Annotated in this window: 103 protein-coding genes and 2 pseudogenes (1 of these 105 cut by a window edge); 55 read left to right on the top strand and 50 right to left on the bottom strand. The window is 60.7% G+C overall.

Translation table 11 applies throughout. The features are described from left to right. A protein-coding gene (aroA, locus tag D109_RS0102760; RefSeq protein WP_017475571.1) for a 3-phosphoshikimate 1-carboxyvinyltransferase crosses the window boundary here: on the top strand, positions 1-163 show its 3' portion. The gene continues 1,094 nt to the left of window position 1, outside the view; the window shows 163 of its 1,257 coding nt (coding positions 1,095-1,257); the start codon falls outside the window, past its left edge; the stop codon is at positions 161-163. Positions 164-195: 32 nt separating this feature from the next. Continuing rightward, positions 196-585, top strand: a complete 390-nt coding sequence (locus tag D109_RS0102755; protein WP_017475570.1) for a hypothetical protein — start codon at positions 196-198, stop codon at positions 583-585. A gap of 528 nt (positions 586-1,113) precedes the next feature. On the opposite strand, the gene D109_RS0102745 is transcribed toward D109_RS0102755, so the two are convergent. Then, positions 1,114-2,025, bottom strand: a complete 912-nt coding sequence (locus D109_RS0102745; protein ID WP_017475567.1) for a hypothetical protein — start codon at positions 2,023-2,025, stop codon at positions 1,114-1,116. A 185-nt stretch (positions 2,026-2,210) separates the two neighbouring features. Here D109_RS0102745 and D109_RS0102740 point away from each other — a divergent pair, with 185 nt between their 5' ends. Next, a complete protein-coding gene (locus tag D109_RS0102740; RefSeq protein WP_017475566.1) occupies positions 2,211-2,699 on the top strand; it encodes a type VI secretion system tube protein Hcp in 489 nt (162 codons plus the stop codon). A gap of 60 nt (positions 2,700-2,759) precedes the next feature. On the opposite strand, the gene D109_RS0102735 is transcribed toward D109_RS0102740, so the two are convergent. Further along, positions 2,760-3,365, bottom strand: a complete 606-nt coding sequence (locus D109_RS0102735) for an NAD(P)H-dependent oxidoreductase (RefSeq protein WP_017475565.1) — start codon at positions 3,363-3,365, stop codon at positions 2,760-2,762. Positions 3,366-3,457: 92 nt separating this feature from the next. Here D109_RS0102735 and D109_RS0102730 point away from each other — a divergent pair, with 92 nt between their 5' ends. Next, a complete protein-coding gene (locus tag D109_RS0102730; RefSeq protein ID WP_017475564.1) occupies positions 3,458-4,060 on the top strand; it encodes a TetR/AcrR family transcriptional regulator in 603 nt (200 codons plus the stop codon). On the opposite strand, the gene D109_RS0102725 is transcribed toward D109_RS0102730, so the two are convergent. Further along, positions 4,057-4,731: a GNAT family N-acetyltransferase gene (locus tag D109_RS0102725; protein WP_017475563.1), complete on the bottom strand. Its 675-nt coding sequence runs from the start codon at positions 4,729-4,731 to the stop codon at positions 4,057-4,059. The genes D109_RS0102730 and D109_RS0102725 overlap by 4 nt on opposite strands. A 248-nt stretch (positions 4,732-4,979) precedes the next feature. Then, positions 4,980-5,870 (bottom strand): LysR family transcriptional regulator, encoded by an 891-nt coding sequence (locus tag D109_RS0102720; protein WP_017475562.1) that lies wholly within the window; start codon positions 5,868-5,870, stop codon positions 4,980-4,982. 111 nt (positions 5,871-5,981) lie between these two features. On the opposite strand from D109_RS0102720, the gene D109_RS0102715 reads away from it, so the two are divergent. From D109_RS0102715 to D109_RS0102685, 7 genes are all read left to right on the top strand, one after another. Beyond that, positions 5,982-7,208 (top strand): MFS transporter, encoded by a 1,227-nt coding sequence (locus D109_RS0102715; RefSeq protein ID WP_017475561.1) that lies wholly within the window; start codon positions 5,982-5,984, stop codon positions 7,206-7,208. 46 nt (positions 7,209-7,254) lie between these two features. Continuing rightward, entirely contained in the window at positions 7,255-7,965 is a 711-nt protein-coding gene (locus tag D109_RS0102710; RefSeq protein WP_017475560.1) for a FadR/GntR family transcriptional regulator, read from the top strand. Between the two features lie 106 nt (positions 7,966-8,071). After that, entirely contained in the window at positions 8,072-9,265 is a 1,194-nt protein-coding gene (gene lhgO / locus D109_RS0102705) for an L-2-hydroxyglutarate oxidase (RefSeq protein ID WP_017475559.1), read from the top strand. 57 nt (positions 9,266-9,322) lie between these two features. Beyond that, the gene (locus tag D109_RS0102700) at positions 9,323-10,648 is read left to right on the top strand and encodes an MFS transporter (RefSeq protein ID WP_017475558.1); all 1,326 of its coding nucleotides are present in this window, start codon (positions 9,323-9,325) and stop codon (positions 10,646-10,648) included. An 81-nt stretch (positions 10,649-10,729) separates the two neighbouring features. After that, complete coding sequence (locus D109_RS0102695; RefSeq protein ID WP_017475557.1) at positions 10,730-11,584, top strand: CAP domain-containing protein; 855 nt, start codon at positions 10,730-10,732, stop codon at positions 11,582-11,584. 140 nt (positions 11,585-11,724) lie between these two features. After that, complete coding sequence (locus D109_RS0102690; protein ID WP_017475556.1) at positions 11,725-12,144, top strand: organic hydroperoxide resistance protein; 420 nt, start codon at positions 11,725-11,727, stop codon at positions 12,142-12,144. Between the two features lie 140 nt (positions 12,145-12,284). Beyond that, a complete protein-coding gene (locus D109_RS0102685; RefSeq protein WP_017475555.1) occupies positions 12,285-13,961 on the top strand; it encodes an ATP-binding protein in 1,677 nt (558 codons plus the stop codon). 3 nt (positions 13,962-13,964) lie between these two features. Here the strand turns inward: D109_RS0102685 and D109_RS0102680 are convergent, their stop codons facing one another. Next, positions 13,965-15,092 carry a diguanylate cyclase gene (locus D109_RS0102680; protein WP_017475554.1) on the bottom strand — a complete coding sequence of 376 codons (1,128 nt, stop codon included), beginning with the start codon at positions 15,090-15,092 and terminating at the stop codon, positions 13,965-13,967. A gap of 150 nt (positions 15,093-15,242) precedes the next feature. Here D109_RS0102680 and D109_RS0102675 point away from each other — a divergent pair, with 150 nt between their 5' ends. Continuing rightward, positions 15,243-15,770 carry a GNAT family N-acetyltransferase gene (locus tag D109_RS0102675; protein ID WP_017475553.1) on the top strand — a complete coding sequence of 176 codons (528 nt, stop codon included), beginning with the start codon at positions 15,243-15,245 and terminating at the stop codon, positions 15,768-15,770. On the opposite strand, the gene D109_RS0102670 is transcribed toward D109_RS0102675, so the two are convergent. Then, positions 15,767-16,153, bottom strand: a complete 387-nt coding sequence (locus tag D109_RS0102670) for a MerR family transcriptional regulator (protein WP_017475552.1) — start codon at positions 16,151-16,153, stop codon at positions 15,767-15,769. The two genes, D109_RS0102675 and D109_RS0102670, sit on opposite strands and share 4 nt — an antisense overlap. Before the next feature lie 90 nt (positions 16,154-16,243). On the opposite strand from D109_RS0102670, the gene D109_RS0102665 reads away from it, so the two are divergent. The 3 genes from D109_RS0102665 to D109_RS0102655 all read left to right on the top strand — a co-directional run bounded on the left by D109_RS0102665 (position 16,244) and on the right by D109_RS0102655 (position 18,859). Then, entirely contained in the window at positions 16,244-17,161 is a 918-nt protein-coding gene (locus D109_RS0102665) for an alpha/beta fold hydrolase (protein ID WP_017475551.1), read from the top strand. Positions 17,162-17,297: 136 nt separating this feature from the next. Next, a complete protein-coding gene (locus tag D109_RS0102660; protein WP_017475550.1) occupies positions 17,298-18,350 on the top strand; it encodes an alpha/beta fold hydrolase in 1,053 nt (350 codons plus the stop codon). Beyond that, positions 18,350-18,859 (top strand): cytochrome P460 family protein, encoded by a 510-nt coding sequence (locus tag D109_RS0102655; RefSeq protein WP_017475549.1) that lies wholly within the window; start codon positions 18,350-18,352, stop codon positions 18,857-18,859. Before D109_RS0102660 ends, D109_RS0102655 begins: the two co-directional genes overlap by 1 nt. A 72-nt stretch (positions 18,860-18,931) precedes the next feature. On the opposite strand, the gene D109_RS0102650 is transcribed toward D109_RS0102655, so the two are convergent. From D109_RS0102650 to D109_RS0102640, 3 genes are all read right to left on the bottom strand, one after another. Beyond that, positions 18,932-20,341, bottom strand: coding sequence for an OprD family outer membrane porin (locus D109_RS0102650; RefSeq protein WP_026077742.1), 1,410 nt, complete (start codon positions 20,339-20,341; stop codon positions 18,932-18,934). A gap of 204 nt (positions 20,342-20,545) precedes the next feature. Then, a complete protein-coding gene (locus tag D109_RS0102645; protein WP_017475547.1) occupies positions 20,546-21,955 on the bottom strand; it encodes an amino acid permease in 1,410 nt (469 codons plus the stop codon). A gap of 77 nt (positions 21,956-22,032) precedes the next feature. Further along, the gene (locus tag D109_RS0102640) at positions 22,033-23,067 is read right to left on the bottom strand and encodes a histone deacetylase family protein (RefSeq protein ID WP_026077741.1); all 1,035 of its coding nucleotides are present in this window, start codon (positions 23,065-23,067) and stop codon (positions 22,033-22,035) included. A 118-nt stretch (positions 23,068-23,185) separates the two neighbouring features. Between D109_RS0102640 and D109_RS0102635 the strand changes: the two genes are divergently transcribed. Next, the gene (locus D109_RS0102635) at positions 23,186-23,686 is read left to right on the top strand and encodes an Lrp/AsnC family transcriptional regulator (protein WP_017475545.1); all 501 of its coding nucleotides are present in this window, start codon (positions 23,186-23,188) and stop codon (positions 23,684-23,686) included. A gap of 242 nt (positions 23,687-23,928) precedes the next feature. Here D109_RS0102635 and D109_RS0102630 read toward each other — a convergent pair whose 3' ends face one another. Then, complete coding sequence (locus D109_RS0102630; protein ID WP_017475544.1) at positions 23,929-24,966, bottom strand: alpha/beta fold hydrolase; 1,038 nt, start codon at positions 24,964-24,966, stop codon at positions 23,929-23,931. A 153-nt stretch (positions 24,967-25,119) separates the two neighbouring features. Between D109_RS0102630 and D109_RS0102625 the strand changes: the two genes are divergently transcribed. From D109_RS0102625 to D109_RS0102615, 3 genes are all read left to right on the top strand, one after another. Continuing rightward, positions 25,120-26,751, top strand: coding sequence for a sensor domain-containing diguanylate cyclase (locus tag D109_RS0102625; protein ID WP_017475543.1), 1,632 nt, complete (start codon positions 25,120-25,122; stop codon positions 26,749-26,751). A gap of 125 nt (positions 26,752-26,876) precedes the next feature. Next, positions 26,877-27,458: a hypothetical protein gene (locus D109_RS0102620; RefSeq protein ID WP_017475542.1), complete on the top strand. Its 582-nt coding sequence runs from the start codon at positions 26,877-26,879 to the stop codon at positions 27,456-27,458. 16 nt (positions 27,459-27,474) lie between these two features. Continuing rightward, on the top strand, positions 27,475-28,095 hold the full coding sequence (locus D109_RS0102615; RefSeq protein WP_017475541.1) for a LysE family translocator: 621 nt from the start codon (positions 27,475-27,477) through the stop codon (positions 28,093-28,095). Positions 28,096-28,097: 2 nt separating this feature from the next. Here the strand turns inward: D109_RS0102615 and D109_RS0102610 are convergent, their stop codons facing one another. Next, positions 28,098-28,802 carry a CerR family C-terminal domain-containing protein gene (locus D109_RS0102610; protein WP_017475540.1) on the bottom strand — a complete coding sequence of 235 codons (705 nt, stop codon included), beginning with the start codon at positions 28,800-28,802 and terminating at the stop codon, positions 28,098-28,100. Between the two features lie 99 nt (positions 28,803-28,901). Between D109_RS0102610 and D109_RS0102605 the strand changes: the two genes are divergently transcribed. From D109_RS0102605 to D109_RS0102595, 3 genes are read left to right on the top strand one after another with little or no spacing between them, the layout of a single operon-like run. Further along, positions 28,902-30,014 (top strand): HlyD family secretion protein, encoded by a 1,113-nt coding sequence (locus D109_RS0102605; RefSeq protein ID WP_017475539.1) that lies wholly within the window; start codon positions 28,902-28,904, stop codon positions 30,012-30,014. Next, on the top strand, positions 30,007-31,587 hold the full coding sequence (locus tag D109_RS0102600; protein ID WP_017475538.1) for a DHA2 family efflux MFS transporter permease subunit: 1,581 nt from the start codon (positions 30,007-30,009) through the stop codon (positions 31,585-31,587). The genes D109_RS0102605 and D109_RS0102600 overlap by 8 nt, the downstream gene beginning before the upstream one ends. Then, complete coding sequence (locus D109_RS0102595; protein WP_017475537.1) at positions 31,584-33,002, top strand: efflux transporter outer membrane subunit; 1,419 nt, start codon at positions 31,584-31,586, stop codon at positions 33,000-33,002. The genes D109_RS0102600 and D109_RS0102595 overlap by 4 nt, the downstream gene beginning before the upstream one ends. A 129-nt stretch (positions 33,003-33,131) precedes the next feature. Here D109_RS0102595 and D109_RS0102590 read toward each other — a convergent pair whose 3' ends face one another. The 4 genes from D109_RS0102590 to D109_RS0102575 all read right to left on the bottom strand — a co-directional run bounded on the left by D109_RS0102590 (position 33,132) and on the right by D109_RS0102575 (position 37,497). Then, positions 33,132-35,327, bottom strand: a complete 2,196-nt coding sequence (locus D109_RS0102590; RefSeq protein WP_017475536.1) for an OsmC domain/YcaO domain-containing protein — start codon at positions 35,325-35,327, stop codon at positions 33,132-33,134. A 203-nt stretch (positions 35,328-35,530) separates the two neighbouring features. Continuing rightward, positions 35,531-36,157 carry a hypothetical protein gene (locus tag D109_RS0102585; RefSeq protein ID WP_017475535.1) on the bottom strand — a complete coding sequence of 209 codons (627 nt, stop codon included), beginning with the start codon at positions 36,155-36,157 and terminating at the stop codon, positions 35,531-35,533. A 41-nt stretch (positions 36,158-36,198) separates the two neighbouring features. Beyond that, positions 36,199-36,531 (bottom strand): DUF2388 domain-containing protein, encoded by a 333-nt coding sequence (locus D109_RS0102580; RefSeq protein ID WP_026077740.1) that lies wholly within the window; start codon positions 36,529-36,531, stop codon positions 36,199-36,201. 81 nt (positions 36,532-36,612) lie between these two features. After that, positions 36,613-37,497 carry a LysR family transcriptional regulator gene (locus D109_RS0102575; protein WP_017475533.1) on the bottom strand — a complete coding sequence of 295 codons (885 nt, stop codon included), beginning with the start codon at positions 37,495-37,497 and terminating at the stop codon, positions 36,613-36,615. A 112-nt stretch (positions 37,498-37,609) separates the two neighbouring features. Here D109_RS0102575 and argC point away from each other — a divergent pair, with 112 nt between their 5' ends. Further along, entirely contained in the window at positions 37,610-38,542 is a 933-nt protein-coding gene (gene argC / locus D109_RS0102570) for an N-acetyl-gamma-glutamyl-phosphate reductase (RefSeq protein ID WP_017475532.1), read from the top strand. Positions 38,543-38,581: 39 nt separating this feature from the next. Here argC and D109_RS0102565 read toward each other — a convergent pair whose 3' ends face one another. Further along, positions 38,582-38,953: a hypothetical protein gene (locus D109_RS0102565; protein ID WP_017475531.1), complete on the bottom strand. Its 372-nt coding sequence runs from the start codon at positions 38,951-38,953 to the stop codon at positions 38,582-38,584. Positions 38,954-39,112: 159 nt separating this feature from the next. Here D109_RS0102565 and D109_RS01000000131675 point away from each other — a divergent pair. Together D109_RS01000000131675 and D109_RS0102555 are read left to right on the top strand one after the other, a co-directional pair. Then, positions 39,113-39,343: pseudogene (locus tag D109_RS01000000131675) on the top strand (AAA family ATPase); the annotation flags it as partial. Between the two features lie 12 nt (positions 39,344-39,355). Continuing rightward, on the top strand, positions 39,356-40,414 hold the full coding sequence (locus tag D109_RS0102555) for an FAD-binding oxidoreductase (protein ID WP_026077739.1): 1,059 nt from the start codon (positions 39,356-39,358) through the stop codon (positions 40,412-40,414). Between the two features lie 42 nt (positions 40,415-40,456). Here D109_RS0102555 and D109_RS0102550 read toward each other — a convergent pair whose 3' ends face one another. Continuing rightward, positions 40,457-41,020 (bottom strand): recombinase family protein, encoded by a 564-nt coding sequence (locus D109_RS0102550; protein WP_017475528.1) that lies wholly within the window; start codon positions 41,018-41,020, stop codon positions 40,457-40,459. 315 nt (positions 41,021-41,335) lie between these two features. Between D109_RS0102550 and D109_RS0102545 the strand changes: the two genes are divergently transcribed. Together D109_RS0102545 and D109_RS0102540 are read left to right on the top strand one after the other, a co-directional pair. Continuing rightward, positions 41,336-42,403, top strand: a complete 1,068-nt coding sequence (locus tag D109_RS0102545; protein WP_017475527.1) for a fatty acid desaturase — start codon at positions 41,336-41,338, stop codon at positions 42,401-42,403. Between the two features lie 71 nt (positions 42,404-42,474). After that, entirely contained in the window at positions 42,475-43,620 is a 1,146-nt protein-coding gene (locus D109_RS0102540; protein WP_017475526.1) for an EstA family serine hydrolase, read from the top strand. A gap of 310 nt (positions 43,621-43,930) precedes the next feature. Here the strand turns inward: D109_RS0102540 and D109_RS1000000135165 are convergent, their stop codons facing one another. Beyond that, positions 43,931-44,365 carry a hypothetical protein gene (locus tag D109_RS1000000135165; RefSeq protein WP_177325495.1) on the bottom strand — a complete coding sequence of 145 codons (435 nt, stop codon included), beginning with the start codon at positions 44,363-44,365 and terminating at the stop codon, positions 43,931-43,933. A gap of 52 nt (positions 44,366-44,417) precedes the next feature. Continuing rightward, complete coding sequence (locus D109_RS0102530; RefSeq protein ID WP_026077738.1) at positions 44,418-44,984, bottom strand: hypothetical protein; 567 nt, start codon at positions 44,982-44,984, stop codon at positions 44,418-44,420. Between the two features lie 238 nt (positions 44,985-45,222). Between D109_RS0102530 and D109_RS0102525 the strand changes: the two genes are divergently transcribed. Both D109_RS0102525 and D109_RS0102520 read left to right on the top strand, forming a co-directional pair. Beyond that, on the top strand, positions 45,223-45,843 hold the full coding sequence (locus tag D109_RS0102525) for a LysE family translocator (protein WP_017475523.1): 621 nt from the start codon (positions 45,223-45,225) through the stop codon (positions 45,841-45,843). A 70-nt stretch (positions 45,844-45,913) separates the two neighbouring features. Beyond that, positions 45,914-47,077 carry a GGDEF domain-containing protein gene (locus tag D109_RS0102520; RefSeq protein WP_017475522.1) on the top strand — a complete coding sequence of 388 codons (1,164 nt, stop codon included), beginning with the start codon at positions 45,914-45,916 and terminating at the stop codon, positions 47,075-47,077. Between the two features lie 13 nt (positions 47,078-47,090). On the opposite strand, the gene D109_RS0102515 is transcribed toward D109_RS0102520, so the two are convergent. Further along, positions 47,091-47,570 (bottom strand): VOC family protein, encoded by a 480-nt coding sequence (locus tag D109_RS0102515; protein ID WP_017475521.1) that lies wholly within the window; start codon positions 47,568-47,570, stop codon positions 47,091-47,093. A 426-nt stretch (positions 47,571-47,996) separates the two neighbouring features. Between D109_RS0102515 and dapA the strand changes: the two genes are divergently transcribed. Then, on the top strand, positions 47,997-48,860 hold the full coding sequence (gene dapA, locus D109_RS0102510; protein WP_017475520.1) for a 4-hydroxy-tetrahydrodipicolinate synthase: 864 nt from the start codon (positions 47,997-47,999) through the stop codon (positions 48,858-48,860). A 148-nt stretch (positions 48,861-49,008) separates the two neighbouring features. On the opposite strand, the gene D109_RS0102505 is transcribed toward dapA, so the two are convergent. Together D109_RS0102505 and atzF are read right to left on the bottom strand one after the other, a co-directional pair. Beyond that, positions 49,009-49,695, bottom strand: coding sequence for a GntR family transcriptional regulator (locus D109_RS0102505; protein WP_017475519.1), 687 nt, complete (start codon positions 49,693-49,695; stop codon positions 49,009-49,011). A 2-nt stretch (positions 49,696-49,697) separates the two neighbouring features. Continuing rightward, a complete protein-coding gene (gene atzF, locus D109_RS0102500; protein ID WP_017475518.1) occupies positions 49,698-51,497 on the bottom strand; it encodes an allophanate hydrolase in 1,800 nt (599 codons plus the stop codon). Between the two features lie 264 nt (positions 51,498-51,761). Here atzF and D109_RS0102495 point away from each other — a divergent pair, with 264 nt between their 5' ends. The 4 genes from D109_RS0102495 to D109_RS0102480 all read left to right on the top strand — a co-directional run bounded on the left by D109_RS0102495 (position 51,762) and on the right by D109_RS0102480 (position 58,066). Then, positions 51,762-53,138, top strand: coding sequence for a cystathionine beta-synthase (locus D109_RS0102495; protein WP_017475517.1), 1,377 nt, complete (start codon positions 51,762-51,764; stop codon positions 53,136-53,138). After that, a complete protein-coding gene (locus D109_RS0102490) occupies positions 53,135-54,301 on the top strand; it encodes a cystathionine gamma-synthase (protein WP_017475516.1) in 1,167 nt (388 codons plus the stop codon). The genes D109_RS0102495 and D109_RS0102490 overlap by 4 nt, the downstream gene beginning before the upstream one ends. Positions 54,302-54,634: 333 nt before the next feature. Further along, on the top strand, positions 54,635-55,675 hold the full coding sequence (locus D109_RS0102485) for a YCF48-related protein (protein WP_017475515.1): 1,041 nt from the start codon (positions 54,635-54,637) through the stop codon (positions 55,673-55,675). Between the two features lie 15 nt (positions 55,676-55,690). Next, positions 55,691-58,066 (top strand): RND family transporter, encoded by a 2,376-nt coding sequence (locus D109_RS0102480; RefSeq protein ID WP_017475514.1) that lies wholly within the window; start codon positions 55,691-55,693, stop codon positions 58,064-58,066. Positions 58,067-58,125: 59 nt separating this feature from the next. Here the strand turns inward: D109_RS0102480 and D109_RS0102475 are convergent, their stop codons facing one another. After that, on the bottom strand, positions 58,126-62,787 hold the full coding sequence (locus D109_RS0102475; protein ID WP_017475513.1) for a dermonecrotic toxin domain-containing protein: 4,662 nt from the start codon (positions 62,785-62,787) through the stop codon (positions 58,126-58,128). Positions 62,788-62,937: 150 nt separating this feature from the next. Here D109_RS0102475 and D109_RS0102470 point away from each other — a divergent pair, with 150 nt between their 5' ends. The 3 genes from D109_RS0102470 (at position 62,938) to D109_RS0102460 (ending at position 64,723) form a co-directional block, all read left to right on the top strand. Beyond that, positions 62,938-63,225, top strand: coding sequence for a DUF5629 family protein (locus D109_RS0102470; protein ID WP_017475512.1), 288 nt, complete (start codon positions 62,938-62,940; stop codon positions 63,223-63,225). Further along, entirely contained in the window at positions 63,212-64,387 is a 1,176-nt protein-coding gene (locus tag D109_RS0102465; RefSeq protein ID WP_017475511.1) for a lactonase family protein, read from the top strand. The genes D109_RS0102470 and D109_RS0102465 overlap by 14 nt, the downstream gene beginning before the upstream one ends. Before the next feature lie 156 nt (positions 64,388-64,543). Beyond that, positions 64,544-64,723, top strand: a complete 180-nt coding sequence (locus D109_RS0102460; RefSeq protein ID WP_017475510.1) for a hypothetical protein — start codon at positions 64,544-64,546, stop codon at positions 64,721-64,723. Positions 64,724-64,854: 131 nt separating this feature from the next. Here the strand turns inward: D109_RS0102460 and D109_RS0102455 are convergent, their stop codons facing one another. The 4 genes from D109_RS0102455 to yegQ all read right to left on the bottom strand — a co-directional run bounded on the left by D109_RS0102455 (position 64,855) and on the right by yegQ (position 71,721). After that, the gene (locus D109_RS0102455; RefSeq protein WP_017475509.1) at positions 64,855-65,448 is read right to left on the bottom strand and encodes a glutathione S-transferase; all 594 of its coding nucleotides are present in this window, start codon (positions 65,446-65,448) and stop codon (positions 64,855-64,857) included. Further along, a complete protein-coding gene (locus D109_RS0102450) occupies positions 65,445-69,083 on the bottom strand; it encodes an AAA family ATPase (RefSeq protein ID WP_017475508.1) in 3,639 nt (1,212 codons plus the stop codon). Before D109_RS0102450 ends, D109_RS0102455 begins: the two co-directional genes overlap by 4 nt. After that, positions 69,080-70,321, bottom strand: coding sequence for an exonuclease SbcCD subunit D C-terminal domain-containing protein (locus D109_RS0102445; RefSeq protein ID WP_017475507.1), 1,242 nt, complete (start codon positions 70,319-70,321; stop codon positions 69,080-69,082). Before D109_RS0102445 ends, D109_RS0102450 begins: the two co-directional genes overlap by 4 nt. A gap of 80 nt (positions 70,322-70,401) precedes the next feature. After that, the gene (gene yegQ / locus D109_RS0102440) at positions 70,402-71,721 is read right to left on the bottom strand and encodes a tRNA 5-hydroxyuridine modification protein YegQ (protein WP_017475506.1); all 1,320 of its coding nucleotides are present in this window, start codon (positions 71,719-71,721) and stop codon (positions 70,402-70,404) included. A 149-nt stretch (positions 71,722-71,870) separates the two neighbouring features. Between yegQ and D109_RS0102435 the strand changes: the two genes are divergently transcribed. After that, positions 71,871-72,932 (top strand): AI-2E family transporter, encoded by a 1,062-nt coding sequence (locus D109_RS0102435; RefSeq protein WP_017475505.1) that lies wholly within the window; start codon positions 71,871-71,873, stop codon positions 72,930-72,932. Here D109_RS0102435 and D109_RS0102430 read toward each other — a convergent pair. The 3 genes from D109_RS0102430 to D109_RS0102420 all read right to left on the bottom strand — a co-directional run bounded on the left by D109_RS0102430 (position 72,929) and on the right by D109_RS0102420 (position 73,989). Continuing rightward, positions 72,929-73,108 carry a hypothetical protein gene (locus D109_RS0102430; protein ID WP_017475504.1) on the bottom strand — a complete coding sequence of 60 codons (180 nt, stop codon included), beginning with the start codon at positions 73,106-73,108 and terminating at the stop codon, positions 72,929-72,931. The genes D109_RS0102435 and D109_RS0102430 overlap by 4 nt on opposite strands. Before the next feature lie 100 nt (positions 73,109-73,208). Further along, entirely contained in the window at positions 73,209-73,403 is a 195-nt protein-coding gene (locus D109_RS0102425) for a hypothetical protein (protein ID WP_003211226.1), read from the bottom strand. Between the two features lie 232 nt (positions 73,404-73,635). Beyond that, positions 73,636-73,989 carry a hypothetical protein gene (locus D109_RS0102420; RefSeq protein WP_017475503.1) on the bottom strand — a complete coding sequence of 118 codons (354 nt, stop codon included), beginning with the start codon at positions 73,987-73,989 and terminating at the stop codon, positions 73,636-73,638. A gap of 241 nt (positions 73,990-74,230) precedes the next feature. On the opposite strand from D109_RS0102420, the gene D109_RS0102415 reads away from it, so the two are divergent. After that, positions 74,231-75,049, top strand: a complete 819-nt coding sequence (locus D109_RS0102415; protein ID WP_017475502.1) for a shikimate 5-dehydrogenase — start codon at positions 74,231-74,233, stop codon at positions 75,047-75,049. 167 nt (positions 75,050-75,216) lie between these two features. Here the strand turns inward: D109_RS0102415 and D109_RS0102410 are convergent, their stop codons facing one another. After that, positions 75,217-75,864, bottom strand: a complete 648-nt coding sequence (locus D109_RS0102410) for a YceH family protein (protein WP_017475501.1) — start codon at positions 75,862-75,864, stop codon at positions 75,217-75,219. Positions 75,865-75,990: 126 nt separating this feature from the next. On the opposite strand from D109_RS0102410, the gene D109_RS0102400 reads away from it, so the two are divergent. Continuing rightward, complete coding sequence (locus tag D109_RS0102400) at positions 75,991-76,500, top strand: DUF1993 family protein (protein ID WP_017475500.1); 510 nt, start codon at positions 75,991-75,993, stop codon at positions 76,498-76,500. A 71-nt stretch (positions 76,501-76,571) separates the two neighbouring features. Here the strand turns inward: D109_RS0102400 and sstT are convergent, their stop codons facing one another. Then, positions 76,572-77,792, bottom strand: a complete 1,221-nt coding sequence (sstT, locus tag D109_RS0102395) for a serine/threonine transporter SstT (protein ID WP_017475499.1) — start codon at positions 77,790-77,792, stop codon at positions 76,572-76,574. A 214-nt stretch (positions 77,793-78,006) separates the two neighbouring features. Between sstT and D109_RS0102390 the strand changes: the two genes are divergently transcribed. After that, on the top strand, positions 78,007-79,161 hold the full coding sequence (locus tag D109_RS0102390) for an MFS transporter (protein ID WP_017475498.1): 1,155 nt from the start codon (positions 78,007-78,009) through the stop codon (positions 79,159-79,161). A gap of 4 nt (positions 79,162-79,165) precedes the next feature. Here the strand turns inward: D109_RS0102390 and nhaR are convergent, their stop codons facing one another. Then, positions 79,166-80,068: a transcriptional activator NhaR gene (nhaR, locus tag D109_RS0102385; RefSeq protein WP_017475497.1), complete on the bottom strand. Its 903-nt coding sequence runs from the start codon at positions 80,066-80,068 to the stop codon at positions 79,166-79,168. Between the two features lie 134 nt (positions 80,069-80,202). Between nhaR and D109_RS0102380 the strand changes: the two genes are divergently transcribed. The 4 genes from D109_RS0102380 (at position 80,203) to mnmH (ending at position 83,512) form a co-directional block, all read left to right on the top strand. Next, positions 80,203-80,466, top strand: coding sequence for a hypothetical protein (locus tag D109_RS0102380; RefSeq protein WP_026077737.1), 264 nt, complete (start codon positions 80,203-80,205; stop codon positions 80,464-80,466). 28 nt (positions 80,467-80,494) lie between these two features. Then, on the top strand, positions 80,495-81,241 hold the full coding sequence (locus tag D109_RS0102375) for a TerC family protein (RefSeq protein ID WP_017475495.1): 747 nt from the start codon (positions 80,495-80,497) through the stop codon (positions 81,239-81,241). A gap of 133 nt (positions 81,242-81,374) precedes the next feature. Beyond that, a complete protein-coding gene (selD, locus tag D109_RS0102370; protein WP_017475494.1) occupies positions 81,375-82,409 on the top strand; it encodes a selenide, water dikinase SelD in 1,035 nt (344 codons plus the stop codon). After that, on the top strand, positions 82,409-83,512 hold the full coding sequence (mnmH, locus tag D109_RS0102365) for a tRNA 2-selenouridine(34) synthase MnmH (protein WP_017475493.1): 1,104 nt from the start codon (positions 82,409-82,411) through the stop codon (positions 83,510-83,512). The genes selD and mnmH overlap by 1 nt, the downstream gene beginning before the upstream one ends. 129 nt (positions 83,513-83,641) lie before the next feature. On the opposite strand, the gene D109_RS0102360 is transcribed toward mnmH, so the two are convergent. Both D109_RS0102360 and D109_RS0102355 read right to left on the bottom strand, forming a co-directional pair. Beyond that, positions 83,642-84,697, bottom strand: a complete 1,056-nt coding sequence (locus D109_RS0102360) for a permease (RefSeq protein ID WP_026077736.1) — start codon at positions 84,695-84,697, stop codon at positions 83,642-83,644. Between the two features lie 50 nt (positions 84,698-84,747). Continuing rightward, positions 84,748-85,449, bottom strand: a complete 702-nt coding sequence (locus D109_RS0102355) for a hypothetical protein (protein WP_017475491.1) — start codon at positions 85,447-85,449, stop codon at positions 84,748-84,750. Positions 85,450-85,666: 217 nt separating this feature from the next. Here D109_RS0102355 and D109_RS0102350 point away from each other — a divergent pair, with 217 nt between their 5' ends. The 3 genes from D109_RS0102350 to hemB all read left to right on the top strand — a co-directional run bounded on the left by D109_RS0102350 (position 85,667) and on the right by hemB (position 88,314). After that, entirely contained in the window at positions 85,667-86,365 is a 699-nt protein-coding gene (locus tag D109_RS0102350; protein ID WP_017475490.1) for a glutathione S-transferase N-terminal domain-containing protein, read from the top strand. An 8-nt stretch (positions 86,366-86,373) separates the two neighbouring features. Beyond that, positions 86,374-87,216: a PhzF family phenazine biosynthesis protein gene (locus D109_RS0102345; RefSeq protein ID WP_017475489.1), complete on the top strand. Its 843-nt coding sequence runs from the start codon at positions 86,374-86,376 to the stop codon at positions 87,214-87,216. 123 nt (positions 87,217-87,339) lie between these two features. Next, on the top strand, positions 87,340-88,314 hold the full coding sequence (gene hemB, locus D109_RS0102340) for a porphobilinogen synthase (RefSeq protein WP_017475488.1): 975 nt from the start codon (positions 87,340-87,342) through the stop codon (positions 88,312-88,314). Positions 88,315-88,380: 66 nt separating this feature from the next. Here hemB and D109_RS0102335 read toward each other — a convergent pair whose 3' ends face one another. Next, positions 88,381-89,874 carry a hypothetical protein gene (locus D109_RS0102335; RefSeq protein WP_017475487.1) on the bottom strand — a complete coding sequence of 498 codons (1,494 nt, stop codon included), beginning with the start codon at positions 89,872-89,874 and terminating at the stop codon, positions 88,381-88,383. Positions 89,875-90,208: 334 nt separating this feature from the next. Here D109_RS0102335 and D109_RS0102330 point away from each other — a divergent pair, with 334 nt between their 5' ends. Beyond that, the gene (locus D109_RS0102330) at positions 90,209-91,294 is read left to right on the top strand and encodes a DUF1615 domain-containing protein (protein WP_017475486.1); all 1,086 of its coding nucleotides are present in this window, start codon (positions 90,209-90,211) and stop codon (positions 91,292-91,294) included. A gap of 93 nt (positions 91,295-91,387) precedes the next feature. Next, positions 91,388-91,807 carry a PaaI family thioesterase gene (locus tag D109_RS0102325; RefSeq protein WP_026077735.1) on the top strand — a complete coding sequence of 140 codons (420 nt, stop codon included), beginning with the start codon at positions 91,388-91,390 and terminating at the stop codon, positions 91,805-91,807. Positions 91,808-91,867: 60 nt separating this feature from the next. On the opposite strand, the gene D109_RS0102320 is transcribed toward D109_RS0102325, so the two are convergent. The 3 genes from D109_RS0102320 to D109_RS0102310 are packed head-to-tail and all read right to left on the bottom strand — an operon-like array spanning position 91,868 to position 94,450. After that, positions 91,868-93,049 carry an acetyl-CoA C-acetyltransferase gene (locus D109_RS0102320; RefSeq protein ID WP_017475484.1) on the bottom strand — a complete coding sequence of 394 codons (1,182 nt, stop codon included), beginning with the start codon at positions 93,047-93,049 and terminating at the stop codon, positions 91,868-91,870. A gap of 11 nt (positions 93,050-93,060) precedes the next feature. After that, positions 93,061-93,720 (bottom strand): CoA transferase subunit B, encoded by a 660-nt coding sequence (locus D109_RS0102315; RefSeq protein WP_017475483.1) that lies wholly within the window; start codon positions 93,718-93,720, stop codon positions 93,061-93,063. Positions 93,721-93,751: 31 nt separating this feature from the next. Beyond that, positions 93,752-94,450, bottom strand: a complete 699-nt coding sequence (locus D109_RS0102310) for a CoA transferase subunit A (protein WP_017475482.1) — start codon at positions 94,448-94,450, stop codon at positions 93,752-93,754. 133 nt (positions 94,451-94,583) lie between these two features. Between D109_RS0102310 and D109_RS0102305 the strand changes: the two genes are divergently transcribed. Continuing rightward, a complete protein-coding gene (locus tag D109_RS0102305) occupies positions 94,584-95,492 on the top strand; it encodes a LysR family transcriptional regulator (RefSeq protein ID WP_026077734.1) in 909 nt (302 codons plus the stop codon). Between the two features lie 63 nt (positions 95,493-95,555). Here the strand turns inward: D109_RS0102305 and D109_RS0102300 are convergent, their stop codons facing one another. The 6 genes from D109_RS0102300 to D109_RS0102275 all read right to left on the bottom strand — a co-directional run bounded on the left by D109_RS0102300 (position 95,556) and on the right by D109_RS0102275 (position 103,468). Further along, on the bottom strand, positions 95,556-95,885 hold the full coding sequence (locus D109_RS0102300; RefSeq protein WP_017475480.1) for a hypothetical protein: 330 nt from the start codon (positions 95,883-95,885) through the stop codon (positions 95,556-95,558). A 629-nt stretch (positions 95,886-96,514) separates the two neighbouring features. Further along, on the bottom strand, positions 96,515-97,363 hold the full coding sequence (locus D109_RS0102295; RefSeq protein WP_017475479.1) for an NAD-dependent protein deacetylase: 849 nt from the start codon (positions 97,361-97,363) through the stop codon (positions 96,515-96,517). Positions 97,364-97,377: 14 nt separating this feature from the next. Continuing rightward, complete coding sequence (locus D109_RS0102290; protein ID WP_017475478.1) at positions 97,378-97,818, bottom strand: CBS domain-containing protein; 441 nt, start codon at positions 97,816-97,818, stop codon at positions 97,378-97,380. Between the two features lie 135 nt (positions 97,819-97,953). Then, positions 97,954-99,903 carry a DNA topoisomerase III gene (locus tag D109_RS0102285; protein ID WP_017475477.1) on the bottom strand — a complete coding sequence of 650 codons (1,950 nt, stop codon included), beginning with the start codon at positions 99,901-99,903 and terminating at the stop codon, positions 97,954-97,956. 234 nt (positions 99,904-100,137) lie between these two features. Further along, complete coding sequence (locus D109_RS0102280; protein ID WP_017475476.1) at positions 100,138-101,760, bottom strand: MFS transporter; 1,623 nt, start codon at positions 101,758-101,760, stop codon at positions 100,138-100,140. A 64-nt stretch (positions 101,761-101,824) separates the two neighbouring features. Further along, a complete protein-coding gene (locus D109_RS0102275) occupies positions 101,825-103,468 on the bottom strand; it encodes a GMC family oxidoreductase (protein ID WP_017475475.1) in 1,644 nt (547 codons plus the stop codon). A gap of 130 nt (positions 103,469-103,598) precedes the next feature. Here D109_RS0102275 and D109_RS0102270 point away from each other — a divergent pair, with 130 nt between their 5' ends. Then, positions 103,599-104,489, top strand: a complete 891-nt coding sequence (locus D109_RS0102270; RefSeq protein WP_010172253.1) for a LysR family transcriptional regulator — start codon at positions 103,599-103,601, stop codon at positions 104,487-104,489. Here D109_RS0102270 and D109_RS0102265 read toward each other — a convergent pair. The 5 genes from D109_RS0102265 to D109_RS0102245 form a co-directional block, all read right to left on the bottom strand. Beyond that, positions 104,486-106,342, bottom strand: coding sequence for a DUF3857 domain-containing transglutaminase family protein (locus tag D109_RS0102265; RefSeq protein WP_017475474.1), 1,857 nt, complete (start codon positions 106,340-106,342; stop codon positions 104,486-104,488). The two genes, D109_RS0102270 and D109_RS0102265, sit on opposite strands and share 4 nt — an antisense overlap. Positions 106,343-106,492: 150 nt before the next feature. After that, on the bottom strand, positions 106,493-107,590 hold the full coding sequence (locus D109_RS0102260) for a DNA alkylation repair protein (protein WP_017475473.1): 1,098 nt from the start codon (positions 107,588-107,590) through the stop codon (positions 106,493-106,495). A 50-nt stretch (positions 107,591-107,640) separates the two neighbouring features. Further along, positions 107,641-108,987, bottom strand: a complete 1,347-nt coding sequence (locus D109_RS0102255; protein ID WP_017475472.1) for a glutamine synthetase family protein — start codon at positions 108,985-108,987, stop codon at positions 107,641-107,643. A gap of 11 nt (positions 108,988-108,998) precedes the next feature. Beyond that, positions 108,999-109,556 (bottom strand): helix-turn-helix domain-containing protein, encoded by a 558-nt coding sequence (locus D109_RS0102250; RefSeq protein WP_017475471.1) that lies wholly within the window; start codon positions 109,554-109,556, stop codon positions 108,999-109,001. Between the two features lie 225 nt (positions 109,557-109,781). Next, positions 109,782-110,114 carry a LemA family protein gene (locus tag D109_RS0102245; protein ID WP_017475470.1) on the bottom strand — a complete coding sequence of 111 codons (333 nt, stop codon included), beginning with the start codon at positions 110,112-110,114 and terminating at the stop codon, positions 109,782-109,784. 160 nt (positions 110,115-110,274) lie between these two features. Here D109_RS0102245 and D109_RS0102240 point away from each other — a divergent pair, with 160 nt between their 5' ends. The 3 genes and pseudogenes from D109_RS0102240 to D109_RS1000000132480 form a co-directional block, all read left to right on the top strand. Then, positions 110,275-110,583 (top strand): RcnB family protein, encoded by a 309-nt coding sequence (locus tag D109_RS0102240; protein ID WP_017475469.1) that lies wholly within the window; start codon positions 110,275-110,277, stop codon positions 110,581-110,583. Positions 110,584-110,737: 154 nt separating this feature from the next. Next, positions 110,738-111,922: an MFS transporter gene (locus D109_RS0102235; protein ID WP_026077733.1), complete on the top strand. Its 1,185-nt coding sequence runs from the start codon at positions 110,738-110,740 to the stop codon at positions 111,920-111,922. Positions 111,923-112,060: 138 nt separating this feature from the next. After that, a pseudogene (locus D109_RS1000000132480) lies at positions 112,061-112,171 on the top strand (DUF1652 domain-containing protein); the annotation flags it as partial.

Below are 112,171 nucleotides of genomic sequence, written 5' to 3'. Positions count from 1 at the left end.
CGCGCTGATCGACACCCACGCCGACCACCGCATCGCCATGTGCTTTGCCTTGGCGGGCCTGATGGTTTCAGGCATCAGGATTCAAGACCCGGACTGCGTCGGCAAGACCTATCCTGAGTACTGGAAAGAGCTGGAAAGCCTTGGGGTCCATCTGACCTGGTAAGCCGTCGGCGCCGATAACGGGAGGCAGTATTGATGACGATTCGCCAACCCTGCCCACCCGGCGTCTGCGACTGCAATCGCGAGCAACTGCTCGACCTTCCCGGCGCCGATGCGCGCATCCTGCACCTGACGCGCCAGGAAGAAAAACGCCTGCTCGAACGCCTCGAAAACCTGCAAAGCCTGCCCGACCTGGAACGCATGCAACAGCTGATGCACCAGCAACTGGGCATTCGCGTGCATGTCGCGCCGGGTCATACCGAAGTGAAGACGATGCGCGGGATTCAGATCGTTATCGATGACTTGCCCGGGTTGTGTCGCAAGACCCGGCAGTCGATCCCGGCGGCGATTCGCAAGGGCATGGAGAAGCGGCCGGAGATTGCGTATCGGTTGCTGGATGCTCATGACTTGTTTCGCGAGGGTTGAGGGCGGCCTTCCATTTGCGGCGATTTTCACGCTTGAGTCTGCGGGCCTGCTGGTATTCGAGTCGAGCCTGGGCCATCTCCTGAGTACGCGGGGGCCGAAAGCCGGCTTTGTAGCGCTTGCGTTCGTGACGAAGTAGAACGAGTTCTGCGCGCATTTGGCGGTGGCGGTGGGTATTGAGCAGGTAGAGGCTCAGCAGCGGGAACAGCAGCCCCGTTATGTAGATAAAAGGATGGGGCTGATAGCTGTAGGTGAACAGCACAATGAAAAAGCTCATCACACAACTGCCTGCCGGTATCCAGATGCCCCAGGCGCGACCTCGGAGGATAAGAAAGTTGCCCGCTGACAAGATAATGGAAGCGATGCCCACATCCAGTCCCGTGTAACTACGATAAGGAGGCACACCTCGCATGTAGGTACTGTCCATCGACGCCCCCGCGGCCGCGAGAGCAAAAAGCGCAAACATAAAAGCACAGATGAAAACCGGAAAATAGTGAGCCATAAAAGCTCTAGGGGAATTTCTCAGTTCCATTATTCAAACTCTTCATATAGGCCGATGGCCAGTGTCCGGATATTCCCGGAGACGCCGCTGCCTATGACACTCATGGTTGCACCCACCGCGTCCTGAATCTGCGTGATCGTGGCGTGATTAATCTGGGTTGGTGAATAGCTCTTTGGCAGCGCCGCTGTGCGTTGTCGAAACTTGCGTAAAGCGATGCTCATATGAGGGTCCCTAAGCCTCAATAGCTCGTTGGTCAGCGCTTTTCTTTGCTGACGAGTAAGGCCTCTGGAAAGCTCGGACCAACTTCTGCCCGTCGAGACTTTTCTGGCCTGTAACAACCTCAGCGTGGTCAAGCCGGAAGTCCCCGCGCCCAGCAAGGAAACGCCGTCCAGCACTGGCATTACGTAGTGATACCAGTCCCGTTCGCTCATCTCGTCATTAGCGGCGGGGTCGCTGATTTCGTTGTAGGTCCTGATCGCTGCCACGCCACATTGAAATGAACTTGCTGTTGCTGCCGCCGCACCTATGCCAGCCACCACAGTACTAACGCCTGCCGTGAACGGAATCGCCACAGTCCCACTGGTGGCGACAAACCACCCTAATATCGCGCCGCTACACGACGCACCCATCCCGACGGCCTCAAGTACCACCTGCGACTCCCTCGGCTCCTGCTGCAGCTCCCGTATAAAATCCAGCCGCGCCATGTACCTCGGCGCTTCACGCAAAACCAGCCGTTTGGGCAACACACTGCAAATCGGCTGAAACTCACGCAACGTCACCGGCCACAGTTGATCATCGAGGTACACCACTCCTGCCCCCGCAATCGCCGGATCGGCATCGATCGCGGCAAACAACCGGCCGAGGTCGATACTGCCTTCGATTCGTTCGCGGGTGGTGCGATGGGCCGCGGGAAAACCGTCTTTCAATACGCTGGAAGTCATTCCTTTACTCCTGGATTGCACAAGAACGCAGAGAGTAAGAGTGATCCGCTTAAAAAATTGTCGGAAAACTCCTCTTTTCCAGACAGGCACTTCCCGATCACATCTCAGCGTCTTGTGGGCAATCATTCCAATTGGAAAAGTACGCCCCGCGCCATTACCGGCGACAGTTACGACAAGGAGCAACAATGGCGACTGATATGTTTTTGAAGCTGGGCGATATCAAGGGTGAGTCCAACGACCAGGCACACCGTGATGAAATCGAGATCAGTAGTTGGGGCTGGGGGATGAAACAGTCAGGATCAATGCATTCCGGTACGGGTGGCGGTGCTGGCAAGGTCAATATAAGAAACCTGTCGATTACCAAGACTCTGGACAAGTCCACGCCCAACTTGATGATGGCGTGTTCCACCGGCAAACATTATCCCGAAGCCCGGCTGGTGGTTCGTAAAGCGGGCGGTGCCAGCGCCGTGGAGTACCTGGTCATTACGCTCAAGGAAGTCATGGTGACGTCCTACGAAACCGGGGCAGTGACAACCAGCGATGTGCTGAGCGAGGAAGTCAGCCTGAACTTCGCCAAAGTCGAGGTCAGTTACCAGCCGCAGAAATCCGATGGCGGCAAGGATGGAGGGGCGCTCAAGTACGGTTGGAATATCCGAGAGAACGTCAAAATCTGACAATTGAAACGGGCGCAAACTCACTTGAGTCGAGGGTGCGCCCCTCGAGCAACGGATGGCTCAGGCGGTTTCGCAAGGTTCCAGGGTGACGAACAGTTGTCGCCCCAACTTCGCCACCGTCTCAAGATGCTGTTCTGCGGCGCCACTCTCAGAGTCCAGCAGCAGCTCGGACGTCAGCACCTTCGCCCCGCAGTAATCAAAGATCCCATGGTCGATTTGCGTACGCATCGCGTTGGCATAGCCATGGCGTTCAAACACGCCTTCATCCGCCCCGCCGACGCCCAGCAAGTGCACCTGAAGATGACCAAGTTTTTTCACCACATTGGTTTCAAGGCTGTAGTCGATCGCCCAGCCGTTGACGAACACCCGGTCGATCCAGCCCTTGAGCAAGGCCGGCATCGACCACCAGAAGATCGGGAACACCAGCACCAAGGCGTCGGCGCGGTCGAGTCGCGTCTGTTCGGCCTGTACGTCGGCCGGCGGCGTGGCGCGGGTGCGGTGTACTTTATGGTCGGCGGCGTTGTAGCGCGGGTCGAAACCTTCGGCGGCAAGGTCGGCGATTTCATAGGTGTGGCCGGCGGCGATTATGCCGGCAGCGGCCTGTTTGGCGAGGCTGTGGGTCAGGGAGTGTGAGTCATGATGAGCAACAACGATCAGCGCGTGCATAGCGGTGACTCCTTCGGGGGGTGGCGATGAGAAGGCAAATTGAGTAGGCTTGAGCTAAGTTACCGTTGGTAAGTTACTTTTGGTATATAAGCATGTCAAGCGATCAATCCCCTGCCCCTCGCCGCCGCCTGTCCCGGGATGACCGGTTACGCCAGTTGCTCGACGTCGCCTGGCAACTGGTGCGTGAAGAAGGCACCGACGCCCTGACACTGGGGCATCTGGCTGAGTTGGCCGGCGTTACCAAGCCGGTGGTGTATGACCATTTTGGCGATCGCGCGGGGCTGTTGGCGGCGCTGTATGAAGATTTCGATGCCCGACAGAACCAGGTGTTTGCCGCCGCAATCGAGGCCAGCGAACCCACCCTGGACGACCGCGCCTGGGTGATCGCCTCGTGCTATGTCGACTGTGTGTTGCTGCAGGGACGTGAAATTCCGGGCGTGATTTCCGCCTTGGCTGGCAGCCCGGAGCTGGAGAGCATCAAGCGTGAGTACGACGCGATTTTCCTCGGAAAGTGTCGCGATGCCCTCGCCCCCTTTGCCGTGGACGGTGTGATAAGCCAGGCCGGTTTGAGGGGGATGCTGGGCGCAGCGCAAGCCTTGTCCCATGCCGCAGCGAGCGGGGAAATCAGCGCGCTGGAGGCACAGGAGGAGCTGTTTGCGAGCATCAAGTCGATGGTGAGTCGAGGCGTCCGTTAGCCCAGCCTTGCGTGCACAAACATCCGGGCCTTGTGGGTCATCTGGTCGAAGTGTCGATCACGCTGTTTCTCCGCATCGATCATCGCCCGCTTGCCGTGTTTTTGCAGGAGATAAGTGTGGATCTGCCGCACCTCAAGCGAGCTGTAGATCGAGGCCACATCCAGCAACCCCATCAGCCCGTCGGTGCTGTAGTCGCGGGTGTTCATCAGCACCTGGGTACCGCGCACGCCGCGCAGTTGAAAGCCCATGGACTCGAACGCCGGCACCTTCTCCACCGCGCAGGTCAGTTCGGCATGGGGGTAGCGGCCCAGCATGTCCTGCATCATCGCCCGCGCCACGCCTTGGCGCCGATGGCTGGCGTGCACCGCCATGTACGCCACGCCGCACGCCTCGGGATCGTCCTTCACCGGCAGGTACAGCAGGAAGCCGATCACCTGCTCCTGCGCGTCCAGGGCAACGATCAATTCCACCGCAATGCCTTTGGAGCCGCCCAACGCGTCCAGGTACAGGTGCACTTCGTAGCCAATGGCGTACTGGTAGACGTTGTACAGCAGGTTGCTCGGCGGGATGGCGACCATGCTGATGTCCGTCAGGTAGTCGACCACCATCTGCAGGATCTGCGCGTTGATCGGCTCGGGGCATGGGGTTTCATAATGGGTAAGGCTGAACATTCGAATTCCTGGTGTTTCATTTTAAGGCCCGGCGGATTGTACCTGCTGAAGGGCCGCCGTGGACCCGGAAACACCCATAGTGGCGAGGGAGCTTGCTCCCGCTGGGCTGCGCAGCAGCCCCATTAAGCGCACCGCGTTCTTTCAGCTGGAAACAGGATGCAGGGTTTGGGGCTGCTTCGCAGCCCAGCGGGAGCAAGCTCCCTCGCCACAGGGGGGCGGTGCTTTCGAAATGGGTGTCCGGGCTCGGCTCATTGCGCACACACTTCCCGCAGGCAACCGCGCAGCCAGCGATGGGCCAGGTCGGCGTCCAGGCGCGGGTGCCAGAGCATCGACACAGTGAAGTCCGGGAAGGCAAACGGCAGCGCAAAGCGGTGCAGGTCGCTGTGCAGGTTGGCCGTATGGCGCTCCGGCACGCTGGCGATCAGGTCGGTGCTGCGGGCCAGTGCCAGAGCGGTGGAGAAGCCGGCGACGATGGTTACCACGTGCCGGGTCAGCCCCAGCGCTTCAAGGGCTTGATGGATCTGGCCCTGATCACGGCCGCGCCGGGACACGTAGATGTGCTGGCCTTCGGCGAAGCGTTGCGGTGTGACGACGCCTTCGCTCAGCGGGTGCCCTTTGCGCACCACGCCGATAAACCGGTCGCGAAACAACGCCTGGGTCAGTACCTCGGGGCTGGCACTGCTGTCGACCACGCCGGTTTCCAGGTCGACGCTGCCATCGCGCAGCGGCGTGCTGCCTTTGTCCGGCTTGTGCACGAAGCGCAACCTCACGCCCGGCGCCTCCCGGGCGATCCGCGCCAACAGCGCCGGGCCGAAGTTTTCAACAAAACCGTCGCTGGTGCGCAAGGTGAAGGTGCGTACCAGTTGGCTCAGGTCCAACGTCGCCGCCGGTCGCAACACCGCTTCAGCGTCCTGCACCAACTGGCTGACCTGTTCGCGCAACGCCAGGGCGCGTGGCGTGGGGACAAGGCCGCGCCCGGCGCGCACCAATAACGGATCGCCCGTGGTTGCCCGCAGTCTTGCCAAGGCCCGGCTCATCGCCGACGGGCTCAGGCGCAAGCGTTGAGCGGCACGGGCGACGCTGCCTTCGGCGAGCAATACATCCAGGGTGACCAGCAAATTCAGATCGGGTGTCGACACGGCAAACCTCACAGGGCGTTTGGCGCACGTATAAAGTGCAAATGCTGCGCCTTCCGCCATGTTAGGTGACGGCGTAGATTTCCGACAGCGGTCAAATCCAGGAGCCTCTTGATGAAATCACCTGCACCCCGTGGCGCCCTCGCTGCCCTGTCATTGTCCTTGTTGCTGGCGTCGCTGGGCACCAGCATCGCCAACGTCGGCCTGCCAAGCCTGGTGCAGGCGTTTGATGCCTCATTTCAGGCGGCGCAGTGGGTGGTGCTTGCGTACTTGCTGGCAATCACTGCGGTGATCGTCAGCGTCGGGCGACTGGGGGACCTGATGGGTCGCAGCCGTTTGCTACTGGCGGGGTTACTGCTCTTCACCGTGGCCTCGGCCTTGTGCGGCCTGGCCCCGTCCCTCGGGCTGTTGATTGCTGCCCGCGCCGTGCAAGGCCTGGGCGCGGCGATCATGATGGCGATGACAATGGCGCTGGTGGGCGAGACCGTCCCCAAGGAGCGTACCGGCCGTGCCATGGGTTTGCTGGGCACGATGTCGGCCATGGGCACCGCGCTGGGGCCAAGCCTTGGCGGGATGCTGATCGCCGGGTTTGGCTGGCGCGCGCTGTTCTTCATCACCGTGCCACTGGGATTGCTGACCTTTGCCCTCGCCCGGCGCTATCTACGTGTCGAGCGCCGCGAACAACAGCCTGCGCATTCCGGGTTCAGTTTCCTGTCGACGCTACGGGATTCAACCCTAAGTGCCGGCCTGGCCATGAGCGCCCTGGTGTCGGCGGTGATGATGGCGACACTCGTCGTCGGGCCCTTCTACCTGACCCACGGTGCGGGTCTCGACCCCGCCTGGATGGGCCTGACCATGGCAGTCGGGCCCTGCGTTTCGGCATTGATGGGCGTACCTGCCGGTCGTTTGACCGACCGTTTCGGCAGCGGCCCGATGACCATCGCCGGGCTGCTTGCGATGCTGGCCGGCAGCCTGTTGCTCTCACTGACGCCGCTGAACATCGGCATTGCCGGGTACATCGGCCCGCTGATTATCCTCACCCTCGGCTACGCCCAGTTTCAGGCCGCCAACAACACCGCAGTGATGAGCAACGTACTGCCAGACCGTCGAGGCGTGGTCGCCGGCCTGCTCAATCTGGCGCGCAATCTGGGACTGATCGCCGGCGCTTCGGCCTTGGGCGCGGTGTTTGCGCGGGTTTCAGGTGACCTCGCCACGGCTACACCCGGCGATGTGGGAAGTGGGATGCAAGCGACGTTCGGCGTGGCATTGGCACTGATTGGTGTAGGCCTTTTCCTGGCCCTATGCAGCCGGTTCCGCGTTACACCTGTCTTGACAAGGTAAAATCGTAACGACTATTGTCTGACAACCTGATTACCAAGGTTTTCCCATGCTTGAGCTCCAGCGCCCTGATTCGCTCGTGATGCGCGTTGTCAGCGCCATTCGTGCAGAAATCGACTCCGGCCAACTGGCGCCCGAAGCGCGCCTGCCCACCGAACAGCAACTGGCTGAACAGCTCAATGTCAGCCGCTCGGTGGTGCGCGAAGCGATTGCCCAGCTCAAGGCCGACGGCGTACTGACTGCGCGGCGTGGCCTGGGCTCATTTATCTCCCAGACTCCCGCCGGCACCGTGTTCCGCTTTCCGGAAAAAAACGGCCGCCGCCCGGACCTCGCGCAGATGTTCGAAGTACGCCTGTGGATCGAAACCCAGGCCGCCTCGATTGCCGCCCGGCGCCGCGATGCCGCTGACCTGCACCGCATGAAAACCGCCCTGCAGGAAATGCACGACAAACGCGCGGACTTCGAAGCCGCCGCCCTGGCCGATGTGGAATTCCATCGCGCCATCGCCGAGGCCAGCAAGAACGACTATTTCGTGGCCTTCCATGACTTCCTCCGAAGCCAGCTCGCCAGTGCGCGCAAGACCGCCTGGGAAAATTCTGCCAGCCGTTTTGTCAGTGGTTCGGCCGACGCCACCCAGGAACACACCGCGCTGTACCAGGCCATCGTCGACGGTGACGCCCAAGGCGCCGCTGCCTGTGCCGAGGCGCACTTGCGCGCGGCAGCACGGCGTTTGCACCTGGAATTGCCCGACATCAACTGATCGATTCAAATCCGTTTAAAGCGTGCCGGTGGCGCGCCGTTTTTTTAACAAAATCATTAGTCTGACAACCTGATAAGCAGACTGAAATGCGTAGGTACCTACAACAATGATTTATGACTTTTGCATCATCGGCGGCGGCATCGTTGGCTTGGCCACCGCGATGGAGTTGCTCAAGCGCCAGCCCAACGCTTCCTTGGTGATCCTGGAAAAGGAAACCCTCCTGGCCAAGCACCAGACCGGCCACAACAGCGGCGTGATCCATGCCGGTATCTATTACGCGCCGGGCAGCCTCAAGGCCGAGTTGTGCAAACGCGGCGCCGAAGCCACCAAGCAGTTCTGCACTGAGCACGGGATCAAGTTCGAGGTGTGCGGCAAGTTGCTCGTGGCCTCTACCCCGCTGGAAGTGCAGCGAATGGAAGCCCTTTACGCCCGCTCGCAGCTCAACGGCATGAAAGTCGAACGCCTGGACGCCGACCAGTTGCGCCAGCGCGAACCGAACATCGTCGGACTGGGCGGGTTGTTTCTCGACGCCACCGGCATCGTCGATTACCGCGAGGTCTGCGAAACCATGGCCCGGGTGATTCGCCGTGCCGGCGGGGAAATTTGCCTGGAACGCACCGTGACCTCCATCGTCGAGGACACCGACAAAGTCACCGTCAGCACCCGGGGTGAAAGCTGGCAGGCCAAGCACCTGGTGGTGTGCGCAGGTTTGCAATCGGACCGTCTGGCGGTGATGGCCGGGGTCAAGATCGACCACCAGATCATCCCGTTTCGCGGCGAATACTTCCGCCTGCCGGAATCGAAGAACAACATCGTCAACCACCTGATCTACCCGATTCCTGATCCGGAGCTGCCCTTCCTCGGCGTGCACCTGACCCGCATGATCGACGGCAGCGTCACCGTCGGCCCGAATGCCGTACTCGGCCTGGGCCGCGAAAACTATCGCAAGTTCTCGGTGAACTGGCGTGATGTGGCGCAGTACGCAAGCTTCCCGGGCTTCTGGAAAACCCTCTGGCAGAACCTCGGTTCCGGCAGCGTCGAGATGAAGAACTCGCTGTTCAAGTCCGGCTACCTGGAGCAGTGCCGCAAGTACTGCCCTTCGCTCAACATCGAAGACCTGCTGCCCTATGAAGCCGGCATCCGCGCCCAGGCCGTGATGCGCGACGGCACCCTGGTGCACGACTTCCTGTTCGCCCAGACCCCGCGAATGCTCCACGTGTGCAACGCGCCCTCACCCGCTGCCACCTCTGCAATCCCCATCGGCGCGATGATCGCCGACCGCATGTTCAAGCCCGACTGACACCCGCGACACGCCTCACTTTGACAATAAATATAATGACTCATAAGGACGTACAGAATGACGGCAACAGCCCGCACCCCGGACTTTGAAACCCCCGAGCAAACCCAGAAACGCCTGCGCAAAGTCGCGGCCGCGACGATCTTCGGCTCGATGCTGGAGTGGTATGACTTTTACCTGTACGCCACCATGGCGGCGATTGTGTTCTCGAAGATTTTCTTCGATAACAGCGACCCGAAAGCCGCCACGCTGATGGCGTTTTCCACCTTTGCCATCGGCTTTATCGCCCGCCCGTTCGGCGGCATTCTGTTCGGCTACCTGGGGGACAAGTTCGGGCGTAAACAAGTGCTGGTGCTGACCTTCTGCATGATGGGCGTGTGCACCACGCTGATCGGCCTGATCCCCAGCTACGCCTCCATCGGCATCTGGGCGCCGATCGTGCTGGTGTTTATCCGCATCATCCAGGGCCTGGGCGCCGGTGCCGAATTGTCCGGCGCGGCGGTCACCTCCTACGAGCACGCCTCGGAAGGCAAGCGCGGCAGCCAGGGTGCATGGCCGGCGCTGGGTTTGAACCTGGGCTTGCTGCTGTCGTCGCTGACCGTGTACCTGCTGACCATCAACGGCAACGAGTTCCTGCTGGCCGGCGGCTGGCGGATTCCGTTCATTTGCAGCATCGCGCTGGTAGGTGTGGGCCTGTGGGTGCGCAACAGCATCCCGGAAACCCCGGAGTTCAAGGAGTTGAGCAAGGAAACCGCAAAGGGCAAGGCCTCGCCGCTCAAGGCGCTGTTCAAGAATGACCTGAAGGGTTTGGCCGTGGTGTTCTTCGTGGCGATTGGCTACAACGCCCTGAGCTACATCTTCAAGACCTTTTCCCTGGCGTACCTGACCCAGTTCAAGGGCGTCGATGTGCACGTGACGTCGCTGTCGGTGACCATCGCCAGCCTGATCGCCATCGTCGCCGTGCCGTGCTTCGGCTGGTTGTGCGACAAGTGGAGCAGCAAGGCTGTGCTGATGCTCGGCGGCCTGCTGTCGCTGCTGTTTGCCTACCCGTTCCTGGCGCTGCTCAACACGGGTGAGAGTCTGATGATCTACATTGCCATCGGCGTGGGCACCGGCATCCTCGCCCCGATGATGTTCGCGCCCCAGGGTTCGTTCCTGAGCCGGCAGTTCCCGACCCAGACCCGCTCTTCAGGCTTTGGCACCGGGCGCGAAATCGGCACCGCGATCGCAGGTGGCCTCGCGCCATTAGGCGCCTTGTCGATGGTCGCGGCGTCGGCCACCCACTCCACTGATGGCGTTGTGATAATCCTCGCCATCTCATCGCTGCTGGTGGTGGTGTTCGCCCTGTGCGATCAGGGCCGTAAACACTCGGCATTCAAGAACTGAGGCAAAAAGTTCGGACCAACGGGTGCATGGATGCCCCTTCATCGCGCATCATGGGCACTTTCAAGCTCAAGGGAAACGTCCATGCGCGTTCTGTCATTGATGATGGGTCTTACGACGCTGGCCGCCAGTCTGGTGTTTAGCGCCCAGGCGCAGGCGGGTGAAGAAAGCCTGTTGGTCGACTCGATCAATCAATACCGCAGCCAGGTTCAGCGCTGCGGCACTCAGGGTTCCCAGGAATTGCCGCCGCTGGCCAGCGACACGCGTCTGGTGCTGCCGGTCAACAGCGTCGGCGATCTGCAGCAGGCGTTGGCGCGGGCGGCGTACCCGATGGTCAACGTCCAGGCCATCAGCCTGTCGGGGCCAAAGAACGCTGAAGCGGCGATGAAGGCCGTGCGCGAAAGTTTTTGCCGGGTGGTGCTCGACCCGCAATTCATTGATATCGGCGTGAGCAACAGCGGCCAGGACTGGCGCATCGTGCTGGCCCGTCCGCTGTTGACCAGTGGCCTGGGCGAGACCCAGACCGAAGGCAGGAAGGTCCTCGACCTCATCAACGCCGCCCGCCAGCTACCCCACCAGTGTGGCGGCCAGGCCTTTGCCGCCACCACACCCCTGAGCTGGAACGAACAACTCGCCACCGCCGCCGCCGGCCACGCCCGCAACATGGCCAACGGCAACTTCTTCGATCACCTCGACCATGACGGCCGCACCCCGGGTGACCGGGCTGAACTGGCGGGCTACATCGGCCAGCAGATCGGCGAGAACATCGCCGCCGGCATGGACACTCCACGCAAGGTGGTCGACGGCTGGCTCGCCAGCCCCGGGCATTGCGCCAACCTGATGAACCCGCAATTCCGCGAAATGGGCGCCGCCTACGCCATGGACCCGAAAAGTGATGCCGGCATCTACTGGACGGGGTTGTTTGGCGTGCAGCAATAGCGGTTTGTATCCCAACGTATCTTCGCGCCGAGGCGACACACTGCGAGGCGCGGTGCCACTGGCGATGACACATTGCGGATACGCCAGCACGGTTTCCTGTGCACACCGGCCCACCCCGGGCCACTCACCAGGAAACCGTCATGTCCCAGAACAGCACCGTGCTCTACACCGGCAAAACCCACACCACTGGCGGCCGTGAAGGCGCCTCCCACAGCGATGACCTGCAACTGGATATCAAGCTGTCGCCGCCCGGTTCCAAGGCACCTGGCACCAACCCTGAGCAACTGTTTGGTGCCGGTTGGTCCGCTTGCTTTATCGGCGCGATGGGCAAAGCTGCACAAACCCTGCAAATCCGCCTGCCGGCCGATACCGCTGTGAGCGCCGAAGTGGACCTGGTGAACAGCCCGGAACGCGGCTATTACCTGCAAGCGCGCCTGCGTGTCAGCCTGCCGGGTATTAAACATTCGGCCGCCCAGGCACTGGTGGACCTGGCCCACCAGACGTGCCCGTACTCCAAGGCCACTCGCGGCAATATCGAGGTTGCGATCAGCGTGGCCTGAAGGCGGTTTGGCGGGTCATTGTCCAACGCAGGCATTAAAATGCCATCTAGTGGATAATCCCGCTGAACCGGCTGGGTCCAGGGGTGTCTGTTGCTTGGCATCCCTACTCAGCAAACCGTGGCAAAGAAGGCGTTCACCGAATGACAAACTGGCTGCAAGGCGGCGGCGAAATGGCCGAAAGGGTCCGGCATCACGATTGGGCCAATACCCCACTGGGGCCGCTGGACCAATGGCCAGACGTACTGAAGACCACCGTCGCGCTGTGCCTTGCCTCCAGTTTCCCTCAAGCGATCATCTGGGGGCCTTCGCTGATCACGCTGTACAACGACGGCTTTATCCCGATTATTGGCGACAAACCCGATGCCCTTGGGCGGCCTTTCAGCGAGATCTGGCAGGAAGCCTGGCCCCAAATCAGCCCCTTCGCCGACGCAGCCTTCGCGGGTGAAGCCACCTTTATCGAAAACTTCCCGTTGATCGTCGAACGCGGCGGCGCGCCGGAGCAGGCGTACTTCACCTTCTGCTACAGCCCGATCCGCGATGTGCAAGGCAAAGTCGTCGGCATGCTCGACACCGTCACCGAAACCACCGCCACCGTTGTCCTGTCCCGCCGACTGACCGAGTTGAATGCGAGCCTGGAGCAGCGCGTCAACGAAAGAACCGCCCTGCTGATCCAGACCGAAGCCGCATTGCGCCAATCGCAAAAGCTCGAAGCCATCGGCCAGTTGACCGGGGGCGTGGCCCATGACTTCAACAACCTGCTGACCATCATTCGTTCATCCGTGGACTTCCTGCGCCTGCCGAGCCTGTCCGAAGAACGTCGCCAACGCTACATGAGCGCCGTCACCGACACCGTGGAGCGGGCCGGTAAATTGACCAGTCAGTTGCTCGCGTTCGCCCGCCGCCAGCCGCTCAACCCGGAAGTGTTCGATGCGGCCCAGCGGGTCAAGAACATCGGCGAGATGCTCGAGACGGTCACTGGCGCGCGGATTCAGGTGCGCGTCGAACTGCCGGCGCAGCCGTGCTACATCCGCGCCGACTCCAGTCAGTTTGAAACCGCACTGATCAACGTCGCCCTCAACGCCCGGGACGCCATGAACGGCCAGGGCACCCTGACCCTGCGCCTGGATGCCGATCAAGCACTGCCGAGCATCCGCGGTGACGCCGGCTCACAGCAGGCGTTTATTGCGATCTCCCTCACCGACACCGGCAGCGGGATTCCCGGTGAGACGTTCGAGCGCATCTTCGAACCGTTTTTCACTACCAAGGAAGTTGGCAAGGGTACCGGCCTCGGGCTGTCCCAGGTGTTCGGCTTCGCCAAGCAGTCAGGCGGCAACGTCGATGTGGCCAGCCAGGTCGGCCAAGGCACGGTATTTACCCTGTACCTGCCGCAAGTGTTGCCCGAAGAGGGCTTTGAACGCTGCACACCCGAAACGTGTGGCCTGATCGCGGACTGCGCCCAGCGCCATATTCTGGTGGTGGAAGACAACCTGGAAGTGGGCCGCTTTGCCAATCAGATCCTCCAGGACCTGGGCTACCAGACCACCTGGGCCACCAATGCCGAACAGGCCCTGGAGCTGGCCGGTATAGAGGTAAAGGGATTCGATGCGGTGTTTTCCGATGTGGTGATGCCCGGCATCACCGGCGTGGCGCTGGCCAGGGAACTGCGGCGGCGCAGGCCTGGCTTGCCGGTGGTGCTGACCTCGGGCTACAGCGAGGAGCTGGCAGAAAGCGGCTACGAAGGCCTGGCCTTCCTGCCCAAGCCCTACTCCGCAGACCAGGTCTCACAGGTGCTGGCCAAGGCGTTGCTCAAGGGCTAAGCCCTATTCCGCCACCGCCACCTGGTTACGCCCGAGGGCCTTGGCGCGGTACAGCGCCTTGTCTGCGGTGTTCATCAAGCCGTGCAGGTCCTGGTCCACCGCCCTGGCCCAGGCCACACCGAGGCTCGCGGTCAACCCATGGACCGGCTCGCTGGTCAGCCCCGCGATGGCCTTGATCAACTGCTCGGCAATGTGCCGGCCGGTCTCCAGCGACGTATCCGGCAGCAGCACCGCAAACTCCTCGCCACCCAACCGCCCATAGACATCGGCCTGGCGAAACGACGCGCTGATCACCCCGCCAATCTGCCGCAGCACTTGGTCCCCGGCCTGGTGGCCGTAGGTGTCATTGATGTTTTTGAAGTGGTCCATGTCCATCATCAGCGCACACAACGGCTGCTGGTTATGCCGACATTGTTCGTAGAGCAACTGCGCGTGCTCGAAGAACGCCCGGCGGTTCATCAGCCCGGTGAGCTCGTCGGTTTGTGCGGCGCGGGTGGAAATATTGTGGGCACGTTCCATTTGCCGGGTCAGGCGAAAGGCTTTCTCCAAAGCATCCGACAGCTTGCGCGTGGCGCCACCGACAAACGAGGAAAACACCAGCACCGCCAACGCCATGCCGACTTGCATCGAGGACGGTTGAAACAGCAGCCACAGGGTGCATGGCAGCAGAACCAGGCCCATAGAGACCAGGGTCATGTAGCGATAGGCCGAATAACAGGAGACGGCGCTGACCGACATGCCCACGGTGAACAACATCACCAGGGCCTGGGAGAGTCGGTCGTCGGTGGGCATCAGCGCAAGCGCACCGAGCCCCCAGACCCCGGCGGACAACATCAGCGTCACCCAGTAACGCCGTTCCCAGCGTGCGGGGGTGCGATCACTGATGGAGCAGCGAAACCAGGCCATGAACATCGACACTCGCAGCAGCGACGTGCCCGCCAGCACCACCAGCCACACCAGCATTACCGAGTGATCAAAACGTTCCCAGCACAGCCAGCAGAGCATCGCGGCGGCCATATAACTGCCGAACACCGCAGAAAATGATTGGCGAAACAGCTGGTGCAATCGATCTGTTCGTACCTGCTCCTCGATGAAGCAATCCTGGTCCTGCCCACGCCCAAGGCCATTCATTTGGTCCGCCTGATCTTACTGCCGCGACAAAGTGCCATTGTGGCATCCTGCCAGTAGCCCTAACAACTGAATCAAGCGTGCTAGAGCGCCGAAAGCAGGATAAATATAGGTGAACACCTTCTCTCTCGCTCCTAGGATCAGAGCCAATCCATGCCTGACTACACGATAACCACCCAACGATTGATGCTAAGGCCCCCAACGGTCGACGATGCGGCCAGTGTATTCGCCATTTATGGCGATCCCGAGACGAACCGCTACAACCCGGCAGGCCCCTTGACCGACCTGGATCAAGTAAAAGCCGTGCTGGATCGCTGGCTGGAGCACTGGGCAGAACATGGCTTTGGCCAATGGGCGATCGTGACCCAAGAGACGCCACAACGCGTGATCGGCTTTGGGGGCATCACGCTGTACCACTACAACGAGGTTGAGCGGATCAACCTGGGTTACCGCTTCGCCGTCAGCGCCTGGGGCCAGGGTTATGCAACAGAGCTTGCCAGGGCGGCGTTGCAGTTTGGCTTTGTCGAACTGGACCAGCCGCAGGTGTACGGCGTGGTGCGTCCGGCCCATACAGCCTCGATCAAGGTGCTGGAGAAAATCGGTATGCGGCCCATCGATGAGCTGGACGATGTGCCCGGGCAGGCGCCGAGCCTGGTGTTCGTGGCCACGCGCGGGGATTAATCCAGCGGCGGAATGACCCCGTCAGCCAGGGTTTTAAGCAACCGTGCGCGCCGCAGCTCAAGGTCGGCAATCTGCCGCTCGATCGAGGCCAGTCGTTCCCGCTGGGCAGCGGACGTCTGCGAACACGCGGCAGCCCCTTCGATCATGCGCATGCAGTCAGGGAAACTGCGGATCTCGGCCAGGCTGAAGCCCGTCGCGATCATCCGCTGGATCTGCCGGACCTGCGCCACGGCGGCGGCGGGAAACGTGCGATAGCCATTACTGGCACGGCTGGACGTGAGCAAGCCATGCTCGTCGTAATGGCGGATCGAACGCACACTCGCGCCGCTCTGCCGGGCAAGTTCGCCGATGCTCAAGGCGCTGGAGGGTTGGGTATTGTTCATCGAAAAAACATAACACGATTTTCCCTCTTGACCCTCACACCAGTGTGAGGGCTGACCCTAGGGCACCTACCCTGAACCGGAGCACCGTTCATGCCCTTTCGTCCCCTCACCCGTCGCCTGTGCGCACTGTTGCTGGCAGGCGTTCTGCTTGCCGTATCCGCGGCCGCCCTTGCCCAGACCAAAACCTATACCGTTACCGCGCCGGACGGCGTCACCCTGGCGGTCCAGGAATCAGGAAACCCCGACGGCCCCACCCTGCTCTTCATTCACGGCTTGCTGGGCAGTCACTTGAACTGGGAAGCGCAGGTAAACAGCCCGCAACTGCAGCGTTTTCGCATGATCACCTACGACCTGCGCGGCCATGGCCTTTCGAGCAAACCCACCGAAGACGCGGCCTACACCGAAGGCCGTCGCTGGGCGGATGACCTCAATGCGGTGATAACCGCCTCCCATGCCGACAAGCCCTTGCTGGTGGGCTGGTCGCTGGGCGGCGCAGTGATTTCCAACTACCTGGCCCGGTACGGCGATAGCCAGATTGCGGGCGCGGTGTATGTCGATGGCGTCATTGAGCTCAAGGCGGACCAAATCGTGGCGCACCCCGAGGTGTACCGCGACTTGAACGCGCCAAACCTGAAGACTCATCTGGACACCGTGCGCGAGTTCCTGGCCCTGTGTTTTCACACCCAACCCGACAGCCGTACCTTCGAACGCCTGCTGGCCAACGCAGCCATGGCTTCCTGGGACATGCAGCGCGCCGTGCAATCCATGACGGTCGACGCCGCCAAGGGCCTGGGCGGCGCGAAAGTGCCGGTGTTGCTGCTGTATGGCGCCCGCGATGCCCTGGTCCAGGCGGGGCCGGCCATCGCCTGGGCGAAACAGCTCAATCCGCAGGTGCACAGCAGGTTGTATGCAAACGCCGGCCATGCACCGTTCGCCGAAGAGCCCGAGCGCTTCAATCACGACCTGGCAGGTTTCTTCGACGCGCTCCAGGCCAACGCCAATCATTGACCTGCCTTGTATCGCAGTGTGTCCAAGCCACCCTGCGATACAAAAGCTTTAACCCAAGGGTTTTCCCGAAACAGGCGGGATACACAACTGCGTTCAACTGTGAGCCAGGCACATCACCCGCCGCTGGAGAATCACCATGCACACACCGCTGAACACCCCGCCCGGTTTCAAGCCCCGCCGCCTGATGGGCGCGTCGTTGCTGGCCCTTACGCTGTTGCAGTTCGGTGGCGTCGGCGTAGCCAGTGCACAGGACACACAAGCACCTGCGGTTGCCAGCGCAAGTACCCACACCGCGCTTGGCCCGTTGAAACATGTGAAGGCCGGCTTGCTGGACGTGGCATACGCTGAAGTCGGCCCGGCCGAAGGCCCGGTGGTGATCCTGCTGCACGGCTGGCCCTACGACATTGACAGCTACTCCGAGGTAGCGCCGCTGCTGGCGGCCCAGGGCTATCGGGTGCTGGTGCCCTACGCCCGCGGCTACGGCGACACGCACTTCCTGTCGGCAAAGACCCTGCGCAACGGCCAGCCGGCCGCACTCGCGGTCGATCTGATCGACTTCATGGATGCACTGAAAATCAAACACGCCGTGCTCGGCGGCTACGACTGGGGCGCACGCACCGCCGACATCGTCTCGACACTGTGGCCGGAGCGGGTCAAAGCGCTGGTGTCGGTCAGCGGCTACCTGATCGGCAACCAGGCTGCCGGCAAGAACCCGTTGCCGCCCAAGGCCGAGCTGCAATGGTGGTACCAGTTCTACTTCGCCACCGATCGCGGCGCCGCCGGCTACGCAAAAAACACCCACGACTTCGCCAAGCTGATCTGGCAGATCGCCTCGCCGAAATGGGCGTTTGACGACGCCACCTTCGACCGCAGCGCCAAAGGCCTGGACAACCCCGATCATGTCGCCGTGTCGATCTTCAACTACCGCTGGCGCCTGGGGCTGGTGCAGGGTGAAAAGAAATACGCAGCGCTGGAGCAGAAACTCGCCACCGCCCCGTCCATCGGCGTACCCACCATCACCCTGGAAGGCGACGCCAACGGCGCGCCACACCCGGCAGCGGAAGACTACGCCAAGCGCTTTACCGGCAAGTACGAATACCGGTTGATCAGCGGCGGCATCGGCCACAACCTGCCGCAGGAAGCACCGCAAGCGTTTGCCAAGGCTGTAATTGATGCGGATCACCTGTGATGAAGCGCCTGCATCTTGCTGCGCTCGTCGCTGCAACCGCCGCTGTGGTGGCCGCGGCTACCGGGTTCGCCTTTGGCGGCTCTACCACCAGCGAGCCGTCACCGATCTACGGCGTGACCATTCCCGACGGCTACCGCCAATGGGAGCTGATCGCACCGGCACAGGAAGCCGACCCGCTGAATGAGCTGCGTGTGGTACTGGGCAACAAGGTCGCGCTCAAGGCTTACCGCGACGGCACGCTGCCCTTCCCCGACGGCACCGTGCTGGCGAAGCTGGCCTGGAAACACGTGCAGTCGCCCGAGTTCAAGACTGCATCGATTCCCGGTGCAGCCACCACCGTGCAGTTCATGGTCAAGGATTCGAAGAAATACGCGGCGACAGGAGGCTGGGGTTTTGGGCGGTTCATCAATGGCAAACCGGTGGACCAGGCGCAGCATGAGACGTGCTTTGCCTGCCATCAGGCGTTGGTGAAGAACCACGATTATGTGTTCACCCGGCTGGCGCCTTGAGACGAACCTCTGGGCCAAATGAAGAAGGCCGCCCGTAGGCGGCCTTCATTTAAAGCAGTTACCGGCAACTGATCAAAACAGCGCGTAGGTGTAGTTGAAGATCAGGCGGGTCTGGTCCTGGTCGGCAGTGCCGGTGTTATGGCCGTGGTAGCTGCCGGTACGGAAGGTGGTACCGAAGCCTTTCAGCGGGCCTGCTTGCACGACGTAATCCAGACGGAAATCGGTTTCGCGTTCCGACTGATCGCTGCCACCGGCAATCTTGGCCTTGATGTCGCTGCCGTTGAGGTAGGCAATGGAAGCTTTCAGGCCAGGCACCAGGGTTCTGAAGTCATACAGGTACTGGCCGAAATTGACTTGCTCGCCCGCGCGGGAGAACTGGCCAACCACGGCGTCCGTAAAGAGGTAGAAGTCGGAGCCGGCCGCGCCTTGTGCATTAGGGTCGGCGATGCTGCCCTGGTTGACCCAGACGAAGCCGCCGTCATCGCTCACGCCAATGTGGCCGAGCATCAACTGACTGCCACCCAACTGGTAGGTGAATGCAGCACTGTAGGTTTTGTTGTCGACTTCACCGGCGTGCTTGGCATAGCCGCCGTTGTTGTTGAACGCATAGCCGGCCGAACCGTTTTTACCGTCGCTGGTGCTGTCGAAATAGCGCAGGTCGGTCTTGAACGATTGGTCATTGCCCAACGGCAGCACGTGCACCAGGCCGAAATAATTCTGTTTGTAGAAGTCTTCCAGGTTGGCGTAGTAGTACTGCAACGTCAGGTTTTTAGCGATGACGTTGTCAGAAGAACCAAACGGCTGGTAGTCAACGCCGCCAAAACGGAAGCTATCGCTGTCGCGAGTGGCACCGGCAACGCTCAAGCCTGTGGAGTTACTCGATGCACGACCTTCAGCCTTGTTCAGCTCGCCACCGGTGAAGGTGACGTTAGGGATGTCCTTGGAAGTCAGGATACCGCCGTCGAACGTTTGCGGTGCTGCGCGGCTATCGTTGGAGACCAGGATCGGCAGGATCGGGGCCAAGCCACCGCCCACGTGCAATTCAGTCTGGGAAATACGAAATTTAACGTTGCCGGCGGCACGACCGAAGCTGTCAGCAGGCTCGGTGCCATTGTTCTTCACCGGGAAGAAGCTGTTGCCGTTACCCGACAGGCCGTTGCCCGCTGCGTGGCCATCGCCACCGTCCAGGCGCAAGGCGCCGAACGCCATCACGTCAAAACCTACGCCGACGGTGCCTTGGGTGTAGCCGGATTTGTAGTCGAAACGCAGTACTTGAGCCGCTTCACGCAGGTCGTTCGCGGTGCCGGAGTGAACGTCGGCGTTGTAATACATCGTGCGCGAACTGATCGACGAATGACTGTCTTCGAGGAAGCCGCTATGGCCGTCACCCGTGCCGAGTGAGCCAAGACCAAAACCATCTGCGCTGGCTTGTTGTGCAAGGACAGCCGCCGTGATGGCCAACGCTAATGTAGAGAGTTTCATTTACTGCGCCCCTGTGAACATTATTTTTTTACTGTCCTTCGAGCGAATACCGTTGCGGCCCTGCAAACGCTGCGGATTGTGGCATGGGGCCTATGGCGCAGATTGTGAAATTTTTGTCATGTTGGAATGAAAAAACCGTCATGAAAAGGCCGTAAAAGCCGGCCTTTTCCGAGGGTTGATTGCCGTTGAGTTGTATGACGACCGCTAACGTGCGGTGTGCTGATCAGGCCGGAGTCGGTGGCGAAAATGCGAGAATTGGTAGGCAACCGCCAACCACACAAACCAGGCAGGCATCACGCAAAGTGCCAGGCGAGTGTCTGGGCGCAGTGCCAACAGGCAAAGTACAAAAGCCATGAACCCAAGTGAAACCCACGCCATCGGCAAGCCTCCAGGCATCTTGTAGAGGGATTTTGCGTGCAGCTCCGGTCGTTTTTTACGATAGGCAATGTAGGACGCCAGGATCGTCGACCAGGTAAAGATCACCAGAATCGCCGAGACGGTGGAGACGATGGTAAACGCCGTCATCACTTCCGGGACTATAAACAGCAGCAACAAGCCAAGCAGCATCAGGAAGGTGGTAAACGCCAGGCTGATAAACGGCACGCTGCTTTTTGATAGCCGTCGGAATATCCCCGGTGCGTCCCCCAGATCCGCCAGACCAAACAACATGCGACTGGCCGAAAATACCCCACTGTTGGCCGACGAAGCCGCTGACGTCAGCACCACGAAGTTCACAATCCCCGCAGCGGCGGGAAACCCGGCCACCAGAAACAACTCAACAAACGGGCTCTTGCTCGGCGACACCTGCTCCCAGGACGTCACCGCAATGATGCACGCCAGGGCCAGTACGTAGAACAGGATGATGCGCAGCGGAATCGAGTTGATCGCCTTGGGCAGCGTCTTCTCCGGCGAGCGGGTTTCCGCCGCCGCCGTGCCAATCAACTCAGTGCCGGCAAACGAAAAGATCGCCATCTGGAATCCGGCAAAAAACCCGAACAAGCCATTGGGAAACGCCGCCTGTTTATCCAGCAAATGGTTCAGGGAAGCCGTGACACCGGTGGGTGACACAAACGAGCTGGCGATCAATACCACGCTCACGCTGATCAAGGTCACCACGGCGATGATCTTGATGATCGCAAACCAGAATTCCACCTCACCGAATAACCTCACCGTCAGCACATTCAAGGCAAACAGGGTCAGCAACATCGCTATCGCCGGGATCCAGGCCGGCACGTCCGGGAACCAATACTGGAAAAAGCCCCCGACCACCACCGCATCCCCCACCACCGCTACGCTCCAGCTCAGCCAGTACGACCAGCCCAGAAAAAACGCCGCACGCGGCCCCAGGTACGCACCGGCAAAGTCGGCGAAGCTTTTGAAGTTGAGGTTGGATAACAGCAGCTCGCCCATGGCGCGCATCACGAAATACACAAACAGCCCGATGATCATGTAGATCAGGATGATCGAGGTGCCGGACAGCGCAATGATCTTGCCCGAGCCCATGAACAGGCCGGTGCCAATCGCACCGCCCATGGCCATCAGCTGGATATGCCGGTTGTTGAGGGTGCGTTGCAAAGCGGGCTTTTCAATCAGCCCGGGCGCGGTTGTTTTCATCACAAAACCTCTTGTTATGTTTTTGAGTTTTGGCAGAAAAAAGTCAGGCGGTTTTTATTGTTGGATTGGGGTCGGGATCAGGCGTGTTTGTTCTCGAAACCATGCAGCACGTTGACGGCATTGATGCCGATTTCATCGACCATGTAGCCGCCTTCCATCACAAACAGGGTGGGCACGCCGACGCTGGCGATGATCTCGCCGATGCCCAGGAAGTCGCGGCTTTCGAGGAGGAAATGGCTGATGGGATCGTCCTTGAACGTGTCGACGCCGAGTGAGATCACCAACACTTCAGGTGAGAACTTTCGCAGTTGAATGCAGGCGTCGAGCAGCGCATCTCTATAGGTGCTCCAACCGGTGTTTTTTGCCAGCGGATAGTTGAGGTTGAACCCCTCGCCCGCCCCTGCGCCGCGCTCGGTACTGAAGCCCGAATAGTAGGGATACGACACCGACGGTTCGCCGTGCAGCGAGACGAACATCACGTCGCTACGGTCGTAGAAAATGTTCTGCGTGCCGTTGCCGTGGTGGAAATCCACGTCCAGCACCGCAACACGCTTGGCGCCTTGAGTGATCGCCTGCTGCGCTGCGATGGCCGCGTTATTCAGGTAGCAATAACCGCCCATGTATTCCCGCGCCGCATGGTGGCCCGGTGGACGGCACAGGGCGAAGGCACTGTTGTGGCCTTCATCGATCAACGCCAGACCGGTGAGCGCGATATCGGCGCTGGTCTTCACCGCTTCCCAGGTGGTGCTGGTGATGGGCGAACCGGCATCCATCGCGAAGAAGCCGAGCTTGCCGTCGATGAATTCCGGTACCTGTTCGTTGGCCAGATCACGCACCGGCCACACCAGCGGCAACGCATCATGGGCACGGCCGATGGCGGTCCATTCAGCCCAGGCGGTTTCCAGGAAAGCCACGTAGCGTTCGCTGTGGGCATTGACGTAACAGGCCCGGTCGAAGGTGCGCGGGACGATGATATCCCCCAGGCCCACGTGCTTGACCCGGTCACGCACCGTGTCGGCGCGGCTGGGTTGTTCGAAGGACGGCTTGAGCACGCCATCCTTGAGTTCGGTGCCATGGTGCAATCGATGAGAATCACTAAAAACAGTCAACATGAAAGGCATCCACCCGTGAAAGACAGGTGATTATTTTGTTCTGGCTGTGGTGGGCTTTCTTTGCTTTTATGTGCGCCGATGCTAGCGTAATCGGGCATTTTTACCCCGATGAGCCGCCATGAAGAAAAATAAAACCAAACAGGTCGCACTTGACGACACCGATCTCGCCATCCTCGCATTGCTGCAGGAAGACGCGAGTATCTCCAACGCCGAACTCAGCGAGCGCCTGTCCCTTAGCCTCACGCCGTGCTGGCGACGGCGTAAGCGGCTGGAAGAAGAAGGCGTGATCAAGGATTACCAGGCCAACCTCGATCGCAAGATGCTGGGCCTGGAAATCATGGCGTTTGTGCACGTGCGGTTTGCGGTGCATTCCGACCATACGCCGGAAGATTTCGAGGCGGTGATCAAGGAACTGCCGCAGGTGCAGGCGTGCCACAAGATCACCGGGGATGCGGATTATCTTTTGCAGGTGTTGGCGGAGGATCTGGATGCGTACAGCGATTTTGTGGAGAGCGTGTTGCGGCGGCAGTTGGGGATTGCGTCGATTCAGTCGAGTTTGGCGTTAAGGGAGGTGAAGGCGACGAGTCGGGTGGCGATTCCGGGGCGGGTGGGAAAGTGATCCAGTGGGAAATCAGTTTTTGTTTTCTATCCCACGATTCGGCTAGCTAGACGGTGGCGAGGGGGCTTGTCCCCCGTTGGGCTGCGTAGCAGTCCTGTTTTTGGGGGCGCTTCGCACCCCAGCGGGAGCAAGCTCCCTCGCCACGGGTTGGTGGTTTTCTGATAGATCAGTGGCGTTTGGCGGATTGCCGGGGGGCAAGCCCCCTCGCCACAGGTTGTGTGTTGTCCGAAGATATCTGACAGCTAACGCAGGGAATGCTGCAGGAACTCACTGATCAAGCTGAGTACCTGCTGCTGAATCTGCGGCTTGGGACGAGCACCCTTGGCATCCAGGCAGATAAAGCCTTCACCGGGGTCGCTCTGTTCAATCCGCTCCACCGCGCCCGGCTTGCAGAGGGGCAGGAAGCTGAAGTGCGTGGCATCGCTGATTTCCACGTAGCGCGAAGTCATCTGTGGCAGGCGTTTGGCCAAGTCGGCCGACTCCAGCGCTGCGGGCAATTCCGGGGACGGCGTACCCGCCGCAATCACCAGTGTTGGGCGGTTCAGCGCCGCGAGGCTTTCATCGCTGAAGCCACGGGCGAAGCCAAGATCCAGGGAAACGATGGCGGCCACACGCTTATCGCTCAAGTCCTCGGCCAGGCGCTGTTTGGCCTGCTCCGTGCGACCCACCTCGATCAGGTCGTACGCCTTGCAAGGGGCGATCTCGGAATGCACCTTGCAGTCCTCGGTAAAGCGCTGCGGGTCAAACCGTGCGCCGCCAACTTCCATCGCGGTCCAGCCGCCGAGTGAGTGCCCCACTACGGCGATCCTGTGGTCGGCCACCGCGCCAAAGCGTTTTGGCTGTGCGATCACGGCATCAATCACCCGACGGATATCGAGGGGCCGTTTCCACAGTTCGGAAGCGGCGGGCTGGGTGCGGTCCTTGCTGGTGGTGCCGGGGTGGTTGGGCGAGGCGACGATGTAACCCTGCCCGGCCAACGCACTGGCGAGCCAGGACTGGTTGATCCAGTTGCCGAAAATACCGTGGGAGATCACCACCAACGGGTGTTCGCCAGCAGCCGGCGCGGCGTCCTTCAAGGCGGGTGCGCCGACAAACACCGGATTGTCAGCAATCAGTTGCGGCGTGCCGGCAGCATGGGTCGGGTACCACACCGCCACCTGCAACGGCCTGCCGTGTTCCGCGTCGGGAATCACTATTTCCTGGAAGCCTATCCGCACGTCACGGGCCTGAGCCAGCCCGGACGCAACCATCAACAACACAGCAACACACAGCGTTTTCATCCTTGAGTTCCCTAAGTGGCTAAGCGCCATATTCTGGCATGGCCGTGATGGGAAAGCAGGCGTGAAATCAAGTCACCTATAAACCATCAGGCTATGGCAACTATCCGAATGGTATGACTACCATGTCATCACACTCCTTTCAGATAGCCCCCAATGATCAAAGCCAGCCTGCGCACTCACCTGACCCTCTGGTTTGCCGGGTTGTCGCTGCTCACCTTGGTGAGCGTAGGGTTCTACGTTGGGCACATCGCCACTGAGCAACTGAAACTCGCCAGTGGTAATGCATTGTTAAGCACCGCCCGCTCTACCGCCGCGCTATTGGCGGTGCAACTGCGTGAACGCCAGCTTGAGGTGTCACTGCTCAGCCGCGCGCCGCTGTTCAGTCGGGGCAACCTGGACGATCCGGATATCCTGACCTCCATGGAGCAACGCACCCAGTCCCGCGCCGAGTACGCATGGATGGGTGTGGCCGATACCGACGGGCGTGTGCGCCAGGCGGTGAACGGGCTACTGGTCAATCAATCCGTAACCGCACGCCCCTGGTTCCAGGCCGGTTTGCAGGGTAACTACACCGGCGATCCCCACGAGGCGGTCCTGCTTGCCAAGCTGCTGCCGGGGTCCAACGGTGAGCCTTGGCGCTTCATCGATTTTGCCGCACCGATTCGCAACGCCAGGGGCCAGGTGATCGGCGTACTGGGGGCCCACGCCCATTGGTCGTGGGTGACGCAAATTGTCGAAGCGGCCAAAGGCAGTGCGCCGGATATCGAGGCGCTGATCATCGACAACGACGGCAAGGTGCTCTACCCGGAACAACTGGCCGGCCAGCACCTGCCCCAGGACCGTCTGACCAATGCCACCGGCTGGTCGGTCGATAATGGCTACGTGACCAGCGCCGTGGCGGTGCCCAGCCCGTCGAATTCCAGCCTGACGTGGTACATCGTGATGCGCCAGCCGCTGGAGATCGCCCTGCATCCAGCGCGTGTGCTGCTCTACAAACTGCTGCTGTTGGGCGTGATCGCCGCCGTGGCTTTCGGCTTCGTGGCGTATTACCTGGCGTCGTACCTGAGCCGGCCCATCGAGGAGCTGGCGCGCTCGGCCAAGCAGGTCCAGGACCAACAGCCCGGCGCCTACTTCCCCCAGGACCATTTCGTGCGGGAGATCGCCCAGCTCGGACGCTCCATCAAGGGCATGACCCAATCGCTGCTTGGCAAGGAGCGCGAACTGCAGGACACCAACGCGTCCCTGGAAGCCACCGTCGCCCAACGCACTGCCGCCCTCACCCAGGCCAATGCCGAGCTGTTGAACCTGGCCAGCCATGACGCCCTGACCGGCGTCTACAACCGTCGGCGTTTCGATGAAAAACTGGCGGATTACAGCCTGCTGTTTAAGCGCAGCGGGCGCGCGTTTGCGTTGCTGCTGATTGACGTCGATCATTTCAAGCGAGTCAACGATACCCACGGGCATGCCGTTGGGGATGATGTGCTGCGCCAGATCTCGCAGCTGATTCAACAAGCCACCCGCGCCACCGACTTCGTCGCCCGTTACGGCGGTGAAGAGTTTGCGGTGCTGTTGCCGGAAATCGAAGTGCCGGACAGCCCGGACGTAGTGGCCGAGAAGATTCGCGAGGCCATCGCCGGGGCGTATTTCGAAACGGCTGGGCAGGTCACGGTGAGCATTGGCGTGGGACTCGCTGAAGCGTCGGACAGCGACACGACAGTGCTGATCAAGCGTGCGGATCAGCAGCTGTATCGGGCCAAGTCGTCGGGGCGTAATCGCGTGGCATGACGGCTTAGTGCGTCATGAGCCTTTCCACAAAGCCACAACGCGTTTGATTAACTATCGACAGCCGCGCGCCCATGACCGTAACCTGCCCCACAATCGATGAGCACAACGTATCCAGGGAGGACAGTATGGGCATTTGGGATCGTCTGTTTGGCGGGCGCTTTACCATGCCACCGCCCGAGGAAACCAACGCCAGCCATGCCGCAATCATGCGGGAGATGCGCCCTCCCGAATTTCCGCAGCAGAAGCAGGCGCTCAAAACACTGACCCAAACGCTGCTGGCCCGCGCGCCGGAAGAGGAAAGCGCCAGGCTGGTCAGACGGGTGCTGCGCCAGTACTCCGTCCGGCAGAACGCAGCCACTGCACTGTCGTTGGGTTTGCTTGAAGACACCCGCGGACAGAAACTCGACTACCTGACGCTGCTGGCCGTCGACTGGCGTGGGTATGACAGCTTTGAATACCTCGCGCCCTACCTGGCAAGCGCCAGCGGCGTGCAAGAACCTTACGTCTACGTGCATGACGGCAGGTCATCAATGGCTGAGGTGCTGGGTCGTTTCGACCAATGGCTGGCTCAGTTCGGCAAGCGTTACGTCCACCTGGACTCGGGAGATGACGATTTCCAGGGCTTTATCATCGATGCTGAACAGGTCGAGGCAACCATCGAGCTGGCGCGTGTCGCCGGTATCAACGCCAGTCTTGAGAATTTCTGATTTCAGGTAACTATCCATGTCCATCACCGATAACCTGCTGGCCTTTACCTTCGCCGCCACACTGCTGACGCTGACCCCAGGGCTGGACACGGCCCTGGTGCTGCGCACCGCAACGGTCGAAGGCAAGCAACAAGCGTTGCGCGCCACCCTGGGTATCAACGCGGGCTGCTTGCTGTGGGGCGCGGCGGTGGCCTTTGGGCTGGGTGCACTGATTGCCGTCTCCGAGGTGGCCTTCAACGTCTTGAAGTACTGCGGCGCGGCTTACCTGGCGTGGCTGGGCCTGAACATGCTGTTGCGCCCGCGCAGCTCGCTGGCACCCGTCGAGGCCGATGGAAAACCCGGTGCCAACTGGTTCTTGAAAGGCATGATGGGCAACGTACTCAACCCCAAGATCGGGATTTTCTACGTGTCTTTCCTGCCGCAGTTCATTCCCCAGGGGCATTCCATGGTGGTGTGGACATTCGGGCTGGTGAGCATCCATGTGGTGATCAGCCTTATCTGGTCACTGATACTGATTGGCGCCACGCAGCCACTGGCCGGTGTGCTGCGGCGTGAAAAGGTGATCAAGTGGATGGACCGCACCACCGGCATGATCTTTGTGCTGTTCGCGGCCCGGCTGGCGTTCAGCAAGCGCTGAGGTCAGTGCCGGCCCCGGTGCCGCACCAGGCCTTCCAGGGTAAACCGCGCCTGCATCAGCACCACCTCCCGCACCAACTCCATTTCCTTCTGGTTCACTTCGGTCCAGTTCAAGGCGGAGAGCAGCTTGGGTTTCTGCACCCGAAACGCCAGCCCCTGGGTGAACAGCGCCATGGAGTGGATCACCGTACGCTCGTCGTCAACGGCAAGGCCGGCCAGGCGCGCGATCAGCAGGCGGATCACGTTGGCGATGCGCGCCTTGAAGCGCTCCTCGAAAGCCATGGTCGCACTTTCGGGGCACAGTCCAGCCTGATGACGATCAAGAAACGCCCGCCATGCAGTGGTCTGGGGACTGTCCTGGATCGTTGAGACCACTGCGCCCAGGATGCCCAATGAGGCTTCGATCAACCCTTGATCATTAGCGCCGTCTTCCGCCAATGCGCTTTCCGCCGCTTCAACAGTGGGCGCCATTTTCCGCCATAACAGCGTGATCAAATGCTCAACGCATTCCAGGTACACGCCTTCCTTGCCATCGAAATAGTACTGGATCGCTGGCGCATTGACCCCGGCGGCATTCGCGATGTCCCGGGTGGATGCGCCGTCGTAGCCGCGCTCGCCAAACACCACCACGGCAGCCTCGACAATACGTGCACGGGTTTCTTCACCCCGCTGATAACCCCCTTCGGCGGCCGGTTTGTGTCGTGCCATGGGTCACTCCATTTTTTTAACGTAACCAAAATATACCAGTTGACAAATTTTCGCGAAAAAACGAATTTATTCCAACTGATATAAAACCGGAGTGACTTGATGTCCGCTGCACTTCCCTCTTCTCAGGTCATTCCTGATACCACTGTCAACGGCCAACGCGGCAAAGCCCGACGGATTCTGCTGACACTTGCCGGCGTGGCGCTGTTGGCCGGGCTGGCGTGGGGCGCCTGGTGGTGGCTCACCGGGCGCTTTATCGAGACCACCGACGACGCCTACCTGCAAGCCGACAGCATCAGCGTCGCCCCCAAAATCAACGGCTACGTCGCCGAGGTGTTGGTGGCGGATAACCAGAACGTGAAGCGCGGCGACGTGCTGGTGCGTCTGGACGCCCGTAAATACCAGGCGGTGAGTGACGAAGCCTCAGCGACGATTGCCGCCCGCGAGGCCGACTTTGCCAAGGCCCAGGCCGACCTGGTGCAACAGGACTCGACCATTGCCGAGGCGCGCGCCCAACTCCAAGGCGCCCAAGCCGACGCCCAGCACGCCCAAACCGAAGTCGCGCGTTATGCACCCTTGGCGCGTTCCGGTGCCGAGCCGGAAGAGCGCCTGGCGCAGCTCAACAACCAACTCGCCCAAGCCCGCAGCACCGTGGCCGCCAAGCAGGCCGCGTTGCGCTCCAGCCAAACCCGCTACGGCACCCTCGAAGCCCAGCTCAAGCAAGCCCAGGCGCAACTCGGCGTGGCCAAGGCCAGTGAAGCGCAAAGCCAGCTGGATGTGGACGACGCGGTGATCCGCAGCCCCCTCGACGGTCGCGTGGCTGACCGTGGTGTGCGTGTCGGCCAATACGTGCAGCCGGGCACGCGCCTGTTGACGGTGGTGCCGGTCAGCGCGATCTACCTGACCGCCAACTACAAGGAAACCCAGATCGGCGAGATGCGCGCCGGGCAGACCGTCACCGTGCATGTAGACGCACTGCCCGGCCATGCCATCCAGGGCCATATCGACAGCCTCTCCCCCGGCACCGGCGCGCAGTTCGCCTTGCTGCCGCCGTCGAACGCCACCGGCAACTTCACCAAGATCGTGCAGCGGGTGCCCGTGCGGATTTCCCTGGATGTACCGGATGACGACGTTCGCCAGGCGCTGGTGCCCGGCTTGTCCGCCACCGTAGAGGTCGACACTCGCACCCACACGGCAGACGCCAACCATGGCTGAAGCCATCTTGACCGAGGTGCCCGCGGACAAACCGCGCAACGCCTCGCTGACGGACTGGATCGCGGTCGCCGCCGGCTCGCTGGGGGCGTTGCTGGCGACCCTGGACATCTCGATCACCAACTCGGCACTCCCGCAAATCCAGGGCCAGATCGGCGCAACCGGCACGGAAGGCACGTGGATCGCTACCGGTTACCTGATGTCGGAAATCGTCATGATCCCCCTCGCCGCCTGGCTGACCCGGGTATTCGGCCTGCGTCGGTTCCTGATCGGCACCGCGTTGATGTTCACGTTTTTCTCGATGTTCTGCGGGCTGTCGTCGAGCCTTGGCGCGATGATTGCCGGGCGCATCGGCCAGGGCTTTGCCGGCGGCGCAATGATCCCGACTGCGCAGACCATCGTGCGCACCCGCCTGCCCGCTCACCAGCTGGCAATCGGCACCACAATGTTTGGGATGACGGTGATCCTCGGCCCGCTGTTGGGTCCGGTGATTGGCGGATGGCTCACGGAAAACATCAACTGGCGCTGGTGCTTCTTCATCAACCTGCCCGTCAGCATCACCTTGATCACTCTGCTGATCACCGGCCTGCCCAGTGAACGCATGAACCTTCAACAGTTCATCAAGGCCGACTGGCTGGGCATCATTGGCCTGGCCATGGGCCTGAGTTCGCTCACCGTGGTGCTGGAAGAAGGCCAGCGTGAACACTGGTTCGACTCGCAGTTGATCATCGGGTTGAGCATCACGATGGTGATCGGTTTCTTCCTGATCGCCGTCGGGCAAGTCCGCTCGAGCACGCCGATCCTGCGCCTGCAACTGGTGCTCAACCGCAGCTTTGGCAGCGTGCTGCTGATTGCCACGGCGGTCGGCGCCGGGTTGTATGGCACGGCGTATCTGGTGCCGCAATTCCTTGGGATTTTGTCCGGCTACAACGCACAACAGTCAGGTTCAATCATGCTGCTGTCGGGGATTCCGGCGTTTTTGCTGATGCCGATCCTGCCGAGAATGCTTGGCCGCCTGGACCTTAGGATGATGGTCGGCGTGGGTCTGTTGATGTACTGGGCCAGCTGTTTTCTCGACACCCAGCTCACCGCCCAGAGCGTCGGCCATGATTTTTACTGGTCGCAGATACTGCGGGGCTTTGGTCAGATCCTGGTGATGATGCCCCTCAGCCAACTGTCCATGCGCTCGGTGGAAACCCGCGATGCGGGCGACGCTGCCGGGCTCTACAACATGTCGCGCAACCTCGGCGGCACCTTGGGGCTGGCGCTGCTCGGCGTATTGATGGACCGACGCAGCCACTTTCATGACGACATGCTGCGCGAAGGCATTCAGGCCAACACCCAGTTGACCCAGCACCAGATGGCGAGCAACACCGCCAGCTACCTGGCGCAAACCGGCGACCCGTCCACCGCCTCGCTGCAAGCCCTCAGCCATCTGGCCAACGACATCGCCCAACAGGCGGCGGTGATGGCCTATAACGACGCGTTCTACGTGCTGGGACTCGCCATGCTGGCGTGCCTTCCCCTGATCTTCATCCTGAAAAAGCGCGCGGCGCAGGCAGGCCAACGAACATGATTTATCGCTCACTTCCCCTGCTCTTCACCGTCGGCCTGCTGGCGGCCTGTACCGTGGGGCCGGACTACCACGGCGCGCCGGATGCCGCGCCAAAAACCCTGGCGGCCGGGCGCTTGCCTCACGCAGGCAGCGAGTCGAGTACGCCGGGTGTCGCCCAATGGTGGCAGACCCTCGGCGATCCGCAACTCAATCAACTGGTGGCCCAGGCGTTGCAAAACAGCCCGGACATGGCGACTGCCCAGGCCCGGCTCAAGCAATCGCGGGCCAGCCTGAGTGGCGCCAATGCCAACGCCCTGCCCAAGGTCACCGGCGATGCGGCGATGCTCAAGCTGCGTTCCCCCGACACCTCGGCGCTGGGTGGCAGCAGTGGCGGCGGTCGCGGGCCATTGAGCCTTTACCTCGCCGGCTTTGATGCCAGCTGGGAAGCCGACCTGTTTGGCGGCACCCGGCGTGCCATCGAGGCGGCACAGGCGGAAAACGACGCTTCGCAGGCGCAACTGGCCGATGCCCAGGTGCAGTTGGCGGCCGAGGTGGTGCAGACCTATGCCGACCTGCGCGACCAACAGGCACGCCTCGCCTTGGTGGACGCCAGTGTCGACATCGAGCAGCAGGCGCTGGACTTGACCCAGCAACGGCGCAGCCGTGGTGTGGCCTCACAGTTGCAGCTGGAACAGGTACTGACCCAGGCAGAAAACACCCGGGCCCAGCGACTGCCGCTGCAAGCATCGATTGTCGAGGCCGTGGATCAACTGAACCTACTCTGCGGCCTGGAACCGGGCGAGCTGGACGCACAGCTCAGCACGCCCCGCGCCCTGCCCGCCATCCCGAGCCAGGTGCCGTTTGCCGACCCGGCGGCGATCCTGAAAGCACGGCCTGACATCCGCGTCGCCGAGCGCCAGCTGGCCTCCAGCAACGCGCAAATCGGCGAGAAAACCGCCGACTGGTTTCCCAAGCTCAGCCTGATGGGTGACTTGTCGTTCTCGGCGGCCGATCCCGGGCACCTGGCGCGCAAGGACAGCGGCACCTGGCTGCTGTTGCCGCGTTTGACCTGGAACGCACTGGATTTCGGCCGGGTGGCGGCCAGTGTCAAAGGCGCCGAAGCCGGGCGTGATGAGGCCCTCGCTCATTACAAAAGCGTGGTGTTGAGTGCGTTGCGTGATGCGGATGTGGCGTTGGCCCGGTATGGCAACCAGCGGCAGAACGTGGTGCTGCTGCGTAATGTGGAGTCTTCGGCGGTACGGGCAGCGGACCTGACGCGCCAGCGTTATAAAGCAGGCACGGCGAGCACGCTGGACTGGCTGGATGCGGAACGTACGCGGTACCAGGCGCAGGAAAGCCGGATTTCCGGGGATGCGGCGTTGCTCAAGGACTTTGCGTCGTTGCACAAGGCGCTAGGGTTGGGATGGACTCTGTAACGCGTCAGGACAACGCTAAACCCTGTGGGAGCTGGCTTGCCTGCGATGGCATCAACTGGGTGTACCAGATACACCGAGTTGCCTGCATCGCAGGCAAGCCAGCTCCCACAAGGGTTCTTCACTAGCAGGTCAGCGCGCCGTATTGGCCCGCGCCGCGTGCAGCTTCTTGTAGCTGTCGATCAACCGCAGGTGCCGATCCAGCCCTTCCAGCTTCATGCTCGTCGGCGTCAAACCATAGAACCGCACGCTACCATTCACCGACCCTATCGCCGCATCCATCCGCTCGTTGCCAAACATGCGGCGGAAGTTCACTTCGTAGTCCGCCAGTTCCAGGTCTTCGTCCAGCTCCATCTCCAGCACCGCATTCACGGCCTGGTAGAACAAGCCACGCTCGACCGTGTTGTCGTTGTACTGCTGGAACATTTCCACCAGCTCTTTCGCTTCCTCGAACTGCTGCAAGGCCAGGTAAATCAGCAGCTTCAATTCCAGAATGGTCAGCTGCCCCCACGCCGTGTTGTCATCAAATTCGATGCCGATCAAGGTGGTGATGTCGGTGTAGTCGTCCAGCTCGCTTTCCACCAGACGCTCAACCAGCCCCTTCAATTCAGCCTCATCGAGACGATGCAGGTTCAAGATGTCTTCGCGGAAAAACAGCGCCTTGTTGGTGTTGTCCCAGATCAGATCGTCGATCGGATAGATCTCCGAATAATCCGGCACCAGGATGCGGCAGGCGGTCGCGCCGATGTGCTCGTACACCGCCATGTACACTTCCTTGCCCATGCCTTCGAGGATGCCGAACAAGGTTGCAGCCTCTTCGGCATTGGAGTTTTCACCCTGGCCGGAGAAGTCCCATTCGACGAACGCGTAGTCGGACTTGGAGCTGAAGAAGCGCCACGACACCACGCCGCTGGAGTCGATGAAGTGCTCGACAAAGTTGTTCGGCTCAGTCACTGCGTGACCTTCAAACGTCGGCTGCGGCAAGTCGTTCAGGCCTTCGAAGCTGCGGCCTTGCAGCAGTTCCGTCAGGCTGCGTTCCAGCGCCACTTCCAGGCTAGGGTGGGCGCCGAACGAGGCGAATACACCGCCGGTGCGCGGGTTCATCAACGTCACGCACATCACCGGGAATTCGCCGCCCAGGGACGCATCCTTCACCAGTACCGGAAAGCCTTGGGCTTCCAGGCCCTGAATACCGGCCAGGATGCCCGGGAATTTCGCCAGCACTTCCTGCGGCACATCCGGCAGCGCGAATTCGCCTTCGATGATTTCGCGTTTTACCGCACGCTCGAAGATTTCCGACAGGCACTGCACCTGCGCTTCAGCCAGGGTGTTACCGGCACTCATGCCGTTGCTGAGGTACAGGTTCTCGATCAGGTTGGACGGGAAATACACCACCTCGCCGTCGGACTGGCGCACGAACGGCAGCGAAACAATGCCGCGCTCCTCGTTGCCGGAGTTGGTGTCGTACAGGTGCGAGCCACGCAGCTCGCCATCGCGGTTGTAGATATGCAGGCAATGGGCGTCGAGAATCTCCGGCGGCAGTTCGTCCTTGCGGCCGGGCTTGAACCAGCGCTCATCCGGGTAATGCACGAAGGGCGCATTGGCGATGTCTTCACCCCAGAACTGGTCGTTGTAGAAGAAGTTGCAGTTCAGCCGCTCGATAAACTCGCCCAATGCCGACGCCAGCGCGCCTTCCTTGGTCGCGCCCTTGCCGTTGGTAAAGCACATTGGCGAGTGCGCATCGCGGATATGCAGCGACCACACGTTGGGCACGATATTGCGCCACGAAGCGATTTCAATCTTCATGCCCAGGCCCGCCAGAATGGCCGACATGTTGGCGATGGTTGTTTCCAGCGGCAGGTCCTTGCCCGCGATGTAGGTGCCCGCATCCGACGCCGCGCTCGGCATCAGCAATGCCTGGGCATCGGCATCCAGGTTTTCCACTTCCTCGATCACAAACTCCGGCCCGGCCTGCACCACTTTTTTCACGGTGCAGCGGTCGATGGAACGCAGGATGCCCTGGCGGTCTTTGTCGGAGATATCCGCCGGCAACTCGACCTGGATCTTGAAGATCTGGTTGTAGCGGTTTTCCGGGTCGACAATGTTGTTCTGGGACAGGCGAATGTTGTCAGTGGGGATGTTGCGGGTTTCGCAGTACAACTTCACAAAGTAAGCCGCACACAACGCCGACGAAGCCAGGAAGTAATCGAACGGACCCGGGGCCGAGCCATCGCCCTTGTAGCGAATAGGCTGGTCGGCCACCACGGTGAAGTCGTCGAACTTGGCTTCAAGTCGAAGGTTGTCGAGAAAATTGACCTTGATTTCCATGCGGGATTACCAGAATAGCGAGCAAAATATGGCCGCCATTATCCGGGTTTCGAGGCGTAAGTCTTGTGCTTTCGGGCTTGTCGGATCGCTGGTGGTTGATGTTAACCGCGCTGAGTAGATTGGCGGCCCAGGGCTGCCCATCTCAAGGAGATTCAGACCTGTGTAAGTTCCTGAGTCAGTGGGTCATCCTCAAGGACAACGCATTACTTTTTAACCGGCGCATCCCAGCACTCCGGGTTACGTGCGCACACGTTGTAGTGTCGGTCCATCAAGGCCATACGATTGATATGCGCATCGGCAGCGGCGCGTAGCGATTGCTCACTGGTCTTTATGTACTGCGACAGTCTATCGGCCATGCGGGCGTTCCACTGACGCCGCGTCGGCTCATCCAGCGTCGTGGGCGCCGTGGCCATGACTTGCAGCGTGCTGTCGTCGACTCGGCTCAATTCGTCACGATACGTCTGCTCGTACTGCACACGGGCAGCGTCATGCTGGTGATTGAGGTCGTACTGCATCGCTTCAAGGTTTTGTTTGTAGAGTGCCCAGTAACCGTCAGGCAGCACGCCGCCGTCTGCTTTGCGTAGTTTGGCGATGCGCGCATCGTTATCAGAGGCCGCGAGAACCGGCTTTTGCGATGAGATCACCACCGGGTCCTTGACGATGATCTGGTCGATCAGCGCAGTACGGGCGCTGGTCTGCGCCAGCGGCTGGCCCAGGGGTTCAAGATCAAAGGGCGCCGCCGGTGCGACAGCAACCTGAGGGTTTGCACAGCCTGAAAGCAACAGCGCTAAGACGAGATGGGTAAAAACGAGGACGTTACGAAATGGCATAAGCTCTCCATGAGCAGGTCAGGTTCAGGGTTGAAACGTGTTTACTCAATCACCGCCACCGCCTCGGCAAACTGCGCATCGCTGACATCAGGGTTACCGCCAGCACCGCGAAAATCCCGCAACGCCTGCTCAAAATACGCACCCCGGATCTGGCCTTCGGACCCTACAAACGCCAATGCGTCATTCTTGGCTGAAAGAAAGCTGCCGGGACGGGTGGTCAGTTCCGAAGTCAGCAAGGTGAAGGTGGAGAACTTCAGGCATGACCACCCAAGCGGATCGTCGCCAAAGGAGACACCGTCTTTAGCCTCGGCAACGCTGCAACCGAGCAACAGGCCTAATCCCGCCAACCCGATCACTCCTTGAAAAATCCTCACGCGCGCTTCCTTCCTTGAAATGGCTAGTTACATCGGGGCGCAAGGCTACCCGTCCCGCACGGTACACACAACTTGAAGGCGCTACCCCGCACTCAACCCCCACAACACATCCAGCACATGTTGCGTTGGCCGCTCGATGTCCCCGGCGCGGTGGGCAATCCCCAGTTGGCGCCACAGCAAGGGCTGGATTGGACGCATCACGATCCGGCTGTCAGGCAAAGGCGTGCTCGCTTCATGGGGCAACAACGTAGCGCCATAACCGGCAGCCACCAGGCTTTTGATTGCGTCGTTATAGTTGAGTTGAATACGCGGCGTGGGCTGATGCCCGTCACTGGCGAACCACTCCGAAGTCAGGCGTGAAAGCCGGGTGGTGGTGTCATTCAGAATCAAGGGCTGGGCGGCCAGCCAAGCAGGTGTCACCACTTCCGGGCATTCTCGGCGCGCCGGCAAAAACGCCATGACCGGATCCCGCCGCCAGGGCTGGATGCGCAACCCCTTCACTGGCGCCTGCGGCAGCGCCACCAGGCCAATTTCGAGTGCGCCTTCGGCAAGTTTCTTCAACGTGTCCTGCGAGGTGAGCACTGCAACCTGCACATCGATGGCAGGATGGTGTTGGCTCAACGTCTCGAGGGCTTGCGGCAGCAACTGTGCGATGGCCCCGGTGGAGGCGCCAAGACGCACACGTCCAGCCAGGCCCTGCACCTGCCGCTCCACGTCTTCAAGCGCCTGCTCCGCATCCGCCAACAACCGGCGTGCACGCTCCACCAAGGTTTCGCCAATCGCCGAAGGCTGAACCCGCCCACGGGTACGCGACAACAGCTTGCCGCCCACTCGCGACTCAAGATCAGCAATGTGCAGGCTGACCGTCGGTGGCGCGAGGTTCAGCATGCGGGCCGCCTCGGCGAACGAACCAAGGTCGGCAATCGCCACGAGTGTGCGCAGGCGGTCCAGGCTGATTTCGCGCATGGGTCAATCCTTATTCAGAAAACCTGATCTTCATCGTTTGGAAATTCAACTTTTCCTATCCTAGCGGCTCGCCGAAGATTGGAACACCTGATTTCCTCTGCGAGTGCATCCCATGGCAAATCCTCTTGTATTTATCGACGGCGACCAAGGCACCACCGGATTGCAGATCCATCAGCGCCTGCGCGACCGCACCGACCTGCAACTGATCACCCTGAGCCCGGAACACCGCAAGGACCCGCAGCAGCGCGCCGAGATGATCAATGCTTGCGACATCGCAATTCTCTGCTTGCCCGACGACGCCGCACGCGACGCCGTCGCCAGCATCCAGAATCCGGCCGTGCGGGTGATCGACGCGAGTTCGGCCCACCGTACTCACCCTGACTGGACCTACGGTTTTGCCGAGATGAACCCGCAACAGGCCCAGCGCATTGCCACGGCGCAGCGGGTCAGCAATCCCGGTTGCTACCCCACCGGAGCGATCGGACTGTTGCGCCCCTTGCTTGAAGCCGGGCTGCTGCCCAAGGACTACCCGACGACCATTCATGCCGTGTCGGGTTATTCCGGCAAGGGCCGCACCGGGGTGCAGGAACATGAGGGCGCGGATGCCTCACAAGCGCCCGCCTTCCTGGTGTATGGGCTTGGGCTGGCACACAAGCATGTGCCGGAGATTCAGTTGCAAAGCGGGCTGACGGAAAGGCCGACCTTTGTGCCGGCCTACGGGGCTTTTCGCCAGGGGATCGTATTGACCATCCCCCTGCACCTTCGGTTATTGGCGCCGGGTGTGGATGGCTCGCGGTTGCATGACTGTTTGACTCAGCACTACCGCGATACGAATCACGTCCAGGTGCTGTCGATGCAGGCCGCCAAGGAGCTGACCTACCTTGACCCTCAAGCGCTGAACGGCACGGACGATGTGCGCCTGATCGTGTGTGAAAACCACGAGACGGGCCAGGTCCTGCTGGCGGCGGTGTTCGACAACCTCGGCAAGGGCGCTGCGGGTGCCGCCGTGCAAAACCTGGATTTGATGATCAGGGCAAAACAATAGCCGGCGCCGATTGTTCCAGGGTCCAGCTGGCGTAATCCGTCACGACTGTGCAACAAGCTCGACGTAGCTGGACTCCCCGCCGCCCTCCGCGCCTGACAGCCAACCCCACACGAAGGCCAGAGTGGTATGCCCGGCGTCATCAACGCCTACGGTACCCCGAGACCAGCCGGCAAGAATCTCGCCCTCGCTGGTCAGGCACTGATACAGCAACTCGATGGTATCGGGGCCTGTGGCGCGCCCGACCTGATTGCCCATGCGAATCCGGCCGCCCTGGTAAGTGCCCCAGATGGCATTTCCATCGACGTGATATTCAAACACGGTGCCCGTACCGGACAGCCCGTGAGTATTGCCCGCTACGACAAAGCGGCGATTGTTCAGGCGTTCGCTGATTCGGGAAAAGGCGATTGGCATGTGAAGGCGCTTCCTTGGTCGACAGGGTCCGTTCTCTGGGTGGTCAACCTACCGCATATGGCTTTAACCGGTCATGCAAAACCTGCACAATTGCGGGCTTTTCCGCGACAGGACGTCCCTCATGCAACGCATCGTGATTCTCGGCAATGCCGGCAGCGGAAAATCCGCCCGCGCCCGGACATTCCCGCAGGCTGTATCGAGAAACTCGACCGGGAGTTCCTGACGTTCCTGAAGTACGTGTGGACGTTTGATCGCAGCTACCGGCCCAGTATCGAGGCGGTGCGCCTGGCAGCAGGTCCGTTGGTGCCCGTGGTGCACTTGCGCGGTGGCCAACAGATCGCCGAGTTTCTCGACGGTTTGCCCGCAGTATCTGAAGGCTGCCTTGAATAGATGGAGCAGGATATGAAAGAGCAAGGAGAAAAGCGCGTCGTGGTCATTGGCGCAGGCATCGTCGGCGCTTCCCTGGCGTATCACCTTGCCGTCAAAGGTGTGAGCGTGACCTTGGTCGAGGCTGCAGAAGTCGCCTCCGGCGTGACGGCCACTTCATTTGCCTGGATCACCACTTCACACCGAGGGCCGGACCCGATCGCCGCCTTGCGTGGTGAGGCCGTCAACGACTATCACCGTCTTGAAAATCAACTGCCGGGCCTGAACATTCGTTGGACAGGCGCCCTGTCTTACGGCGCGAACTCAAGGGCGTTGCAGCAACCTTCGGCGCACCGGTTGTCGCGCTCGCAGATTCTCGACCTTGAGCCCAACCTGAGAAACCCTCCCGAACATGCCCTGTATGTCGCCGAAGAAGGCGCCCTGGATGCGGTGCACGTCACCCATACGTTGGTCGCTGGCGCCCAGGCACTGGGCGCGAAGGTACACACGCAAACTCGGGTTCTCGGCTTCAAAACCGCGAATGGCCGGGTGACGGGCGTCGAAACCGACAAGGGCATCATCGATGCCGACGTTGTGGTAATGGCCGCCGGGACGGGCATCTCGACGCTGGCAGACATGCTTGGGACGCCCCTTCCCATACACGCATCGCCCTCCATTTTCATCCGCTACACCGCGCAATCCAACCTGGTGCAGACACTTATCTCCAGCCCGGAAATGGAAGTCAGGCAAGCGGCCGACGGTACGTTGCTGGCGGCAGAGGATTACCTGGGCGATGCTGTGGAAAACCAGCCGATGGCGATCGCGCTACGCACGGCCAACGCCATTCGGCACGAGTTCCATGGAGTTGGTTCGATTAAGCCGCAGTTGGCGTGTATCGGACTCAGGCCCATCCCCGCAGACAGCATCCCCATCATTGGTTATCTACCCAACGTCAAGAACGTGTATGTATGTGTGATGCACCCTGGGGTTGCGTTGGCCGCGATAGTGGGCCGTCTTGCCAGTGAAGAAATCACTGATGGCAAGACCTGCGCCGCTTTCGGGCCATGTCGTCCTGACAGGTTTTTTCAACTGTAGGGTCTTGTTGGCACCCGTTCCCGCGCGCTACCTGAAGATGCCCTATCTAGATCTCAAGTACCGATAAAGCGTCTGCCGACTGATCTCAAAATCACGTGCCAATTTAGATTTACTTTCTCCAGCACCGGCCCGGTCAATTAGATTTACAACCTGATTGTCAGACAGTTTCTTCTTGCGGCCCTTGTACATCCCCCGGACCTTTGCAGTTGCAATGCCTGCCGCTTGTTTTTCCCTCATCGCCGCGCGCTCGAATTCTGCAATCAGCTCCATCACCGCAATGATGGACTCCACAACTTCAAGGCAGTCATGCCGGAAAATCAGGTTTTCGTTCAAGCACTCCAGCGTGACCTGCTTTTCAATCAGCCGGCGAATGAGGGTGCACAGCTGCTCCGTACTGGAGGTGAGCGAGGCCATGCTGTCCACTACCACGGTATCTCCACACTGGAGGTAGCGAAGTAGCCTTTCCTGGCCCGCGGGATTCGCGGCATTGTCTGCCGGCTCATCGCAAAACACGGCATCAAATACATCATCGCTCGTTATTGTCTCTACAGCGCCCTCGGACGCTTGTAGAGAACGCCGGAGATATTTGATGCGATGCAATCTCATGGTGCCTCCTTGGCAATACTTGTACAGAGTCTTTTTATACTTGTACAAACTGTAACTAAATTATCAAATCCTTACACCGATACTTGTAACACTGAACCCACCCAAAATACACAGTTGCAAAGAGTTGAACTTGCCTTATCCTTTTGAAGCTTGGAATTCTAACAAGCTTTTCGCAAAAAAGTCGATTCCATATTTATTGGATGATGCATGTCACTCAAGCAGCGAATATGAATAATACTGTTTTATAGTTCAAACAATTGACTTGACCGGCTTGACGCGGCTGGTAATTTCCCCATGCAATCAGAGGATGAATGGATGAAGGTCTTGGAAAACGCCATCGAAATTGATCACCCAACTACCGATCAGGAAAAGATTGATAAGGTAACTCGGAGTATTACGGATCATGGAAACTACCTGCGAAAGCGTTATCCGATCCTGCAGCACCAGGATGCGCTGGGCGCGGGTGTCATGGCGTTCTCCCTGATAGGGATGGTCATTACGGGAGGGCTCTATATAAAGGGTTTTATCCCCGGATGGACGTGTATTTTGATCAATGCGCTGCTGACTTCGTTTATTCATGAAATCGAACACGACCTGGTTCATCGCCTCTATTTCAGAAAGCAGCCGCTGGCCCATAATGCCATGATGCTCTTCTGCTGGCTGGCACGGCCGGGAATGCCCAGCCCGTGGCTAAGGCGCAATCTGCACTTTCATCACCATAAGGCGTCCGGAACTGATTCGGATGTCGAGGCCTGGATCACCACGAGCGGCAGCCCTTGGGGAATACTGCGATTATTGAAACTGGTGGACGGATTTGTATTTGGTTTTCTAAATGCGGTTTTCGCCCCGGGATGGCGGCAAAAGGTAAAATTGTTAGGCAAGATTATTCGGCTCAATACACCATTCGGGCTTCTGTATTGGGGGTGCTGGTATGTGTTCCTCGGCTACCACCTGTATGTCTGGTCAGGGTCAATGATTGGGATGGAGGTTCATAGCTCTGCCACGACGCTGGAATTAATGGATATCGTTAATAGCGCAGTAGTTATTCTTATAGCGCCCAATATGATACGGCAGTTCTGCCTATTTTTTATAAGTTCAAACATGCACTATTACGGCGATGTTGCCCCGCGTAACGCATTACAACAAACCCAGGTGATGAACCCTTGGTGGCTGTGGCCGTTCCAGTTGTTCTGTTTCAACTTTGGCAGCACCCACAGCATCCATCACTTCGTGGTGAGAGACCCGTTTTATCTGCGCCAGATGACGGCACCTTATGCTCATAAAGTCATGGCCCAGGCCGGTGTCAGGTTCAATGACTTCGGCACCTACAAGCGAGCGAACCGCTTCTCCGTGGAGCACTCCCAAACTCGGTCTCGTGGGTGAATTCCCCGACAACCATTATCGGTGTTCGGCAAGTATCAAGGGCCACACTTTAAATACGAGGACGTTGAGGTATGAAAGCGCAAGGGATGTGTGCGAAGCAGTTTGAAGCGGTCAAGCAGGCCTTCGAGGACATGTTTGATGATCCGCAGGAACGTGGGGCCGGCCTATGCGTGCAGGTAGGCGCAGAGACCGTTGTCGACCTCTGGGCGGGCATGGCGGATCTGGCAGGCACGAAGCCCTGGACCCGCGATACGCTGGCCAATACCTTTTGCGTTATAAAACCCTACGTCGCGGTGGCCGTCCTGATGTTGGTCGAGGACGGCAAGTTGGAGCTGGATGCGCCCGTGGCCCTTTACTGGCCTGAATTCGCCCAGGGCGGGAAAGCACGGGTCACCTTGCGCCAGGTGATGAACCACACCGCAGGCCTGCCGGCGCTGCGAGCACCCGACCATAACCCCATGATGTATGACTGGGAACATATGCTGCGGGTGCTGGAGGCCGAGCCGCTTTGGTGGGAAGCGGGAACAGACCTGGGGTACGGCACCACCACGTTTGGCTGGATTCTCGGTGAATTGATTCGTCGGGTGGACGGACGCGATCCCTGTGTGTTTATCCACGAAGAGATTCTGGATCCCCATGAGTTGGACGTGCACCTTGGCGTGGACGAAGAACACTTTCATCGTATCGCGCGTTTCGACAGTGCCACCGGACGGGTCGGTGATCCTTACTCGCAGGCATTGCAAACCGTGGTGAAAAACGAGCCGTCGCATATCGCGACACTCGCCTTCACCAACCCCGGAATGGTGCCCAGACGAACCAGTGACTCGCGCTGGTGGGCCTACCGGCAACCCGCCGTATGTGGACACGGTTCAGCTCACGGCTTGGCCGGTTTCTACAGTGCATTGATGGCGGGAAACTTTATCGGTCCCGAACTGCTTCGTGAGTTCACTCGAGAGCACAGTCATGGTATGGATCGGGTATGGATGCGCCCCATGCGTTATGGATTAGGCTGCATGCTGGAGCAGCAACGAGACCCGACGGCTTCCCATGCGATGGGCCCAAACACCTTTGGCCATATCGGGCTTGGCGGCCCGATTAGTTTCGCCGATCCCGAAAGGCAAGTGAGCTTTGGCTTTGTCACCACCACTTCGGGCAGCCATTCGATGATTGATCCCCGTCCCGGCCGGCTTTCATCGCTTGTCTATGCGGCGCTTTGATAGGAAAGGGGCGGATCTATTCACCTGAGGCTTTCAACGAACTGATCGACGCCGACTACGCGGCGCGACTACGGAGCGCGGTCTTTCCGGCAAATGAGCGCGGGTGCCTAGAACTTTATGTGGCTCTACACGACCAAGACCCTCGGGCAGTGCATCTTTTTTTGCGGCGTACTACTCCCACCATGGAACTTATCAAAAGAATGATGTCAATTTGATAGCTCTTCACAAGAGCGAGATATTTTGGATCAGTCAGCGTCAGGCCATTTCCTGACAAAACAGGGAGAGAGTGATGAGAGTCATCATTGCAATGTTATTGATGTTGAGTGGCTACGCATATGCCGATTGCAACAACATCAGTGACAACGATCAACGCGCCTACTGCAAAGCCAAAGTCGACGGCCAAAGCTGCGCCAATATCAGCGACAACGACCTCCGGGCAAGTTGCAAGGCGGAAATGGATGGTCAAAGTTGCAGCAACATCAGTGACAACGATCAACGTGCCTACTGCAAAGCCAAAGTCGATGGCCAAAGCTGCGCCAATATCAGCGACAACAACCTTCGGGCAAGTTGCAAGGCGGAAATCGAAGGTCAAAGTTGCAACAATATCAGTGACAACGATCAACGCGCCTACTGCAAGGCCAAAGTCGATGGCCAAAGCTGTGCCAATATCAGCGACAGTAACTTGCGTGCCGAGTGTGATGCCATGAAGCGTTGATCCACAAATTCCGCGGTGCCAGTAGCTCATCTCCGACGCTGGCACCACGATCGGATCTACCTAAACACCCAGGCAACATGATTTATTTATAAATAAATTCATACGCCTCGATATAAGAACCTATCTTGTTTGAATGAGCAGTCACCCATACTGCATTCATGCCTGTCTTTCTTTGATCGTTGAATTCCGACTGAGTGGTACAAAGCGCAACCCAGCGCTCAGTCTTTAAATCCTTAATCCGCAGACCCGCCTCACAACGACTGAACTTTCCAACGTAGGGCCCCGGAGTATCCAGCTCGTAAGGTGACGCATACTGAACAATGTCGCCGGGCAACAGGTACGTAACGACGTCATAACTGTGTAAGGACAAAATCAGACCCAGGCAAAAACCACCAAAAAAAGATTCTCCAACACGGTTCGGGTTTCTTATAGCCGGACGATAGTAGATTGCCCTTGCGGCAAAAAAGAGTCCAACCAGACAGCCAATGACTATATAGGTCGTCCACTCGGGAATCGATGGCATTAAAACCGTTCGCATTCCAATACGAGCGGCCCAGAGCATATAAGCAATCCATGCTCCAAATACCAGACACACCACCAACAACAAGGTTCTTTTCTTTGATTTGTTTTCAAATGAAGGATATTCCATTCCCTGCCTACTCTATTTTTAATTCCCGGTAAAAGCGCTTCGTGCTTCACGCTACTTCCTTTACCCAATTGGCATGCCGGGCATATTAACGAATGAGCGTCACGGGTAACGATCTATTTATCCGCGACTCACAGACATGGGCAGAGCGCCATCGGTTCTACCCATTAGCGCAAATTGTTCAACCGCCTCACATCCCTTATCCTCGTGGCCTTACCTGCCAACGCCCGCCGGAGCCCTCATGGACCTCGCCACCCTCACCCTCTTCCTCCCGGCCTGCTTCGCCCTGAACATGGCGCCCGGCCCGAACAACCTGCTGTCCGTAAGCAACTCCACCCGCTACGGCTATCGTACTTCGTGCCTGGCGGGCGTCGGGCGTTTGCTGGCCTTCGCCGGAATGATCGCCCTCGCGTCCGCCGGGCTGGCGGTGGTGTTGCAAACCTCGGAGTTGTTGTTCTACGGGATCAAGATCCTGGGGGCGGCGTATCTGTTTTATCTGGCGTATCAACTGTGGCGGGCCAATCCGCAGGCGGAGGCTGAGTCGACAGCGCCCAAGGCAGGTTTGTGGGCATTGGCAAGACAGGAGTTCCTGGTGGCCGCCGGCAATCCCAAGGCAATCCTGATTTTTACCGCCTTCCTGCCGCAATTCGTCGACCCGGCACAGCCGATCACGCCGCAATTCGCCCTGCTGGGTGTGATGTTCCTGGCCCTGGAATGGATCGCCATCAGCGCCTACGCCTATATGGGTTTGCATATGCGCCGCTGGTTCGCGCAGCCTCGGGGCAAGCGGATTTTCAACCGCTGCTGTGCCGGGTTGTTGTCGGCCGCCGCGACGGTATTGCTGATGGCGCGCAAGGCCTGAGCACTGCGAAAAACTGGCCAAAACGCTTACAATCGCCGTCTCACCGCAACTCAGGCAGGCCAGTTCGCCCATGGCGCTCGACCCCATCACCATACTGGTCCTCACCATCGCCCTGGCAGGCGCCGCCGCGCTGTACCTGGCCGTCGAGTGGCGCAATGTTCGCGAACCATCGCTGCTGTACTGGACCGCCGGTTTCGCCATCATCAGCGTGGGCAGCACTCTGGCGCTGCTGCGGGCCAGCGGCCTGGTATTGATCGGCATCTGGTTCGCCAACGGGCTGCTGATCACCGCTCATTGGCTGTTCCTGCTGGGTGTTGCGCGTTTTACTCAGGTGCGCCTGTCTCGCGGCTGGTACCTGATCTTCGTGGCCTGGTTTGCCATGCTCCTACTACCGGAAGGACAGTCGTGGTCCAAGGCCATGCTGCTGGCCAACTCGCTGCTGGTTGCCCTGCCGACCCTGCGGGCCAGTTTCCTGTTGCGCCCCCATGGCCGCTCACTCAGCGTGGGGGCGGTGCAGCTGCGTTATGTGCTGCTGGCCCACGGGCTGTTTTATCTGGCCAAGTCGCTGGTGGCGATCGTGCCGGGTACGCTGATCGACCTGACGGCGTTTCGTGGCGAGATCATTCAGGTGTCGCTGGTGGAAGGCGCCATGGCGATCATGCTGATTGCATTGTCGATGACCGGCACCGAGCGCTACCGCCGTGAGGAACAGATTGCACGATTGGCCGCCCGCGATCCGTTGACGGCGTTGTACAACCGCCGCGCCCTTGAAGTGCGAGCACCAAGCCTGCTGAGCAAAGTCTCGCAGGCCCGGCCAGGTGCCCTGCTGTTGATCGACATCGACAATTTCAAGCTGATCAACGACCTGTACGGCCATACCGCGGGCGACCGGCTGCTGGTGGCCTTGAGCGAGATGATTCGCGCGCAGTTGCCCGATGATTCGCTGGCGGCGCGGTTGGGCGGTGATGAATTCGTGATCCTGCTGAACGACACCTCGAACGCGCGCATTGTCGAACTGGGCAGTGCCCTGCGCGAACAGTTTCATCACGCCGCCTCACAGGCGTTCGCCACGCCCGAGGCGGTGACATTGAGCATCGGCGCCAGCCTGTTCGACGCGCCGCCCGCGAGCCTTGCCGCCTTGATCGAGCAAGGCGACGCAGCGCTTTATGAATCCAAGCGTGGCGGACGCAACCGTATTCGCCTGGTTGACCGAACGGCAGTGAGCGCCGATTGACTCAATCGGTGCGTCAACCTTTAAGCGCCGCTTCAATCCCCGCGACATCGATCTTGGTCATGCCCATCATCGCGTCAAACGCCCGCTTGGCCGCTGCAGGGTCGGGATGGGTGATCGCCGCGCTCAGCACCCTCGGGGTAATCTGCCACCGCACGCCCCATTTATCCTGACACCAGCCGCAGACATTTTCCTGGCCGCCATGGCTGACAATTGCGTGCCACAAGCGGTCGGTTTCCGCCTGATCGTCGGTGGCCACCTGAAACGAGAACGCCTCGTTGTGCTGCACGCCAGAGCCGCCGTTCAGCCCCAGGCAAGGAATGCCCATGACCGTGAACTCCACGGTCAGGACATCGCCCTGTTTGCCGGCGGGATAATCACCGGGCGCATGATGGACTGCGGTCACTGCGCTGTCCGGGAAGATCTTGGCGTAGAAGTTGGCAGCGTCCAATGCGCTGCCGTCGTACCAAAGGCACACCGTGTTTTTGCTGAGCATGAGTGTTCTCCAGCGTGGAGGTTCGGACTTGCAGTGTAGTACCGCTACCGACAAGAATGCGTTCGCGTCCTGACACGCTCCCCGCGTTACCCCCAACGGTGCGTTTCGTACGCCACTGGTTGAAACGCGACTGATCGCTGTGAGTTGACACACCCTGTAGTAATCCATAAAGATGGGCGCATTCTTCAGGGTGTGTCCTCAATGTCTGCAACGACCTTCAACTTTTCCGTCATTGGCTTGATTGCCAAGGCGCAAGGTTGCGTTGCGCACGCCCTCAAATCGAAGAAACAGTCGCTCATGTGACCGGGGCGCGCTGTCCCGTCAGATGAGCTGACAGGACATTGAGCGCGAAGGCCCCCTCCTCTTGCTTACTTACCTCTGCCCTTCTGACGGTGACGAAATCGGTCAACCATCAGGAGAAAGCGCATGTCATCGTTTCAAGGTATCTGGGTTCCCGTCGTTACACCGTTTCATAACGGCACCATCGACTTCATCGGCTTGCGCCGCCTGGTCTGCCATCTGCTGGAAAAAGGCGTGGCCGGGATCATGGTCTGCACCACCACCGGCGAAGCCGCGGCACTGAGCCGCCATGAGCAGTTGGCGATGCTGGATGCCGTACTGGAACTCGTACCGCCGCAGCAGGTGGTGATGGGCCTGGCGGGGTATAACCAGATTGAGCTGTTGCAGTTCCAGGCCGAAATCCTGAAACGCCCGGTGGCCGGTTTGCTGGTACCACCGCCGAGCTACATCCGCCCGTCCCAGGCGGGCCTTGAGGCCTTCTTCCGCACCGTGGCAGATGCCTCCAGTGCACCGATCATTCTGTATGACATCCCCTATCGCACCGGTATTGCCTTCGAACAGGCGACGCTGCTGAACATCGTTGCCCATGAGCGGATCGTGGCGATCAAGGATTGCGGCGGCAACCTGGCCAACACCCTCGCGTTGTTGGCCAGTGGGAAGGTTGATGTGTTGTGTGGTGAGGATGTGCAGATATTCAACGCTCTGTGCCTGGGCGCGACCGGTGCGATTGCCGCGTCGGCGCATGTGCGGACCGAAGATTTTGTGACGCTGCATCGGCAGGTTCGCGATCACCAGTTGCTGGCGGCTCGTGAGACGTTTTTCGGCTTGCTGCCGTTGATTCACACAATGTTCGTGGAGCCCAACCCCGCGCCGGTGAAGGCGGCACTGGCGATGGAAGGGTTGATCGGCAGTGAGTTGCGGGCGCCGATGTTGGGGGCGAGTGAGACGCTGGAAAGCCGGTTGCAACACGTATTAGCCGCGCGGGAATAACCTGTGGCGAGGGAGCTTGCTCCCGCTGGGCTGCGCAGCAGCCCCCATTCAGGCACCGCGTTTTCGGCAGGTAAAATGAGGTGACCGGTTTTGGGGGCGCTTCGCACCCCAGCGGGAGCAAGCTCCCTCACCACAGGGGACGGGCTGCTTATCCTCTCGCCACCGCCAACCGATGCAACGTGATCTTGCGCACCTCCTGCTTGCTCACCTCAATGTGAGTCTTGAGCAGTTGCTGCGCCTGATCGCTTTGCCGTTGCAAGATCGCATCGAGGATGCTTCCGTGCTCCTCATAGGTCGCCGCAATACGCGATTGCTGAGTGAAATCCAGCCGCCGAATGATGCGGATTTTCTCGGTAATCTCGTAATGCATGCGCGCCATTTCAGCGTTGCCCGTGGCCTGCACCAGCCCGCAGTGGAACGCCTCATCCAGCGCCGAGACGATCTGGGCGTCATCCAGCCGCGCACTTTCGTCCACCCGCCAAATCGCCCCAAGCCCTTCAAGCCCCTGCTGCGCCATGCCACACAAGCGATTGACGGCGGCCAACTCCAGCACGATCCGAACGTCGTAAAGCTCTTCGAAATAGTTGAAGTCGAACGGCCGCACCTGCCAGCCGCTCCTGAAGAACACCTCCAGGTACCCTTCCCGCTCCAGACGATACAGCGCCTGGCGCACCGGCGTGCGGCTGGCCTGCATGCGCTCGGCCACGTCACCTTCACTGAAGCGATCACCCGGCAACAAACGAAAGTCGAAGATGTCGTCCTTCAACTGCTGGTAGACCCGTTCCGCCAGGCTATCCGGCCGTTCGCTGGGCTTTCTCGTGGTTGAGAGCTGCATGGCTATTTCCTGCTCGCCATGTAGGCGCGCCAGCCACCGAATTCGGTGATATCGGTGGCGCCTGCCAGGGCCCAGGGCTCGCAGATAAACCCTTTCACACTGCGCCCGTCCGACAGGGTCAGGTTGCCGATGCCCAGCGGCGCCGGAATCTCCGCGACAAACTCGCCAAAGCGGGCGATCGGCATGTCCCACAGTTCGACGATGATCGAGCGGCCCGAATCGTCCTTGACCAGCCCAGGCTTGGGCGGAACGGTGCCTGGCAACGCATGCAAGCGATAGTGGCTCGCCGTCAGGGTTTGCTCCACCAGCACGGCGTTGCGGCTGGTCAGTTGGAAATTCAGCGGCATCCCGGTGAGGTGCGCGCCCACCACCGCCACCCGCACGCTGCCCGGAGCCTGCCGTGCAGGGGCCGGTTGTGGCAGGTGGCGTTCGGTAGCTCCCAGCGGCAGATCGAGGCCGGCCTGCCAACGCTTGCCCAGATGCGCCAGGGCTGCGTCGTGCCAGGCAGGCGCAATCAGGGTGATACCGCATGGCAGGCCATCGCTGCGCAGCCCGGCGGGCACGGCCAGTGCCGAGAGATCGGCCAGGTTGGTGAAGTTGGTGTAGAAACCAAACTGCGAGTTGTAGAGCACCGGCTCCACGGCCATTTCCGCTAGGGTACGAATCGTCGGCGAGGTCGGCACCAGCAAGGCGTCGAAACCGGCCAGGGTGTCGTTGATGCGGCGGCTCAGTTCGGCGCGCAGGTATTCGGCTTTATAGGCATCGCAGGCGCTGTACTTGAGGCCGTTTTCAACGATGCCACGCACCACCGGGTTGATCGCTTCGGCGTTGCTGGCGAGTATGCCTTCCAGTGCCACCGTGCGCTCCGCCACCCAGGAGCCGTAATAGAGCTGCTCGGCGAGTTGCTGGAACGGGCTGAAATCCACCGCCGTGATCTCGGCACCGAGTGCCTGAAACCTGAGCAGCGCCTGTTCGAACACGGCCTGGTTCTGTGCGTCGCCAAAAAACTCCAGGCTGGCCGGCACCGCCAGTTTGATCGTGGCCCCCACCGCTACCGGCGCGGTGTTGGGATTGATGCGTGAATAGGCGTCGCTGGCGTCGTAAGCCGCAGCGAGGCCCGCAACCGTCTCAGCATCTTCAACGGTCAGCGCAAACACCGAAATACAGTCCACGGTGCGACAGGCCGGTACCAATCCGGTGTTGGACAGTCGGCCCTTGGTCGGCTTCAGCCCGACGATATTGTTGAAGCCCGCCGGTACCCGCCCGGAGCCAGCGGTGTCGGTGCCCAGGGAAAACGCTACCAGGCCTCGCGCAACCACCGACGCCGAACCGGAGCTGGAGCCGCCGCTGACGTAATCCGGATTGAAACTGTTGCCCACTGCACCGTAGGGCGAGCGTGTACCGACCAGACCGGTGGCGAACTGATCCAGGTTGGTCTTGCCCATCAGGATCGCACCGGCCGCCCGCAACCGGGCCACCACCGAGGCATCCGCCGCAGCGGGATAGGCAAACTCAGGACACGCCGCCGTGGTCTCCCAACCCGCCGCATCGATGTTGTCCTTGATGGCAAACGGCACGCCATACAACGGCAGCTTGTCGATCTCGCCGTCGACCGCCGCAAGCCGCTCGGCCAGCTGCGCCAACTGGTCCCGCAGTTGCTGTGGCTGCACCCGGCTGATCCAGGCGTTGTCCTCGGCGGGAAACGTACCCGCCAGGGTCAACAGGATGTCGGGGGTCAGCGCCTGGCTGCGGTAAGCGGCCTGCCATTCGCCAAGGGTCCAGCCAAGTTGTTCGTTGCGCATTGAGGATTCCATCTTGTATCCAAGTTTGGATTTCTTTTAGCAATCGCTGGGCCAATCAGCTGCAAGCCAATGAATACGTGGCGCTGGCAGAAAACCGGCGGATTGGCCGCCCTCAACCGTGCTCCGTGATGAAGCAGCAATGCGCCAAAAAAAGACATTCAGGCGGCCGCCCGGTTGCGAGCGGGTCGATACCGGCCTATGTTCGAAACCATGCTGTAAACGCTGCTGTCCATCCCATACGCCCTTTCCGTAGCAGGTGACGACATGCCCACCGCTTCCCGCCCCGCTGTGCTCGAACTGATCGGCAACACGCCGCTGGTGCGGGTCAGCCGCTTCGATACCGGCCCGTGCACGCTGTTCCTCAAGCTTGAATCCCAGAACCCCGGCGGCTCCATCAAGGACCGCATCGGCCTGGCCATGATCGACGCCGCCGAACGCGACGGCCGCCTGCGCCCCGGTGGCACCATTATCGAAGCCACCGCCGGCAATACCGGCCTTGGCCTGGCCCTGGTGGGCCGCGCCAAAGGTTACCGGGTGGTACTGGTGGTGCCGGACAAGATGTCCACCGAAAAGGTCTTGCACCTGAAAGCCATGGGCGCCGAGGTGCACATCACCCGCTCCGACGTCGGCAAAGGCCACCCCGAGTATTACCAGGACGTGGCGGCACGGCTGGCCAAGGACATTCCCGATTCGTTCTTCGCCGACCAGTTCAACAACCCGGCCAATCCCCTGGCCCACGAGACCAGCACTGCGCCGGAAATCTGGGCCCAGACCCAGCATGACCTCGACGCCATTGTGGTCGGCGTCGGCTCGGCCGGCACCCTCACCGGCCTGACCCGTTTCTTCAAGCGCGTACAACCCGACCTGGCCATGGTGCTGGCCGACCCGGTGGGCTCGGTGATGGCGGAATACAGCCGCAGCGGCACCATGACCGAGCCCGGCTCCTGGGCCGTGGAAGGCATCGGCGAAGACTTCATCCCCTCCATCGCCGACCTCTCCAGCGTGCGCCATGCCTATTCCATCAGCGACGAAGAAAGCTTCGATCACGCCCGCCAACTGCTGCGGGCCGAAGGCATTCTCGGCGGCTCTTCCACCGGTACCCTGCTTGCCGCCGCCCTGCGTTATTGCCGCGAGCAAACCGAGCCCAAGCGCGTGGTCACCTTCGTCTGCGATACCGGCACGCGCTACCTGTCGAAGGTCTACAACGACCAATGGATGAAAGATGCCGGCCTGCTCCAATACAAGCACTACGGCGACCTGCGGGACCTGATCGCTCGCCGTTTCGAGGACGGCAGGGTGATCAGCGTCGGCCCCGACGACAGCCTGCTCACCGCCTTCCAGCGCATGCGCCTGGCGGACGTGTCGCAATTACCGGTGCTGGTGGACGGCCAAAAACTGGTGGGGGTGCTCGACGAGTCGGACGTATTGCTCGGCCTGCATCAGAACGCCGCGCATTTTTCCATGACCGTGGCCAGCGCCATGACCAATGCTCTTCACACCCTTGCGCCCAGCGCCAGCCTTGCGCAATTGCAGGCCGAACTGGATCGCGGACTGGTGGCAATCATTGCTGACGCCTCGGGCTTTTACGGCCTGATCACCCGCGTCGACCTGCTCAATCACTTACGGAGATCCCTTGCATGACCCAGCACGATAAAAGCGCTTTCGCCACCCGCGTGATTCATGCCGGGCAATCCCCGGACCCGACCACCGGGGCGCTGATGCCGCCGATCTACGCCAACTCCACCTACCTGCAGGAAAGCCCCGGCGTTCACAAAGGCTTCGACTACGGGCGCTCCCATAACCCGACGCGCTTCGCCCTGGAACGCTGCGTGGCCGACCTGGAAGGCGGCACCCAGGCCTTCGCGTTCGCCTCCGGGCTGGCGGCGATTTCCACCGTGCTGGAACTGCTCGACGCCGGTTCCCACGTGGTCTCCGGCAATGACTTGTACGGCGGCACCTTCCGCCTGTTCGACAAAGTGCGCCAACGCAGCGCCGGCCATCGCTTCAGCTTCGTCGACCTGACCGACCTGTCGGCCTTCGAAGCCGCGTTGCAGGACGACACGCGGATGGTCTGGGTCGAAACCCCGAGCAACCCGCTGCTGAGCCTGACCGACCTCAGCGCCATCTCCCGCATCTGCAAGGCCCGGGGCATCCTCTGCGTGGCCGACAACACCTTCGCCAGCCCATGGATCCAGCGCCCGCTGGAACTGGGTTTCGACATCGTGGTGCACTCCACCACCAAGTACCTCAACGGCCATTCCGATGTGATCGGCGGCATTGCGGTGGTGGGCCAGAATCCTGAGCTGGCCGAGCGCGTGGGCTTCCTGCAGAACTCCGTGGGTGCGATTGCCGGGCCGTTTGACGCGTTCCTGACCCTGCGTGGGGTGAAAACATTGGCGCTGCGCATGGAACGCCATTGCAGCAATGCGCTGGAGCTGGCGACGTGGCTGGAGCAACAGCCGCAGGTAGCGCGGGTTTACTACCCGGGTTTGGCGTCCCATCCGCAGCATGAGCTGGCACGCCGGCAGATGCGCGGGTTTGGCGGGATGATCTCGGTGGACCTGAAAAGCGACCTGGCGGGTGCGACACGCTTCCTGGAAAACGTGAAGATCTTTGCGTTGGCTGAAAGCCTGGGGGGCGTTGAAAGTTTGATCGAGCACCCGGCGATCATGACCCATGCGAGCATTCCGGCAGCGACCCGGGCGCAGCTGGGGATTGGTGACGGGTTGGTGCGGTTATCGGTGGGGGTTGAGGATGTGGAGGATTTGCGGGCAGATCTGGCGCACGCATTATCAACAATCTAAATAACAACGCAGCACACTGTGGCGAGGGAGCTTGCTCCCGCTGGGCTGCGCAGCGGCCCCAAAATCCTGGGAGCGCTGCGCACTCCAGCGGGAGCAAGCTCCCTCGCCACAACAGCCCCCACGATCACCGCTGCTGATAGCGCTACATTCAGCACCGGCTCAAACCCCCTCCAGTTAACAAAACATAACGTAGCGCCGATTGTCAGACGATTCCAAAGCCCGCTAGGATGGCCCAGCTTGCCCAAGGCGCTCTAGATTGCAGGTTTCAGGGCTCCCCACGGCAAGACGACCTAACAATAATAAATGGGAGAAAGGTCTATGAGTGAGCCTGTCATGGGTGTGGTGTTTTTCCGCCCGAAGGCCACGCGCAGGGTCGCATTGCTGGCCACAGCGCTCTCGTTGCTGGGGGTTGTCGCGTTGTCGACACCGGCCCACGCCGCCACTGAAACCACCGCCGCAGCGGTGTTTGCCATTGATTCCCCCAAGGCTGCCAAAAGCCTGATGATCGACGTGGTGCACGCAGGCAAACGCCTGGTCGCGGTCGGTGATCGCGGGCACATCCTCTATTCCGACGACCAGGGCGCCACCTGGACTCAAGCCAAAGTCCCCACCCGGCAACTGCTGACCGCCGTATTTTTCGCCGACGAGCAACACGGCTGGGCGGTGGGCCATGACGCACAGATCCTCGCCACCACCGATGGCGGCGTGACCTGGACTCAACAATTCCAGGACCTCAAGCGCGAAGCGCCGCTGCTCGACGTCTGGTTCAAAGACGCCAGCAACGGCTTTGCCGTGGGTGCCTACGGTGCGCTGACCGAAACCACCGACGGCGGCAAGACCTGGGATGACGTCAGCGACCGCCTCGACAACGAAGACCAATTCCACCTCAACGCCATCGCCCAGGTGAAAGACGCCGGGCTGTTTATCGTCGGTGAGCAGGGCAGCATGTTCCGCTCCCATGACGAAGGGCAAACCTGGGAAAAACTCGAAGGCCCCTATGAGGGCTCACTGTTCGGCGTGATCGGCACCGCCCAGGCGCAGACCCTGTTGGCGTATGGCCTGCGCGGCAACCTGTTTCGCTCCACGGATTTTGGCAGCACCTGGGAGCCGGTGGAGTTGAACGCTACCCGTGGCGCGCTGGAGTTCGGCTTGTCCGGGGCAACCCTGCTGGATGACGGCTCCATCGTGGTGGTGGGCAACGGCGGCAGCGTGGTAGTCAGCCACGATGACGGCCTGACCTTCAGCGTATTCAATCGTCCGGACCGCATTTCGCTGTCGGCGGTCACGGCGGCGGGCAACGGCAACTTGATTCTGGCGGGGCAGGGCGGCGTTCGCGTGGCCAGTCCAACCGGCGCCGAGCCGACAAAACAATAAGAAGGCGGGGACACCATGAGCAGTCATCACAACGACAAGGCCACGTTTCTCGAGCGCCTGATTTTCAATAACCGCCCGGCAGTGATCACGATCTGCCTGCTGGTAAGTATTTTCCTGTTCTGGCAGGCGACGTTGATTCGCCCGTCCACCAGCTTCGAAAAAATGATCCCCCTCAAGCACCCCTTCATCGAGAAGATGATGGAGCACCGCAACGACCTGGCGAACCTGGGCAACACGGTGCGCATCTCGGTTGAGGCCAAGGACGGTGACATCTTCACGAAGGAGTACATGGAGACCCTGCGCCAGATCAACGACGAGGTGTTCTACATCTCCGGCGTCGACCGCTCCGGGCTCAAGTCCCTGTGGAGCCCCAGCGTGCGCTGGACCGAAGTCACCGAGGAAGGTTTTGCCGGCGGTGAAGTGATCCCGCAGAGCTACAACGGCTCACCGGAAAGCCTCGATCAACTGCGCAACAACGTGCTCAAGTCCGGGCAGGTCGGGCGGCTGGTGGCCAACGATTTCAAGTCGAGCATCGTCGACATTCCGCTGCTGGAGTCCTACCCGGACCCCCAAGACCAGGGCAAGTTGCTGGCCCTGGACTATCGCAAGTTCTCCCATGAACTCGAAGACAAGATCCGCGACAAGTTCGAAGCCCAGAACCCCAACGTCAAGATCCACATCGTCGGGTTTGCCAAGAAGGTCGGCGACCTGATCGACGGCCTGGTGATGGTGGTGATGTTCTTCGGTGTCGCCTTCGTCATCACCCTGGTACTGCTGCTGTGGTTCACCCACTGCCTGCGCAGTACCGTCGCGGTGTTGAGCACCACGCTGGTGGCGGTTATCTGGCAGCTTGGATTGATGCATGCCCTGGGTTTCGGGCTCGATCCCTACTCGATGCTGGTGCCGTTCCTGATCTTCGCCATCGGTATTTCCCACGGCGTGCAGAAGATCAACGGCATCGCCCTGCAATCCAGTGACGCCGACAACGCCCTGACCGCCGCCCGGCGCACCTTCCGCCAGTTGTTCCTGCCGGGAATGATCGCGATCCTTGCCGACGCCGTCGGCTTTATCACCCTGCTGATCATCGACATCGGCGTGATCCGCGAACTGGCCATTGGCGCCTCGGTGGGTGTGGCGGTGATCGTGTTCACCAACCTGATCCTGCTGCCGGTGGCGATCTCCTACGTCGGCATCAGCAAACGTGCCATCGAGCGCAGCAAGAAAGATGCACACCGCGAACACCCGTTCTGGCGCCTGCTGTCGAAATTCGCCAGCCCCAAAGTCGCGCCGGTATCGATTGCGTTGGCATTGGTCGCCTTCGGTGGCGGCCTCTGGTACAGCCAGAACCTGAAGATCGGCGACCTCGACCAGGGTGCACCGGAGCTGCGCCCGGACTCGCGCTACAACAAGGACAACAACTTCATCATCAACAACTACTCCACCAGCTCCGACGTGCTGGTGGTGATGGTCAAGACGCCGCCGGAAGGCTGCTCGCGTTATGAAGCCATGGCGCCCATCGACCAGTTGATGTGGAAGATGCAGAACACCGAGGGCGTGCAGTCGGCCATCTCGCTGGTGACCGTGTCCAAGCAGATGATCAAGGGCATGAACGAGGGCAACCTGAAATGGGAAACCCTGTCCCGTAACCCTGACGTGCTGAACAACTCCATCGCCCGTGCCGATGGCCTGTACAACAACAATTGCTCCCTGGCGCCGGTGCTGGTGTTCCTCAACGACCACAAGGCCGAAACCCTCGACCGCGCGGTGCATGCGGTGCAGGAATTCGCCAAGGAGAACAACAAGGACGGCCTGGAATTCATCCTCGCCGCCGGTAACGCCGGGATCGAAGCCGCCACCAACGAGGTGATCAAGGAGTCCGAGCTGACCATCCTGATTCTGGTGTACCTGTGCGTGGCCACCATGTGCATGATCACCTTCCGCTCCTGGGCGGCGACCCTGTGCATCGTGCTGCCGCTGGTGCTGACCTCAGTGCTGGGCAACGCGCTGATGGCGTTCATGGGCATCGGCGTCAAGGTCGCGACCTTGCCGGTGGTGGCCCTGGGCGTGGGGATTGGCGTGGACTACGGCATCTACATCTACAGCCGCCTGGAGAGTTTCCTGCGGGCCGGTTTGCCGTTGCAGGAAGCCTATTACCAGACGCTGAAATCCACCGGTAAAGCCGTGCTGTTCACCGGCCTGTGCCTGGCCATCGGCGTGGCCACGTGGATTTTCTCGGCGATCAAGTTCCAGGCCGACATGGGCCTGATGCTGACCTTCATGCTGTTGTGGAACATGTTTGGCGCGCTGTGGCTGCTGCCGGCGCTGGCACGCTTCCTGATCAAGCCCGAGAAGCTGGCGGGGCAGAAGGGCAATTCGTTGTTTGCTCACTAAGCCTGCAGGCGTTACGGGGCGGGCAAGGAACCGCAGCCCTGGGGCTGCGGTTTTTACCTTCAGGGTGCCAGGGGCAGGAAATGCCTTTCGGCCAAGGCCTTGCCGATCAGCCCACGATGCACGTTGACGATGCTTTGGGGGTCATGGGCATTGCTCAGCAGCGACTGGTAGCTTTGCTTGCGTTGTGCCCGGGTCTTGAGATGGGCCGCGCTGTAGTTCTGCTTGGGGGTCGTGGCGCTGGGGTAGTGAAAGTGCGCGTACCACAGCGGAAAACCTCGCTTGTCGTTGATGGCGTACTCCTGGATAAAGTCCCGTTGTTCGCCGCGCATCTGCAGGCGTGCGCCAAGGCTGGCGATCTGCACCTGGTCTTCCTGCAGCAGGTATTCCAGGTTGCCGTGGGTGGGAGGCAACTGCAGGCTGGCGCGGATTCGCAGGTCCTTGCCCCGTGTGTTCAGCTGCAGGGCCGCAAAGCGCAGGCTCTCCAGCTGCGTACGTTCAGCGTCGGTACGTTTACCCTCGGCGTGCTCCAGTTCGTCGGCAACAGCGAGCAGGCGATTGGCCTCGTGCTGGAGCACTTCTTCCAGCTCCTGGGGATGTCGCGTGACAGTCAGGTAGCTGTTTGCCCGATTCAGGTGATCGTCGAGCCCCTTGAGCAGTTGATTGGCTTCAACCCGGATGTCGAACAGCGAGCGTTTTGGCAGCGGTGTGGCGGCGGCCGGTACGACCCGAATCTCGTCCCAGACGTCTTCATGCTGGGAGTAGCTGGAAAGCAGTTGGCCAGTGTCCTCGGTACGCACTTCTACCACGTCGACAGGCAGTGAGGTGCCGGCCGGCTTGAGTTCGCCGATCATCATGCCCTTGCGGGTCTTGATCACCTTTTTCACTGGCCGGCCCACTGTAACCATTGGGCGCTTCGGTGGACGCCTGCGGGGCTGCGGGTCGGGCTTGACCTCGATGGCCAGTTGGCGCGCCGCGTCCTGGTACAGCTCTTCCACCAGTTTGAGCAATTGGTTGAAGTAGGGTGTGAAAAGCTCATCGGCGTTGACAATGCCAATGCCTTTCAACGCATCCAATGCCTTTCCATAGTGCTCTACCAGACTGCCCAGGACTTCCAGGCGTTCGCCAGGCGGCAGGTCCAGGGCGTTGAGTTCACTGTGGGTGCGCACGTGCAATTGCAGGGTATCAAACACGCTGTCCAGCGCCTCGCTCGGACCTGGCTCGAACTCCTTGAGGCTTGGAAATTTCAGGCTGCGCAGTTGCAGGTTCTTTACCGCGAGGGCGCTGTATTCCGTTGTGGGGCGATTGGCCGTCAGCCGGGTATAGGTTTCAGCCCCGGCTTCGCCCATGTTGAACAGCGCATCCAGGTACTGGTCCTTGAGCTCAAGCCAGCGGATTTGCCGTGCGTTGATCTCGATAAGCTGTTCGATGAAGCGCAGATACTCTCGCTGGTGGGCGATGACCGCGAGGGTCAGGCGAGGGCCCTGGACGGTGAAGGCCACGTTGGCACTGTAGAGCTCAGCGCGGTCGTCACCAGCGAATACCACGCTTTTGCGGGCATTGTTGATTGTGTTCTCCATCAGCCGGACCACGGTCTGGGGCGACAGCGCAATCATCAGTTGCTCACGCTCCTGGCGGGTGGCGAGAATTTTTTCATACTCGGCCACTTGCTGTTGCAACGCGGTGCCGAAGCGTCGGCGGCGGCTGATGCGTTCCTGGGCGGTTTCATTCGGATCGTTCTGGGCCTGAATCCACAGGTTTTCCGCCAGGTCGACACGCCGCTGTTCCGTCGCCTGCTGCCCCAGGTAGCGGTTGTATTCTGCCTGCAGCTCCTGCTTTCTCTGGGTCTTGCGTTGGCGCTCGGCGGCGAGTTTCTTGCCCAGCATGCCCCCGCGCAGGCGCAGCCTGAGATCCAGTACCCAACGCTCATGGTCGAGCCGCAGGTAGGGGCCGTGATTGCGGATATCGGCCGGGTCGACAATGACTCGGCCATCCGGCTCGTGGCTCACCTTGAACAGGTCCCCGTCAATCAACGCGTGGAGGGTTCCCTCGATAAGGTACAGGCCCTTGTCGGGGCCGCTGGCAATGGGCGCAGGCAGAGTGGCGGGCGGTGTCACCTTGAGACGCGTCAGGCGCTCACGCTGAATGGACGTCAACTGATTGCGTGGGTTGGCAAAGCTGAAATCCAGTGGGGCATGGCTTGCGCCTGGCCAGTGCCCATACAGGGCCACGGTGCCTTCCTCGACGCTGGGCGGAACGCTGACTGGCCAGTTTTGCCGGCGCGGTATGGGCGGTTTCAAGGCCTGTTCCAGGCGTTCACGGGGGACCGCGGGTTGAGCGATAGCCGGGGCGGGCGCCAGGTGCAGTAACAGCATGCCCAGGTTGAGCAAGGTATCCACCGCCGCCAGTTCGCGGGTCACCGGGTCGGGGTTGTTCAGCGCCGGGATATCCTGACTGGCGCTGGTCATCAACGCCAGCAACCAGCCGGTGAGCATCGCGGGGCCGCGCAGCCAGGGCAACAACAGGCTGTTGAACAGCAGGCCGCCGCCTTCCAGCAACACCGCCCAGCGGCTTTCACTGTTGGAGACGGAGTCGCGGTCGGCCTGTACCACCAGGGCACGCAAGTAGCTACCATACAGGTATTGATAAAGGCGACCGTTCAGCAGGCATTGCAGCAATTCGTCACTGGCACCATCAGTGGCGAGGCTGGCCGGACGCGGGATGTTTGGGGCCGTGAATTCGTCACCCTGGCCGAAGCGTACGTAGTGGGGTTCCTGGAAACCCCCGTTGTCGTACACCGTGCGTGCGCTGTCGGGCAGCCAGGTCAGGACACTGGTTTGCAGCTCGCCGGTCTTGGCGATGGCGTCGAGCAGGGCCTGGCGGGTGGCGAACTCCATCAGTGAGTCGGCGTACAGCGGGCGATAGAGCAGGTGCGGGCCCACCTCGATGTTCTGGGCTTCGATGATGAACATGTTGTTGACCCCATCGGCGGCAGCCTCGGGTTTGCGCAACAGGGCTAATGAGCGGATCACCACGGGCTCGCCGTCGACCCTGCGTTCGTCGGCGCTGGTTTGCAGCAGCGCCGCGACCATTTGCGCACCCTTTTTACTCAGGACGTGGGGCGGCTTGAGCGCGAGTTCCAGGGCCTGCAATGGCAACTGCGCGGCGAGTTGATCGGCAAACCAGGTTTCCCGCTGACTCACTTGCGGGGTATCCCCCAGCAGCAGGTTTTCCAACAGCGCCGGGTAGGTCTTGCCGATGTCTACGTGCCCGATCAACCGGTTGATGTAGTCAGCTGTCAACCACACGGGCAACGTCTTGCCATGGCGATGACGCAGGGTTGCCTGGCCGCGGGGCTTGCCGGCGAGGTTCTTGAGGGCCAGTTCGGTCAACGTCAGGGTGCGGTGTTCAATGATGCCGGCACCGCCGGGGTAGCCGGCGGCGACGCCAAAGCTCAATTCCAGGTCGTCGGGTTTGAAGTGGTCGGCCTGGGACTGATCGGCGACGACTTTGCCCAGGGTGAGTTCGTCGCGTTTCATCTGTTGCCACAGTGCGTCGACGGTAAAGCTGCGGATATCGCTGATGTCGCTGAGAAACGTGCGGCCTGCGCTGCGTTTTTTGGCGCTGGCCACTTGCAGGCAATACTGGCGGTAGCGCATTTGGTCGGCGCCGCTGGCCTGGCTCAGCCAGTCGGGAAGGCGCGGCTTGAGTGATGCGAGGATGGCAGGCGGCGCTTGCAGTGAGTCGAGAAAAAATAGGCCGGGGTCGGTGAGCTGTCGATAAACCTCATTCAGGGTTGCCAATGGCTGGCGGGCAGGTAATTGCAGGGCACCGAGATTTTCCAGTTGCTGGTTGAGGATCAGCACCGCCTGAGTGTCGAACAGGTTGCCATCGGGTTCGTAGCGCTGGCTGGTGATGGTGTCTGCGTTGAAGCGTGCGGCGATGCGCCGGCCCCAGGTTTGGGCAAAGGTGTCCAGCGAGCGCACGCGCTCGATGCTACCGTCGGGTTTGCACAGCAGTCCCAGGGTTCGCCCGCCCACCACGCGCACCAACAACAGCTCCGGGCCAAGCAGGTTGGCGGTGCGGCCCTGGCCGGTGAGCGTGGTTTGCAGGCAGTAGGCATAGACGGCGCTTTCGCCATAACGATGGAGGCGGTTATCACGGTCGGGAACCTGAATCAGTTGATCGATGCTGTCGCGCTCCAGGGCATCCAGCTGCGGATGACGCAAGGCGCTGGTGCGCAGGGTGTCGAGCAGCAGGTCGGCCAACCAGCGCCAGCGGTTGACGCCGTTCTCGGTGGTTGCCTGCCAGTAGTCGGTCAGGGCGTCCTGCAAGCCCATGGGCAAGGCCCAGGGCAGTTCCCGGATCAGCCCGGCGATGACGCTCATTTCCAGCTGTTCCGGGGCCGAGATGGGCAGTTTGAGCTGGGTGGGCGGCTGATCGGCAAGAAAGCACGACTGCCCGGCGACGTCATCGAAGTTGGGCGCGATGCCGGTGGCCAGGTATTCCAGCACATGTTCCATCAACGGGCGCAGGGTCCAACTACCATCGCTTTGCGGGCTGCCCAGTCGGGTACGCAGCAGATCAATGACCAGTGTCGGGTAGCGCTCTTTGATGGCATCGCCGAGCAGTTGCCGGGCGACCGTTTCCAGGCTTGGTCGGCTGATGAACTGCAGGCTGACGGCATGGGCCGGGCTGGTGGGTGAGTAATAAGGTACAGGCATGAAAAATCCTTTTCTGGGCCATGGTAGGAAATCCCATTAACCGCCAACCCCTGTGCCTCCGGGTGATATCGGGATACTGCCTGCCGCCGATTTAGGCTCGTGTCGCAAACTGGCCTATCATTAGCCCTTTGAACTGACTGAACGACGGCCATGACCCAGACTCTACTGACGACCCTCTCCACCAGCGACATGCTGGAAATCGACGGGTTGCACGCTTTTGATTTCGCTCTTGATGACCAGCAGTTGCTGATCAAGAGCATGGATGGTCGTGTCGAAAAACGTTGGAGTTTCACGTTGGCGCAAGTCACAGCGGCGACCTTCGATGAAACCTTGCAGAGCTGGACCCTTACCGGTGAATCGGGCGAGCACCGCCTGACCTGTTTCCAGGCGTTCACCGGCAACAATAATGACGAGGATGAAGCGGATGATGATGCGTAAATTCTGGCCCCTGCTGATGGCCGGCAGCGTAGGCGCGATGTCGGTCCAGGCCGCGCCGGTGGACACTTATGAATTGCTCGTCGGCAGCTACACCGCCGGCACCAGTGAAGGTATCTACCGCTTGCAGTTCGACAGCCGTACCGGGCAGTTCAACGGCCAGCCGGTGCTCGCCGCCAAGGCCGCCAACCCGTCGTGGCTGACCCTGTCCAAGGACCAGAAGCACCTGTTTGTGGTCAATGAAAACGGCCCGGGGCAAAAAGACCCGGTGGGGCGCGTCAGCAGCTACAGCATCGACCCGAAAAACCATCAACTGACCCTGATCAACCAGGTACAGAGCCTGGGCAACGAACCGACCCATTCCAGCCTGGCCAGTGACGGTCGCTACCTGTTCGTGGCCAACTATTCCGTACTGGAAGACCCGGGCGGCAGCCTCGCGGTGTTGCCGGTAGACGCCGAAGGCAAGCTGTCGCCGCCGGTGCAGTTGAGCGGGCACCCGGCCAGCCGGGTCAACCCGGAGCGCCAGGCATCCAACCATGTGCATTCGGTGGTGTCTTCGCCGGACGGCCAATACGTGTTTGTCCAGGACCTGGGGGCGGACAAGATCTTTGCCTACCACTACGATCCCAAGGCCAACCACGAACTGCCGCTGACCCCGGCCGATCCTGCGTTTGTGCAATTGCCACCGGGCAGTGGCCCACGGCACTTGCTGTTCACCGCAGACGGCAAGCACGCCTGGCTGACCACTGAGATGAGCGCGCAAGTGGCGGTGTTCGACTACAACGCTGGCAAGCTGACCCAGAAGCAACTGGTCAACTTTGCGGACGGCCAGCCGGTGTCCGACAAGGCCGGCGCCGCGCTGCATGCCTCAAGCGACGGCAAGTTCCTCTACGTCAGCAACCGTGGCACCGCCAACCAGATGCTGGTGTTTGCCATCGACCCGGCCACTGCGCAGTTGAAAGAGATCCAGCGCCGCTCGGTGGAAGGTGACCATCCCCGGGAGTTCGCCCTGGACCCCAGCGGCAAGTTCCTGCTGATCGCCAACCAGAAGAGCAACGAGATTGTGGTCGTCGAGCGCGACCCCAAGACCGGTCTTTTGGGCAAAACCGTGCAGAAACTGGCGATTGATGCGCCCAGCGACCTCAAGTTCTTGCCGCGACAATAAGCCACAGGCCCCGCTGTGCGGGGCCTGACTTGTTGTATTAATCGTATTAATAGCGGCTAGTGTTTCAATGAATTTCTAAGGCTAACCCCTCGGGCGTAAGTTTGGTTCCAAGGCCACCACAGGCCACTCAGCCAACCGAACACAAGGGTTACCGACATGAACTTCAATCTCTTCTCGATCATCGCCGCTTCCGCTGTTTCCGCCACCGTTGCATTGCCAGCTGCGGCCAGCGTTGAAATCAGCAGCAAAAAAACCAGCACCAGCGCCTACACCCAGAAATACCTGCAACAAAGCGCCAACTTCTATGCAGCGCTGGACCACAAAATCCAGAACTGATCTTGAAGCTGATGAAGATCAAATGTGGGAGCGGGCTTGCTCGCGAAAGCGCCGGGTCAGTCTATACATGGGCTGACTGATACACCGCCTTCGCGAGCAAGCCCGCTCGCACATTTTGTCCTGCGACAGTCTCAGGGTTTTGCCATTACGGCTATAAATAACGGCGACTCCAGAAACCGCTGCAACCAAGCCTGCAACCGCGGATAAGGAGCCCGTCCAAACCACTCCCGATCCACATGGGCAAACTGCCGCACAAACGGCGCCAGTGCCACATCCGCCAGGCTCAAGTGTCCGGCCAGCAAATACTCGCGCTCCGCCAGCAACCCCTCCAGCTTCGACAAAAACACCTCACCCTCGGCCCGATAGTGCTCCATCGGCTGCTCCGGATAACGCTCGGCATACTTGTATCGATTCAATTGATGTTTGAAGCCCTGATCGTTCTCGTCAATCAGCGCCTGCGTCGCCTCATCATCCCCAAGCAACCAACCCTCAGGATCGTTCTGCGCCAGGGCCCAGCGCATGATCGCCAGGCTTTCATCGATCACCCGGCCATCCACACTCAGCACCGGCACCGTGCCCTTGGGCGATAACACCAGCATTTCAGCCGGCTTGGCCTTGAGGCTGACCTCGATGATCTGCACCGCCACCCCCGAATACCGCAAGGCCATCCGCGCCCGCATCGCATACGGGCAGCGGCGGAACGAATACAACACCCCCTCGCTCACTTGACCTCCAGGGTGCTCAAGCCATTGCCCTGGCGCTTGACCTGAATCTGCACCGGAATCCGCTCGTGCATTTCCTGCACATGGGAAATTACCGCCACCTTGCGACCCTGGGCCTGCAAGCCGTCGAGGGCGTCCATCGCCAGTTGCAGCGACTCGGGATCGAGGCTGCCAAAGCCCTCGTCGATAAACAGCGACTCGATCTTCAGCGTACTCGACGCCATCGACGCCAGGCCCAAGGCCAGCGCCAGCGACACGAGGAAGGTCTCGCCCCCCGACAGCGAATGCACCGAGCGCAGTTCGTCGCCCATCTCTGTGTCGAGCACCAGCAGGCCGAGCATGCTGCCGCCGCGTTTGAGGCGGTAACGGCGCACCAGTTGGCGCAGCTGCACGTTGGCGTGGTGCACCAGCAGGTCGAGGTTGTAGGCCTGGGCGATCTTGCGGAAGGTATCGCCGGTGGCCGAACCGATCAGCGCATTCAGGCGTGCCCAGCGTTGCCATTCCTCGTAAGCCTTGGCGATCTCGGCCGCCAAGGCCTGGTTGGCATCCTGACGGCGCTGGTCGTCGGCCTGTTGGGCGCGCAGTTCGGCGCAGTGTTTTTCACCAACGACCAGCGCGGCATTGAGTTCGGCCAAGGCGCTGTCCAATTGCTCCGCGTCGAGGTTGCCGTTGTGCAGTGCCTGGTGATCCTTGAGCCGCTGTTCGCGTTCCTGCAGCAACACCTTGGCTTGTTCGACGGCTTTTTCGCTGTGTTGCAGTTGCTGGCGTAACTCGGCCACCTGCGGCTCATCGAAGGCCACCAAGCGGGCCAGGCCTTCGTCATCGAGTTCCGGGTGCAGGGCGCGCCAGTCGCTCAGGCGCGTAGTGAGGGTCGCGTGTTCGGTTTCCAGGGACTGTTGGCGCTCTTGCAGCGACTTGAGGTCGGCGGCCAGTTGGATCAACTGGTTGCGGGTGTCCTGCAACTGCTGGTTGGCCTCGGACTCATGTTGGCGCGCCTGCTCGACGGCCTGGTCCAGCTGCTGTTGCCAGTGTTCGGCGCTGGGGTTTTCGCCCAGCAGGCCGGCGAGTTTTTCCTTGGCGGCGTGTTGCAGGGCGCTTTGTTCGGCGAGCTGTTTTTGCAAGGTCTCCAACTGTTCCTGGCGATGTTGCTGGCGGTCCTGTTCTTTCTCGATGGCTTGCTGGCGCTGTAGCTGCTCGGCCAATTCTTCCTTTTGGTTATCGAGCTGTTCCAGGCGCTGGCTGACCTGCTGATCGAGCAGCATGAAGGTAGCCGCCGGCTCGCTACGCAGGCCGTCGAGGGTCTCGCTTGGTAACAGGCTGGCGAAGGCGTTGAGTTCTTCGTCCAGGCGTTCGCGGTCGTTGGACAGTTCCCGCTGCTGGTCGATCAGCAATTGGCGCGCCTGTTGGCTGGCGTCCTGAGCGGCTTGCAGTTGTTGCTGCATACGGCCGGCGTTTTGTTGCAGGTTGAGCAGGGCGCCTTGGCGTTGTTCATCCTGGGTGAGGCTTTGGCTGAGCTGGCTCAGTTGCTGGGCAAGCCAGGCGTCGCGTTTTGCCGCGTCCTGGTTGAACAGCGAGGTAGACAGCGGGTGGGCTTCAAGGCTCGGCACCAGGGCCTGCAACTGGCTCGCGAGCTGCTCCTGCTGTTGCAGGAATTCCTTTTGCTGGGCGATCAGGCCGCCCACTTCGCCGCGTAGCTCGGTGAGTTTCTCCTTGAGCACATCCACGGCTTGCTGCGCGTTGGCTTCTTCGCTTTCGTCGTGCCGGGTCAGGCTTTGCAGTATCGCTTCGGGCTGGTGATACGGGTGCTCGACACTGCCACATACCGGGCACGGTTGGTCATCCTGAAGCTGGCCGCGCAATTCCTCGACACTGGCACTGCGGGCCAAACGCTGACGTTCCAGCAATTGCTTGGTGACGGCCAGGGTCTGTTCGGCGACGGCCAGCTCGGCCTTGGCTTGCAGGCCGCTCTGGTTCAACAGTTCACGTTGTTGCTGGGTGAGAGTCTGCTTTTGCGTCAGGGCCTGGCTCTGGCTGTCCAGTTGCTGATGGCTGTCCCACAGCCGCGCCAGGTCTTCAAACGCACGATGTTGCTTGCGATTGTCCTGGAGCAGGCTGCCCAACAGCTGGATCTGCTCGGCCACCGCATGGGGTTCGGCGCCGGCTTCGTGGTACAGCAGGTCCAGGGCTTCGCGTTGCTCGGTCCACTTTTCGCCGAGGCGGGTGGCGCGTTCTTCCAACTGCGGCAGTTCAGCCTGGCCTTTGTTGAGGCGATTGCCGATCAGCATCAGCTGTTGCAAGCGGTCGCGATAGGCGTTCCATGCATCACTCAAGGGGGCGAGTGCGGCACTGCGCTCAAGTTCTGCGGCCAGCCGGTGCAGGCGCTCGGCGACGAGCTTTTGCTTGTCGAGCAAGCCGGTCAACGCAGCCTGGCCTTCCACGCAGGCGGCTTCGCCCAGCTGTTTTTCTTCGCTGCGCCTGGCCAGCTCACGGGTCAAGTGGGCGAGGGTGGTTTGCTCCTCGAAAGCCTGGCGCAGCAGGGGCACGGCATCGGCTTGTTGTTTCAGGGCCAGGGCGAGGGCGGCGTGCACGTCAGCCTGCTGCTGTTGCAGTTGGGTCTGGCGGGTGTGCAGCGCGGCTTGTTGCTCAAGGTGCTGCTGGATCTGCGCGGCGAGGGGCTGCAATTGCGTAGTCAGTTCAGCCTGGCGGGCGAAGTGATGACGTTGTGGTGCCAGTTGCTCCAGGCGGCTGAGGTCCAGGCGTTGTGGGCCCAGGCTTTCCCAGTGTTGCTGGGCCTGCTGCAGTTGCTCGAACGCGCCTTGTTGACGCTCCTGCCATTCCCGCAGTTCCTTGAGCCAGGTGTGCTGCAGCTCAAGCTGCTTGAGCTGCGCCTGCTGGGTCTTGAGCTGCTGCTGGGCGGCAGTCAGTTGTTCGTCCAGCTCGGCGCGGGCTTCAGGGGCCAGCGGGGTGACGCCGGTGGCCTGGTCTTGCAGGTGTTTGTGGGCGTCCCGTGCATCCTTGGCCTTGTCGAAGGCGCGGCGACCGAGTTGGGTATAGAGCGCGGTGTCGGTGAGCTTTTCCAGCAGTTCGCTGCGCTCATTGTCGTTGGCTTTGAGGAAGGCGCTGAATTCACTTTGCGCGAGCAATACCGCGCGGGTGAACTGCTCGAAGTTCAGGCCCAGGGCCAGTTCCAATTGGGTCTTGTATTCGGTTTTCTGGCTGGCCAGCAGTTGCTCGCTGTCCAGGTCGATCAAGCTTTGCCGGCTGGCTTGCAGCTTGCCGCTGGCCTTGTCCCGGGCGCGGTTGGCTTCCCAGCGGGCGCGGTAGCGACGGCCGCTGACGCCGACAAAATCCACTTCGGCATAACCGCCGCCAGTGCCCCGGCGAATCAGGGTGCGTGGGTCACCGATGGAAATATCGGTGTCGGCATCCGGCATTTTTGCCTGGCCGGTATCCCCCAGGCGTGGCACGGCGCCAAACAGCGCCAGGCACAGTGCATCAAGCAAGGTACTTTTACCGGCACCCGTGGGCCCGGTTATCGCGAACAGCCCGGCACTGGCCAGGGGCTCGGCGGTAAAGTCGATTTCAAACGGCCCGGCCAGGGAGGCGAGGTTTTTCAGGCGAATCGCGAGGATCTTCATGGCTGTTCGCCCTCCTGTTGCACTTCCTGGAGCAGTACGGCGAAGTCCTTCAGGGTCTGTTCATCCACTTCACTGCCGTAACTTTCCTGCCAGGCGCGGCTGAACAATTCCTGGGGCGTGAGCTGGTCGAGTTCGATCAGGCGGTCTTCCTGACTGTCTTCGCGGCTGCCCGCGCCTGCATATTCAGCCGCAATGCGCACCAGGCGCACGGCCTTGCCTTGCAGGGCGTTTTCCACTTGCTGGCGCAGGTCGGGTTGCGGCTCGTCGAGGCGCACCCGCACTTCCAGCCACGGTTGGCGCTGGGTTTCCGCCAGCAGGTCGATGTCGGGCAGCTCGGCCAGTTGCTTGAGGATGTCGGCCAGGGGCGCGGCGTCCAGACGTTGCAGGTTGACCGAGCGCGGGATCAGGCGGGATTCGACGCTGACCAGGGTTTCGCCGTCCAGTTGCACATCGAGGATCTGGTGCTGGTAGCCGATTTCCGAAAACGACAGTGGAATCGGCGAGCCGCAGTAGCGAATACGCTCCTCGCCATTCACCCGCTGGGGTTTGTGCAAATGGCCGAGGGCCACGTAGCTGACGCTGGCATCAAACAGGCTGGCGGGCAGCGCTTCGGCATTGCCGATGATCAGGCTGCGCTCGGAATCTTCCGACACCGAACCGCCGGCCATGTGCGCATGGCTGATGGCAACCAGTGCCTGGCCCGGTTGGCGCTTGACGTTGGCAGCGGCGATGAGCCATTCATGAACCTGGCCGATGCCCCGCAGGTAATCGTCCCCCAATTGCGCGCCGGTCACTTCGGCCGGGCGCAGGAAGGGCAGGGCCAGGCACCAGCCGGCGATTTCACCGTCGGCACCGGGCAATGGAATCAGCAGGCGTTCGACGTCCAGTTGCCCGTCATCCAGCCACAGCACCCGGCCCAACGCGTGGGTGCGCAGGCGGCGCATCAACGGCGCCGGCAGTTCGATGCGCGAGCCGGAGTCGTGGTTGCCGGCGATCATCACGATGGTCAGCGCAGGGTTTTGCTCGTGGGCGCTGATGATGAAGTCATACAGCCGCTCCTGGGCCTTGAGCGGCGGGTTGACCGTGTCGAAAATATCGCCGGCGATCAGTAGCACATCCGGACGATGCAGGCCCAACTGGCCCAGCAGCCAGTCGAGAAAGCAGGCGTGTTCGAAGTCGCGTTCCTGGCCGTGCAGGTTTTGCCCAAGGTGCCAGTCGGAGGTGTGAAACAGACGCAAGGCGATCTCCGTAAAAAAGAGGGTGACCGCTCAAGACAGGGTGGCGGTACGCAGAACCGCCAATTCTACTGTGCTAATGCTTAAACATCCCGCATCAAAAGCCCGAATCTCAGGTCCATTTCCGCCGGGATCGGCAGATACACCGTATGGCCGTCCCCCGGCGCCACCTCGATGGCCTCGCCCTTGGCGTTGTGCAGCGTGGCCAGGTCAAAGTGGAAATTCCCCGCCGGGGTCATCAGTTCCAGGTGATTGCCCACGGCAAACCGGTTCTTCACCTTGACCTCGGCCAGCTCACCGCGCCGTTCACCGGTCAGCTCGCCGACGAACTGCTGGCGTTCAGACACCGAGCTGCCGTTTTGGTAGTTCTGGTATTCATCATGCACGTGTCGGCGCAGGAAACCTTCGGTGTAGCCGCGCTGGGCCAGGGATTCGAGGTTGGTCATCAAGCCGCGGTCAAACTCGCGCCCGGCCACGGCATCGTCGATGGCCTGGCGATACACCTGGGTGGTGCGGGCGCAGTAGAAGTGGGATTTGGTGCGGCCTTCGATCTTCAGCGAATGCACGCCCATGCGCGTCAGTCGCTCGACGTGCTGCACCGCCCGCAGGTCCTTGGCGTTCATGATGTAGGTGCCGTGCTCGTCTTCGAAGGCGGGCATCTGTTCGTCGGGGCGGTTGGCTTCCTGCAACAGGAACACCTGGTCGGTGGGCGCGCCGAGGCCCAGGGTCGGCTCGGGCGCGTACTGCTGCACGATGTCGCCGACGGCGTTTTCCACCGCTGGTGTCGCCTGGTATTTCCAACGGCAGGCATTGGTGCAGGTGCCCTGGTTGGCGTCGCGTTTGTTCATGTAGCCCGACAGCAGGCAGCGCCCGGAATAGGCCATGCACAGCGCGCCGTGCACAAACACTTCCAGCTCCATGGCGGGGACGTGCTGGCGGATTTCCTCGATCTCCTCCAGCGACAGCTCTCGGGACAGGATGATCCGGCAGATGCCTTGGGCCTGCCAGAACTCGACACTGGCCCAGTTCACCGTATTGGCCTGCACCGACAGGTGGATCGGCATGTGCGGGAAGTGCCGGCGTACCAGCATGATCAGGCCCGGGTCGGACATGATCAGTGCATCCGGGCCCATGGCGATCACCGGGGCGAGGTCCTTGAGGAAGGTTTTCAGCTTGGCGTTGTGGGGCGCGATATTGACCACCACGTAGAACCGCTTGCCCTGGGCCTGGGCTTCCTGGATACCGAGGGCGAGGTTGGCGTGGTCGAACTCGTTATTGCGCACCCGCAGGCTGTAGCGCGGTTGCCCGGCGTAGACGGCATCGGCGCCGTAGGCAAAGGCGTAACGCATGTTTTTCAGGGTGCCGGCGGGGGCGAGCAGTTCGGGGGCGATAACGGGAGGCATGGGTTCGGGTCGCAAAAGGGCGGCAGGGTAGCCGGGGCGAGCGTGGGGTTTATTGATCCAGGTCTAATAAGTAGGGCACTCGCGGGATTTGCAGCGGACTAAACATCAAGGCGCACATGAGCGTCTGGTGTTTTAGACATGGATCGGACATGAACCAAACCAACTTGCAATTCAAAACCCTGCTGTTACTGCTCGCCCTGGTGACCATCGCGTTTATCTGGATTTTGCTGCCGTTCTACGGCGCGGTGTTCTGGGCGGTGATCCTGGGGATCATCTTTGCGCCCATGCAACGGCGCTTCCAGCAACGTTTTGGCTGGAACCGCAACTTCACCTCCCTGGCCACCCTGACGGTGTGCCTGGTGATCGCGATTTTGCCGGTGATCATCACCAGCGCCTTGCTGGTGCAGGAGGGCGCGACGCTTTACAAGAACGTCGAGAGCGGCAAGCTCGACGTTGCCGGTTATATCGAGCAGTTCAAGAATTTCCTGCCACCGTATTTCCAGCATCTGCTGGACCGCTTCGGCATGGGTAACCTGGAAGGCCTGCGGGAGAAGATCGTCAAGAGCGCGATGCAGGGCAGCCAGTTTTTTGCGACCCAGGCGTTCAGCTTCGGCCAGGGCACGTTTGATTTCCTGGTGAGCTTTTTCATCATGCTGTACTTGCTGTACTTCCTGCTGCGCGACGGCCCGGAGCTGGTACGCAAGGTGCGCACTGCCGTGCCGCTGGCCGAACCGCAGAAGCGTCGCCTGCAACTGAAGTTCAACCGGGTGGTGCGGGCCACGGTGAAAGGCAACGTGCTGGTGGCGGTCACGCAAGGGGCGCTGGGTGGTTTGATCTTCTGGTTTCTGGACATTCCCAGCGCGTTGCTCTGGGCGGTGTTGATGGCGTTTCTGTCGCTGCTGCCGGCGGTGGGCGCGGGGATTGTGTGGGGGCCGGTGGCGGCGTATTTCCTGCTCAGCGGGTCGACCTGGCAAGGCGTGGTGCTGGGGCTGTTCGGGGTGTTTGTGATCGGGCTGGTGGACAATGTGCTGAGGCCCATCCTGGTGGGCAAGGACACCCGTATGCCGGATTACCTGATCCTTATCTCAACCTTGGGCGGCCTGTCGATCTTTGGCCTGAACGGGTTTGTCATCGGTCCGTTGATTGCTGCGTTGTTCATGTCCAGTTGGGCGCTGTTTGTCGAAACCAAACCGCGGGTTCAATTGCCTTAGGCATGAAAACAATGGGCCATCCTGACCGACAGGGCTTGGGCGGCTGGCAACGAGGTGAGTGGGCCGCTGATGGGTTCGCCATCGCGTACCAGGTACCAGCAGGCTAGCAAACCCAGCTCCCGGAGGGGGGCGGGAACGGCACTGCCGATGACGGACATGATTTGAATAGTGGGCATGATGACCTCCAAGGCGCTATGGAGGTGACATTACGGTGTGCAGGCCTTAAGTGAAAATTAACCCGCTCGATAGTCGACATCACTGTTATCGAGCGATCAATCAGTCGACAACCTGGTCGAGCATGTGCACCACTTCCTGTTCACTGAGCAGACCCTTGCGCACCAGGTTTTCCGTCAGCAAGGACAGGAACTTGGCGTTGCGATGGCCTTCCAGGGCCTTGAGTTCGGTCAGTACGCTATAGACCTTGCTTGAAGTGCAGAGGCCGGCGGTGCGATGGGGGTTTTGCGTGGGCATGGTCAATCGTCCTTGTTGTTATTGACTGGACAGTGTTGATAGTGGAGGCCTTTTAAGACACAAACATGACAGCGCAGACCCGGTTCGGGCAAGCGTCAATTGAGATCAATGATGTGGGATTTGGCCACAGCCATTGTCCTTATAACGACCTTGGCGAGATTTATTCAGACCAACAGGCCAAAAAAAGGCCCCGCTTTTAGGGCGGAGCCTGTTCAGGTGTGTCAGTTCATGCTTACCAACCGCGACCATAATAGCCGTGTGGAGGGCCGTAGTAGCCGCGCGGTGGGCCGTAATAGACCGGTGCCGGGCGGTAATAAACCCGTTGCTGCACATACACCGGCGGTGGCGGTGCGTAATAGACCGGCGGCGGAGCGGCATACACCGGCTGCGGCTGGACATACACCGGCTGTTGCACGTAGACCGGTTGCTGCTGGCTGGCAACGATCGAGCCGCCTACCACTGCACCGACAACGGCACCCAGTGCAAGCGGAGCACCCCAACCACCACCGTGGGCGGAGGCTTGTCCTGCTATAGCGAGTGCGCCGATAAGCAAGGCGATCTTGGGGAGTTTACGAATCATGGTCATTCCTCGGTTAGCCCCAGCGCTCATGGTCTGCAATCAATAGACTCAAGGATTGTCGCGGGGATACTTTTAAGACAGCGTATTTCTAAAAAACAGCACGGCCTGTAGGTAAAGGTTGTGTAAGGTCTGTATCGGTTGGCTTACACAAGCGGCCGGGCACAGTGCGTATGATCCACGACAACCCGCCGGCGCGGGTATTCCGTCTATCCGAAACCGCCTCTGGAAGGGCTTCAAGGAGTTACCGATGCAGATGAACCCCAACAAGGACACCCAACTGTGCATGTCACTGTCGGCGCGCCCCGGGAACTTTGGCCTGCGTTTTCATAACCACCTGTACGAGCAGTTGGGGCTGAATTTCTACTACAAGGCCTTCAGCAGCCAGGACTTGCCAGGCGCCGTCGGTGGCATTCGTGCGTTGGGCATTCGTGGGTGTGGCGTGTCGATGCCGTTCAAGGAGGCGTGCATTGCCCTGGTGGACGAACTGGATGATTCGGCGCGGGCCATTGCGTCCATCAATACCATCGTCAACACCCATGGGCATTTGAAGGCTTACAACACCGACTACATTGCCATCGAGCAACTGCTGAAGAAGCATGAAGTGCCCCAGGACTCGACCTTCGCCCTGCGCGGCAGCGGCGGCATGGCCAAGGCGGTGGCCAGCGCGTTGCGCGATGGCGGTTACGCCAAGGGCGTGATTGTGGCGCGCAATGAAGCGGCGGGCCGGGCGCTGGCCCAGAGCCTGGGCTATGAGTGGCAAGCGCAGTTGGGTGCCTTGCGCCCGCAGATGCTGGTCAACGTGACGCCGATTGGCATGACCGGAGGGGAGGAAGCGGATCAGTTGGCGTTTGAGGCTGATGCCATTGATGCGGCCGAGACCGTATTCGATGTTGTGGCGATTCCCTCGGAAACGCCGCTGATCCTGCGTGGCCGCGCCCAGGGCAAACGCGTGATCACCGGTTTGGAAGTGATCGCCATCCAGGCCTTGGAGCAGTTTGTGCTGTACACCGGCGTACGGCCGACGGATGAACAGTTTCAGGCGGCGGTGGCGTTTGCTCGAAGCTGAGCATCACCGCTGACTGTGTGACGAGGGAGCTTGCTGTGGCGAGGGAGCTTGCTCCCGCTGGAGTGCGTAGCGCTCCCATTTTCTTGGGGCTGCTGCGCAACCCAGCGGGAGCAAGCTCCCTCGCCACAGCAAGCTCGCTCCCCACAAAAGCTCACTCACCACAAACATTACTCGAGCCGGGACAGGCGCTCTTCCAGCGCCGCAATCCGCGCTTCCAGCTCTTCGATACGCTCCAGCGAAACGCCACTTCCCGCACCACGCTCCACCGGGTTCCCACGCGCCGCCAGGATCGCTTCAATATCCGCCGGGTCACCCAAGGCGTGCATATACCGATCTTCCCGCTGCCCCGACTGACGCGGCACCAGCAACGCCAGTCCGCGGGCGATCAGGCGTTCCAGTTGATGAACCACTTGCTCGGTGTCTTCAAATTCGTGCATGCGCCCGCTGCGGGTCAGCAGTTCGTTGACCGTCTGCGGCCCCCGCAGGAACAGCAAGCCACTGAGAATCACCTGGGCCGGCACCAGTTCCAGGGCCTTGTCCACCCGATGCTCCCAGCGGTCGGCGCGGCTGCCCATCACCAGCCGGGTAAACCCGCGACCTTCCAGGGCCCGCAGGCTCTGGCCGACCTGGCCCTGGCTGAGGTTCATCACCGGTTCGCGGCTGGTTTTCTGGTTGCAGGCGATCACCAGCGCGTTGAGGGTCAACGGGTAGGTTTCAGGGCTGGTAGCCTGCTTTTCGATCAGGCAGCCCAGGATGCGGATTTCCGTGCTGTTCAGGCGCGGCTCTTCGGAAGTGGTGTCGTGCTCGGTGGTCATCGCGCTTTCCCTAATGCAGTGAGCCCACTAGCCTAATCCTGAAAAAATAAAAGACAAGCGGCGCCGGCGGCCAGCATGTCTATAATCGCCGCTGTTTCAAACCCTGCCACAACTGTCGAGACTGTCATGACTATTTCCCTGTACGCCGCTTCCCTCCCGGTCTTCAAGCAAATGCTCAACGCCCTGAGCGATGTGCTGAACAAGGCCGAAGCCCACGCCACCGCCAAGAACATCGATCCGAACGCCTTCCTGCAAGTACGCCTGTACCCGGACATGTTCCCGCTGGTGCGTCAGGTGCAGATCGCTGTCGACTTCGCCAAAGGCGTTTCTGCCCGTCTGGCTGAAATCGAAGTTCCGAAATACGACGATACAGAAGTGACCTTCGCCGACCTGCAAGCGCTGATCGCCAAGGTCCTGGCGTTTATCGACACCATCACCCCGGCTCAGGTCGACGGCAAAGAAGGCATCGAAATCATCACCCGTCCAGGCACTCCGAAAGAGAAGCGCTTCAGCGGCCAGTCGTACCTGCTGAGCTACGGCCTGCCGCAGTTCTTCTTCCACGTCACCACCGCTTACGCCTTGCTGCGTCACAACGGTGTGGAAGTGGGCAAGCGCGACTACATGGGCGCGTTCTAAGCCTTAAGTCGTAAAAAAGCCCGGGGCAGTACATTCACGAACCGCCCCGGGCTTTTTTGTGCGCGTAAGGTTTACGCGGTCTGTTCTTCTTTGCCCAGGCACGCAGCAGCGGTGAACAGCACGTCGGTGGACGAGTTCAGCGCGGTTTCCGCCGAGTCCTGCAAGACACCGATGATGAAGCCCACGGCTACCACCTGCATCGCGATTTCGCTGGGAATGCCGAACAGGCTGCATGCCAGAGGAATCAACAGCAGCGAGCCCCCGGCAACCCCCGACGCGCCGCAGGCGCACACTGCAGCGACTACGCTGAGCAATATGGCGGTGGGGATGTCCACGGCAATGCCCAGGGTGTGCACGGCGGCGAGGGTCAGTACGGTGATGGTGATGGCCGCGCCGGCCATATTGATGGTGGCACCGAGGGGGATCGACACCGAGTACGTATCTTCATGCAGGCCCAGGCGCTTGCTCAGCGCCAGGTTGACCGGGATGTTGGCCGCCGAACTGCGGGTGAAAAACGCGGTGATGCCACTTTCCCGCAGGCACATCAGCACCAGCGGGTAAGGGTTGCGGCGCAGTTTCCAGAACACGATGGCCGGGTTGATCACCAGCGCGACGAACAGCATGCAGCCGATCAACACCAGCAACAGGTGCGCGTAGCCCAGCAGGGCGCCGAAGCCGGAGGTGGCGAGGGTCGAGGCCACCAGGCCGAAGATCCCCAAGGGCGCGAAGCGGATCACCATGCGCACGATCAGCGTGACGCCGTTGGACAGGTCTCCCAGCACGGTGCGGGTGGTGTCGCTGGCATGGCGAATGGCAATGCCCATGCCGATGGCCCAGGCGAGGATGCCGATAAAATTGGCATTCATCAGCGCACTGACCGGGTTGTCCACCACGCTGAGCACCAGGCTTTGCAACACTTCACCGATGCCGCCGGGAGCGCTGACGGCCACATCGTGAGTGGCCAGAACCAGCGAGGAGGGGAACAGCGTGCTGGCGATCACGGCGACCACGGCGGCAGAAAAGGTACCCAGCAGGTACAGGAACAGGATCCGCCGGATATGGGTTTCCTGGCCATGCTTGTGGTTGGCAATCGAAGCCATCACCAGCACAAACACCAGGATGGGCGCCACGGCCTTGAGCGCCGAAACGAATACCTTGCCGATAAAACCGGTGGCTTGTGCAACGTCGGGTAACAGCAGGGCCAGCAGGATACCGGCGATCAGGCCGATGACAATTTGGGTGACCAGGCTGATAGACATCAGGCGTTGAAAGAGGGAAGGGGCAGCAGTCATAAAAGGGTTGTCTCTAGTTTTTTTAATATATGCAGCTAGGCAGCATGAATCTGGCAGGGGCGAAGTCTAACATCTGTAGGAAACGTCTAATCCGGGTGCGGCGTTCCGTCGCCTCGCGGGTACACATTCTGTTAACATTGCACATCCTCTTATTTCCTCTCTATCAGCGGGCCCTCCGGGCTGTCGTTGATGTCGCTGTTTTCTGGAGTTTTTGATGTTGTTTCCGATCCTGCTGTTGTCGGCGGCCGGTTTTACCGTGCTGACCACAGAGTTCATCATTGTCGGCCTGTTGCCTTCCATCGCCCGGGACCTCGACGTCAGCGTGTCCCAGGCCGGGTTGCTGGTGACCTTGTTCGCCTTCACCGTGGCGGCGTTTGGCCCGTTCCTGACCGCGTATTTCGCGCGGTTCGAGCGCAAGCGGCTGTTTATCACGATCCTGATCATGTTCGGCCTGGCCAATACCCTGGCGGCAGTGGCTCCGAATATCTGGGTCATGTCCCTGGCCCGGTTGATCCCGGCGCTGGGATTGCCGGTGTTCTGGGCCCTGGCCAGCGAGACCGCGGTGGACATCGTCGGGCCGGATTTCGCCGGCCGCGCGATTGAAAAGATCGGCTTCGGCATTGTCTGCGCCACGGTCTTCGGCATCCCGGTGGGCACGCTGATTTCCGATATGTTCCGCTGGCGCACCGCCTTCGGCATTCTTGCGGTGGTGGCGTTTGCCAAGGCGTTGCTGCTGTTTATCTACCTGCCGAAGACCCGGGCGAAGAACGACCAGGTCAGCTTGCGCTCCCAGTTCAAGATCTTGCGCAGCCCGCTGATGCAGGGCCATATCCTGCTGTCGATCCTGGTGTTCAGCGGGATGTTCACTGCCTACACCTACCTGGCGGACATCCTCGAACGCCTGGCGGGTTTCGACGGAACCCTGGTGGGCTGGTGCCTGATGGGCTTTGGCGCGGTCGGCCTGATCGGCAACTCACTGGGCGGGCGCATGGTCGACCGGCATCCGCTGATCGCGTCGATGGTGTTCTGCGGCTTCATGATCGCGGGCATGGTGGCGCTGGTGCCCGCCATTCACTCCACCGTCGGACTGGCGGCGGCGATGGCCGTATGGGGCGTGACCCAGGCGGCGTTGTTTCTGGTCAGCCATGTGCGGCTGATGAAGGCCGCACCCCACGCGCCGGCCTTTGCCGCCTCGCTGAACATCGCCGGGGCCAACCTGGGGATTGGCCTGGGGGCGTTGGTGGGCGGTCACGTGATCGACACCCTGGGCCTTGGCAGCCTCGGCTTTGCTGCGGCCGGTTTTATCCTGCTGTCGATCCTGCTGGCGCTGTGGCTGATGACCGCCAAGACCCGCGCCGTCTGCGCCTGAGTCCTCAGGGCAGGGCCGTAAACAGCTCCCGTCTCGCACCTTCGGTAATCGCCACGATGCCGGGGTGCTTGACCTTGCGCTCCACCGAGATCGCATAAAACGACTCGGTCACCGCATCCGTCTGGCCGATCAGCGCCACGCCATACTGGCGTTCCACCTCGTCGGCAATCACGCTGGGTGCGATAAAAATCCCGCTGCCGGATTGGCCAAAGGCCTGCATCAACGCACTGTCATCAAACTCCCCGACAATCCGTGGCTGGATCTGCTGCTCGGCAAACCAGCGCAGCAAACGGCTGCGCACCACCGTCTCCGCCCCCGGAATCAACAGCGGCGCGCCCTGCAGGCACTGTGGGAAATCGCCGCGATGCTGGTCCGCCAATGCCTGGGTGGCGAAAAAACTGATCCCGCATTCCCCCAGCTTCTGGCTGTAACCCTTGATGTCCAGGTGCGGGGGCATCGGGCTGTCGGAGATCACCAGGTCCAGGCGCTGGATCGCCAGGTCCGCCAGCAAGCGTTCGAGTTTGTCTTCACGGCAGGTGATGCGGATCGGCTCGCTCAACTCCATGGTCGGCGCAATCAGCCGATAGACGATGGACTTGGGCACCACATCCGCCACGCCGACCCGGAACAGGATCTGCTGCTCATTGGGCTGGGTGCGCAACATCGCTTCAAGCTCATTGCCCAGCTGGAACATCTGCTCGGCATAGGGCAGCGCCTGGCGCCCGGCTTCGGTCAGCTCCAGCTGGCGCCCAACCTTCTGAAACAAGGCCACGCCGAAGGTCTGCTCCAACAGGCTGATCTGCCCGCTGATAGTCTGCGGCGTGAGGTTCAGTTGCTCACAGGCGCGCACGATGCTGCCGGTCTTGGCGACGACCCAGAAGTAGTGCAGTTGTCGGTAATTGAGCATGGCAGCAAACACTTCGTGAAAACCGAAGTATAAACGAAAAAAATACGAATTTTACTGAAGTGTTCGCCTGCATAGAATGCGTCGCTATCGAGGGGCCACTACTTGGACCCGACGGTTCTAACGAGGAACGCATCATGAAACTCAATTCCCTGGGCGCAACGGCGTTACTTGGGCTTTCATTAGTCATGCTCAGTGGCTGTGACCAAGCGGAAAAAAGCGCGCAACAACTGCTGGGTAAAGCCACCGAGTCGGCCAAGCAAGTGATTGACGATACCCACCAGGCCGCCGAACAGGCGTTGAGTGACGCGACCAAGGGCTTGATCGCTCCGCCGCAAGGCAAGCAGGACAAGCAGGAACAGGAAGGCAGCAAGCCTGAATCCACCTCCCAAGAAACCTGATACCCGCACACCACACCAGGACTGACCTATGGACTACCTTTTACAACTGGCCGCCAGCCCGACCGCGTGGATCGCACTGGCCACCTTGATCGTCATGGAGATCGTGCTGGGGATCGATAACCTGATCTTTATCTCGATTCTCACCAACAAGTTACCGTTGAAACACCGGGCAAAGGCCCGTCGCATCGGCATCAGCATGGCATTGATCCTGCGTCTGGGCCTGTTGAGCACCATCGCCTTTATCGTGCAGCTGACCGCGCCGGTCATCGACATCCTGGGGCAGTCGTTCTCCTGGAAAGACATGATCCTGATCGCCGGTGGCCTGTTCCTGGTCTGGAAGGCGACCACCGAGATCCATCACAGCATGGACCCCGAAAAGGAGCACGTGGACACCGGTGCGCCGAGCGTGACCCTGGGCTTCGCTTCGGCCATTGGCCAGATCCTGCTGCTGGACATGGTGTTTTCCATCGACAGCATCATCACCGCCGTGGGCATGACCGAGCACTTGCCGATCATGATCATTGCCGTCGTGGTCTCGGTCATCGTGATGCTGGTGGCGGCTGAGCCGTTGGCCAAGTTCATCAACGACAACCCGACGATTGTGATGCTGGCCTTGGGCTTCCTGATCATGATCGGTATGACGCTGATCGCCGAAGGTTTCGGCGCCCATGTTCCAAAAGGCTATGTGTATGCGGCCATGGCGTTCTCGGCGGCTATCGAGTGCCTGAACATGATGCGACGCAACCGGCATAAACGCCTCGCTGCCAAACAGTAAACGCTGTCAGGAAAGGCCGGCTGCGCTCATCAGAGCCCAGCCGGCCTTTTTGCTGCCTGGTTCCCGCTGAATCGTCCATGTATGTAGGAGTCGTCTGTTAAGATTCTTCGCCTTGACGTTTTGAGGTGCCTTCATGAACGAGCCAATTCGCCTGACCCAATACAGCCACGGTGCTGGTTGCGGTTGCAAGATTTCACCTCAGGTGCTGGAAGTGATCCTTGCCGGCAGCGGTGCGCAAAACCTTGACCCCAAGCTGTGGGTAGGCAACGCCTCCCGCGATGACGCTGCTGTATATGCCATCGACGACGAGCGCGGCGTGGTGTCTACCACCGATTTTTTCATGCCGATTGTCGATGACCCCTTCGACTTCGGCCGCATTGCCGCCACCAACGCCATCAGTGATATCTACGCCATGGGTGGCGATCCGTTGATGGCTATCGCGATTCTCGGCTGGCCGGTCAACGTGCTGGCCCCGGAGATTGCCAGGGAAGTGATTCGTGGCGGTCGCTCCGTGTGTGACGCGGCCGGTATTCCCCTGGCGGGTGGCCATTCGATCGACGCTCCCGAGCCGATCTTCGGCCTGGCCGTCACCGGGCTGGTAGAAAAACGCCACATGAAGCGCAACGACACGGCCACCGCCGGTTGTCAGCTGTACCTGACCAAACCCTTGGGCATCGGTATCCTCACCACCGCCGAAAAGAAGGGCAAGCTGCGCGAAGCCGATGTGGGCCTGGCCCGTGACTGGATGTGCACCCTCAACAAGCCCGGCAGCCGTTTCGGCAAACTGGCCGGTGTGACGGCCATGACCGACGTCACCGGTTTTGGGCTGTTGGGCCACCTGGTGGAAATGGCCGACGGCAGCAATGTGACTGCCCGCATCGAATACGAAAAAGTCCCACGCCTGCCCGGGGTTGAGTACTACCTGGAGCAGGGCTGCGTGCCTGGCGGCACCTTGCGCAACTTCGACAGCTACGCCAGCAAGCTGGGGCGCCTGAACGAACTGCACAAACGCGTGCTGTGCGACCCGCAAACCAGCGGCGGCCTGCTGGTGGCGGTCACGCCCGAAGGCAATGCCGAATTCCTCGCCGTGGCCGCGGAACTGGGCCTGAACCTTGAACCCATCGGCGAACTGGTTGAGCGACAGACCAACGCGGTAGAGGTGTTCTGATGCCCATCGACATCACCGATTACCGCGACATCTTTCTCAACGACCGGCCGATGATGGATACCCGCGCGCCGATCGAGTTCAGCAAGGGTGCGTTTCCCGGGGTGATCAACCTGCCGTTGATGACCGACGACGAGCGCCAACGGGTGGGCACCTGTTACAAGCAGCAGGGACAGCAGGCGGCCATTGTCCTCGGTCACGAACTGGTGTCCGGGGCGATCAAGGCCGAACGTATCGAACACTGGGCGCGTTTTGCCCAGGCCCATCCGGACGGTCTGCTGTACTGCTTTCGCGGCGGGATGCGTTCGCAGATTGCCCAGCAATGGTTGAAAACCGAAGCGGGTATTGACTACCCACGGGTCGGCGGTGGCTACAAGGCCATGCGCACCTTCCTGCTCGACACCGTTGAAAGCGCCACCGCGCAATGCGACTTTGTATTGCTGGGCGGCATGACCGGCACCGGCAAGACCGAAGTGCTCGGCCAGTTGAACAACGCCCTGGACCTGGAAGGCCACGCCAACCATCGCGGCTCCAGCTTCGGCAAACGCGCCACGGCGCAACCCTCCAACATCGACTTCGAAAACCGCCTGGCGGTGGACCTGCTGAAAAAGCGTGCCGCCGGTATCGAGCAGTTCGTGGTCGAGGATGAGAGCCGCATGATCGGCAGCTGCGCGCTGCCATTGCCCTTGCACAAGGGCATGCAGGGCTTCCCGATGGTCTGGCTGGAAGACAGCGTTGAAGGTCGCGTGGAGCGCATCCTGAAGGATTACGTGGTGGACCTCTGCGCCGAATTTGTCGCGGAGTTTGGCGACACGGGCGAGGAACTGTTTGCCGAGCGCCTGACCCAGAGTCTGGGCAATATCCACAAGCGCCTGGGCGGCGAGCGGTTTGCGCGGTTGTACGCGATCATGCAGGACGCCTTGGCCGAGCAAGCCAGCAGCGGTGCGGTGGATCTGCACCGCGGCTGGATTGAGGGGTTGTTGCGTGAGTATTACGATCCGATGTACGCCTTCCAGCGGGAAAGCAAAGGCGCACGGATCGAGTTTGCGGGCGAGCAAGCGGCGGTGGTGGAGTATTTCCGGGACAGGCTCGCTCGGCGTAAGTAATTGATTGAGTTTGCGGGCCCTTTCGCGAGCAAGCCCGCTCCCACATGTTGACTGCATTCCTACAGGATAAATGCGGTCGAATGTGGGAGCGGGCTTGCTGGCGAAGAGGCCCTCGAATTCACCCAATCACTACAGGACAAACGCCCCGATCAGCCCACACACCACCCCCATCAGCATCGTCAGCCCGGCCACGGTTACCAGCACCCGCGCATCGAAGTCCTTGCGCAGCATCAGTAGTGACGGCAGGCTCACGCTCGGCAGGGTCATCAGCAAGGCTACGGCCGGGCCGGTGCCCATGCCGAGGGTCATCATGGTCTGCACGATGGGGATTTCGGCGGCAGTCGGGATCACGAACAACGTGCCGACAATCGCCAGCGGCACCAGCCACACCAGGCTGTTGGCCATGGCGCCGTCAACGTGGGGAAACAGCCACACCCGCGCCGCGCCGAGGATCAGCACCGCCAGGATGTACACCGGAATCGTGCTCCAGAACAGCTGCCACAGGGTGCGCAGCCAGCGGGTCAGGAACGGTTCGGTTTCGGTAAGGCTGGCCTGGGCCACGGCGTCCAGCGCGGCTTCCGGCACTTGCTCCGGCCGCGCGATGCGCTGCGCCACCAGCGACACACCGACCACCAGCACGATCCCGGCCACCAACCGCAGCGCGGTAAAGCCCCAGCCCAGCACAAAGCCCATGAACACCAGCGTCGCCGGGTTCAGCACCGGGTTGGCAATCCAGAACGCCAACGCCGCGCCCACCGACACCTTCTGCCGACGCATACCGGCCGCCACCGGCGCGGCGCAGCAACTGCACATCATCCCCGGCAAGGCGAACAGCCCGCCCCGCAAGGTGGAACCCAGGCCGGCGCGACCAAACAGGCGCAACAGCCAGTCTCGCGGGATCAGCACTTGCAGCAATGAGCCGAGGATGACCGCCAATACAGCGGCTTTCCAGATCGCCAGGAAATACACTTGGGCATAGGCCAGCGCAGCGGCCAGTGGTGCACTCTGCTGGTCGTTGAGAATCGAGGCGCCGATGCTGTGGTTGTCCGCCGCAATAAACGCCTTGGCGTAGTAGGGCGACCACTTCACGTAGTAGAGGCCGATGCAGGCCACCAGCAGGAACAGCGCTGGTTTCCACCAGAAGGACCTGCCCCGGGCGGGCTGGGTGGAGGAGAGGTTGGACATGTTGATGATCCGCAGGTGAGTCAATAGCGCAACATCATACGCTGTGGGACCTAAATATCGGCACTCACCTGTGTCGCTTCCGGGCAAGTCTGCTGGCCGTTATCCAGCCCTTGCTTGTAATTGCGGCTCAGCATCGTGGCCTTGCCGTTGTGCCAGGTCAGGGTCAACACATACAAGGTATCGAAATCGCTGCCGGACCAATCGTCGGTAATCACGTGTTTTTCACCCACCGCTTCACTCGCCACCTTGTTGATCAGGTCTGGCAGGTAGCCGTGGGACCAGGCGGTATAGATGATGGCGTTGTGGTACTTGTCTTCCACCAGTTCGTCAGCAAGCGCGCTGGTGTCATTGGCCGAAAACTTGATGTTCACCGGCAACCCGAGCTTGATGGCGCTGGGGCTGATGGTCATCAACGGGCGGATATAGCTGTAGGAGTTGTCTTTCTCGCCTTCCTCGACATTGCGGGTCGGGTTGGGCGCGAACACGAAGTTGGCTTTGCCGAATTTTTCCGGCAGGACGGTGGCCAGGTTCATCGCACGGTTCAGGCCCTGGCAATTGAGTTGGCCAAGGCCGCCGGCCGGTTTTTCGCCGTGACGCAGGAACACCAGGGTTTGCACACCGTCGACTTGCTGGGCGCGGCTGATCCGGGATTCCAGGGTAAGACCGACAGCGGCACTCACCAGTAATACCGGCAGGAGGATGTAGGAGTAGCGTTTGAAGCGTTTCGCAAGGCACAGAGGCTTGATGGTCATGAAGGTTCTAAGTCTCGATGCAGGGATTCAGGGCAAGCAAGCCCAGCCATCGGGCGCTCTTTAAGAGTCTCCCCAGGCAGTTTGGTTCGTTTCGTGGGGGAGATGGGTCGGCATCCTTGCCGTGTGCAGGAGGTTAACCCGTAGATGTTGCTGAATTAAGACGGATGCACGAGAGACACCGAACCACTACTCTCCTACTTTTATCAGGAGTCGCGCGATGAACTCACTTTCAGACTTCCCCATCACCGCCAAATGGCCGGCCCGGTATCCCGAGCGCCTGCAGCTCTACTCTTTGCCGACGCCCAACGGGGTCAAAGTGTCGATCATGCTGGAGGAACTCGGGATGCCTTACGAGGCGCATAAGGTCAGCTTCGAGACTCAGGACCAGCTCTGCGCCGAATTCCTGTCGCTGAACCCCAACAACAAAATCCCGGCGATCATCGACCCCAATGGCCCCGGCGGCCAGGCGCTGGGCTTGTTCGAATCGGGCGCGATCCTGATCTACCTTGCCGAAAAGAGCGGCGAGTTGCTGCCCGAAGACCCGGCAATGCGTTACGAGACGATCCAGTGGCTGATGTTCCAGATGGCCGGTATCGGGCCGATGTTCGGCCAGGTGGGGTTTTTCAACAAATTTGCCGGTGCGGCCTACGAGGACAAACGCCCGCGTGACCGTTATGTCGCCGAGTCTCGCCGCCTGCTGGAGGTGCTGGAGAAACGCCTGCTGGGCCGCACCTGGATCATGGGTGACGAGTACAGCATCGCCGACATCGCCACCTTCCCGTGGGTGCGCAACCTGATTGGCTTCTACGCGTCCGGCGACCTGGTGGGCATTACCGACTTCCCGAACGTACTGCGGGCCCTGGACGGGTTCGTCGCCCGGCCCGCGGTGATCCGTGGCTTGAACATCCCAGCATAAGGACCTGCATGCCTTCCTTCGATTTCAAACAGCTCGATGTTTTCAGCAACGTGGCCTTAAAGGGTAACCCGCTGGCCGTGGTGCTGGGCGCCGACAGCCTGAGCGACCAGCAAATGGCGGATTTCGCCAACTGGACCAACCTCAGTGAGACCACGTTCCTGCTCAAACCCCGTGATCCACGGGCAGACTACCGCGTAAGAATTTTCACCACCCTGCAGGAATTGCCATTTGCCGGCCATCCGACCCTCGGCAGTTGCCATGCCTGGTTGCAGGCGGGTGGCCAACCCGCTGGTGAGGAGATCATCCAGGAGTGTGAAATCGGCCTGGTGCGCATCCGTCGCCAAGGCGCTGAACTGGCGTTTATCGCGCCACCGCTGCTGCGCTCCGGGCCGCTGGAGAGCGAGTTGGTTGAGCGCGTGCGGCGGGGGTTGGGTCTTGAACCCGGGGCGATTTTGCGTAGCCAGTGGGTGGATAACGGTGCGGGTTGGCTGGCGGTCATGCTGGAGGACCGGGAACAGGTACTGGCGCTGCGCCCGGATTACTCGCAGTTGCAGGGGCTGGCCGTAGGCGTGATCGCCCCGTGGAGCCCCGGGCGGGACGGTGACGAGGCGCAATTTGAAGTGCGGGCCTTTATTGCCGGCGATGGAGCCCCGGAAGACCCGGCCACCGGCAGCCTGAACGCTGGTGTTGCCCAGTGGCTGCTGGGCGAAGGCCTGGCGCCCAGCCGCTATGTGGTCAGCCAGGGCACCGCCATGGGCCGTGCCGGGCGCATCCGCGTCGAGCAGCATGGCGAGAAAATCTGGGTCGGCGGTGCGGTTGCCGTTTGCATTGACGGGCGTCTACAGCTCTAGATCAATGCAATTGTTACCGGGTCTGCAATAAACTGTTCTGCACTTGGCGTTTGTGCTCTGCGGTGCACGAGGCATAAGCTTTCGCCCCTATGTTTTTTCGGCCTGCCTTTTTCAGGAGCATCAATGTCCAGCCAGTTCCCCGAAGCCCGTCCACGCCGCCTGCGCCGCTCTGCGGAGTTGCGTGGCCTGTTCCAGGAAACCGAATTCACCCTCAATGACCTGGTGCTGCCGATCTTCGTTGAAGAAGAAATCGACGACTTCGTGCCGATCACCAGCATGCCCGGGGTGCAGCGCATTCCCGAGTCGAAGCTGGCCGGCGAGATCGAGCGCTATGCGAAAGCCGGGATCAAGTCGGTGATGACCTTCGGTGTGTCCCACCACCTGGACGCCTCCGGCAGTGACACCTGGCAAGAACGTGGCCTGGTCTCGCGCATGTCCTCGATCATCAAGGACGCGGTGCCGGAAATGATCGTGATGTCCGACACCTGTTTCTGCGAGTACACCGACCACGGCCATTGCGGCGTGATGCACGGCGCCGAAGTCGATAACGACCGCACCCTGGTCAACCTCGGCAAGCAAGCCGTGGCCGCCGCCCGCGCCGGTGCTGACGTGATCGCGCCGTCTGCCGCGATGGATGGGCAGGTGCAGGCCATTCGCCGGGCCCTGGATGAAGCAGGCTTCAGCCATATCCCGATCATGGCCTATTCCACCAAATTCGCCTCGGCCCTTTACGGCCCGTTCCGCGAAGCCGGCGGCAGCGCGCTCAAGGGCGACCGCAAAAGCTACCAGATGAACCCGATGAACCGCCGCGAAGCGGTGCGTGAGTCGTTGCTGGATGAGCAGGAGGGCGCAGATGCGCTGATGGTCAAACCGGCCGGCGCCTACCTGGACATCATCCGCGACATCCGCGAAGCCTCGCGCTTGCCGGTGGCGGCATACCAGGTCAGCGGCGAGTACGCGATGATCAAGTTCGGTGCCCAGGCGGGCGCGATCGATGAAGCCCGCGTGGTGCGGGAAACCCTGGGGTCGATCAAGCGCGCCGGTGCGGACTTGATCTTCACCTACTTTGCGATGGACCTGGCGCTCGCCGGGATCTGAGTGACTCAAGGCCTGGCGATGACGGGCGTGTGCGGCGGCCAATGTCTGGGCGGCCGCGCGTGCCAGTCAGAAGTTAATGCTGCTGGCTATATCCTTGAGTGCTATAAAACGCCGACCGGTAATGCCCTCATCGAAGCCTTTCAGTTCGCGCAAAAAACGTTTATTCAGCTCATCCAGTTCGGCAATTCCAAAGCTGTACCACGTGTCATGTAAATGTCGGGTGCCTTGGGGTGGGCCAAAGTACATTTTAAAACAGAGACGGTTACGTAGCGTGTCGCCAAACGTCACCAACTTTCCTCTATTGATCGGTGGAATGGTTTTGCTGGACGGCGCAGGCACGCGAAGTCGCAACGGGAAGATATTCTGCTGGTAATGACCCATTGCTCCATGATCTGCCGAATGTGCAACCGTGACATCCCAGATGAAATAAGCGATTGCCCTGGCGAATGTATCGCCCTCTCTTAGGCGTTGGTGTGGTGGAAAACCAGTCACCCAGGCGGCAATGGCGTCGCTCCAGTAAGTTATAACGGGATCATCGACGTCGATGTAAGAGGTCACCGCACTTACAAAGTCAAATATTACGTCGTAATAGCCCCTGATGAAGTCGTCAAAGTCTGACCATATTTTTTCCGGAACCAGAGGGAACGTGTAGGGTGGATAGCTGCTATTGCCTTCAATCCCGGAAAAGGCATCGGTCATCAGTCCCGTCCATCCGCGACCTTCTTCAATAACCGGAACATTTCCCCATCCAGGATACGGTGTATAGGGCAGAAACTGATTGTTATGGGCGACGGAGTACGGTTGTAACGACACGGCTTGATTAATTGCCAGTTGAATTCTGGTGTGGGGAGCCAGCAGCTTAAAGAGCAAATGCTCCTTGGGCAGCGCCGTTAAACTGATGGCGCTGATGGTATCCACCGGGAAGTGCAGCCGGGGGTGAGTCACCAAGGTAATCAGGCACAGGGCGCCTTGCAGTACAAAATATTTGGCCAGTTCCCAGGCGTTTTTGTCATCTGGCGTTAACACCAGGCCATTTATTTTTATGGCCAGCACGCTGCCGGAGTTAGTGCTGTCACGCTTGAATAACGTCAGGCTGGGCGCCGAATGAATGCCGTGCAGGGGGTCCCAGCGGTTCATGCTCACTGTGTCAATTTTCAGATAGCGTGGCTCGCCGTGACTATCAAGCAAGTCGTCGGAATTCAGTAGTCCTGGGAATTCGCGGGCATCCTCCGTGTGCACCGGCGTCAGCAATTTACTCAGGGTTCCATAAAATAATTGTTGCGCAAACAGTAAGTCGGAAACCGGCCGTAGCTTGTAATCACCCGCTAGCATCTTCAAGAGAATTTTGATGCGGCCGAACTTCAAGGTTTTAAGGTAGTGGGATACCACATCGATGCGAAAGTCATCGATGTGTGCCTTGGGGACTCTTTTTATCATGGCCGGCAACTCACCAGCCAATGTGTTGGCTTTCGGCCACGGGCCCTGCATTCCGTATAAATAGTCGTCGGCGGTGTAACCCTGAAGCGGTCCCGCCCATTCCGCATAATGTTCGACTGACATAAACAATCCCCTGTTTACGAGAGTGAAGATTGGTTAGCGGTCGCAATACCTGAACAAATACGCCGTAACTGATAAATACCTTTGGGATCCAGGGGCTGCTTCAGCGCTTCGAACATAGACGTCAGCGTCGCCCGAATATCAGTTAAACGTGAAAAAAAACCTGCCACAACTGTGATAGTTGACAGGTTATATTTTTTTGCAGATGTGGTACGTGATGCTGGATAGCGCGCTGGAGCCTGGAGCCTGGAGGCTGTTGAACGGGGTCGGCGAACCCCGGTTAGACTTACCGGTCGATATCTGCCAAGACTGCCCCATCGTCACCCAAGGAAGCCCCATGCATGCATCCCGCCTGATCCTGTGCCTCACCACCTTGCTGGTGCTGGCCGGCTGTTCCAGCCAGCGCACCCCGCAATTGCCCGAGCGCAGCGAAACCGAGGTAAAGGCGCAGATCGTGCGGCTGATGCCGGCCAGCGTGCCGGATCGTGGCGGCTGGGCCCAGGACATCTACACCGCCTTCAATACGCAGAAAATCTACCCCAGTACCGAAAACATCTGCGCCGTGCTGGCGGTGACCGAGCAGGAGTCCACCTACCAGGTCGACCCGCCGGTGCCGAACATGGGCAAGATCGCCCAGGACGAAATCCTGCGCCGCGCCGCTAAAGTCCACGTGCCGGCGGTGCTGGTGCGCACGGCACTGCAACTGCGCTCGCCCACGGGCAAGTCCTACGCGGAGCGCTTGAGTGCTGCGCGTACCGAGCGGGATTTGAGTGGGATCTTTGACGATTTCATCAGCGTCGTGCCCTTGGGCAATACCCTGTTTGGCGGCTTCAACCCGGTGCATACCGCAGGCCCGATGCAGGTCAGCATCGACTTCGCGCAAAAGCAGGCCCGGGATTATCCCTACACCGTGGATGGCAGCATCCGCCGGGAAGTGTTTACCCGTCGAGGCGGCATGTACTTTGGCGTCACCCATTTGCTGGGCTACCCGGCGCACTACGACCAGATGCTGTACCGCTTCGCCGACTTCAACGCCGGTTGGTACGCCAGCCGCAACGCCGCATTCCAGGCAGCACTCAGCCGGGTCTCGGGCGCCAATCTGGCGCTGGACGGTGACCTGATCAACTACGGCTCCTTCCTGCCGGGCACCACTGAGCTGGCAGTGCGCTCCCTGGGCAAGGCGCTGGACATGCGCAACCCGAGCATCCGCAGCCAGCTGGAGCAGGGCGAGCGCCTGGATTTTGAAGACACCACCCTGTACCAGAGTGTGTTCGCCCTGGCCGACAAGGCCGCCGGCAAACCGGTGCCGCGGGCGATCCTGCCGGGCATCGTGCTGAAAAGCCCGAAGATCACCCGCAACCTCACCACCGCCTGGTTTGCCAAGCGCGTGGATGAGCGTTATCAGCGCTGCATGAAGCGTTAGGCTTATCGCAAAGGATTTGCCGGGTTGATGTTGATGGTCCGGATGGCCGCGGTGGGATACACCTCCGGCCTTGTCCCCAAGGAAGAACCTGACATGACTGCCCATGCCATCCCCGAAGGCTTTACCCCGCTGCGTCGCAGCAGCCCACTCCTGGACCTGCTTGGCCCGGTGTATAGCAGAGGTGAAGGCTTGCAGCTGGAAATCGGCCTGCGCGCCGACAACCGCCACGCCAACGGACGCGGCACCGTGCACGGTGGCGTGCTGGCCACCCTGGCGGATGTGGGCATGGGCTACGCCATGGCGTTTTCCAGCGAGCCGCCGCTGCCGTTGATCACGGCGAGCATGACCCTGGACTATCTCGGCGCGGTGCAGGTGGGGGAGTGGCTCGAGGTGCGGCTGGAGCATCACAAGCGCGGGCGGCAGATGGCGTTTGCCACGGTCAGCGTGCAGGTCGGGGAGAAGGTGGTGCTGCGGGCAAATGCGGTGTTTGCGGTGCCCCAGGTGCGGGACTGACCGATAAAGAAAAGGCCCGGTTTTCGTGGAACCGGGCCTTTTCCATGTTGCTCTTTGAAATCAGCTGCGTTCAAGGGCCAGGGCTACACCCTGACCGCCACCGATGCACAGGGTGGCCAGGCCTTTCTTGGCGTCACGCTTGATCATTTCATGCAGCAGGGTCACCAGCACGCGGCAGCCTGATGCACCAATCGGGTGGCCGATGGCAATCGCGCCGCCGTTGACGTTGACCTTCGACGCGTCCCATTCCAGCTCTTTGCCCACCGCCAGTGACTGCGCGGCGAAGGCTTCGTTGGCTTCGATCAGGTCCAGGTCGCCCAGGCTCCAGCCGGCCTTGTCCAGGCAGCGGCGGGTGGCCGATACCGGGCCAATGCCCATGATCGCAGGATCGACGCCGGCGTTGGCGTAGCTGGCGATGCGGGCCAGCACTGGCAAGCCGAGTGCTTTGGCTTTGTCCGCGCTCATCAGCAGCACGGCAGCCGCGCCGTCGTTGAGGCTGGAGGCATTGCCGGCGGTGACGGTGCCGTCTTTCTTGAAGGCCGGCTTGAGCTTGGCCAGGGATTCGGCGGTGGTGCCGGCGCGTGGCTGTTCGTCCACCGTAAAGGCCACCGGGTCGCCCTTGCGCTGGGGAATCAGGATCGGCGTGATCTCATCGCTGAAACGCCCGGCTTCAATCGCCGCGGTGGCTTTTTGCTGGGAGGCGGCGGCGAAGGCGTCCTGGGCTTCACGGCTGATACCGTACTTGTCTACCAGGTTCTCGGCGGTAATGCCCATGTGGTAGTCGTTGAACGCATCCCACAGGCCGTCGGTGATCATGCTGTCGATCATTTTCGCATGGCCCATGCGCAGGCCGGTGCGAGCGGCCGGCAATACGTACGGGGCCAGGCTCATGTTCTCCATGCCGCCGGCGATGATCACCTCGGCGTCACCGCAACGGATCGCTTGCGCGCCGAGGTGCAGGGCCTTGAGGCCCGAACCGCAGACCTTGTTCAGGGTCAGGGCCGGTACGGCGTGGGGCAGGCCGGCGAGGATCGAGGCCTGGCGGGCGGGGTTCTGGCCGCTGCCTGCGGTGAGCACCTGGCCAAGGATTACTTCATCCACGAGCGCAGGGTCGATGCCGGTTTGCTCCAGCAGGCGACGGATCACCGCAGCCCCCAGCTCCGGGGCCGGGATGCTTGCCAGCGAACCTTGGAAGCTGCCCACGGCGGTGCGGGTGGCAGCAACAATCACGACGTCTTGCATGGAATCTGTCCTCACTGGAAGTGCATTTCTGGAACGTGGTCCGGGACGATCAGTTTACCGGCTGTCTTGCTGACGATCTCTTCAACACTGACGCCAGGTGCGCGTTCCTTGAGGACAAAAGCGCCATTTTCGATTTCCAGGTAGGCCAGGTCCGTCAGCACGCGCTTGATGCAGTTGGCGCCGGTCAGCGGCAGGCTGCAGCGGCTCAACAACTTGGACTCACCGTCCTTGGACGCGTGGGTCATGATCACGATGATGTTCTCGGCACCGGCCACCAGGTCCATCGCGCCGCCCATGCCCTTGACCAGCTTGCCGGGGATCATCCACGAGGCGATGTTGCCCTGTACGTCGACTTCAAAGGCGCCAAGCACGGTCAGGTCGACGTGGCCGCCGCGAATCATCGCGAAGGACTCGGCCGAGGAGAAGATCGACGCGCCAATGCGCGCGGTGACGGTCTGTTTGCCGGCATTGATCATGTCGGCATCGATGGTTTCTTCAGTCGGAAACGGGCCCATGCCCAGCAGGCCGTTTTCCGACTGCAGCATCACTTCCATGCCTTCGGGGATGTAGTTGGCCACCAGGGTCGGGATGCCGATGCCGAGGTTGACGTAGAAACCGTCCTGCATTTCGCGGGCGACTCGTTGAGCCATTTGTTCGCGGGTAAGAGCCATTGTTTGTCTCCTTATTATTTGGGCTGGTGGATTATTTGCGGAGGGTGCGCTGTTCGATGCGCTTCTCGAAGGTGCCGCAAATGATCCGGTCGACGTAGATCCCTGGGGTATGGATATGCGCCGGGTCCAGCTCGCCCGGTTCGACGATTTCTTCGACTTCGACCACGGTGATCTTGCCGGCGGTGGCAGCCAGCGGGTTGAAGTTCTGGGCGGTGTGACGGTAGATCACGTTGCCGAAGTGGTCGGCTTTCCAGCCTTTGACGATGGCGAAGTCGCCGGTGATGGATTCTTCCATCAGGTAAGGGCGACCGTTGAACTCGCGGGTTTCCTTGCCTTCAGCGACGGGTGTGCCGACGCCGGTGGCGGTGAAGAAGGCCGGGATGCCGGCACCGCCTGCGCGCAGTTTTTCGGCGAGGGTGCCTTGGGGCGTCAGGACCACTTCGATTTCGCCGCTGAGCAGTTGCTTCTCGAACAGCGCGTTTTCACCGACGTAGGACGCGAACACCTTGCTGATCTGCTTGCCTTCCAGCAGCAGGCCCAGGCCAAAGCCGTCAACGCCGCAGTTGTTGGAAACCACGGTCAGGTTGCGGGTGCCTTTGCGCTTGATTTCGGCGATGAGGTTTTCCGGGATGCCGCACAGGCCAAAGCCACCCGCCAGCACCGTCATGCCATCTTCCAGGCCTGCCAACGCCTCTTCATAGCACGCTACGCGTTTATCAAAACCTGCCATATGCACCTCTTTTATTGTTTGTGGGCCAGCCATATGAACCGAGTGTTGCGCTGACGGATTGATTTGTTAAGTTGTTTTTTAAGGTTGATTGATTTAAAAAACAGCATAGTCGTCCGCCATCGGGAGAAGCTTCATGACAGTTAAACAGATGCGCGCCTTTCTTGCCGTGGCCCAGACCCTCAGCTTTGCGGCAGCCTGTGAGCGTTTGCATCTTTCCCAGTCGGCCTTGAGCCTGACCATCAAAGGCCTGGAGGAAGGACTGGGCGGACGCTTGTTCAGCCGCAATACCCGCAATGTCGCGCTGACCCCCGAAGGCGAGTCCCTGCTGCCCCTGGCCCGGCGCCTGATTGCCGATTGGGACAATGCCGAGGATGAGTTGCGCCAGCGCTTCACCTTGCAGCGCGGGCGGGTGACGGTGGCAGCGATGCCGTCGTTTGCCGGAAACCTGCTGCCGCCGATCCTGAAGATTTTTCGCGCGCGCTACCCTCAGGTCAACGTGACGGTGAATGACGTGATCAACGAGCAGGTGCTGGAAATGGTTCGCGATCGCCAGGTGGAACTGGGCGTGGCGTTTGAGCCTACGGAAAGCTCGTCGCTGGTGTTCACCCCGCTGTACATAGATCGCTTTGTCGCGGTAGTGCCCGGTGACTCGCCATTGGCGCGCCGGTCCGATATCGACTGGCACACCCTGCTGGAACAACCCTTCATCACCTTGCAGCGACCGTCCACGGTGCGGGTGATGCTGGAAGAACACCTGAAGGTACTGGACATGAAGCTGCCGGTGGCCCTGGAGAGCCATCAACTGGCGACAGTGGGCAAGATGGTTGCCAGTGGCTTGGGCGTCAGCGCAGTGCCGGCGTTGTGCGCGGGCCAAATGCAGGAAGCGGGTGCCCACTGCATCACCTTGAGCGATCCGGTGATCGAACGGCCGATTGGTGTATTGACCAAGCCGGGGCACGAACTTTCGGCAGCGGCCCAGGCCATGTTTGATATTTTTTGCGATGAAGCGGGGAAGGGGCGTTTTCCGGTGTTGTTGCAATAACCGTCGGCCATAAAAAAGCCTGCTCGTTTAAGCGAGCAGGCTTAAGTGATAAGTACGTAGTTATCAGCAGTATCTGTCGATCACTTTAACGTGCGAATGGCCTTTAAGGTGCTGCCACTCGGTATTAAGTGTATGAAAAACCTGCTCGATAAAGTTGCGATCAGCGGCGGCTTTCTTGCCGACATAACCCTGGCCGCGGCGGTACATTTTCAGGCGCGCTGCCAGTTCACGGTTATTCCTGTCGAACTCTTCTTCCACGGTATGGGGCGCCAGGCAGTCAATATGGACCTGGCCCGATTTACCAATCCAGAGGATATGGTCGTCGAGCGTGTCTTTCTGCGCTGCGAACATCTCAGCCAATTCTTCGATAGTTGGTTGGTTGTTCAGATTCATGTGTAAGCCCCTTGACCAGTTGGCGATCTTTAGTTGATCCATTAAAAAAACTACTAAGTTGTCTCCGGCTCAGAAAACCGGGCGTCAGCGACTGTCTGCCGAATACGGGCAGGGTCTTGAACCGATGCATGTAGTCTTGCTGATGAACTGCTACGCAATGGTTTCATAACGAAGACAAGCAGCGTTTGAGCTCCTTGTACCGATCCTTTCGGGCCGGTCAGCTTCATCAATCTGCCTTGTGGGCAGTGCACATCCGGAAAAAACAGCTCGGCGGTCAGACGAGCTTGTTCAAAACACGTGTTACCAACGCTCCCGATCCGGGAGACGCTTGAATCATGCAATTACAAAATGGTTACGTCAACGGTTATGTAGTGATTATTTTTTAGCACTACATAAATCCCCGTGGGACGGGGATGAGAGCGGAAAGCGTGACTTGAGCGTCACTTTCCGTGCGGGCAGGTCGCGGGATCCGGGGGCTTTTTGTGGCGAGGGAGCTTGCTCCCGCTGGGGTGCGAAGCGCCCCCATCAGGCTGACTGCGGTGCTTCAGGAATCATTCGGTTGCCAGTTTTGGGGCTGCTGCGCAGCCCAGCGGGAGCAAGCTCCCTCGCCACAGAAAAGCAGGGTTGGGCTATCCCAGGCGTTCTGCCAGCAATGGCAACAAACGTTCGCAGGAGGCCTCGATCTTGAGTTGCAGCAGCTCATCGCCCCGTGTCTTGCCCAGATTGATGGCAATCACAGGCTTGCCCTGTTCAACCATCGCCTTGCACAAGCGAAACGCTGAATACGCCATCAGCGACGAACCCACCACCAGCAATCCTTCTGCGTCATCCACCGCCGCCATCGCCTTGGCGGCCGTGCCCTGGGCGACGTTTTCTCCGAAAAACACCACATCCGGTTTCAACCGTTGCCCGCCGCAATGGGGGCAGCGGGGCACCTGGAAACGTCCTTCAAAGGCCGGGTCCAGCAGGGTGTCACCGTCTGGTGCCTGAACCGCGTCCACACCCGCCAGGTACGGATTCTCCGCTTCCATCTGGCGCTGGATCAGGTCCCGTTCGCTGGTCTGCTGGCAATCCAGGCACAGCACCCGGTGCAGGCTGCCGTGGAGTTCGATCACCTCATGGCTGCCAGCCTGGTCGTGCAGGGTATCGACGTTCTGGGTGATCAGCCCGGTAATGCGCTGGCGCTGCTGCAGGGTGGCCAACGCGATATGCGCCGCGTTCGGCTGTGCGACACATACCCTCGGCCAGCCGAGCATTGCCCTGGCCCAGTAGCGACGGCGCGCCTCCGGGGTTGCGAGGAACTCCTGGTACATCATCGGTGCCTTGCCCCGGCGGACGCCTTCGCTGTCGCGATAATCGGGAATCCCCGAAGAGGTGCTGATACCCGCACCGGTCAGCACCAGGAAGCGTCGTTCGGCCATGGCCCGGTGCAGGCTGTCGAGTTGGTTATCGACTTGATGTTGCAGGGTATCGAGCATGGGGTCCCCAATGATTATTCGCCGCGAATGTACTGCTCCAGCTGTTTGATCAGGTCGGCCTGTTCGGCAATCGCTTCCTTGACCAGGTCGCCGATGGACAGCAAGCCAAGCAGTTCGCCATTCTCCACCACAGGCAGGTGCCGCAGATGTCGGTCAGTCATGATAGTCATGCAGGTCTCGACGGTTTGGTGGGTGTCGACGGTGATCACCGGTGAATTCATGATCTCGTGGGCTTTAGTCGTCGTCGAGGACAATCCATGGAGGATGACCTTACGGGCATAGTCCCGTTCACTGATGATGCCCACCACCTTCCCGTCCTGGAGCACTGGCAAGGCCCCGACGTTTTTCGACGCCATCACGATCAAGGCCTCAAATACCGTATGGTCGTGGGGGATAGTGTGGACTTGCTGGTTTTGCTGGTCTTTGGACTTCAGCACTTGGGCAACGGTTTTCATGGAGGCCACTCCGGTGTTGTTATTGTTGGGAGGTTAGCAGGCCCTACAGAATCCTGGATGGCCCGCGGCAGGGCAAGGTCCAAAGCGGCATACATCCCGTCGAAAAACGTCATTGTCGCGACTTTTTAGTGCCTCTCAGCCTTTGTTTGCCGGTTTCGCCGCCCGCTTCGGGCTGGTGGCCGTCTTGCGCTGGGTCGGTTTGCGTTTGTTTTTCCACGGTGTGGCACCCCGTCCTGCCGGGCTGGCGGGGCCGCTGATGGTCAGGCGCATGCCGGTGCAGCGCGTGACTTGCTTGCTCATCCAGGCCGCCTGCTTGGCCACGAACTCCTCCAGGCTCATCTCACCGCTCTGCACCATGTCCAACGCCTGTTCCCAGATGGCCGTGGTGCCGGGGTCGGCGATTGCCCGTGGCACTGCATCGATCAGGCTGAACGCGGCAGGCGTTGCCGACAGCGCCTTACCGTTTTTCACCAGGTAACCGCGATCCAGCAGGCCCTGGATAATCCCGGCGCGGGTGGCTTCGGTGCCGATCCCGGTGGTGTCCTTGAGTTTTTGCTTGAGCAGCGGGTCCTCCACCAGCTTGGCGACGTTTTTCATCGCCTTGATCAGGTCGCCTTCGGTGAAGGGCTTGGGCGGCTGGGTCCACAGGTCCTTGAGGTTGACCTTGGCCACCGCGTAATCCTGGCCTTGAACCAGTTTTGGCAAGGACTGCGGCGCAGGTGCTTCACGGCCCTTGGCCGGCGCCAATGCTTCCGGCAATGCGCGTTTCCAGCCAGGCTCGACGATGACTTTGCCGACTGCCCGCAGGGCTTCACCGGCACAATCGAAATCGGCCTGAGTACGGTCGTATTCGTGGTTGGGCAGGAACTGTGCGAGGTAGCGCGCGCGAATCAGGGTGTACACAGCGCGATGCTTGCCGGTCAGTTGCCCGACATCCTTGCCGGCGCCGGTGGGAATGATGCCGTGGTGCGCGCTGACCTTGGCGTCGTTCCAGGCCCGTGAGCGCCGCTTCGGATCGATGTGTGGCATCAATTCATTCACCGCCGGATCGGCCCGACCCAGCGCCGCGAGAATTTTCGGCGCGTCGCCGTGCTGGCTCAGGGGCAGGTAGCCGCAATCGCTGCGCGGGTAAGTAATCACCTTGTGGGTTTCGTAAAGCGACTGCGCAACATCCAGGGTTTCCTGAGCGCCGAGGCCGAGTTTTTTCGAGCAGATTTCCTGCAGAGTGCCGAGGTCGAAGGGCAGGGGCGCCACGTCGCGCATGCGCTCGGTGCGCAGTTTGACCAGCCGGGCACTGGCGGCGTTGCTCATTGCGTTGGCGGCGTCCCGGGCAAGCTGCGGATTGAGGCAACGGCCCTGATCGTCACAGGCATCTTCGGTCGCGCGCCATTGCGCAGTGAAGGTGATGTTGTCTTGGAGCAGGTCCACATCGATGGCCCAGTAGGCGACGGGTACAAAGTCGGCAATGCTGCGGTCGCGGTCTACTACCAACCGCAGGGTCGGGGTTTGTACACGCCCAACCGGCAACACGCCCTGATAACCGGACTGTTGGCCCAACAGGGTAAACAGGCGGCTCATGTTCATCCCGATCAGCCAGTCGGCGCGGGAGCGGCCAAGGGCCGAATGGTAGAGGCTGAAGGTTTCTGCACCGGGCTTCAATGAGGCCAGGGCCTTGCGGATCGATGCGTCGTCGAGGGCCGAGAGCCACAGCCGCTGGATGGGACCGCGATAACGGCAGTGCTCCACCAGCTCCCGGGCGATCATCTCGCCCTCACGGTCGGCATCGGTGGCGATCACCAATTCCTGGGCTTCCCCCAGCAGACGCTTGACCGCCTTGAACTGGCTGGCGGTCTTGGGCTTGACCAGCATCTTCCACTTTTCGGGGATGATTGGCAGGTCGGCCAGTACCCAGCGCTTGTACTTGGCGTCGTAGCTGTCGGGCGGGGCGGTTTCCAGCAGGTGGCCGATGCACCAGGTCACCGTCACGCCTGAACCCAGCCAACAACCGTCGCCACGCCGGGTCGCGCCGAGCACGGCGGCGATATCCTTGGCCTGGGACGGTTTTTCACAGAGGAACAGCCGCATGGTCACCACATTCGTTACGAAATTGAATGGGGAGCAGGATGGGCAATAAATCAGAATTGGGCAACTTTTATCTGGATGGATATACAGCAATTTGTGTGTGTGGTGCTAAACCCAGTGTGGGAGCGGGCTTGCTCGCGAAAGCGGTGTGTCAGCACCAGACTTGTTGGCTGACCCACCGCCTTCGCGAGCAAGCCCGCTCCCACACTGAATCTCCAGTGTCAGCCGGATCGAAGTTTAGTTATTGTCGATATCCACGTTCTTGGTCTCTTTCAGGCAAATCAGCCCCACGATCAGGCTCACCCCGGTAATCACCACCGGGTACCACAGGCCGTAGAAGATATCGCCGGTGTACACCACCAGCGCAAACGACACCGTTGGCAGGAACCCACCAAACCAGCCGTTACCAATGTGGTAAGGCAGCGACAACGAGGTGTAGCGGATGCGTGTCGGGAACAGCTCCACCATCAGCGCTGCCAGCGGGCCGTAGCACATGGCGGCGATCAGGATCAGGGCGACGATCAGCACCACCACCATGGTTTTGTTGACTTGCGCCACGTCAGCCGACTGCGGATAACCCGCCAGCGTCACCGCGCCTTTCAGGGCAGCTTCGTCGTAACCATCGATACGCACATCACCCACGCTCACCTGCACCGCACTGCCGGCCGGGGCGGCCGCGCTTTCGTACGGCAGGCCCTGTTTCACCAGGAAGGTCTTGACCTTGTCGCACGGGCTGTCAAAACGCGCCTTGCCCACCGGGTCGAACTGGAAGGTGCAGGTGGCTGGATCCGCCAACACCGTGATCGGTGACTGGCGGCTCGCGTGGTCCATCGCCGGGTTGGTGTAGTGGGCCAGCCCCTTGAAGATCGGGAAGTACAACGCGGTGGCCAGCAGCAGGCCGACCATCAACACCGGCTTGCGCCCCAGTTTGTCCGAGAGCCAGCCGAAGAAGATGAAGAACGGTGCGCCAATCACCACGCTGATGATCAGCAGCATGTTGGCCAGTGCCGGGTCCATCTTCAGAAACTGCGTGAGGAAGAACAGCACATAAAACTGCGCGGCATAGAACGTCACGGCTTGGCCGGCGTTGATGCTGAACAGCGCAATCAGCACGATCTTGAGGTTTTCCCATTTGCCGAAGGATTCGCGGATCGGCGACTTGCTGGCCTTGCCTTCCTCTTTCATTTTCAGGAACGCCGGCGACTCGTGCAGGCTCAGGCGGATCCAGGTGGAGATGCCCAGCAGCACGATCGAGAGCAGGAACGGCAGGCGCCAGCCCCACACTTCAAACTGGTCGCCGGTGAAGTAACGGCACGCCAGCACCACCAGCAGCGACAGCAACAGGCCGAGGGTCGCGGTGGATTGAATCCAACTGGTGTGGAAGCCGCGTTTGCCCGCCGGTGCATGCTCGGCCACGTAGGTGGCTGCACCGCCGTACTCGCCGCCCAGCGCCAGGCCCTGGAGCATGCGCAGTGCCACGAGGATGATCGGTGCGGCGATGCCGATGCTTGAATAGGTCGGCAGCAGGCCGACGCAGAAGGTCGCCAGGCCCATCAGGATGATGGTGGCGAGGAAGGTGTACTTGCGCCCGATCATGTCTCCCAGCCGACCGAACACCAGGGCGCCGAACGGGCGCACCACAAACCCGGCCGCGAAGGCCATCAGGGCGAAGATAAACGCCGTGGTGTCGTTGACCCCGGCAAAGAACTGCTTGCTGATCACCGCCGCGAGGGCGCCGTAGAGGAAGAAGTCATACCACTCGAACACCGTCCCGAGGGAGGAGGCGAAGATGACTTTCTGCGTGTCGTTGCTCGAGCGTGCGCCGAGCGCCGGGTCCAGGGGTTGAGCGTGTTCTGACATTGGGTAGCCCTCACAGTGATTATTTATTGTTGTTCCACTGTCGGCGCCGAATCGGCGCCGCTGTTCAGATTGCGGTGACCAGTTCTTTCTCCGGGGCGAGGCTCCTTGTGTTCGGCGAAAGGATAAGCTGCGCGGCTTTTTCCGCGATCATCAGCGTGGGTGAGCAGGTGTTGCCTGAAGTGATCCGTGGCATCACTGACGCGTCGGCGATACGCAGGCCGGGAATGCCGTGCACCCGCAGTTGCGCGTCGACCACGGCGTCCTTGTCGCTGCCCATGCGGCAGGTGCCCACCGGATGGAAAATCGTGGTGCCGATGCGGGCGGCGGCCTCTTGCAGTTGTTCGTCGGTTTGCAGTTCTTCGCCAGGCAGGTATTCCACCGGGTTGAACTGTTTCAGGGCCGGCGCCGAGACGATGCGACGGGTCAGGCGAATGGCGTCGGCGGCCACCCGCAGGTCTTCGGGATGGCTGAGGTAGTTGGGCCGGATCAGTGGCGCGTCTGCCGGGTTGGCCGAGCGTATGTCGATGCGGCCACGGCTTTGCGGGCGCAGGTCACACACCGAGGCGGTGAAGGCCGGAAAGGCGTGCAGAGGTTCGCCGAAGCGCTCCAGGGACAGCGGCTGTACGTGGTATTCGAGGTTGGCCGACGTCTGCTCCGGTCCGGAGCGGGCGAACGCACCAAGCTGGCTGGGCGCCATGGACAGTGGGCCGCTGCGGTCGTACAGGTAACGCAGGCCCATGCCCATCTTGCCCCACACGGTGCCCGCGATCTGGTTCAGGGTGCGGGCGTTTTCCAGCTTGTAGATCAGGCGCAGTTGCAGGTGATCCTGCAGGTTGCCACCGACGCCGGGCAACTCGTGCAGCACGTCGATACCCAAGGGCTTGAGCACGCTGGAAGGGCCGATGCCGGAGCGTTGCAGGATGCCGGGCGAACCGACGGAGCCCGCGCACAGGATGATTTCCTTGCGCGCCCGCCATGTGACTTGCTGGCCCTGCTGGCGAGCAATGACCGCGGCAGCGCGGCCGTTCTCCAGCAGTACGCGGTCGACTTCAACTTCAGTCATCACCGTCAGGTTGGGCCGCTGGCGGATCGGCTTGAGAAACGCTTTGGCCGCATTCCAGCGCACCCCGGATTTCTGGTTGACCTGGAAGTAGCCGCAGCCTTCGTTGTCGCCCTGGTTGAAGTCGCTGATGCTCTCGATTCCACTCTGCTGCGCCGCATCGCGAAACGCATCGAGGATTGGCCAGTGCAGGCGCTGTTGTTCAACCCGCCACTCACCGCCGTCACTGTGGAATTCCGAGGCGCCGGCAAAATGGTTTTCGCTGTGCTTGAACAGCGGCAGCACGTCCTTCCAGGCCCAGCCGGGATTGTCCTCGGCCCAGCCGTCATAATCCCGGGCCTGGCCGCGCATGTAGATCATGCCGTTGATCGACGAACAACCGCCCAGCACCTTGCCCCGTGGATAGCTCAGCGCACGGCCTTGCAGGCCTTCCTGGGCTTCGGTCTTGAAGCACCAGTCGGTGCGCGGGTTGCCGATGCAGAACAGGTAGCCGACGGGAATATGGATCCAGGGGTAGTTATCGCGACCGCCGGCTTCAAGCAACAACACACGATGGGCAGGGTTGGCAGACAGTCGATTGGCCAGCAGGCAGCCTGCGGGGCCGGCGCCTACCACCACGTAATCGTATTCAGCAGCTGCAGAATGCATCTGTGACCTCGCTTGTTTTTCTTATTGGCTCCATCCTAGTTGTTAGTTTTCGTCTTAAAAATGTTAGTTTTTACCCAGCTGCTGTGCGTTTTTAGACAGCGATGCTTTCAAGGTGGAGAGCGGAGGCGATATGTTCGACTGGAATGATCTGCGGTTCTTTCTTGAGTTACAGCGTAGCGGACGCCTGCTCACCGCGGCGCAACGTTTGAAAACCACCCACGCCACCGTGGCCCGGCACATCGAGGCCATCGAGAAGAGCCTGGGCACCGCACTGTTCGTGCAGCACGCGCAGGGCTACGAACTCACGCCTTCCGGTGAAGCCCTGCTCAAACACGCCGAAGCCATGGAAAACGTGGCACTGCTGGCCGAAGAAGAACTGACCCATTCCGCCGCGCCCTTGGGCAAGATCCGCCTCGGTGTTGCCGAGGGTTTGGGCGTGATGTTCCTGGCCAGTCGCATGGGCGGCCTGTTCGAACGCTACCCGGGCCTGGAAGTGGAACTGCTGGCGGTGCCACGCTTCGTCAGCATCCTCAACCGCGAAGCGGAAATCAGCATCCACCTGGAACGCCCCAGCGTCGACCAACTGGTGACCCGCAAACTCACCGACTACCGCCTGGCCCTCTACGCCAGCCGCAGCTACCTGGACCGCACGCCACCGATTGAAAAGCGCGAAGACCTGGCGGTGCATGCCTGGATCGATTACGTCGACGATTTGCTGTTCAGCCAGGAACTGAAATTCCTCAGCAGCTTCTGCCGCAACCCCAAAGTGGTGTTCCACAGCACCAGCGTGATCGCCCAGCACCAGGCCGCGCGCTCGGGGTTGGGGATTGCCGTGTTGCCGTGCTTCATGGCCGCGAGCGACCCGGACCTGGTGCCGCTGCTGCCGGGTGAGAGCATCCAGCGCAGTTACTGGATCAGCTCCCGGCGCGAGTTGCACAAGTCGGTAAGGTTGCGAGTGTTGTGGGATTACCTGGTGGAACTGTGCGCGCGGGAGCAAGGGGTTTTGTTGGGGGAGGGTTAGAGCTTCACCACCTGATGCACCTGCTCCCCACAGGCACGGATCTCATTGATCATCTTTTCAAACTGCGCGCTGACAATTTCATCGTGGGTCAGCCAGCGTATCTTCTGCACCAGGAGGTAGTGATAACGCCAGTCACCCTTGACGCGTTCACCCGTGAGGTCCAGGTCGTACCATGGCGAGTGCACCTGGCAGGCCTTGATGTCCTTGTCGATCTGCCCACCCGACAGTGCGATGGTGTAATCCAGCGTCTCGGGGTTACCTATGTACAAGTCGGCCAGTTGCCCATTGCGGCGGTAGTTGAGCAGTCCGTCCCATTTCTCCTGCAAGGCATCGTTGTAGACGTGGTCGTTGCCCAGCGGTTCCAGGGGCCGCATGTCCGTCAGGGTGGCGCTGACCTTGTAGCTGGCCGGGATCAAAAAGGCCGTGGCGGGGCGCTCGACCTGGCAGTCGGTGATCTGTTTGCCGAAGTTGTCGCAGATGTTCTGGTCGCTGGCGGTAGCGCCTTGCTGGCGGTCGGCGAGGCTCAGTTGCATCAGCGGCATACCGCGAAAATCAACGGTGGCCGAGACGCGGGCGGTGCCCTGGGCGTCGAAGCGTTCTTGCTTGTCGAGGATCAATGTGGTGGCGGCAGGTTGCAGCGGAATGTGTTCTTCACGTACCTGGCCCTCGGCATTGGTCACCAGCACCCAGCGGTCCTGGATGTCGGGCAGGGTCTGGCCTGGGGCGAAGACCGGGTTGGTCGGGTCCAGCCACCACACCTGGCCATCGACTTCGGCGCGGACAATGGCGTGGTTCGGTGCGCCGGTGCCGGGAATCAGCAGCGGGTTGACCACATCACCTCGGCTGACCCACGCGGGTTCGGCCTTGATTCCGCTGGCCTTGAGCATGGCCGCGAGCAGCGTCGAAAGGTCTTTGCAGTCGCCGTAGCCGTGCTGTTCGATCTCCGCCAGGCTGAAGGGTACATAGCCGCGATCCGAGGCGCGCCAATCGCCCAGGTAACGGTAGTGGTCGTTGATGTGCTGCATCAGGCCGGCCACTTGTTGCGCCGGCGGCAGGCCGCGAACGGCGGCCACGGCGGCGGCGCCCTGGGGCGGCAGCTTGGCGCTGAGGATCTGGTTGTAGCGTTCGGCGAAGTTGCCGAAGTACTGCTGGCGATCCAGGGAGCTGCCGACTTCGATACGCGGTGTGTGGCGTATGTAGGCGTTGGCGGATTCGTTGATGTAGCTGAGGTAGGTCGGAGCCTTTTGCACCACGTCCAGGGTCTTGCGATTGGCCGATGGGGTAATGCTGAAACCCTCCATCAGTTCGCTGCGCCACTCGATGGGCCGCTCGGCGGTGAAGCGTGCCTTGAAGTGGTCGCGCCGTGCGGCGCTGGGGCCGAACTGCAAGGCGTAGTAGAACTCGGTCATCAGCGGTTTGGCGGGATAGTGTTCGCGCACCGTGTAGCGGATTTGCGTGCCCACCCGCAGGTTGGGGAATGCCAGCGAGGTCTGTTTTTCCCGGGAGAATCCCTGGTCAGGATTGGGGGCGGTGCGGGTGTCGATTTGTGCCTGATCCAGGGGCACCGGTTTGCCGCCGGGCTGGGTGGACTCGGCCTTGAGCAGTTCAAAGCCGTCCTCTTCCTGATAGCTGAAGTCGATCCGCGAGAGCATTTCCCGGCCGCTCGGCTGGAGGATGGTGTAGTGGTAGCGCGTGGTGCAGTCGACGCTGGCGTCGCGGTTGAAGTGGCAATGCAGTTTGGTGTCGCTGGCCAGCGGGGCTTCGGCCATCGGTTGCAGGGCGGCAAACGCGCTGTGGCTGGCAAGCCCCCAGCTGATGCAGATCAGGGGGCGGTAAAACGAAAAACGGAGCATGGGCGCCTCAGGTGGAACATTGACACAAGTACCCAACGGGTACCGAGAAGGCGCCAGATGATAATGGATCGCAACACGAATGCCTAGCATTGTCCGACAATTAATTTCTCTGAAAGGCCCGAGATAGAGCCTTCGTTAACGTTTTAAGGATTATTTTGCGAGCTCAAACTCGACACTTCCCAATCGTTCCCCGTTCACCAACACGTGCACCGCATGCTTGCCGGGATAGTGTTTGCGCGTGGTCAATTCACGAATATGTTGGCCACGGCTGATGGAGTGATGTTCCCCGGCGCCCAGGGTAAACGCCTTGAGTTTGAACACCTTGGACGCGCTGTGACCGGCGCTTTTCACATAGTCGATGGCGTAGTCGACCACCAGCTTTTGTGGGGTGTCGGCGATAGATTCCAGGCTGAAAGACAGGTTGATCCGGTCGCCAAGGTTAATCACCGCCGGCTCAACCTTGAGCTGATGGAGCTTCACCTCGGCCTTGGCTCCCGCCCCCATGATCGTCAATGCCCAGGTGTTGCCTTGCTTGATCAGGCTGCGCAAGGCGTGGCGGGCGATCCAGGCGGTGTGGGGATTGTCCAGGGACCAGCCTTCGATCAAGGTCAGCACCCAATCAGGATGGTCCTTGGTGATGTCGTTAAGGTGGTTGGCTACCGACTTGCGCACGTAGAAGCTGCTGTCGGCCTTTAGGTTATCGAGGATCGAGGCACACAGGTTCGGGTCGGCCTGCACCTCGGCCAGGCGAAACGACCACGGCAGGCGTGGCCGTGAACCTTCGCTGGCGAGGCGTCGCACGTGTTCGTTGTCATCCAGCGACCATTGCTGCATTACGGCCAGGGTGCGCTTGAAATCCTTCAGCAGAAAATGCCGCACGGCAAACTCGGCGGAGCCGAAGGTGGTGAAGTACTTGAGCGCCGCCATGGAACGCTTGAAATCATCGCCGCCGTAGCTGGCGACGTAGTGGGGCAGGAACAGGCTGACAAAGGCGCTGTTCAGCCGGGGGGCCAGGGCATACAGCAACTTCAGCGTTTGGGGGTAATCCAGCGGGATCACAGCGTGCAGGCTTTCGCTGACCCGCGCCATGCGCTGCATCACCGACAGATCCGCGAGCCCGGCCTTGGCGTGTTTGAGAAAACCCTTGGCGTCGAACGCCGGGTACACCGCCGTCATTTCGGTGGCGATGTGTTGCAGGCGTTCGGCGTTGAAGATTTCCTTCAGGGCCGGGGCGCTTTGGTCGGTCATGGGCAAGTCCGCGGGTAGCCAGAGATGCCCACGAGGCTAACCATCAGTACCTAGAGATACCAGCGATATTCCCGCGCATGAATTTCCTGCTGGAATGCCAGATGGTCCTGGCGTTTGTTTTCGCAATACACGTCGACAAACTCGGCGCCGAGGCCTTCACGCAACGCTGGCTGATGTTGCATGGCGCGCACTGCTTCGAGCATCTCCAGGGGGAAATCCGTGCCGCTGTTGCGGTCTTCGTTCAGCGGTGCGATGGGTTCTTTGGCCGCCTCAAGGCCGTGTTCAAGCCCCACCAGAATCGCCGCCAGCACCAGGTACGGATTGGCATCGGCACTCGCCAGGCGATGTTCGATACGCAAGTTGCGCGGGTCGGATTCAGGGATTCGCACACACGCGTCGCGGTCCTCATAACCCCAGCACGCGCGGGTGGCCGCGTTGACCGTGCCGCCGAGCCGGCGGAAGGCGTTGTGGTTGGGCGAAAAGATTGGCATGCAATGGGGCAGCAGTTCCAGACAGCCGGCCACCGCGTGGCGCAACGGTTGCTGCTGATGGGCCGCCAGCAGGTTATTACCCGCAGCATCGTACAGGCTGACATGCACGTGCATGCCGCTGCCGGGATGTTGCAGGTAGGGCTTGGCCATGAAGCTGGCGCGATAGCCATGCTTGAGGGCCACGCCACGGGTGCTGCGGCTGAACAGGGCGGCCCAGTCAGCGGCGCGCAGGCCGTCTTCCAGGTGGCCGAAATTGATCTCGAACTGGCCGGGGCCAAGTTCGGCGGTGATCACCGTGATGTCGATGCCCTGGGCCTTGGCGGTCTCGACCATGTCGTCCAGCACAGGGGCGAAACGCGACAGGCGCTCGATGTGCAAATTGGGCTGGTCGTCGGCGTCATCGCTCAATGGGTCACGGGCGAATTGTGGCAGGCCGTCGCTGAGTTTTTTATCGAACAGGTAGAACTCCAGCTCAAACGCGACCACCGGGTGAATGCCCTTGCGGTGCAGGCGCTCCAGCACTTTGGCCAGCACTTCCCGGGGTTCGAATTCGATGGGCGCTTCGGTGCCATCGGAGGTGATCAGCATTTGCCCCAGGGGCTGCGCTTCCCAGCTCACCGGCTTGAGGGTACCGGGTACCAGGCGGCGATTAGCGTCCGGGTCACCGTCGTGAAAGCAGTAGTCGCCAATCTTGAACAGGCCGCCCTGGACACCCAGCAGCACCGCGTTCTGCGGCAGCTTCAAAGGGCTGCCGGCGGCGACTTTTTCCAGCATGTCCACCGGGTAGCGCTTGCCGTAGAAATGCCCGGGAATGTCCAGGGCAATCAGGTCGACATAACGCACATCGGGATGGTGCTGGCGAAAGGTCCGGACTTCGGCCAAAAGCGTGGCAGCATGGCTTTTCACGGGTGTTGCTCCTAGTTGTAGACCCACAGCACACGGGCGGGCAGGTCGGTCAGGTTGCCGTAGCGGCAGTGGGCAAAACTGGCCAGGTGGAAGCTGTCGCCGGGGCCCAGGGTGACCGAGTCGGCCTCGCCCTCAACCCACAGCGTCAACTCGCCCTCCAGTACATAACCAGCCTGTTCGGCACGGTCGCTCATGGTCTGTTCGCCACTGTTGGCGCCGGGGGCCAATAGGCTGTCGAGGATCGAGAACGCGCCGTGCATGCTCGGCGACACCAGGATGTCGGTGATGCCATTGGCGTAATACACCGTGCGCCGTTCGTTGGGGCGGGTGACCCAGTCCAGCGCCTTGGGTTTGGACAGGCTGTAGAAATAGGTGGTGGGCACCCCGAGGGCGTGGCTGATGGCGGTAAGGTCGGCGACGGTAGGGCGCGACAGGCCGCGTTCAACCTGGGACAGGAAACCTACGGAACGCTCGATCTTTTGCGCGAGTTGCGCCAGGGTGAGCTTCTTGTGCTTGCGCAGGTCGTGAATCAGGATCGCCAGGGCGTCGAGTTCTTCTTGCTTGTCCATGGGCGCTTCGTGAAATTCTTATCGAGAAATTTCATGAAAAATTACAGGATTAATTTCACAAGGGCAATGGGGATGGCGTTGGTGGATCATGATCGTTCCCACGCTCTGCGTGGGAATGCACTGTGTGACGCTCCGCGTCACCACGGCGCCGGGCTTGAAAACGTGCATGGATGGGACGCGGAGCGTCCGGAGCGGCATTCCCACGCAGAGCGTGGGAACGATCATTCAAAACCCCGACAGGTTGACATCATCACTATGCCCGAGCAGCTCGGCCACCACCGAGGTCGGCGACTTGTGCTTGTAGGTGTTGTAGTTGTTGACCGAGTCGTGGAAGAGCTGGCGGGTGAACCCGACGCGGCTTTCCAGGCTGGCAATATCCGCGGCGGGTGACGAGGCGTTTTGCGCCGCCGCCAGTTGTTGCTCGGCCTCTTTGAATTGACCGAAGGCTTTTTTGCAACGATCGAGCAGCGCCACCAGCTCTCGGTAGGTGCCGTAAACGTAAAGCGCGAGCAAGGTGACAACAGTCACGAAAATGATGATGACGTGGGTACCAGTCATTGGACTTCCTGGGCAGCTGGAAAAAAGAACCAATCTTATCTGATTAATCGTCGCCTCGGTCGTTAGCCATCCATCCATCCGCCGCTTCAATCACTGCGCTGAATGATTCTTCGCGGCTGCGGTCGGAGTCTTTACGCGTCATTCATTGAAGGAAGTGCCCATGAAGTCCAGATCCCTTGTTGCCTGCCTGCTGGTTGCCGCGAGTCTGTCCGCCGCCAGTCTTACCGTCCAGGCCGCTGATACTCCGCAAAAAACCGTGCAGCCTTCAAACATCAATACCCGTGACCTCAAGACCGGCGACCGCGCGCCAGACATTCTGATGCGTAAGGAATCGGCCATTGCCGACTGGAAGAAACACGGCCTGAAGCAGCCGGAAGAAGACAGCCAGTGGGCCCGGGTTAACGACAAGTACGTGTTGCTGAAAACCACCAACGGCACGATTCTCGACATCACACCGGTTAAAAAATAAAGCGTTCAGCGGGATGAAGGACCGCGTCCTCATCCCGCTGCATTTGATTTTTGCATAAATGCATAAATCAGCATTTTTCCTTTTTGTTTTGCGTTAAGGTACATCCGTTTGCGGGCTGCAATGGCCCCGTTACCTTGACCAGAATGAGAGCAGGATGCTTGCCACAATAAGAAACTACCCACGTACCGTGAACCTGCTGCTGTCGGCCACGCTGATCCTCACGCTGGCCAAGGCCATCACGTTTCCGTATCTGGTGATCTACCTCACCAACCACTTTGCCCTCGACATCAGCCAGGTCGGCCTGGTGATCGGCAGCTCATTGATCGTCGGTTCGCTGCTGAGTGTGTATGGCGGTTTCCTGGTAGACCGCATCAGCAGTTACCGGCTGTTGCTCAGCTTGAGCGTGGTGTTTGCCCTGGGGTTTATCGGCACGGTGCTGGCTCGGGAAATCTGGTCGTTCTACAGCTGCCTGATCCTGATCAACCTGGCGTACGCGGTGATCGATATCGCGATCAAGTCCGGGTTTGCCAGCCTGTTACCGGAGGATGAACGCAGCGAAGCGTTTTCCATCAAGTACACCCTGACCAATATCGGTTACGCCGTAGGGCCGTTTTTTGGCGCGATGATAGCCAAGCTCGATATCAGCTTGCCGTTTATCCTGTCGGCGGTTTTGGGCCTCGGATTTTTCCTGCTGTATTGGCGTTGGGGCGATCGCACGTTGGCCACTGTCGACACCACGCAAAAGCCGGTGTCATTCCTCGCCGTGGGCCGCGTACTGCTGCGGGATCATCGGCTGGTGTGCTTTACCATCGGCGGCCTGCTGAGTGCCGTGGTGTTCGGCCAGTTCACCGCGTACCTGTCGCAATACCTGGTGACCACTACCAGCGCCGAATACACCTACACAATTATCAGCGCAGTGCTCACCACCAACGCCGTGTTGGTGATTGCGCTGCAATACGCGATTGGCCGACGGATTTCCCACCGTTACCTGAGCCAGTGGCTGATCTTCGGCCTGGGGATGTTCATGCTGGGAGTGATCGGTTTTGCCCTGGCGAGCAACGTGTGGTGGTGGATAGTGGCGATGGCGATTTTCACCGTGGGTGAAATCGTGGTGTTCCCGGCCGAGTACATGTTTATCGACCGCATCGCCCCGGACCATCTGCGGGGCATGTATTACGGCGCGCAAAACCTGTCCAACCTCGGCGCTGCCCTGGGGCCGGTGCTGTGCGGGCTGGTACTGGCCAGCCTGCCGGCCCACTACATGTTCTACATGTTGGCAGCGTTTATCGTCGGGGGAGGGGTGTTCTATTTTATCGGGGCGTCGTTGAAGGCACGCTAACTGCTGTAGGAGCGGGCTCGCTCCTACAATGGGCGTAGGGGCAGGTCATCCAGCCTGAGTTTGCCGACGGTGTTGCTCTGCAATTCGTAACGCAACTCGTCGACCATCTTTTCCACTTCCTGCGGGGTCTGCAGCTTGTTGACCCTCAAAGTCTTCGATGCCGAAAGCGGCCGGGTGGACCTGGTGGTCACCGGGATCAGCGTCAACAAGCTGCAGACCCCGCAGGAAGTGGAAAAGATGGTCGACGAG

It is taken from the genome of Pseudomonas sp. PAMC 26793 (assembly GCF_000313235.1).
In the GTDB taxonomy this organism is placed as follows: Bacteria; Pseudomonadota; Gammaproteobacteria; order Pseudomonadales; family Pseudomonadaceae; genus Aquipseudomonas; species Aquipseudomonas yamanorum.
Note: the sequence above shows the minus strand (reverse complement) of the source record. Positions and strands in the feature narration are given on the sequence as shown.

What these genes read in the sequence shown, in the direction of transcription:
- D109_RS0102755 (WP_017475570.1), top strand. Translation starts at nt 196, where the DNA reads ATGACGATTCGCCAACCCTGCCCACCCGGCGTCTGCGACTGCAATCGC.
- D109_RS0102745 (WP_017475567.1), bottom strand. Translation starts at nt 2,025, where the DNA reads ATGACTTCCAGCGTATTGAAAGACGGTTTTCCCGCGGCCCATCGCACC.
- D109_RS0102740 (WP_017475566.1), top strand. Translation starts at nt 2,211, where the DNA reads ATGGCGACTGATATGTTTTTGAAGCTGGGCGATATCAAGGGTGAGTCC.
- D109_RS0102735 (WP_017475565.1), bottom strand. Translation starts at nt 3,365, where the DNA reads ATGCACGCGCTGATCGTTGTTGCTCATCATGACTCACACTCCCTGACC.
- D109_RS0102730 (WP_017475564.1), top strand. Translation starts at nt 3,458, where the DNA reads ATGTCAAGCGATCAATCCCCTGCCCCTCGCCGCCGCCTGTCCCGGGAT.
- D109_RS0102725 (WP_017475563.1), bottom strand. Translation starts at nt 4,731, where the DNA reads ATGTTCAGCCTTACCCATTATGAAACCCCATGCCCCGAGCCGATCAAC.
- D109_RS0102715 (WP_017475561.1), top strand. Translation starts at nt 5,982, where the DNA reads ATGAAATCACCTGCACCCCGTGGCGCCCTCGCTGCCCTGTCATTGTCC.
- D109_RS0102710 (WP_017475560.1), top strand. Translation starts at nt 7,255, where the DNA reads ATGCTTGAGCTCCAGCGCCCTGATTCGCTCGTGATGCGCGTTGTCAGC.
- lhgO (WP_017475559.1), top strand. Translation starts at nt 8,072, where the DNA reads ATGATTTATGACTTTTGCATCATCGGCGGCGGCATCGTTGGCTTGGCC.
- D109_RS0102700 (WP_017475558.1), top strand. Translation starts at nt 9,323, where the DNA reads ATGACGGCAACAGCCCGCACCCCGGACTTTGAAACCCCCGAGCAAACC.
- D109_RS0102695 (WP_017475557.1), top strand. Translation starts at nt 10,730, where the DNA reads ATGCGCGTTCTGTCATTGATGATGGGTCTTACGACGCTGGCCGCCAGT.
- D109_RS0102690 (WP_017475556.1), top strand. Translation starts at nt 11,725, where the DNA reads ATGTCCCAGAACAGCACCGTGCTCTACACCGGCAAAACCCACACCACT.
- D109_RS0102685 (WP_017475555.1), top strand. Translation starts at nt 12,285, where the DNA reads ATGACAAACTGGCTGCAAGGCGGCGGCGAAATGGCCGAAAGGGTCCGG.
- D109_RS0102680 (WP_017475554.1), bottom strand. Translation starts at nt 15,092, where the DNA reads ATGAATGGCCTTGGGCGTGGGCAGGACCAGGATTGCTTCATCGAGGAG.
- D109_RS0102675 (WP_017475553.1), top strand. Translation starts at nt 15,243, where the DNA reads ATGCCTGACTACACGATAACCACCCAACGATTGATGCTAAGGCCCCCA.
- D109_RS0102670 (WP_017475552.1), bottom strand. Translation starts at nt 16,153, where the DNA reads ATGAACAATACCCAACCCTCCAGCGCCTTGAGCATCGGCGAACTTGCC.
- D109_RS0102665 (WP_017475551.1), top strand. Translation starts at nt 16,244, where the DNA reads ATGCCCTTTCGTCCCCTCACCCGTCGCCTGTGCGCACTGTTGCTGGCA.
- D109_RS0102660 (WP_017475550.1), top strand. Translation starts at nt 17,298, where the DNA reads ATGCACACACCGCTGAACACCCCGCCCGGTTTCAAGCCCCGCCGCCTG.
- D109_RS0102655 (WP_017475549.1), top strand. Translation starts at nt 18,350, where the DNA reads ATGAAGCGCCTGCATCTTGCTGCGCTCGTCGCTGCAACCGCCGCTGTG.
- D109_RS0102650 (WP_026077742.1), bottom strand. Translation starts at nt 20,341, where the DNA reads ATGAAACTCTCTACATTAGCGTTGGCCATCACGGCGGCTGTCCTTGCA.
- D109_RS0102645 (WP_017475547.1), bottom strand. Translation starts at nt 21,955, where the DNA reads ATGAAAACAACCGCGCCCGGGCTGATTGAAAAGCCCGCTTTGCAACGC.
- D109_RS0102640 (WP_026077741.1), bottom strand. Translation starts at nt 23,067, where the DNA reads ATGTTGACTGTTTTTAGTGATTCTCATCGATTGCACCATGGCACCGAA.
- D109_RS0102635 (WP_017475545.1), top strand. Translation starts at nt 23,186, where the DNA reads ATGAAGAAAAATAAAACCAAACAGGTCGCACTTGACGACACCGATCTC.
- D109_RS0102630 (WP_017475544.1), bottom strand. Translation starts at nt 24,966, where the DNA reads ATGAAAACGCTGTGTGTTGCTGTGTTGTTGATGGTTGCGTCCGGGCTG.
- D109_RS0102625 (WP_017475543.1), top strand. Translation starts at nt 25,120, where the DNA reads ATGATCAAAGCCAGCCTGCGCACTCACCTGACCCTCTGGTTTGCCGGG.
- D109_RS0102620 (WP_017475542.1), top strand. Translation starts at nt 26,877, where the DNA reads ATGGGCATTTGGGATCGTCTGTTTGGCGGGCGCTTTACCATGCCACCG.
- D109_RS0102615 (WP_017475541.1), top strand. Translation starts at nt 27,475, where the DNA reads ATGTCCATCACCGATAACCTGCTGGCCTTTACCTTCGCCGCCACACTG.
- D109_RS0102610 (WP_017475540.1), bottom strand. Translation starts at nt 28,802, where the DNA reads ATGGCACGACACAAACCGGCCGCCGAAGGGGGTTATCAGCGGGGTGAA.
- D109_RS0102605 (WP_017475539.1), top strand. Translation starts at nt 28,902, where the DNA reads ATGTCCGCTGCACTTCCCTCTTCTCAGGTCATTCCTGATACCACTGTC.
- D109_RS0102600 (WP_017475538.1), top strand. Translation starts at nt 30,007, where the DNA reads ATGGCTGAAGCCATCTTGACCGAGGTGCCCGCGGACAAACCGCGCAAC.
- D109_RS0102595 (WP_017475537.1), top strand. Translation starts at nt 31,584, where the DNA reads ATGATTTATCGCTCACTTCCCCTGCTCTTCACCGTCGGCCTGCTGGCG.
- D109_RS0102590 (WP_017475536.1), bottom strand. Translation starts at nt 35,327, where the DNA reads ATGGAAATCAAGGTCAATTTTCTCGACAACCTTCGACTTGAAGCCAAG.
- D109_RS0102585 (WP_017475535.1), bottom strand. Translation starts at nt 36,157, where the DNA reads ATGCCATTTCGTAACGTCCTCGTTTTTACCCATCTCGTCTTAGCGCTG.
- D109_RS0102575 (WP_017475533.1), bottom strand. Translation starts at nt 37,497, where the DNA reads ATGCGCGAAATCAGCCTGGACCGCCTGCGCACACTCGTGGCGATTGCC.
- argC (WP_017475532.1), top strand. Translation starts at nt 37,610, where the DNA reads ATGGCAAATCCTCTTGTATTTATCGACGGCGACCAAGGCACCACCGGA.
- D109_RS0102565 (WP_017475531.1), bottom strand. Translation starts at nt 38,953, where the DNA reads ATGCCAATCGCCTTTTCCCGAATCAGCGAACGCCTGAACAATCGCCGC.
- D109_RS0102555 (WP_026077739.1), top strand. Translation starts at nt 39,356, where the DNA reads ATGAAAGAGCAAGGAGAAAAGCGCGTCGTGGTCATTGGCGCAGGCATC.
- D109_RS0102550 (WP_017475528.1), bottom strand. Translation starts at nt 41,020, where the DNA reads ATGAGATTGCATCGCATCAAATATCTCCGGCGTTCTCTACAAGCGTCC.
- D109_RS0102545 (WP_017475527.1), top strand. Translation starts at nt 41,336, where the DNA reads ATGAAGGTCTTGGAAAACGCCATCGAAATTGATCACCCAACTACCGAT.
- D109_RS0102540 (WP_017475526.1), top strand. Translation starts at nt 42,475, where the DNA reads ATGAAAGCGCAAGGGATGTGTGCGAAGCAGTTTGAAGCGGTCAAGCAG.
- D109_RS1000000135165 (WP_177325495.1), bottom strand. Translation starts at nt 44,365, where the DNA reads ATGAGCTACTGGCACCGCGGAATTTGTGGATCAACGCTTCATGGCATC.
- D109_RS0102530 (WP_026077738.1), bottom strand. Translation starts at nt 44,984, where the DNA reads ATGGAATATCCTTCATTTGAAAACAAATCAAAGAAAAGAACCTTGTTG.
- D109_RS0102525 (WP_017475523.1), top strand. Translation starts at nt 45,223, where the DNA reads ATGGACCTCGCCACCCTCACCCTCTTCCTCCCGGCCTGCTTCGCCCTG.
- D109_RS0102520 (WP_017475522.1), top strand. Translation starts at nt 45,914, where the DNA reads ATGGCGCTCGACCCCATCACCATACTGGTCCTCACCATCGCCCTGGCA.
- D109_RS0102515 (WP_017475521.1), bottom strand. Translation starts at nt 47,570, where the DNA reads ATGCTCAGCAAAAACACGGTGTGCCTTTGGTACGACGGCAGCGCATTG.
- dapA (WP_017475520.1), top strand. Translation starts at nt 47,997, where the DNA reads ATGTCATCGTTTCAAGGTATCTGGGTTCCCGTCGTTACACCGTTTCAT.
- D109_RS0102505 (WP_017475519.1), bottom strand. Translation starts at nt 49,695, where the DNA reads ATGCAGCTCTCAACCACGAGAAAGCCCAGCGAACGGCCGGATAGCCTG.
- atzF (WP_017475518.1), bottom strand. Translation starts at nt 51,497, where the DNA reads ATGCGCAACGAACAACTTGGCTGGACCCTTGGCGAATGGCAGGCCGCT.
- D109_RS0102495 (WP_017475517.1), top strand. Translation starts at nt 51,762, where the DNA reads ATGCCCACCGCTTCCCGCCCCGCTGTGCTCGAACTGATCGGCAACACG.
- D109_RS0102490 (WP_017475516.1), top strand. Translation starts at nt 53,135, where the DNA reads ATGACCCAGCACGATAAAAGCGCTTTCGCCACCCGCGTGATTCATGCC.
- D109_RS0102485 (WP_017475515.1), top strand. Translation starts at nt 54,635, where the DNA reads ATGGGTGTGGTGTTTTTCCGCCCGAAGGCCACGCGCAGGGTCGCATTG.
- D109_RS0102480 (WP_017475514.1), top strand. Translation starts at nt 55,691, where the DNA reads ATGAGCAGTCATCACAACGACAAGGCCACGTTTCTCGAGCGCCTGATT.
- D109_RS0102475 (WP_017475513.1), bottom strand. Translation starts at nt 62,787, where the DNA reads ATGCCTGTACCTTATTACTCACCCACCAGCCCGGCCCATGCCGTCAGC.
- D109_RS0102470 (WP_017475512.1), top strand. Translation starts at nt 62,938, where the DNA reads ATGACCCAGACTCTACTGACGACCCTCTCCACCAGCGACATGCTGGAA.
- D109_RS0102465 (WP_017475511.1), top strand. Translation starts at nt 63,212, where the DNA reads ATGATGATGCGTAAATTCTGGCCCCTGCTGATGGCCGGCAGCGTAGGC.
- D109_RS0102460 (WP_017475510.1), top strand. Translation starts at nt 64,544, where the DNA reads ATGAACTTCAATCTCTTCTCGATCATCGCCGCTTCCGCTGTTTCCGCC.
- D109_RS0102450 (WP_017475508.1), bottom strand. Translation starts at nt 69,083, where the DNA reads ATGAAGATCCTCGCGATTCGCCTGAAAAACCTCGCCTCCCTGGCCGGG.
- yegQ (WP_017475506.1), bottom strand. Translation starts at nt 71,721, where the DNA reads ATGCCTCCCGTTATCGCCCCCGAACTGCTCGCCCCCGCCGGCACCCTG.
- D109_RS0102435 (WP_017475505.1), top strand. Translation starts at nt 71,871, where the DNA reads ATGAACCAAACCAACTTGCAATTCAAAACCCTGCTGTTACTGCTCGCC.
- D109_RS0102430 (WP_017475504.1), bottom strand. Translation starts at nt 73,108, where the DNA reads ATGCCCACTATTCAAATCATGTCCGTCATCGGCAGTGCCGTTCCCGCC.
- D109_RS0102425 (WP_003211226.1), bottom strand. Translation starts at nt 73,403, where the DNA reads ATGCCCACGCAAAACCCCCATCGCACCGCCGGCCTCTGCACTTCAAGC.
- D109_RS0102420 (WP_017475503.1), bottom strand. Translation starts at nt 73,989, where the DNA reads ATGACCATGATTCGTAAACTCCCCAAGATCGCCTTGCTTATCGGCGCA.
- D109_RS0102415 (WP_017475502.1), top strand. Translation starts at nt 74,231, where the DNA reads ATGCAGATGAACCCCAACAAGGACACCCAACTGTGCATGTCACTGTCG.
- D109_RS0102410 (WP_017475501.1), bottom strand. Translation starts at nt 75,864, where the DNA reads ATGACCACCGAGCACGACACCACTTCCGAAGAGCCGCGCCTGAACAGC.
- D109_RS0102400 (WP_017475500.1), top strand. Translation starts at nt 75,991, where the DNA reads ATGACTATTTCCCTGTACGCCGCTTCCCTCCCGGTCTTCAAGCAAATG.
- sstT (WP_017475499.1), bottom strand. Translation starts at nt 77,792, where the DNA reads ATGACTGCTGCCCCTTCCCTCTTTCAACGCCTGATGTCTATCAGCCTG.
- D109_RS0102390 (WP_017475498.1), top strand. Translation starts at nt 78,007, where the DNA reads ATGTTGTTTCCGATCCTGCTGTTGTCGGCGGCCGGTTTTACCGTGCTG.
- nhaR (WP_017475497.1), bottom strand. Translation starts at nt 80,068, where the DNA reads ATGCTCAATTACCGACAACTGCACTACTTCTGGGTCGTCGCCAAGACC.
- D109_RS0102380 (WP_026077737.1), top strand. Translation starts at nt 80,203, where the DNA reads ATGAAACTCAATTCCCTGGGCGCAACGGCGTTACTTGGGCTTTCATTA.
- D109_RS0102375 (WP_017475495.1), top strand. Translation starts at nt 80,495, where the DNA reads ATGGACTACCTTTTACAACTGGCCGCCAGCCCGACCGCGTGGATCGCA.
- selD (WP_017475494.1), top strand. Translation starts at nt 81,375, where the DNA reads ATGAACGAGCCAATTCGCCTGACCCAATACAGCCACGGTGCTGGTTGC.
- mnmH (WP_017475493.1), top strand. Translation starts at nt 82,409, where the DNA reads ATGCCCATCGACATCACCGATTACCGCGACATCTTTCTCAACGACCGG.
- D109_RS0102360 (WP_026077736.1), bottom strand. Translation starts at nt 84,697, where the DNA reads ATGTCCAACCTCTCCTCCACCCAGCCCGCCCGGGGCAGGTCCTTCTGG.
- D109_RS0102355 (WP_017475491.1), bottom strand. Translation starts at nt 85,449, where the DNA reads ATGACCATCAAGCCTCTGTGCCTTGCGAAACGCTTCAAACGCTACTCC.
- D109_RS0102350 (WP_017475490.1), top strand. Translation starts at nt 85,667, where the DNA reads ATGAACTCACTTTCAGACTTCCCCATCACCGCCAAATGGCCGGCCCGG.
- D109_RS0102345 (WP_017475489.1), top strand. Translation starts at nt 86,374, where the DNA reads ATGCCTTCCTTCGATTTCAAACAGCTCGATGTTTTCAGCAACGTGGCC.
- hemB (WP_017475488.1), top strand. Translation starts at nt 87,340, where the DNA reads ATGTCCAGCCAGTTCCCCGAAGCCCGTCCACGCCGCCTGCGCCGCTCT.
- D109_RS0102335 (WP_017475487.1), bottom strand. Translation starts at nt 89,874, where the DNA reads ATGTCAGTCGAACATTATGCGGAATGGGCGGGACCGCTTCAGGGTTAC.
- D109_RS0102330 (WP_017475486.1), top strand. Translation starts at nt 90,209, where the DNA reads ATGCATGCATCCCGCCTGATCCTGTGCCTCACCACCTTGCTGGTGCTG.
- D109_RS0102325 (WP_026077735.1), top strand. Translation starts at nt 91,388, where the DNA reads ATGACTGCCCATGCCATCCCCGAAGGCTTTACCCCGCTGCGTCGCAGC.
- D109_RS0102320 (WP_017475484.1), bottom strand. Translation starts at nt 93,049, where the DNA reads ATGCAAGACGTCGTGATTGTTGCTGCCACCCGCACCGCCGTGGGCAGC.
- D109_RS0102315 (WP_017475483.1), bottom strand. Translation starts at nt 93,720, where the DNA reads ATGGCTCTTACCCGCGAACAAATGGCTCAACGAGTCGCCCGCGAAATG.
- D109_RS0102310 (WP_017475482.1), bottom strand. Translation starts at nt 94,450, where the DNA reads ATGGCAGGTTTTGATAAACGCGTAGCGTGCTATGAAGAGGCGTTGGCA.
- D109_RS0102305 (WP_026077734.1), top strand. Translation starts at nt 94,584, where the DNA reads ATGACAGTTAAACAGATGCGCGCCTTTCTTGCCGTGGCCCAGACCCTC.
- D109_RS0102300 (WP_017475480.1), bottom strand. Translation starts at nt 95,885, where the DNA reads ATGAATCTGAACAACCAACCAACTATCGAAGAATTGGCTGAGATGTTC.
- D109_RS0102295 (WP_017475479.1), bottom strand. Translation starts at nt 97,363, where the DNA reads ATGCTCGATACCCTGCAACATCAAGTCGATAACCAACTCGACAGCCTG.
- D109_RS0102290 (WP_017475478.1), bottom strand. Translation starts at nt 97,818, where the DNA reads ATGAAAACCGTTGCCCAAGTGCTGAAGTCCAAAGACCAGCAAAACCAG.
- D109_RS0102285 (WP_017475477.1), bottom strand. Translation starts at nt 99,903, where the DNA reads ATGCGGCTGTTCCTCTGTGAAAAACCGTCCCAGGCCAAGGATATCGCC.
- D109_RS0102280 (WP_017475476.1), bottom strand. Translation starts at nt 101,760, where the DNA reads ATGTCAGAACACGCTCAACCCCTGGACCCGGCGCTCGGCGCACGCTCG.
- D109_RS0102275 (WP_017475475.1), bottom strand. Translation starts at nt 103,468, where the DNA reads ATGCATTCTGCAGCTGCTGAATACGATTACGTGGTGGTAGGCGCCGGC.
- D109_RS0102270 (WP_010172253.1), top strand. Translation starts at nt 103,599, where the DNA reads ATGTTCGACTGGAATGATCTGCGGTTCTTTCTTGAGTTACAGCGTAGC.
- D109_RS0102265 (WP_017475474.1), bottom strand. Translation starts at nt 106,342, where the DNA reads ATGCTCCGTTTTTCGTTTTACCGCCCCCTGATCTGCATCAGCTGGGGG.
- D109_RS0102260 (WP_017475473.1), bottom strand. Translation starts at nt 107,590, where the DNA reads ATGACCGACCAAAGCGCCCCGGCCCTGAAGGAAATCTTCAACGCCGAA.
- D109_RS0102250 (WP_017475471.1), bottom strand. Translation starts at nt 109,556, where the DNA reads ATGGACAAGCAAGAAGAACTCGACGCCCTGGCGATCCTGATTCACGAC.
- D109_RS0102245 (WP_017475470.1), bottom strand. Translation starts at nt 110,114, where the DNA reads ATGACTGGTACCCACGTCATCATCATTTTCGTGACTGTTGTCACCTTG.
- D109_RS0102240 (WP_017475469.1), top strand. Translation starts at nt 110,275, where the DNA reads ATGAAGTCCAGATCCCTTGTTGCCTGCCTGCTGGTTGCCGCGAGTCTG.
- D109_RS0102235 (WP_026077733.1), top strand. Translation starts at nt 110,738, where the DNA reads ATGCTTGCCACAATAAGAAACTACCCACGTACCGTGAACCTGCTGCTG.